Below are 113328 nucleotides of genomic sequence, written 5' to 3'. Positions count from 1 at the left end.
TGGGCCTCGGCAAGACCGTGCAGGCGCTCGCCCTGATCGCCCACGCCCACGAGACGGCCGACACCGGGGAGGTCGGGCCGGGGGGCGACGCGGCGGGCCCCGGGGCGCCCGGCCCGTTCCTGGTGGTGGCGCCGTCGTCGGTCGTCCCCAACTGGGAGGCCGAGGCCCGCCGGTTCGTGCCCTCGCTGCGCGTGGCGCGTCGATCGGCGACCGAGGCCAAGTCCGCCACCACGGTCGCCGAGGACGCCGGTGCGCACGACATCGTGGTGACCTCCGCGACCGTGCTGCGGCTGGACTCCGAGTCCTATGCCGGCATCGAGTGGGCCGGGGTGATCCTCGACGAGGCGCAGCAGGCCAAGAACCCCACCTCCAAGCTCTTCGCCGCGCTGGCCGGGCTGCGGGCCGACTTCCTACTGGCGGTCACCGGCACGCCGATGGAGAACAACCTCACCGAGCTGTGGGCGGTGGCAGCACTGTCGTGCCGCGGTGTCCTGCCCGATGCCAAGGACTTCCGGGCCCAGTACCGCACGCCCATCGAGAAGAACGGTGACACGGCCGCACTGGACCGGCTGCGGCGGCGACTGCGGCCCTTCCTGCTCCGGCGGCGCAAGGAGCTCGTGGCCGGCGAGCTGCCCCCGCGCACGGACGCGGTGATGGAGATCGAACTCTCGGCCACGCACCGCCGGCTCTACGAGCGGGAACTGGCCCGGCAACGCGCGTCCCTGCTGGCCCTGCTCGACGACTTCGAGGCCAACCGCATCAGCATCCTCGCCGGGCTGACCGTGCTCCGGCGCCTCTGCCTGGACGCCTCGCTGATCGACCCGGCCCACGCCGGGGTCGCCTCGGCCAAGACCGACGAGCTCATCGCCGCGCTGCGGGAGGTGGTGGCCGAGGGGCACCGCGCGCTGGTGTTCAGCCAGTTCACCACCTACCTCGACACGGTCGTGGACCGCCTGCGCGCAGAGGGGATCACGGTGGCGCACCTCGACGGCCGGACCACCGACCGGGCGGGGGCCGTGGGTGAGTTCACCGAGGGCGGCGCGCAGGTGTTCTGCCTCAGCCTCAAGGCCGGCGGCGTCGGGCTGAACCTCGTGGGCGCCGACTACGTCTTCCTGCTGGACCCGTGGTGGAACCCGGCGACCGAGGCCCAGGCCGTCGACCGCGCGCACCGCATCGGCCAGACCCGACCGGTGCTGGTGTACCGGATGGTCGCCCGGGACACGATCGAGGAACGGGTGGTCGAGCTGCAGCGGCGCAAGGCCGAGCTGTTCGCGTCCGTCCTGGACAGCGGTGAGCACTTCTCGGCCGCGCTCACCGCCGACGACCTGCGGGGGCTGCTCGACTAGAACGTGCGGGCCGGGTGTCGGGGCCAGGCCCCGAGCGTCGCCTCAGCGTCGCTCGGGGAAGGCCAGCCCCGCGGCGACGGCCGCCCCGAACAGCGCGGTGTCCCGCGACGGCGAGAAGACCACCCGAGGGGTGGACACCGAGATCGGCAGGGACTGGAGCTGTTCGGCGACCGGGCCGTGCAGGGCCTTGCCCAGACCGACCACGATGCCCCCCGTGAGCAGGACGGTCTGAGGGCGGAAGAGTTGGACGGCGTCCACGAGGAACGAGCCGAGCCGGTAGGCGTAGATCTCGGCGGCGCCGTCGCCGTGCTCGCGCTCGAGGTCGTACAACCCGTGACCGCCGAGCCCCCACCAGGCTTCGGTGTTGGTGCCGTCGCCGACGATGCGCCAGTGCCCGAGGTCCCATCCGGTGTGGCCGCAGGGGTGGATGAGCGCGCCGTGGTGATTGAGCGCACCGAACGCCAGGGAGGAGCCGAGCGAGATGGCGATCCCGCCGAACTCCACGTCGGGCAGTCGCGTCAGTGCCAGGGCATGGGCGTCACCGTCGCCGATGACGGAGACGGGCGCGTCGATCAGTGACACGAGTTCGGTACGCAGGTCGCCCTCCGCCCAGGCGGCGGCGCGCGAGGACACCACTCGTCCCCGGTCCGCGTCGACGTGGCCGTGGAGGGACACGCCCACGCCGGCGGGGGAGTCGTCGACGGCGAGGACCGCTGCGGCGAGGTCCTCGGCCGTCGCGACCTCGGCCCCGTGGACGCCCACCACGTGGCCGTCGACCACGGCGCCGATCCGCGTACCACTGCCGCCGATGTCGACGACGACGCCGTTCCTCATCGCTGCACCTCCGGTTCGCCCGCCACTATTCTCACCACTCATTCGTAGCGGTCGAGCAGCGGGCTGGGTGTCGACTCCGGCCGGGTGGGGGTACGGGGTGAGATGCTCAGGGGTCACCCGGTCTGGGCGTTGCGGATCGGATCGCTGGTCTGCCCCACGGTGCTGCAGTACAGCTTGGCCGCCTCCCGGTTGAGCGTGACCTCCATGCCGGCGGGATCGGACTGCCCCTTCTCATCGAGGAAGGTGGTGATCACCTCGCGCTGGTCCTCGGGCGCCATCTCCATGTAGTCGCCACAGGTGGTGTCTCCTCCCTTGTTCGGGTCCATCGCACCGCAGCCGGTCAGCGCGGCGAGGGCGAGGGCGGTGGCGGCGGCCAGTGCCGCGGGGCGGGGACGGGTGGACATGGGAACCTCCGGGGATGGTGTCGTCAGATGAGGCGAGCGTAGGCCCGCGGGGTCGGCGGCATTCCTCGTTCGGGCGATGCCCGGGCTCAGTGGCACCCGACCATGTGCAGCGCGAACCGGTCGCCGTAGCCGAGGAGAACCTGGGGTTGGTGGCCCGGGCGCTCCGCCATGACCTCGGGTCCGTACGGCACCGCGTGGGTGACCCCGAGTGCGTGCATAAGCTCGTGCAGGGTCAGGCTGCGGGTCCAGGCGTCGCCCGCGAGAGGGCTGATGTGCTCGCGGCGGAGGGTCACCGAGCCCTGCAGCACCAGGCCGCGCGGCCAGATCGCAACGCCCCCGACGCCGGCGACGTCCGTTCCGTGGAAGTCGGGGTGATCGCCATAGGTGACGGAGATGGCCCCCTCCGCCTCCTTTTCGCCGGGAGCGCCCGGCCCGGTATAGCGCAGTGGTAGCCCGCTGGAGAAGGCGAGCGTATCGACCGCCCAGGCCAGGTCGGTCTCGCTTCCAGGTGGGCCATCGAAAGAACGCACCGGGATCTCCTGCTCACACGGCCAGTGGGCCAGGTACCCGTCGTCGGTGGTCTCGACGGCGTAGTCGACGCCCTCGACGAGCCCGGCCGGCGGCGGGAAATCCTCCGGGCGTCGCGGCGACCATTCCCCGCGCAGCGGCACCGGAGCACCGGGGATCGTGGTGTCTACCGCGCGGGCGTCGCCGGCGCGGAAGATCCCGCCGTTGCCACCGGAGAGCCGGACCGCGCCCTCTCCGATCGCCGCGACCGTGTCGCGGTGCCGTTCTGGAACCTTGTCCAGTAGGTACGGGGTCGTGCCGACCACCGCGAGGGCGATCACCACCGGGACGGTGACCGCCAGGACGTAGATGGCGATCCTGGTCGCGCGGGCCAGGGGACTGTAGTAATCCATGGCGCTACCGGTTGCTATCCGCAGTCGACAGGACAGGGGAGGGGAAGGGCACGTCGGTCACGAGTTCTACCTGGGGGGTTGAGGGGGCGACGGTCGAGGGGGGCCGCCAGAGGTCTAAGAATGTACTTATATCGTGACGACGTTCACATCCGGGCGTTCTACTTGAGCGGAATAGACTCAAGGAGGCGGAGGTTGTACGAGGCGTCCGGCCGAAACGGAACCGGTATTGATTCCAGTACGCTCAACAATACGTCGAAGAAAGGACCGGTCGATGAGCCAGTTCAACCCCACGACCAAGACCCAGGCGGCTCTGTCGGCCGCAGTCCAAGCCGCCTCCGCGGCGGGTAACCCGGATGTGCGTCCGGGCCACCTGCTCGTGGCCCTGCTCGAACAACAGGACGGGATCGCGGGTCCCCTCCTCCAGGCCTGCGGGGTGGACCCGCAGCTCGCCCTGACCCAGGCGAAGGGCCTCGTCGGCGGCTACCCCAAGGCGTCCGGCTCGGGGCTCGCGGCCCCCAACTTCAACCGGGACGCCCTCGCCGTCATCAATTACTCCCAGACCCTCGCGGCGGAGATGGGCGACGACTACGTCTCCACCGAACACGTCCTCGTCGGGATCGCGGCCGGTCACACCGGTGGCGACGCGGCCAAGCTCCTCACCGAGCTCGGTGCCACCGAGGACGCCCTGAAGGCGGCGTTCACGGCGGTCCGCGGGAACACGCGCGTGACCACGGAGAACCCCGAGGACCAGTATCAGGCTCTCGAGAAGTACGCCACGGACCTCACCGCCCGTGCCCGCGAGGGCAAGATCGACCCGGTGATCGGGCGCGACTCCGAGATCCGGCGCGTCGTCCAGGTCCTCTCCCGCCGCACGAAGAACAACCCGGTGCTCATCGGCGAGCCCGGGGTCGGCAAGACCGCCATCGTCGAGGGGCTGGCCCGTCGCATCATCGCGGGCGACGTCCCCGAGTCCCTCAAGGGCAAGACCCTGCTCTCGCTCGACCTGGGGTCGATGGTCGCCGGCGCGAAGTACCGCGGCGAGTTCGAGGAGCGCCTCAAGGCGGTGCTCGACGAGATCACGGCGGCGGAGGGGCAGATCATCACGTTCATCGACGAGATCCACACGATCGTCGGCGCGGGAGCGACCGGCGAGGGCTCGATGGACGCCGGCAACATGATCAAGCCGATGCTCGCCCGTGGTGAGCTGCGACTGGTCGGCGCCACGACCCTCGACGAGTACCGCAAGTACATCGAGAAGGACGCGGCCCTGGAGCGCCGCTTCCAGCAGGTGTACGTGGGCGAGCCGAGCGTCGAGGACACCGTGGGGATCCTCCGCGGCCTCAAGGAGCGGTACGAGGTGCACCACGGTGTGCGCATCACCGACTCCGCCCTGGTCTCCGCCGCCGCGCTCTCGGATCGCTACATCACGCAGCGGTTCCTGCCGGACAAGGCGATCGACCTCGTCGACGAGGCCGCCAGCCGCCTCAAGATGGAGATCGACTCGCGGCCCGAGGAGATCGACGCCGCCGAGCGGATCGTCCGCCGGCTCGAGATCGAGGAGGTGGCGCTGCAGAAGGAGACCGACGCGGCGTCCAAGGATCGACTGGTGGCCCTGCAGGCCGAGCTGGCCGACGCCAAGGAGAAGCTCGCCGAGCTCACCGCCCGCTGGCAGAACGAGAAGACCGCCATCCAGGGTGTGCAGCTCATCAAGGAGGAGCTCGACGCCCTGCGCACCGAGTCCGAGAAGGCCGAGCGCGACGGCGACTACGCCCGGGTGGCCGAGATCCGCTACGGCCGGCTGCCGGAGCTGGAGAAGCAACTCGCAGAGGCTGAAGAGTCCGAGGCCGCGGCCGGCGCGATGCTCAAGGAGGAGGTCGGTCCGGAGGACGTCGCCGAGGTCGTCTCCGCCTGGACCGGTATCCCCGTGGGCAAGATGCTCGAGGGCGAGACCGAGAAGCTGCTGCGCATGGAGGACGAGATCGGCCGCCGCGTCGTCGGCCAGGGCGAGGCCGTCCGGGCCGTGTCCGACGCGGTCCGCCGGGCGCGCGCCGGGGTCGCCGATCCCGACCGGCCGACCGGGTCGTTCCTGTTCCTCGGCCCGACGGGCGTGGGCAAGACCGAGTTGGCCAAGGCGCTCGCGGAGTTCCTGTTCGACGACGAGCGGGCGATGGTCCGGATCGACATGAGCGAGTACTCCGAGAAGCACAGCGTCTCGCGGCTCGTCGGTGCCCCTCCGGGCTACGTCGGCTACGAGTCCGGCGGGCAGCTCACCGAGGCGGTGCGGCGCAGGCCGTACACGATCGTCCTGCTCGACGAGGTCGAGAAGGCGCACCCGGATGTCTTCGACATTCTCCTGCAGGTGCTCGACGACGGTCGCCTCACCGACGGGCAGGGGCGCACGGTCGACTTCCGCAACACGATCCTGGTACTCACCTCCAACCTGGGCGCGGGCGGATCGCGGGAGCAGATGATGGACGCCGTGAAGAGGGCCTTCAAGCCGGAGTTCATCAACCGTCTCGACGACGTCGTGATGTTCGACGCGCTCAGCGAGGAGCAGCTCGAGTCGATCGTCGACATCCAGATCGACGAGCTCGCGCGGCGCCTCAAGGGTCGGCGACTGGTCCTGCAGGTCGACGATGCCGCCAAGGGGTGGCTCGCCCGGCGCGGGTACGACCCGGCCTACGGCGCCCGCCCGCTACGCAGGCTGGTGCAGCAGGCGATCGGCGACCAGCTCGCCCGGGCACTGCTCGGCGGCGACATCCGCGACGGCGACACCGTCACGGTCTCGCTGGCGGAGGACGGCGAGTCACTGACCGTCGGCTGACGGCCGGCTCGGCTCGGTCGGCCAGCGGAGGGCACCGCCATAGAGCAGGCCCGAGCACCCCGCCGGGGTGCTCGGGCCTGCTCTATTTTCCGCGCCGGGCAACAGTGACGGTTGCGCGGTGCCGTAATGCGGTTCGGCCTATGCGACTCGATCCCTGTCGACCGGCGTCAGGGCCCCCACCGTGTGGCGGGGGCCCTGACGAATTGGGGGCGGGCTCAGAGCACGCCTTCGATCTCCGCGCCGCTGCCTGCGTAGATGGCTTCGAACACGTTGCTCAACAGCCCGGCGCCGCTTCCGGTACCGGTGCCGAGCACGGTGCCGAGCGAGCCGCCCACCGCCTCGACGACGCTCACGAACGCCTCGAAAACGTTCTCGACTGATCCGAATAGCATGGGGTTTCCCTTCTGTGGTGAGTGAGAGTGGGGTCGGACCGTGGCAGGTCCGGGTTGGAGTGCGGCCTCGCGCTCAGCCGGCCGCCTCGGCGCCCACGCCGATCAGATCACCGAGCGAGCCCAGGAATGCGCCGACCAGGCCGTCGATGCCGCCCATTACGGCCAGCAGGTCGTTGAGGCCGTCCGGCATCATTGCTTCCGCTGATGCGGTGAGAGAACCCATATCCGTCTCCTTCGGAGTCGAGGTGCGTGCGCTCTGCACGCACCGGCTAACAGGTCGGTGAACAAACTATCATAGTGTGATCGGTGTCACAAAACCGTGGGAGGTGTTACAAGGCGTACGGGGTGACGGAAAGTACGTCTTGCCGATCAGTCACGTCGTCGTCGAAAGGACTACCCTGGGCACGTGACCAGTGAACCCGCCCCCGCCACCGATACCCAGGCCAGCCCCCTCCTCGTCACGGCGCGTGAGCTGATCGAGGACGTCGTCACGCTGCCTCCCCCGGTGATCCTCGATGTGCGCTGGCAGCTCGGGGACGCGAACGGCCGGGAGCACTACTGGTCGGGCCACATCCCCGGCGCGCAGTACCTGGACCTGCCCGGCGACCTCGCGGGGCAGCGCAACGTCCGCGAGGGGCGTCATCCGCTCCCGTCGCCCGAGGACTTCGAGGACGCGATGCGCCGGGTCGGGATCGACGACGACAGTCGCGTGGTGATCTACGACGACTGCGGCAACACGTCGGCCGCCCGCGCCTGGTGGCTCATGCGCTGGGCCGGCAAGAAGGACGTCTACCTGCTCGACGGTGGGCTCAAGGCGTGGATCGCGGAGGGTGAGGACCTCGCCGTGGGGCCCGGGAACCCGGTCTCGCGCGGCGACTTCACCTTCGATCTGGACCACATGCTCACCGTCGGTATCGACGACACCGGGACGTGGCCCGAGCGGGGCGTGCTCATCGACGCCCGCACCCCGGAGCGCTACGAGGGCCGCACCGAGCCGATGGACTCGCGCGCCGGACACATCCCGGGCGCGGTGAACATGCCCACCGGGGACTTCCTCGACGAGCGCGGCCGCTTCCTGCCGGCCGACCAGATCCGCCGCATGTTCGCCGAGGTGGGCGTGACCAGTGGGTCCGACGCGGTCGTGTACTGCGGTTCGGGCATCCACGCCTGCCACGCGTTGGCGGCGATGGAGGTCGCCGGGATCGAGGCGGGTCGGTTGTTCCCGGGCTCGTGGTCAGCGTGGTCGGCGGACCGGAAGCGGCCGGTCTCGATCGGCGAGCAGCCCCGCTGACCGCCCTCGGCGCCTCGCCCACGCCCGTCTCTCATCCGGCCGCGCCCCCACGCGCCGCTGCGCCTGGCCGGGCACACCGCCGCCCCTGACTACCCTTGGGGGCATGGTCTGGATCTGGTTCCTCGTAGCCCTCGTGCTGCTCGCCGCGGCGCTCGTCCTGCTGCGCCTGGACGCCAAGCAGCGGGGAGGCGGCGCGGGTGGCGGCGCCCGTCGCGAGAGGCGGACGGCTGTCGACTCGCCGCCGGAGGGGGAGTCCCCGGACGACGACCACGGAGACCGCGACGACCGAGACGACGACGAGGTCCCGCTCCACGACTCGCCTGCGGATGAGGTGGGACAGGATCCCGGCTCGGCCGAGCGTGCGGGCGAGCCCCGTCTCGCGCCGTTCCAGCGGTCCGAGGCGTCCGACATCGAGCGCGAGGTGGCCGAGGGCGGCCCGGAGCCGGAGGTGGGCGCGCAGCCGGCGACGGGGGACGCGCCGCGCGATGTCGTGGAGACAACCGCGGCGGCGTATGGCGCCGACGGTTCGGACGCCGACGCCGAGGCAGGGCCGGACGCGGTGGCCGATTTCGGTGACCGCTCCGACGCGGACACGGACGCGGACACGGACGCGAGCGCGGACGCCGTCGCCACGACGGGCCCCGTCGCCGACGATGGCCCCGCCGAGCCCGCCCCGCTCGATCCGGCCGAGCCCACGGCGGAGTCGTCGCCGCGGCTGCTGGATCGGGTCCGGGCACTGCTGCCGGCGCGTCGGCAGCGTACGTCCGCGCTCGAGCCGGTCGAGGAGTCGCCCGCCGATCCGCTGGCGGATTCGCCGGTCGTGCGCTGGCTGGAGGACCGGGAGTTCGCCCCGACCCCCACTCCGGCGCCGGAGTTCATGCACGGGGACTTCTCTGGTGGACTCAGCGCACTGGGCACCGTGTCCCACGGGATCTTCCGTGGTCGCCGGGCGATCATGGGCGTCACCGGCGGACGCACCGTCCTCGCGCTGCGCCGCGACACCGCCTCCGATGTGGTCCTCGACCTGAGCCGCCCGGACGTCGAGGCCGAGCCCGGCTTCCACGACGCCGGCGAGGTCGGCGCCCTGGAGGCCCGGACCTCGGACTACGGCCGTCTCGATCTCATCGACCGCGATCGGCTGGTCGACGCCGTTCGGGAGGTGCCCGCCGGGGTGCGTCGCATCTGGGCCGAGGGCGAGTGGGTGGCGGCGACGGTCGACGGCGTCGACGACCCCTCCACCTGGGATGACGTGGTGATGGCACTGCACGGGGCTGCCGATGTGCTGGCTCCGTTCCCGCCGATCGGGGGGCGGGCCCGCGCGTTGCCCTCCGAGATCGATCCCGGAGCGCCCGGCGCGGCGGCGGGCCCCGAGGCCGACCCCACCGTCGGGATGGACGGCGAGGTCGGCACCGGCACGAACGGCGCCCCGGCGACGGCGGCGCTGCCCGACCCGGAGGACTTCGCCGTCGTCGACGACGAGGACACCGACACGGACACCGACACGGACACCGACACGGACACCGGCCGGGTCGCCGGCGTGGCCACCGCCGTCGCCCCTGAGGAGGGCACGTCGCCTCCGGCGCCCGAGCCCCGGCGGGCCGGTCACCTCCGACTGGTCCCCGACCGCAGGGGGGCGCGCGACCTGACCGACGTGCCCGTCGTGGCCGACCGTGGGGACCCCGCCGACGACACCGCGGACGACACCGAGCACGGCGCTGCGGGCGACCAGGCCGCAGATGAACCCGTCACCGCTGTCGCCGCCGGGCCAGCACAGACCGCGGAACCCGCCGCCGAAGAACCCGACCCGTTCGCCGAGATCATGGAGCCGTCGGGGCCGGTCCCGGCCCGCGGCGACGTGGCGGCCGACCACCTGGCGCCGAGGCCCCCGCTGTCGCGTCCGACTCGCGGTGTCGGGCAGGCCTACCCCGAGGACGCGTCGGTCCCTCCGCTCGCCGCGGGCGCGGCGACCGGCGCCGCCGGCATCAAGCCGCTCGGCTCGGAGGACGACGAGGACGAGATCCGCGACGAGGTCGAGCGGTTCGACGCCGCCCGCATCGACGGTGGCTCCGACCTCGACCGCACGTCGGGTGGCCGGCACGGGGCCGACGCCGCCGAGGAGAGCCAGGAGGGCGAGTCGGGCCGGCTGACGGTCGCGGACCTCGCGGCCAAGGTGGGGGCGACGCCGTCGAGCGGGCGACGTCATCATCGGCGCGCGGAGCCGGACGCGGAGCCGGACGCGGAGCCGGACGCGGAGCCGAACGCGGAGTCTGATGAGCAGGCCGACGGGCGACCCAGCCACGAGGCCGGCGAGCAGGCGGACGGGCGACCCAGCCACGAGGCCGGCGAGCAGGCGGACGATGCCTCAGGCCGCGAGCGTCCCCGCATCGACCCGGACGTGGAGCAGACCGCGAAGCTTCGGCTCCCGCCCGACATCAGGGACTGACCCGGCGCCGCAGCGGGTCGGCGCGTTCCCGGGGCGGACTAGAGTCGGGGGCAGCCGTTCCGCCCACCGTGCCACCACACAACCGTGTCACCACACACCGTGCCACCACACAACGGTGTCAATGAACACCGTGTCCCCGCGAGGAGTCCCATGACCGATCCCGTCACCGTCGGCGCCCAGGCCCGCACGCGACTGTCCGAGCTGGTCGCCGAGCTGGCCGTCGTCCACGGTCGCGTCACGCTCTCCTCGGGGCGCGAGGCCGACTACTACGTCGACCTGCGCCGCGCCACGCTGCACCACGAGGCCTCGCCGTTGATCGGGCGACTTCTGCGCGAGCTCACCGCGGACTGGGACTTCGACGCCGTCGGCGGGTTGACGCTGGGCGCCGATCCGGTGGCGACGGCGATCATGCACGCGCCCGGCCGGCCGATCGACGCGTTCGTGGTGCGCAAGGAGGCCAAGAAGCACGGGATGCAGCGCCGCATCGAGGGCCCCGACATCGTCGGTCGCCGCGTCCTGGTCGTCGAGGACACCACGACCACCGGGAACTCGCCGCTCACGGCCGTGGCCGCCCTGCGCCAGGCGGGCGCCGAGGTCGTGGGCGTGGCCACCGTGGTGGACCGCGCGACCGGCGCCGACGACGTGATCCGGGCCGAGGGCGTGGAGTACCGCGCGTTGCTGGGCCTGACCGACCTGGGACTGGAGTGACCGGCATGGATGCGACGACGACGAGGGCATTCCGCGATCGCCTGGTGCAGGCGCTGACGGAGCGGGTGGGCGCACTCGGCGACACCTCCCGCCCGGAGGGGCCCGCGTTCCTCGCGGCCGCCGCGGGGACGGAGATCGCCAAGGCCACCGGGGTCGGCGCGCTGGAGAAGCTGTGCAAGCCGGTGATCGTGCCGGCGGCGCTGACGATCGCGCTGCGCGACGGTCGGCTCTCCGCGGTCGACACCGCGCTGCTGTCGGCCACCGGAGCGGCGTACACCGCCGGCGACGTGATCCTCATGCTCGGTGGCGGCCACGCGAGCCGGTCCAAGTCGAGGCTCGTCGCGGGTGCGGCGGCGTTCGGGGCGGGGCACCTGGCCCTGGGCGGACTCATGCTCCGGTCGGGGCTGCGGTTCAAGCCGGTGCAGTCCGCCGTGCACGGTGTCGTCGCCGGCGTCGCGGGCGCCGTGCTGCTCACGGAGGATCGCGCCAACGCCCCGCTCGCCGCGTACGGCGGGCTGCTCGCCACGCTGTCCGCGTTGGCCACGTCCGTCGACCGGTCGCACGGACCGGCGGCCTCGGTCCTGGCGGTCGCCGGGCCGGTCTTCCTGCTCAGCGACGCGTTAATCCTGGCCCGGCGTACGACCGCGGGCGGGACCGCACTCGCCCGGGCGCTGGACGTCGGAGTGATCGACACCTATGCCACCGCGGCGCTCCTGCTGCTCACCGGTACCGCCGCCGCGGCGCGTACCGCCGGGAGCGCGTCGTGACCGCCGCGGGCGCACAGGGTCCCGGCACGCCGTCCACCGGCACGGTCCGTACGGTCCTGGTCACCGGCGCTGGCCGCGGGATCGGCGAGGCCACCGCGCGCCGGTTCGCCGACGCCGGCTACCTCGTGGGCGCGTACGACCTCCAGCCCTGTGCGTGGGCCGAGGGAGACGAGCGGATCGTCACCGGTTCGCTCGACGTCACTGATCCCGCCGCGTGGGAGGCCGCTCTCACCGAGCTCGCCGCCCGTAGCGGTGGCGCGCTGGACGTGCTGGTCAACAACGCCGGCCTGCTCTACGGCACTCCGTTCATGGACGCGAGTTTCGAGCAGGACGCCGCGCTGGTGGACGTCAACGTCAAGGGGGTGCTCTACGGCTGTCGCGCCGCGTTCCCGTTCCTGGAGAAGTCCGCCACCCCGACCGTGGTGAACCTCTGCTCGGCGTCGGCGATCTACGGCCAGGCCGAGATGGCGACGTACTCGGCGACCAAGTTCGCGGTCCGCGGGATCACCGAGGCACTGGACCTGGAGTGGGCCCGCCACGGCATCCGGGTGTGCTCGGTGTGGCCGCTGTACGTGGGCACCGGAATGCTCGAGGGCGTGAACACCACCGGGATGCGCACGATGGGCGTGCGCCTCACGGAGGGCGACGTCGCCGGCGAGATCCTCGACCTGGCCGAGCAGACGGCGCGTGAGCCCTCCGGGGTGTTCGGCAGGATCCGCCGGGCGCTGGGCCGCGAGGTCCACCGGCCGGTCGGGAAGCAGGCCACCGCCATGTACCTGGCCTCGCAGGTCGCCCCCAGCCGACTCGTCAAGCTGTCCAATCAGCGCCTGACCTCGTGACGGCGGCGGGCCCGACCGAGTGGGGCGAGGGCGCGGTCGGCGTCGGCCCGTGGGAGACCGAGCATCCCGGGGAGCCGCGCCCGGCCGGCGACCGGTGGGATTCCGACCTCCTGGACGCAGGCGACCGTCGCAACGTTGTCGACCGCTACCGCTACTGGCGCCGCGAGGCGATCGTCGCCGACCTCGACACCCGTCGGCACCCCTTCCACGTGGCCATCGAGAACTTCGGCCACGACGCCAACATCGGCACCGTCGTGCGCACCGCCAACGCCTTCCTGGCCGCCGAGGTGCACATCGTGGGCCGCCGCCGCTGGAACCGACGCGGGGCCATGGTCACCGACCGCTACCAGCACCTGCGCCACCACGCCGACGTCGGCGCCCTCATGGAGTGGGCCCGCTCCGAGGGGCTGCCGGTCGTCGCCGTCGACAACCTCCCCGGTGCCGAGCCTCTCGAGACCGCGAGCCTGCCGCGCGACTGCGTCCTGCTCTTCGGACAGGAGGGGCCCGGGGTGAGCGAGGACGCGCGCCTGCGGGCCGCGAAGACCGTCTCGATCGCACAGTTCGGCTCGACCCGCTCGATCAACGCCGGCGTGGCCGCCGGGATCGCCATGCACGCCTGGATCCGCGAACACGCCGCCCCGGCCTGATCGCCATCTCGCCCGCCCACCGCGACGCCCGCCCGCCGTTTCCCGCACCTATTGATTTGCGATAGGTATAGGTCCATACTCGGTGTATGAATATCGAGAAACGAGCGGTCCTGCCGTTGCGGGTGTGCCTGGTGGTGCTGTTCGCGATACTGGTCCTGCTGCAGACCATGTCCCTGCCCGGGCAGTTCGCGCACATGGCCGAGACGTCACCGGGCGACGCGCACCTGCGGTGGCCGCTGACGGCCGTATCGATCTACTGGGTGGTGTGCATCCAGGTCGTGGTGGTGGCCACCTGGAAGCTGCTCTCGATGGTCAGGGCCGACCGCATCTTCACGGACGGGTCCCTGGTCTGGGTCGATGTGATCCTGGGGGCGATCATCGCCGCCTGGGCGATGCTCGTGGTGGTGCTCGTGCTGGTCGGCATCAACGCGACTGATCCCGGCCTGCCGCTACTGCTCTTCCTCGTCGTCGTCATCATCACGGTCGCCGCGCTGCTCATGGTCGTCATGCGCGCGCTCCTCCGGCAGGCGACCTCCCTGCGCTCCGAGATGGACACGGTGGTTTGATGCCGATCATCGTGCGGATCGACGTCGAACTCGCCAAGCGCAAGATGAGCGTCGGAGAGTTCGCGGAGCGGGTGGGATTGACGCCCGCCAATGTCTCGGTGCTGAAGAACGGTCGGGCCAAGGCCGTGCGGTTCAGCACGCTCGAGGCGATGTGCCGGGTGCTCGAATGCCAGCCCGGCGACCTGCTCGAATGGGTCGAGGAATGAAGCGCCGGGTGCACTTCCTGCTGGTCCTGGCCGCAGTGCTGGCCATAATCGCGCTGGGGGCGACGGCGGTCGTCCTCGGTGAGGCCGACGACTCCCCAGGTCTGCAGGGGATCGGGGTGCTCGTGGTGATCGGTGCCGCGGTCGTCGCGCTGCGCTGGCGCGGGCCGGGGGAGCGCGGACCGGACTAGGCGTCGGCGGCAGGAGGGCGCGCTACATGGCCGGTGCCGCGGGCCCGTTGCGGATCCGGTCGACGACCTTGGGGCCCGCGGTGATCGCCATCGGCAGCACCGAGACCAGCACGATGCCGATGAGGATCAGGTCGATGTGCTCCTTGATGAAGGTGAACTGGCCGAGCCACGCGCCCAGCGCGGTCACGCCCGCAGCCCACAGCAGGGCCCCGATCACGTTGAACGAGACGAAGACCCGGTAGCGCATCCCCGCCATGCCGGCGACCAGCGGCGCGTACGTCCGGACGATCGGGACGAAGCGGCAGAGGATGATCGTCGCCGGGCCCCACTTGTCGAAGAACTCGTGGGCCTCGTGGATGTAGGCCTGCTTGAAGAACCGCCCGTCCGGCCGCTCCCGCAGGTGATGTCCCCAGCGGTTGCCGATGAAGTACCCCACCTGGTCCCCGAGGAACGCCGCGATCGGCGCGGTCACCAGCACCACCCACAGTGGCGCGAACGGGCTGTCCTGCTGCGTGAGCAGGCCGGCCGTGAACAACAGTGAGTCGCCGGGGAGGAACGGGAACAACAGCCCGGACTCGATGAAGACCACGGCGAGCAGCGCGGGGAGGATGGCGTTGCCGAACGGTCCGTCGCCGGACAACCAGAATTCGGGATCCATGAAGCCCGGGCCCAGGGCGAGGACCTGCTGTGCCTGTTCGGCCACGAGGTGCGTGTTCACCGGAGGATCATACTCCCGCGGACCCCGGGCCCGGCCGTGTCCGCGATCGACATCACTTCCGGCGCTACGGTGTGGTCGTGGCCCCCACCGACCTGCCGGACACCCTCCGCCTCAGTCTCCTGGACAGGTCCCGGACCCGCGTCGGCGAGTCCCATGCCGCCGCGATCGAGGGCACCCTGGCCCGCGCGGAGCGGGCCGACGCCCTGGGCTTCCATCGTTACTGGACGGCCGAGCACCACGCCGTGCCCGGGATCGCCAGCGGGAGCCCGCCGCTGTTGATCGCGGCCGCCGCCGCGCGCACCGACCGTATCCGCCTCGGATCCGGGGGCGTGATGCTGCCCAACCATCGACCGCTGATCGTCGCCGAGCAGTTCGCCATGCTCGAGGCGATGCACCCGGGCCGTATCGACCTCGGGGTGGGACGTTCGCTCGGGTTCACCGCACCGGTCCGTGCGGCCCTCGGCGTCGCCGAGTACGACACCGACGCGTTCGCCCGCGATATCACCGCGGTGCAGGACTTCCTCCACGGTCGGGGGCCCGTCACCGCGCTGCCGGTCGTCGAGGCCCCGCCCCCGTTGTTCGTGCTCGCGACCGGTCGGGGCCTGGAGGTCGCTGCACGGGCCGGGCTGCCCGTCGTGGTCGGGGGACCGAGGCTGCTCGCCGACCCGTCGCCCCTGGATAGCTACCGCGAGACGTTCCGGCCGAGCGAGGCCACGCCGGAGCCCTACGTGGTGGTGAGCCTGGAGGTGATGGTCGCCGACTCGGCCGGGACCGCGCGACAGCTGCTCCTCCCGGAGGCGTGGGCGATGGCGGAATCCCGGGAGACCGGGGAGTTCGGCCCGCTGCGGTCCCCGGCGGAGATCCTGGACCGCAGATTCCGTCCGCAGCAGCTGCGCCGGGTGGAGGACTGGATGGCGGGGGCCGTCCAGGGGGACGCGGAGAAGGTCGAACGCGAACTAGCCGTGCTCGTCGAGCGGACCGGGGCCGACGAGATCATGGCGTCCACCTCGACTTTCGACCGCGATGACCTCGCCCGGGCCGACGCGGCGCTGGCCGAACTGCTCCCCGGCTGACCGGCACCGCACGGCTCGCGGGTGCGCGTCGTCACGCTGGCCTAGGCTGGAGGGTGTGCGCCCACCTCCACAGGGGTGCGGCGCCCCGAGATGCGCACGTCGCACAGCCGAGAACCCTGGAGGAGACCACATGCCCATCGCAACTCCCGAACAGTACAAGGACATGCTCGACCGGGCCCGTAACGAGGGCTTCGCCTACCCGGCGATCAACTGCACGTCCTCGGAGACCATCAACGCGGCCATCAAGGGCTTCGCCGATGCCGGGTCCGATGGCATCATCCAGTTCTCCACCGGCGGTTCCGAGTTCGGCTCCGGCCTTAACGTCAAGGACATGGTCACCGGCGCGGTCGCGCTCGCCGAGTTCGCGCACGTGGTGGCGGCGAAGTACGACGTCCTCGTCGCGCTGCACACCGACCACTGCCCCGAGGACAAGCTCGACGGCTTCGTGCGGCCGCTCATCGAGATCTCGCAGGAGCGCGTCGACCGCGGCGAGAACCCGCTCTTCCAGTCCCACATGTGGGACGGCTCGGCCACCCCGCTCGACCGCAACCTGGAGATCGCCAAGGAGCTGCTCGAGAAGACGGCAAACGCCAAGCAGATCCTCGAGATCGAGATCGGCGTCGTCGGCGGCGAGGAGGACGGCGTCGAGAACGAGATCAACGAGAAGCTCTACACCTCCCGTGAGGACTTCGAGGCCACCATCGACGCGCTTGGCGCCGGCAACACCGGGCAGCGCTACCTGCTGGCCGCGACCTTCGGCAACGTCCACGGCGTGTACAAGCCGGGCAACGTCAAGCTCAAGCCCGAGGTGCTGAAGATGGGCCAGGACGTCGCGGTCGAGAAGCTGGGCCTCAACGCCGGTGACCTGCCGTTCGACTTCGTCTTCCACGGCGGCTCGGGTTCGGCTAAGAGCGAGATCGAGGAGGCGCTGTCCTACGGCGTCATCAAGATGAACGTCGACACCGACACCCAGTACGCGTTCACCAGGCCGATCGCCGCGCACATGTTCGGCAACTACGACGGCGTCCTCAAGGTCGACGGCGAGGTCGGCAACAAGAAGGTCTACGACCCGCGTTCCTACCTGAAGAAGGCCGAGCAGGCCATGTCCGAGCGCGTCGTCGAGGCGTGCAACGACCTGAAGTCGGCAGGCAAGTCCAAGGGTGCCGCTGCGTGAGTGAACGCTGCTTGATCGATCACGGCCTGATCGGCCTGCCTGACCGGTCGTATCTCATCGCGGCCTGACACCGCCCCATCAGCGGCGCTCCTCCACCCGGAGGGGCGCCGCTGTCGTGTGTGGACCTCTCGCCGCCGAATCGAACCCTTGTGCTACGCGGAGGGTGCCGGTAAGATCGCTTGTATGTTCGAGTCGGGTGCGACGCTGAAGGGGGTGCGGTGGTGAGCGAGGAAACGGGGACGACGACGAGGTCGGCTTTCGCCGGGGCGCTCCGCGCGGTGCCGGAGTCCCTCGACACCCTGGGCACCGAGGCCCTGAGCGAGGTGGCGCGCTCGGCGACGCTGGCGCAGAACCTGGCGGCGGCGACCCGGCTGCAGGCGGCCCACCTGTTGGTCCAGGCGATGGGGAGTGTCGACAGGGGCTCCCCGGGGCCGGCGGATGCGCCGCCCTTCGGGGACTCGCGTCCCGCCTACTCCCGACTCGAACCCACTGACCGTGCGCGCGACCACCTGGCCGCGGCCATGTCGCTGACCGGGTGGCATGCCTCGCGCCTGGTCACGGCCGGCGTGCAGGTCCACACGCGTCTGCCGCGTCTCCGTAAGGCCATCGAACGCGGACTGTTCCCCGAACAGTTGGCGATCGACGCCGCCTGCCGTCTGGCAGAGGTGCCCGACACGATCATCGGTGCGGTGGAATCGGACGTCGTCGGCGCCCTGAGCCGAGACCTCGACGGGGGCCACCGGCCCAGTCGCTCGGCCCTGGACACGGCGGTCGACGCGTCCCGGGAGCGTCATGACCCACAGGCCGCCGGCGACGCCGTGGACGCCGCCGTCGACCAGCGGACGGTTCGGTTCCGCCCGGCCCGCGACGGCATGACCAGCATGTGGGCCTCGCTGCCCAGCGGGGATGCAGAGAAGCTCCGCCGCCGGATCGACTCCGCCGCCCGCGCTGCCTCGGAGTCGGGCCACCCCCGCACGCGCGACCAACTGCGCGCCGACGCCCTGTGCGCACTCGGGGACCCCACGACCAACGACATCGGCACAAGCCTGTACGACGCGGAAGAGTCGGCGGGCGCGTGCGATGCCACTACCGGCACCCGCGCCGACGCCGCCGACAGGCCCCCGCTGGGAGCGTCGTGGGGCACCGAGCAGCCCATCCGGATCTCGATCATCGACAGCGTCGCCCAGGGGCTGCCCAACCGCGTGCAGTTCGTGAACGGCGCCTATTCGAGCTTCGACTGGCTGTGTGAGGAGCTCCTGTCCGGCGGCGACTCCAGGGTCAGGTTCGAGATGCTCGACCCGCAGCCGGGTGTCCAGGACACACCGGACGCGGTGCTCAAGTACTTCATCACCCCGGCGCTGGCCGAGCGAATCCGGCTCCGCGACGGCACGTGCCGCCACCCGGGGTGCACGGCCGACGCCCACGACTGTGAGATCGACCATGTCATCGCCTTCGATCATCAGCGACCTGACCTGGGCGGACCCACCGCCGAGTGGAACCTCGTGTGCCTGTGTCGCAAGCACCATCGGGAGAAGACCTTCGGGCACTGCGCCTACCGACCCGGACCGCTCGGTGAGCTGACCATCATCACCGAGACCGGTCACGAACACCGCACCACACCACACGGGCCGCTGGCCCAGGCGCGCGACCGGATTCTCGACCACCGATGGCGACAACACGTCGACCGTCTCATCGCCGACGACGGCCACCTCACCAATCCGCCCGGCATCGAGCGGGACTACCGCACCGGCCGAGACGGTTCCCGGCCAGCCTGACTGCCAGCGGCAGACCCGGCCCGCCTGACCGTTGGCGGGTCGGGTCGCCCTCGACGGGTCGGGTCAGCCCGGCTGCTGGTCCTGCGGGACCGCGCCCATCCCGACACCGGGCTGGCACATCTTCCAGGCGCCGTCCTCGTCGCGCATGTGAATCTGCTCCGGGCCCGTCCCGTCGGACGCCGACTCCACGGTCGCGGTCGCCTCGGCGCCGTTGTCACTGATCTCCACCCCGAGCACCTCGAGATCCTGGGGGAACGAACCCGCGATCGATTCGCGGAACATCGAGTCGAGGTCCGAGCCCGTCGCCTCGCTCGACGCGGTGATGGTGTCGACGAGCTCCTGCGGGACGCGGTTCTCCGCGCACATGTGCCCGTTGAACTCGGCGAACGACTCCGCCGAACTCATGCTCTCCAGCGTCTGCTCGACGTCCCGCTCGGCCCGCGCGGACGACGACAGCGGGCCCGCGAGGAAGAGCCAGACGAGCGCGGCGATCACGAGGAGCGCCACGACGACGGCCGCCGTGACGGCCACGCCGCCCCGCCCGCCGCGACCGCCTTGCCGGCCGCTGCCCGGACGTGCCCCACCCTCCGGGCCCCCGCCCGGCTGTCCCGCGGGGTTCGGATCCCCGGCGGCCGGCTGCTGGCTCGTCGTCGTCATCTACTACTCCCGGTGCGCGTCGCCGGCCCCGGACGGGCCGCGTCGACCCGCCACCGTAGCGGACCGACCTGTGATTCCGGGGCTTCAGGGGCGCTGACTCCGGGGATGCGGGTGCGTTGCCGCCGCGACAGTCCGCCCGATCAGGGGAGCGGGCCCGCGGGCTCCAGGCGGTCGGTGCCGTGCCGGGCGCGCCAACTCGCCATCGGGTAGGCGCCACTGTTCGGGTCCTCGCGGGCCACGAGCGCCCAGTAGTCGGCGTGGGCGTAGTCGCTGGTGAACTCGACCACCGTGAAGCCGTGGCGATCGAGATCGGCCCAGCGGACGTGCCGGTTCGCGGCGGTCAGCGCGCCCTGGGCGGCCTGCGAGAGCGGGTTGCCCTCGGGTAGTCCGCCCACCATGTCGTTGATGTTGTTGCTCGTGATGGACGGGGTGACGAACTCGACCGCCCCGGTGCCGGCCCCGGGGTAGTCCGCCGGGTCGAACGGCACCTCGTTGGCCCAGGACGTGTGGATGTCGCCGGTGAGGAAGACGTGGTTGCGGTTGCCGGTGGCGCGGATGGCCTCGAACAGGCGGCGGCGCTCACCGGCGTACCCGTCCCACTGGTCCGAGTTGTAGGTGATGCCCTCCCGCGGGACCCCCAGGAGTTCGGTGAGCGCGCCGGTCGTGCGTGCGTCCAACGGCGGGATGAGCACGGGCGAGACCATGACCGAGTTGCCGATGACGTTCCAGCGGGCGGTCGACGACCGCAGCCCGCGGGCCAGCCAGTCGAACTGCTCGGCGCCGGTCATCGTGTTGGTCTGGTCGATCGCCAGGCCGTTGAACCGATCGGGGCTCTCGGAACGGTACGAGCGCAGGTCCAGCATGCTGATCTCGGCCAACGACCCCCAGCGCAGGCGCCGGTAGAGGTGCCCGCCGTCGCGCAGCGACTCCGGCCGGACCGGCATCCACTCGAAGTACGCCTGCGAGGACGCGGCCTTGCGGTCGGAGAACGGGCCCTCGTGCGGCTGGTGGTTCTCGGCACCGTGCTCCCACGAGTCGTTGGCCAGCTCGTGGTCGTCCCACGTGCAGATCCAGGGGACGTGCGCGTGCAGGGACTGCAGGTCGGGGTCGGTGTGGTACTGCGCCAGCCGGATCCGATAGTCGGCCAGGGTGACGATCTCGTGCGGTGGTTCGTGCGGGCGTATCGCCCCGATGGCGGCGGTGTACTCGCCGCGGCCGTACTCGTAGATGTAGTCACCGAGCTCGATGATCGCATCCAGGTCCCCGCGCGCCTCGAGGTGGCGGTAACCGGAGAAGAAGCCGGCCTCCCAGTTGGAACACGACACCACGCCGACGCGCCAGCGGCCGGTGGCGGGCATGGCGCCGTCGGCGGGCGCGGTACGGGTGCGCCCGGTCCGCGAGACCTGACCGAGCGCGCGGAAGCGGTAGTGGTACCAGCGGTCCGGCGCAAGTCCGGTGCAGTCGAGCTTGACCGTGTGGTCGCGGCCGGCGTCGGTGACGACGGAGCCAGTGCGGACGAGGGAGGTGAACCCCGGGTCGGTGGCGACCTCCCAGGCGACGACGACGGGGTCACCGATCCCCGAACCGGGGCTCGCCTGCGGGGTGGGCGTCACCCGCGTCCACAGGATGACGCGGTCCGCCATGGGGTCGCCCGAGGCGACGCCGTGCCGGAAGACGGCTCCGGCCGGGGCCCCGCCACCTCCTGTGCCCCCGGCAGCCGCGGCCCCGGCGACGGCGGTGCGTCCGGCCAGGGCACCGGTCCCGACAGCGGCACCGGCCAGCGCTCCGGCCCGGAGGAGGGAGCGCCTGCCGATGCCACCGGTGGGGTGGGAATCGGCGAGGTGGGCGGTTCCGGCGATGCGGGCCGACCCGGGAGACTCGGGCGAGGGGGCGGGAGACGCGGTCACGCGCTCAAGTCTGTCCCCTCGGGTGACGTCCGGGAGCGGATTCGCCCCAGACGTCACCGAGGGTTCACTCCCCGTCGATCCGGGCGTCCTGTGCCGGGGTGGTGTCGGCGCCCACCACGAGCTCCTCGATCTCGGTCTTCTCCGGCGTCGAGAGGTACCGCTCGCGCGAGTCGTCCAGCTCCTGGAGCCACGGGGTGTGATGGACGGTCGCCATGGTGCCGGTGAGGACGGAGCGGTACGGCTTGTCCCGGTAGGTCAGGATGTTCTTCTTCTTGTCCTTCTTCCAGGCGAGGAAGATCTCGACCACCTCGTCGAGGTCGAACATCGGGTAGTCCGTGGCCTCGATGAGGTCGCGGACGTAGTCGGCCTGGAAGCGCACGTCGTCGGCGTCGCCCTCCAGCTCCTGGAACCGGTTCCGCCAGGCCCGCATGTGGGCGACCCGCTCCTCGGCGGACGGCAGCTTGGCCCGGCCCAGGATGAGGTCGCGGACATACCAGGCCTGGGCGTCGAACATGTTGAAGGTGAACCACTGGTCCTGAGCGCCGAGGTAGTAGACCTTGGGGTTCTTCTGCCACACCACGCCGCGGTAGAGGCCGGCGGGGTAGATGTTGTTGGGCGACTGCAGCGACAGGTCCGCCGGTAGGAACGGGTACTTGTGGAGGTAGCCGGTGCACAGGATCACGGCGTCGAACTCGCGGGTCTGGCCGCCGGTGAAGTGGACGGTCTCGCCGTCGAACCGCTGGACCAGCGGCAGTTCCTCCATCCCGTCCGGCCAGTCGTAGCCCATGGGGGCGGTGCGATAGGAGATCGTCACCGACCGGGCGCCCATCTTGAAGGCCTGCACGCCGATGTCCTCGGCGGAGTAGGAGGCGCCGATCAGCAGCACGCGCTTGTCCGCAAGCTTCTCCGCTCCGCGGAAGTCGTGGGCGTGGCGGATCGACCCGGGGAACGTCCCGATGCCCTTGAAGTCCGGCAGGTTCGGGTAGGAGAAGTGGCCGGTGGACACGATGATGCGGTCGAACTCCGACGAGGTCGTCTTGCCGGACCTGAGGTTCTCCACGGTGACGGTGAAGGTGTCCAGATCGCGGTCGTAGTCCACCCAACGGACGGCCGTGGAGAACTGCACCTTGTCCTTGACGTCGGACCCCTGGACCCGGCCGTCGATGTAGTCCCACAGGACCTCACGCGGCGGATACGACGAGATGGGCCTGCCGAAGTGCTCGTCGAACGTGTACTCGGCGAACCCGAGCGCCTCCTTGGGGCCGTTCGACCACAGGTTGCGGTACATGGAGGAGTGGACCGGCTCGCCGTACTTGTCGGTGCCCGACCGCCAGTTGTAGTTCCACTGGCCGCCCCAGTCGTCCTGCTTCTCGTAGGCCACGATCTCGGGGATCTTGGCCCCGGATCGCTGGGCCGATTCGAACGCCCTGAGAGCGGCCATTCCGCTCGGCCCGGCTCCGATGATCGCAATACGCTGTCTAGACACAATCTTCCTTCCGGCCCACGTTCGGCCTGTTCGTTCGCTCCGACTGGTGCCGGTGGAAGCTCGTCCGACGCGGGGACTGGATGAGTCCGCGTAACGGGGCCTCGACATCGGGACCACGATCGCTCCGAAGGGGCGTGAAACCACTGCCCGCGACGAGCGCACGGCGCCCCGTCCGGGGCGCCGCATGCCCCCGACCTTAGCAAATGGGGGCAGGGGAGGCGATGCGGCGGATTAGTGGACAATGGGGGCATGACCCAGTTCGGAGATCTCCTCGGCCCCCCGCCCACCCGTCTCACCGGTGACCCGGAGGCGGAGGCCGCCGTCGCCGCGGGGGAGGATCCCCGCACCGTGGCGGCCTCCCACCCCACCGCCTCGATCGCGTGGGCCGAACTCGCCGAGCGCGCACTCGACTCCGGCGAGGTGATCAGCGCCTACGCCTTCGCCCGCACCGGGTATCACCGCGGACTGGACCAGCTGCGGCGCCACGGCTGGAAGGGCTTCGGGCCGGTGCCGTACGACCACGAACCCAACCGCGGCTTCCTCCGTTGTGTCGCTGCGCTGGCCCGCGCCGCGCAGTCGATCGGCGAGGAGGACGAGTACATCCGTTGTCTGGACCTGGTCAATGAGTCAGACCCGCACGCCGCCGCGTCTCTCGGCCTGGCGTGACCGACTGGACGCCCGCGCGCTGGGCGTCTACGCCGCGCTGCCGGGCCCGCTGAGGGCGCGGGCCCGGCGACTCGGTTACGCGTTCCTGCCGATCCTGCAGTGCGGTCTCGCCGCGGGACTGGCCTGGTTCCTCGCGCACGACGTGCTGCACCACTCGGCACCCTTCTTCGCTCCCATCGCGGCCGCCATCGCCCTCGGCACCGGTATGGGGCGTCGCGTCCGGAGGGGTGTCGAGCTGGTGCTCGGCGTCATCGTCGGCGTCGGGTTCGGTGACCTGCTGATCCGGGAGATCGGCTCCGGGGCGTGGCAGATCGCTCTGGTGGTGATCCTGGCGATGTCAGCGGCGGTGTTCGTCGACCGGGGGGCGATCACCGGCACCCAGGCGGCCTCCTCGGCGATCCTCGTGGCGACGATCCTGCCGCCGGGCAGCGCGGGCGGCTACGAGCGGATGCTCGACGCGGCGGTGGGCGGGGTGGTCGCGCTGGCCGCGATGGCGCTCATGCCCGTCCATCCCCTGCGCCGCGCCCGCCGGGAGGCGGCATCGCTGCTGGGCGTGGCGTCGTCGGTGCTCGCCGAGGTCGCGGACGGGTTGGAACGGCGCGACTCGGAACTCATCCGCTCCGCCCTGCAGGACGCCCGTGACACCCAGCCGGCCGTCGACGCGATCTCCGAGCAGCTCGCGGGGGCGCGGGAACTGGTGCGGATCTCCCCGTTCTACCGGCGGCGGCGTCCGGAGGAGATCGTCCTCACGGCGATGCTCAACCCGCTGGACAACGGCATCCGCAACATCCGTGTCCTCGCGCGTCGGGCGATCGTGGCGGCGGACGATCAGGTGGACGTACCGCCCGCGTTGAGTTCGTTGATCGCGGCGCTGGCCGGCGCTCTGGAGGTGCTCACACGGCGGGTGGCCGCGGACTCCGATGCACCCACGGACGCCGAGGTCCACCGCGAGTTGCGGGCGGTCGCGTCGCGCGCCAAGCGGGAGCTGATCACGGGGTCGGGCCTGACCGAGACCGTCATGCTGGCCCAGCTGCGCTCGATCCTGGTGGACATGATGCAGGTCGCGGGGCTGAGCAAGATCTCGGCCCTCGCCACGCTGCCGCCGACCGTCCGCAATCCCGCCGTCGAGCCGGAGCTGACGGAGGAGTGGCCGGACGCGCCGGACCGACCGGCGCCGGTGATGCCGCCGCTCAGGGCGACACGAGCCTCCATGGCTCGGTATGACGATAGAAAGTCGTCCTCTTGATGGCCCGCCGACCGGTGAGTCCGTCCCGGGTGAGCAGGCCGGCCTCGGTGCCCAGTTGCACCGCCCGGGCCGCCACCCACTGACGGCGACGCAGCCTGCGGGGCCGGGCGGCGGTGGCCCGGACGCCGGGCAGCTCGGGTGTGGGCCGGACGGTGAGGGTGTGCGTCTCGCCGGAGAAGACCACGGTGTCGTCGGCGTAGGCCTCGCCCACGAGTCGGTCGCCCTCGGGGCCGCGAACGAGGGCCTCACCGACGAGGGCGGTCCCGGTCTCGTCGCGGACGAGCGGCACTTCACGCGACGTGCCGCGGATGCCGAGCTTGGCCGCCTCCGACCCTGTCGGCAGCCCGTAGGCGCGGGTGGCGGGGGTGGGCTCGTCGGCGACGTAGGCGATCTCCGCGTCGAGGTTCTCGGTCCGCAGCAGGCGGGTGAGCACCGCGGCCAACGCGGCGTCGGTGCCGCACAGGACCAGCCGACGCCCCGGGCCCACCTCGGCCAACGCACGGTTGACCTCGTCCTTGGTCGGCACCTCGCTGACCTGGATGCGGGGGCGCTCACCGAGAACCGTCGGGACCGGGGCCGAGCCGCATCGGATGACGATCATGACCTCCATCATGACCGCAGCTGATGGCGGGGGCGAACCTGGGGCAGGATGGAAGCGTGGTTGGACAGGCACGCAGGATCGATCTGAACTGCGACCTCGGCGAGGCCCGCCGGGGGACGCCGCGGTGGCCCGCGTCGCTCGCACCCGGCGCCGGGCCGGATCCCGACGACGCCGCACTGTTGGACGTGGTGACGTCCGCCAACGTCGCGTGCGGCTTCCACGCCGGCAACCGGCCCACCATGATCGCCACGGCCGTCGCCGCCGCCGAGCGCGGGGTCGCCCTGGGGGCCCACCCCTCGTACCGGGACGGCGCCAACTTCGGGCGCGTCGAGCACGAACTTGACCGCGAGGAGGTCGCCCGTCTCGTGGAGTTCCAGCTCGTCGAGCTCGACATGGCCGCGCGACGGCACGGGACGCGGGTGCGGTACCTCAAGCCACACGGCGCGCTCTACAACCGTATCGTCCGCGATACGGAGCAGGCCGCGGGTGTCGTGGACGCCGTGGTGCGGTACGCCGACCTCGCCAATGAGGAGCCGGTGCCGATCCTCGGTCTGCCGGGTGCGGTGGTGCTGTCCCACGCCGAGGCCGTCGGCGTTCCCACGGTGACGGAGGCGTTCGCCGACCGCGGGTACCGGCCCGACGGCACGCTCGTGCCCCGCGGCGAGCCGGGCGCGGTGATCACCGATGTCGACGAGGTCGCCGAGCGGGTCGTGGCCATGGCGACCGGGCGGTCGATCACCGCCACCGGCGGGTCGCAGGTCGTGGTGGCCGCCGCCTCGGTGTGTGTGCACGGGGACACGCCCGGCGCCGTCGACCTGGCGCGACGCGTGCGCGCCTCGCTCGAGGAGGCCGGCGTGGAGGTGGCGCCGTTCGCCGCGCCTCACGTCCCGCCGCGCGGCCCCGTGGCGGGCGGGTCCGGGCGTGATGCGGTTGGGGACGGGCCGGCGGGGGAGTCCGGCCCGGGATGACGACGACGAGGATCCGCCGCTGCGGGGAGGCCGCGCTGTTGCTCGACTGTGCCGACCTGGCCGAGGCGGTCTCGTTGGCCGCGAGGATCGAGCAGTGGCGACCGGACGCCCTCGACGTGGTGGCGGCGACCCGCACGGTGCTGGTGACCGTGCGCGACGCCTCTGCGTTACCCGAACTGCGGCGGCGACTGGAGGCCCTGCTCGCGGACCCCGCTGATCACCCCGTCGCTCCGCCGCCCTCCGGCCATCTGCCCGCCTCAAATCGGCTATCCGGATTCCGGATCGGCGCTTCTGATCCGAATAGCGGATCCGTAGAGGGAGTAGCGGATTTCGGAGATGCGGGCTCGAATGTGAGCTCGGATGCGGGATCGGATGCGGGCGCGAATGCGGGCTCGGGAGCAGGTGCGGAAGGCGGGGTGGCAGGGGTGACGATCGACGTCCGCTACGACGGGCCCGACCTTGCCGCGGTCGCCGACCTCGCCGGGATGTCCACCGAAGCGCTGGTCCGCACGCACTCCTCGATCACGTGGCGGGCCGCGTTCGGCGGGTTCGCGCCGGGCTTCTTCTACCTCGTCGACGCGCGGGAGCTGGACGCGGGCAGGGCGGATGCGGGCGGGGCGGGTGCGAGCGAGGCGGCCGGAGGGCCGTCGGCGAAACCCGCTTTGCCTGCGGTGCCGCGGCTGGGCACGCCGCGCGCGCGGGTCCCGGCCGGAGCGGTCGGCCTGGCGGACCGCTTCTGCGCCGTCTACCCCGGGGCCTCGCCCGGCGGGTGGCAGCTGCTCGGCACCACCGACGCCCGGCTGTGGGACCTCGACCGGCCCGACCCCGCCCTGCTCGCCCCCGGGATGACCGTCCGGTTCCGCGAGGTGGGCGGGCGATCCGGGGACGACCGCGGGCGCTCGGACCAGCGCCGTTGAGCCCGGACGCGCCCCGATGAGCCTGCTCGTACTGCGGGCCGGACCGTCCGCGCTCGTGCAGGACCTCGGCCGCCCCGGTCACGCCTCGCTCGGGGTGACCGCCTCCGGGGCCGCCGATCGCGCCGCCGCGGCCACCGCCCTGCGGGCCGTCGGCACCGACCCGGCGGCCGCCGTGCTCGAGGTGCTGCTCGGTGGGCTGACGGTCATGACGGATGAGCCCGCGGTCGTGGCGGTCACGGGGGCGAAGGCCCTCGTCGTCGTCACCCCCGACGGTTCCCGACGCACCGCCGCCACCGGCGAGGTCCTCCGACTGGACGCCGGGTCGTCGCTGGAGATCGGCCGGCCCGTCGCCGGGGTGCGCAGCTACGTTGGCGTGCGCGGGGGGATCGACGTGCCGGCGGTGCTGGGCAGTCGATCGCGCGACACCCTGGCAGGGCTGGGCCCACCGCCCGTCGTGGCCGGCGATGTGCTGGACGTCGGCGACGCCGTGGTGGGGCCGTGGGCAGACGGGTGGCAGGTCTCCGCCGGCCGGGGTGTGGTCGGCGGGGGCGCGGTCACCGGCGCCAGGAAATCAGTGGAGCTGGACGTCATCCCTGGGCCGCGCGACGACCTGTTCCCGCCCGCCGCGTGGGACGTCCTCGCCGCGACCGGGCACGTCAGCGGGCACGCCGACAGGGTGGGCGTACGCATCGACCCCGCCCGACCCGTCCCACGCCTCGACACGCGCGAGATCCCCAGCGAGGGCATGGTGCGCGGCGCGGTACAGATTCCGGCCGACGGCGCGCCCGTGGTGTTCGGCCCCGACCACCCGGTGACCGGCGGGTACCCCGTCATCGGTGTGCTCACCGCGCGGTCCGCGGACGCGATCTCGCAGCTTCTCCCGGGAACGCCGGTGCGATTCCGCAGACTGCGGGGCGTCGCCGACTAGGGTGTTCACGCGGTACGGACTATTCTGGGGCGTTGGTGTGCGCGGATTCGCTGTCAGGTGTCTGACGCCGGTGCACCGTGACGACGACTCATTCGAGGTGAATGCGAACCATGCCAGCGATCGTTCTGATCGGCGCCCAGTGGGGCGACGAGGGCAAGGGTAAGGCCACCGACATCCTGGGCGGCCACGTGGACTACGTGGTCAAGCCCAACGGCGGGAACAACGCCGGCCACACCGTCGTGGTGGGCGGTGAGAAGTACGAGCTCAAGCTCCTGCCCGCCGGCATCCTCTCGCCCACGGCCGTGCCGGTGATCGGCAACGGCGTGGTGGTGAACCTCGAGGCGCTCTTCGAGGAAATCGAGGGACTGCAGGCGCGCGGCGCTGACACCTCCCGCCTGCGGATCTCCGCCGACGCGCACCTCGTGGCGCCATACCACCAGCAGCTCGACAAGGTCACCGAGCGGTTCCTCGGCAAGAAGGCCATCGGCACCACCGGGCGCGGCATCGGCCCCACCTACGCCGACAAGGTCTCGCGCGTGGGGATACGCGTCCAGGACGTGTTCGACGAATCGATCCTGCGGCAGAAGATCGAAGGTGCGCTGCACCTCAAGAACCAGATCCTGGTGAAGATCTACAACCGTCGAGCGGTCGAGGTCGACGAGATGGTCGAGTACTTCCTCGGCTACGCCGACCGGCTGCGGCCCATGGTCTGCGACGCCACCCTGATGCTCAACCAGGCGCTGGACCGCGGCGAGTCCGTGCTCATGGAGGGCGGCCAGGCCACCATGCTCGACGTGGACCACGGCACCTACCCGTTCGTGACGTCGTCCAACCCGACCGCCGGCGGAGCCTGCGTGGGCTCGGGCATCGGGCCCACCAAGATCACCCACTCTCTGGGCATCGTCAAGGCGTACACCACCCGCGTGGGCGCCGGGCCGTTCCCCACCGAGCTGTTCGACAAGTGGGGCGAGTACCTGCAGGTCACCGGCGGTGAGGTGGGTGTCAACACCGGCCGCACCCGCCGCTGTGGCTGGTACGACGCCGTGATCGCCCGCTACGCCGCGCGCGTCAACGGGTTCACCGACTACTTCCTCACCAAGCTCGACGTGCTCACCGGCATCGGCGAGATCCCGATCTGCGTGGCCTACGACGTGGACGGCGTCCGGCACGACGAGATGCCCATGACGCAGACCGACTTCCACCACGCCACGCCGATCTACGAGACCATGCCCGGCTGGGACGAGGACATCACCGGGGCGCGCGAGTTCAGCGACCTGCCGCCCGCCGCCCGCGACTACGTGCTGCGGCTCGAGGAGCTCGCCGGCTGCCACATGTCGTACATCGGCGTGGGCCCCGGCCGCGACCAGAACGTGGTGCGGCGCGACATCCTGGGGTGATCTGGGGGCCGCTCGTGTGACGAGTGAGGCCGATGGTGCGTGCGGGTCAGGTGGGGCCGAATCGGGTGTGAACGTACGGCACATGTCGTATGAACGGCCGATAGTGCGGTGACGGCGCATCGGGTGGACTCCATGGAAGCGGCCGACCGGTCGCGTCCCCTTCCGATCGGAGCACCACATGCGTTCCCTCACCCGCCTCGGCGTCGCCACCGCAGCCACCGCCATCGCCTCAGTCACCGCCCTCGCCGGCGCCGGGGTGGCCGGCGCCCAGGACGTCGATCCCGTGTTCAACAGCCCCAGCAGTGTGAGCGTGAGCGGCAAGGGTGAGGCCACGGAGGTGACCTACACCAACAAGTCGGGTCAGGACTTGATGTGCTACTCGTTCGTGGGTACGGGGCGTCTGGTCTCCGACCTCTACGGCTATGTGAAGACGGTGGACATCAACAGCACTCTCCCGGAGAGCTGGACGGCACGTTTCGTGGAGGCTGCGGGCAAGGGGCAGATCGGATTCTTCGGCGGAATGGTCGAGAACGGTGAGACCGCTGAGCTGATGGAAGGAGCAATCGGCGGGGTTGTCGAGGGCACACTCACCGATGATTCATTCTCCCCGGCTGCTCTCACGGTGTGTAACTCCCAGGGGCTGGATGACGACCCGTACGTCGAGGTCGAGATCTCCGCAGGTGCCGGTGTTCCGGCCGGCCTCGGGTCGCTGGATTCCGCTCTTGCCGGCATCGGCAGCTCGGGCTCGGTGGCGGAGACCACGGGTTCGCTCGGCAGCTGAGTCGACCGAATAGTCCTCACCCCCGGCAGCTGAGCGGTGTCGGGGGTGAGGTCTGTTCTCCGAATCTGCTTATGGAGCAGATCGGCGGGCGCCGTGGATCTGGGGCAATTCAAGGGCGCCCAGCCTGACCCGGGGCGGCCATGGTTTGGGTGGTGTTAACAGGGCCGTTGTGGCGGCAGCGCTTTCTTGGCGCAGAGGGTCAGGTCCATGGTCGTGACCGTCTCGATCGAGAATCAGATAGTGAGCTGGTTCGCGGCTCATCCCAATCGGGGGTGTAGGAGTTGGGGTCTGAAGCCGCCGGTCTCGAGCAGGCTTCGGGCGATGTAGTTGGTCAGGTTGGGGAACCCGAGTGCGGAGCCGCGCAGGTGTTCGAGCCGTCCGTTGAGCGCCTCGGTCGGCCCGTTGCTGGTGCCGGGTCGTTCGAAGTAGGCGAGCACGTCAGCGGCTCGCTTCTTCAGGGTCCGGCTCAGGGTGGTGAGCTCGGTGAGCACCTTGGGGACGCCGGCGCTGAGGTCGGTGATCAGCTTCTCCATGAGCTCGCGGCCACGTTGCCGGTCCTCGTGGCGATAGGCGGCGATCATGCGCTGGTAGACACCCCAGGTCGCCTCGACCTCGACGTGAGCGTCATCAACGAACAGCGCGCGTAGCCTGTCGCTCTGCTTGTCGGTGAGCAGGTCCGCGCCGGTGTGCAGCGTGCGCCGCGACTTGTAGAGCGGGTCGTCCCTGAACCCACGGTGCCCGTGGATCGCGAGTTGGACCCGGCGCCGGCTCCTATCGAGGGCGTCACCGGCCAGGCGCACGACGTGGAAGGGATCCATCACCGTGACCGCGTCCGGAATCTCCTCCGCAGCGGCGGTCTTGAACCCGGTGAAACCGTCCATCGCGACCACCTCGACCGCGTCACGGAAGGCGTCGTCGCGGTCGGCGAGCCAGGTCTTGAACGCCGCCTTCGACCGGCCCTCGACCATGTCCAGCAGCCTTGCTGGGCCGGCGCCATCGCGGACCGGGGTGAGGTCGATGATCACGGTGACGTACTTGTCGCCACGCCTGGTGTGGCGCCAGACGTGCTCATCGACGCCAATGACCTTCACGCCCTCGAACCGCGTGGGGTCGTTGATCAGCAGCCGCTTGCCTTCGGCCAGGACCGCGTTGTTGGCGGTGTCCCACGCGACCCCGAGTCCCTCGGCGACACGGGCGACGGTGAGGTGTGCGACCACGATCCCTTCCAGCGCCCACCGCAGCCCGGTGCGCGAGAGCTTCGCGCGTGGCTCCGCCGCGGCGCTGGTGTCTTGGCGCCACACGTGTCCGCAGTCGGCACAGCGGTAGCGGCGCACTACAACTTCCAGCACGGTCGGTCGCCAGCCCAGCGGCTCGTGGGCCAACCGCCGGATCACGGTGTCACGAGCAGCGCCTTCGCTGCCGCACCGTCGGCACCACTGATCTGGTTCCACCACGCGGCACGCGAGGACCGCACGATCCGGTTCAAGTCGTTGTCCGGTCACGCTCAGACCGAGGCCGTCGAGTCGAGCGAAGGCGGTGAGGTCAGGGCGGTCGAAGCCGGCCGGCGGGGTAGCGTCGGACACGTCGAGGTCTTTCGGATGGATGGCGTAGGAACCTCCATCGTCGGGAGACCTCGACGTCTATCTGCGGACCGACGCGCCCGGCCGACCTACACCGTCATCTGAGAAGACCCCTGAAACGTCTTCGACGACGACGGGACCGGCGAGGAAGAAGGCGCGGTGAGCTAAAGGAATGGAGCTTGCTCGGCTTGGACGCCGCCGCAAGCTCCGGTGAAACGGTCGGTACTGGTCGGTCGTCGTCGGTCACCACCGGATGGCGGCGCCCCCCACGCTCAGCGTTTGCGCAGGTCAGCGGCTCGTTCGCCAGTGGGCGCATCAAGCGATAGACGCAAAGCCGACGTGATTAGGTCGTCGGTTCGATTCCGACAGGCGGCTCCGGCGAACAGCCCCTGACCTGCGGAAACGCAGGGCAGGGGCGGTTCGGTTCTGGTGGTCGCGCGATGCGCTGGCCTCACGGCTCTGCCCGACACCGACGTCGCTCTCCTCTGCGACGGACCCCTCGCCGGCTGAGCGCTCGCGGCCGGCATCCTGTCCGTGTGCCGATAGGCCTCGCACCGCTCGGCAACGCAGCGTGGCGTTGCGTCGCGACCTGGCGACGGCTCAGCGGGGCGCGATCGTCTCGTGCGTTGGCGGACTACGGAAGCTTGGACGCGAGGACGTCGGCCGCCAGGATCTCGGGTGCTGCGCCGAGGAGGTGCTGGTTGTCCATCAGGGCTGCGACGATGGCGCCGTTGGCGTGGGCGTCGCGAGCGGCCTCGTCGGGGAATGCATCGAAGATCCAGAAGGTGTCGGCGTGGGTCCTGACCGCGAACCAGACAATCGTTCCTACTTCATCGTTGGCGAGCGCGACAGCGCCGGCGAGCAGATCGGCGAGCGCGTCGTGCTGTCCATCGGCCGCGACGATCTTGGCGACGAAGGCATACGGAAGTGATGCGGGTGTGGACATGAGGGGTTCTCCTAGGTGTCGAGGTTTCTTGGTGAAGCGAGTTCAGCGTATGACGTGCGAGGGCCGGTGGGAAGTGGCGTATACGGCAGTATTGCTATTGTTTGCGCCATGCGTATCGGACTGATCGCGATCGACGGCTGCTTCGGTTCGGCTGTCGCGTCGATCATCGACATCGTGCGGGTGGCCGACGGAGCCCGCGCCGATGTCGACCCGCGGATCGACCCGATCGAACTCGCCATCCTCGGACCGAAACGGCGAGTGACCACGACGGCATCGATGACCCTGTCGGTGGACCACCCGCTGTCGGAGTCCGGAGAGTTCGACGTGGTCGTCGTCCCTGCGCTTGGAACCCTTACGGCCGCCGCTACCAACGACGCCCTCCAGAGCCGAGATGCTCGTTCGGTCATCGCCTCGCTCGGGCGCCTCGACGACGCGACCACCCGGATCGCCGCGGCGTGCACCGGCGTGTTCGCTGTCGCCGAGACCGGACGGATGCATCATCGGCGGGCGACGACCAGCTGGTTCCTGGGGCCGGAGTTCCTGAAGCGCTATCCGACCGTCGCCCTCGATCTCGACACCATGGTCGTCGTGGACGGGAACCTCGTCACCGCCGGCGCCGCGTTCGCCCACATCGACCTCGCGCTCTCACTCGTGCGATCGATCAGCCCCGACCTGGCCCAACATGTCGCCAAGCTCCTCATCATCGACGAGCGTCCGTCGCAGGCGGCCTTCGTCGCCTACGATCATCTCCGGCACGAGGACCCGATCGTCGTCGAGTTCGAACGCTTCGTGCGCGCCCGCCTGGACGAACCGTTCAACGTCGCCTTCGTCGCGCAGTCGCTCTGCACCAGCCGGCGCACCCTCGAACGACGAGTCCGTGCGGCGCTCAACCTCACTCCGCTCGGCTTCGTCCAACGGCTTCGCATCGAACGAGCTCGGCACCTCTCAGCAACCACGGACCTCACCTCCGCCGAGATCGCGCTACGGGTCGGCTACGCGAACGCCGAGACTCTGCGCTCCCTCCTGCGCAGGGAGCGACGCCGTTCCTGACCTATCGCCATGCCTGTAGCCGGTGTCCTAGCGCTCGGTTGGAACCACCTCTCAGCACGTCGCGTCGACGCTCCTGCGTCGCCCCTGGACGACCCACTCGACACGCCCGCAGTACAGGCCGTGTGACGTGCCCCAGCTTCCCGGACGGTCGGGGTTGGGTGGCTGTGATGTCGCTGCGTTCTCGTCGAGGGGGTCAGCAGACCCGATCAGGGTCGATTGGGATGAGCCGCGAAGGCGGTGAGGTCAGGGCGGCCGAAGCCGGCCGGCGGGGTTGTGTCGGACACGTCGAGGTCTTTCGGATGGATGGCGTAGGAACCTCCATCGTCGGGAGACCTCGACGTCTATCTGCGGACCGACGCGCCCGGCCGACCTACACCGTCATCTGAGAAGACCCCTGAAACGTCTTCGACGACGACGGGACCGGCGAGGAAGAAGGCGCGGTGAGCTAAAGGAATGGAGCTTGCTCGGCTTGGACGCCGCCGCAAGCTCCGGTGAAACGGTCGGTACTGGTCGGTCGTCGTCGGTCACCACCGGATGGCGGCGCCCCCCACGCTCAGCGTTTGCGCAGGTCAGCGGCTCGTTCGCCAGTGGGCGCATCAAGCGATAGACGCAAAGCCGACGTGATTNCGTCTATCTGCGGACCGACGCGCCCGACCGGCCTACACCCTCATCTGGGAAGAGCCTGGTTCGCATCGAGTGTTTACTTGGTTAGCATCGTAAACTGTTGCTGAAATACGGTCGCAGTTTCGAGCGCAAGGGGGACTGATCCATGCGTCTTTCCACCAAGCTTGGTACTTCCATCTCCACCGCGGCTCTCGGTGCCGCTGCAGTTCTGGGCGGTGCCGGGGTCGCCCAGGCCCAGTCGCTCGGTTCGCTGGGGTCGTCGGCGCCCGACGCTGTCACGCTGACAGTCGCGGGCGACACCGAGGCCGTCGGCGGTGAGATCACTAACAACACGGACGGTGCGCTGACCTGCACCATCGGTGTTTCGAATGCCGAGGTGATCTCCGCCATCGAGAACGGGATCGATGATGAGACCTCCTTCGACGAAGCGAACGCTGCAGTCGCGACAGAGCGGGAGGCCGCTAACGTGTTGGGGCAGAACGCCTTGGCTTTCGCTACTGTGCCCGCTGGTGAAACCGTGACGTGGTCCGGTATCGGCAGCTACGGCCCCGCAGAGGACTTCCGCGCGGGCGCCGCAGACTGTGGTGACGAGGTCGCCTTCGCCTACGAGCCCGGCGGTCTCTTCGGCTCGCTCGACATGGGCTCGCTCGGTAGCTGATCACCGGAGCACCTGAGCGCAACGCCCCGCCACCTAACGGTGGCGGGGCGTTCTGCATGTGTTCGTTGCGGGGCCGAACGACCCTCAACCCAGGTTCTTAAACGCGTTTCGTAGTGCGTCCACGGCGTCGTCGACCCCGAAGCCCGCGCCTGCGGCTGACGAGGCGAACTCTTCCGCAGCTCGGGTCAACGCCGCGCCGGCCACGTCGCCGGCCGCCACGAACGTGCCCGAGCGGCCGCGGCCCTCGAGTACGCCGGACTCCTCGAGTTCGCGGTAGACCTTGGCGGCGGTCGCGGTCGAGATGCCAGCCTCGGCGGCGAGCGTCCGAACCGCGGGCAGGCGGGTTCCCGCAGTGAGTTTCCCGCGTGAGACCGCCTCGACGATCTGGCCCTTGAGTTGACGGAACGGCGGGTTGGGCGACGCGGGATCGACGATCAGGACGACCCCGGCCACGCGAGAGCCGCCGGTCGGGAGGGCGGAGTCCGCCGAGCCGGATTCGGCCCGCGGGTCGTTCATGCTCAGGCCCACACCTGGTCGATCGCGGTTGGCCCGGTCGGCGGGGCGGTCGGGACCGCGGGGGCCGGGGTGCGCGAGAACCGAGGCGCGGGCGCGGGCCCGGCATCGCCGGCGACCTCGACGAAGGTCTCCCTCGCGACGTTGTGCGGGTGGTCGAGCGCCTCGGTGTAGGTCAGCACCGGCGTGGTGCAGGCGTCGGTGCCGTAGAACAGCTCGGCCCACTCGTCACGGGTCTTCTCGGCGAACTTCGCGGCGATGATCTCGCGCAGTTCGTCCCAGCGGTCCATGTCGAACTGCCCGGGCATCCCCTCGCCGTCGATGCCCAGCAATCGGGCGAACTCGGAGTAGAACTGCGGCTCGAGGCATCCGACGGCCATGTACTTGCCGTCCGAGCAGGTGTAGACGTCGTAGAACGGGTATCCGGTGTCGAGCATGTTGGTCCCGGCGACGTCGGACCACTGGCCGCGGGCGCGCATCGCCCACTGGAACTGGCCCAACACCGAGGCGCCGTCGGTCATGGCGGCGTCGATGACCTGGCCCCTGCCGGACGTGGCGCGCTCGATGATCGCGGCGAGGATGCCCTGGATGAGGAACATCGAACCGCCGCCGAAGTCACCGACGAGGTTAAGCGGCGGCACCGGGCGCTCGTCCTTCCGGGCGGTGGCGTTGAGGTGGCCGGTCAGGGAAATGTAGTTGAGGTCGTGCCCGGCGGTGTGGGCGAGCGGGCCGTGCTGGCCCCAGCCGGTCATGCGGGCGTAGACCAGGCGCGGGTTGAGCTCCAAGCACTCCTCCGGTCCCAGGCCCATGCGCTCGGTGACCCCGGGGCGGTAGCCCTCGACCAGCACGTCCGCCTTGGCGATGAGTCCGCGCACCTGCGACAAGCCCTCGTCGCTCTTGAGGTTGGCCTCCACCACGGTGCGGCCGCGGCGGGTGATGTGCGCCCAGCCGCCGACCTGGGTGTCGAGCTCCCCGGGACGCATGACGGTCACGACTTCGGCGCCGAGATCGGCGAGCATCATGCAGGCGTGGGGGCCGGGGCCGATGCCATTGAGTTCGACGACGCGGAGGCCGGCCAGGGGGCCGGAAGAGGAACTGCTCACAGGTGTGCCCTTTCATGTGGCTTTGAACACACATTATCGCCTACAGCCGAATGGATTTGACTCAGGTGACCGGTACTGCCGTTGCGCCTGTGGCCAGTGGTAATAAGAAAGTTAAAATCTAGTTGTGGAACCTTAAAGTTTGCGCCGCTTACGACCGTTGTTGGTGTGATCTATGACACTCCCTGCGAAGGCGTTCACCGGAGCGTCCGCAAGTGTCACCGTGGTCCTCGATGTGGTGGCTTTCACTCACTACAAGGAGCATTCATGTTCGCTCGTAGCCGATTCTTGGCCGGCGCCTCGGCCATCGCCCTCGCAGCCGGAGCCACTCTCGCCGGAGCTCAGGGTTCGTCCGAAATCGCCGCCGTGTCCTCGAACTGGCCGCGACCGCTCTAAACGGCCCCGTGTCGGTGACCCCGAATGAGGAGGGTGGCCCGACGGTTGTTTACGTGAACGAGTCCGGGGAAGACGAAACCTGCGTCGGTTTCACCATGCCGTACGCCTCGGTTGATGAGGTCGGACTCGATCCAACTGGCGACGGCCCGGTCATAGATCTGCTGCCTCAGATCCTCGAGATCCAGGCAATGGGCGGTGTTTCGATGCTCAACGCAGTAGAAGGCGAACCGACCTCATACGACGCCACCGCCACCGATGGCGTCGCGCAGGCAGCGCTCTTCCTGATCGCAGCGGGGGCCGGACTGCCGGTCGCCGAGGGGGCTACCGCGACCTGGGTGGCGACAGCACCGGAAGAGCCTGCTGCTGCTGCAATACTCTGTATCCCCGACTCTGTCGAGGGTAACGACGCACGTATCGCAGCCCTCAGCACCAACTTCGGCATCGACCCGCAGGTCGTCGCGGGCCAGATCAACGGCCGGATCCCCGGGGGCTCCGTGGAGCCCGTCTCCGCCGGCAGCATCAGCGGTGGCAGCGTCGCGACGGGAGCGAGCCTTCTTGGGTCGCTCGGCGGCGGTGACGCTACCGACACCGATGGCGAGGAGGAGGCCGAAGGTGGCAGCTCGTTCACCGGTATCAGCGAGGGCGGCAGCGCCGGTTCCGCCGCCGAGGCCGACGGCGAGGGTGAGGTCGAACTGGAGGCCCTGAACGCCGGCTGACCCAGTCATAACCCGTCAGAACCGGACCGGGCACGGCACGGCACCACATGGTGCCGGGCCCGGGCGTCTGTTCAGCCGCACTTCGGCCGTCGTCGCAGGTCTACTAGCGTGGACGATATGACCGCCGCTCACGATCCCCTCGCCCCGCCCGTCGTGGACCGCTTCGGCACGCCGGGTGCGCCGACCGCGACCCGCGTGATGTTGCTCGGCTCGGGCGAGCTGGGCAAGGAGGTGACGATCGCGCTGCAGCGTCTGGGCGTCGAGGTCATCGCGGTGGACCGGTACGCTGGCGCTCCCGCCCACCAGGTCGCGCACCGCAGTCACACCATCGACATGACCGACGCCGACGAGGTGTGCCGGGTCGTCGAGCTGGAGAGGCCCGAGGTGATCCTGCCGGAGATCGAGGCCATCGCCACCGCCGCGCTCGCGCAGATCGAACAGGACGGCCTCGCCCGCGTCGCGCCCACCGCCCGCGCCGTGCAGCTGACGATGGACCGCGAGGGCATCCGCCGCCTCGCCGCCGAGGAGCTGGGCCTGCCCACGAGCCGCTTCGCGTTCGCCTCCTCGCTGGAGGAGCTGCGGGAGGCGTGCTCCCGGATCGGGTTCCCGTGCCTGGTCAAGCCCACCATGTCGTCGTCGGGCAAGGGACAGTCGTCCCTCCACGGTCCCGAGGACGTGGAAACGGCGTGGGACTACGCGCAGTCCGGTGCCCGCGTCGCTGGGGCGCGCGTGATCGTGGAGTCGTTCGTCGACTTCGAGTACGAGATCACCCTGCTCACCGTCCGCAGCGTCGACCCGGAGACGGGGCAGATCCGCACCGACTTCTGCGAGCCGATCGGCCACCGCCAGGAGCGCGGCGACTACGTCGAGTCGTGGCAGCCGCAGGCCATGACCCGCGACGCCTACGACTCGGCGCGGTCGGTGGCGGCGCGGGTGACGGGCGCGCTCGGCGGGGTCGGAGTGTTCGGCGTGGAGCTGTTCGTCAAGGGCGTCGACGTGTACTTCTCCGAGGTCAGCCCCCGTCCCCACGACACCGGCCTCGTGACGTTGCGCAGCCAGGTGCTCAGTGAGTTCGAGATGCACGCGCGCGCCGTCCTCGGTCTGCCGGTGGTCACCACCATGGCCAGTCCGGGCGCGTCCGCGGTGATCTACGGCGGCACGGGGATCGCGGCGGACGGCACCGAGGGCGACGGGACCGTCGAGGGCGTCGGCTTCGCCGGTGTCGCCCGCGCGCTCGCCGTGCCGGAGGCCGATGTCCGCCTGTTCGGCAAGCCGTCCGCCAGTGAGTTCCGCCGGATGGGCGTGGCCGTCGCGACCGCCGAGGATGTCGAGATCGCCCGCGAGCGCGCGCGTGAGGCCGCCTCGCGTGTGACGGTGGTGAGGTAGGTGCGGAAGGTCGTCATGGCCGCGAGTATGGCGCGGGGGTCCGACAGATCGCGGGGGTCCGACAGATGACGACGACGAGGTCCCCGGCGGACGACGCGCGCGAACTGCCCCGCGAGCCCACCGCGCGGTGGATCACGGTGCTGATCACCGGACTGGTGGCCGTCTGGCTGGGCGTGCTGGCCTGGCAGGCGACAGTCCTGCCGGAGCGGGTGCCCACGCACTTCGGCTCGGGCGGTGAACCGGACGGCTGGTCGAGCAAGAGCGGCGCGCTCGCGTTCTCTGTGCTCGGGCCGCTGCTGTTCGCGCTGCCACTCCCGCTGATGTCGTTGATGGTCCTGCGGTGGCCGTCGTCGATCAACGTCCCCAACAAGCAGTGGTGGACCGCGACGGGCCCACGGCTGCGCCGGTTCGAGCGGCTCATGCGTGAGGACCTGTGGCTGATCACGGCCGTGATGCTGGTGACCCTCATCGGCGTCCAGGCGGGGATCACCGGGGCCGCGCAGACCGACGACGGCCGGTTGCCGGGTCTGTGGCTGGCCGGCCCGCTGATCGTGGCGTTCGTCGGCACCGGAGTCGTCCTCGCGAGGATGTACGGCAGTCGCTACGAGGAACAGTCCGACCTCGACTGACCTTCCTGTGAATGGTCGTCGACCCCATCCACAGGCCCTCGTCGTGAACTCCGTCCCGACGCGTGCCGCCCCTAGCGTGATTCCCGAGCGGCCCGCCACATCCGGGCCGGAGGGGAGCGTGGGTCATGGCGGGGCAGGGGGCTTTCGGTGAGATGCTGCTTGCATTCGAACAGGTGGCGGTGACTGCCGAAGCGGCCCGTGTCCGCGAGGCGGGCGCGGTCACGGTCGACAGTGCTGCGGGCCTGGTCTCGGCGCTGGCGGAGGCCTCGGCGGCGGCTGCCGGCATGGCGGCGGGAGGCGCGGGGGCGCTGCTCACCGGTCCCGCGCTGGCCGAGTGCGCGGCCCTGCTCGCCCGGCGCTCCCGAGACCACGAGGCGGACAGCCAGCGGATCGCGCAGGCGATGGCACGGGCGGCCGGACTCCTCGTGGAGGCGGATGAGGAGGTGGCCCGCGGTGTCGCCGGGGCAGCGGGCTGAGGCGCTGGTGGTGGCGATCGACCACGCCGAATCGCGGGCGGCGGCGGTGGGCCGGCGGATCGCCGAGTCGGCCGAGGACCTCGAAACGGTCGCCCGCCGGCTGGGCGGCGCGGTGGTCGGAGGTGTGGCGGACGGCGGCGCGGTGGTCGGTGCTGGCGTCGACGAGGGTGGCTGGTCCGGTCAGGCGGGGGCCCGGGCGCGCAGCCGCGCTGCGGATGCGGCCGCCGAGGCCAGGATGCTCTCCGGCAACTGCCTCTACGTGGCCGACGTCCTGCGGGCCGAGGGGGCACGGCTGGCGCGGGCGGTGATCAACTGGAGCGACGACGAACTCACCGCGCCCGGCACCGGGGACGCTGTGGCTGTGGAGGAGGCGGATCGCGGTCTGGCGATGCGCCTGTGGGAAGCCGCCGACCATCTCGCCGGGTACACGGACCCGGCGACGCGGCCATGCATCGACCTGTCAGGATCGACCGACGACGATCCCCGCGCTGTCGCCGAACTGTGGCACGGGCTGGGACCCGCCGATCGGGCCAGGCTGGCTCGTGACCACCCTGAGCTGGGCTCGGTGGACGGCTTGTCATCGGCCACGCGGGATGCGATCAACCGGACCCGATTGCGCCGACTGCTCGACGCGGCCGATACCGGCGCCGGCGGAGACGGGCTCGACGGTGTCGCGCCGGCCCTGTCGGCGTTGGCCGCACATCTCGAGGCGGACCCGCGACGGCATCTGCTCGACCTGCACCCGGACGGTCGCGCGGTGGTCGCGAGCGCCGATCCCGACACCGCCGACCGGGTGGTCACGCTCATCCCGGGAACGGGGTCGTCGCTGGAGACGCTCGCTCGTACCGCCGGCCGGGCGGAGGCGGTGTGCGAGGCGGCCGCCTCGGGCCTCGACGGGGCCGGCTCGAATCCCGGTGCAGCCGACTCCGCACCCGGTGCGGCTGTCGAGTCCTGCGTCGCGGTGTCGTGGCAGGGCTACGACGCGCCCGCCGACGTCACGGCCGCCGGCTCCTCGACGGCACCCGCGCGAGCGCATGCCGCAGACCTGCGGACGTTCGCGGCGGGCCTGGACGCGGTCGAGCGGAGGGACGGCGACGATGCCCCCCACGCCGCGGTGGGGTACAGCTACGGGTCCGTGGTCCTGGGGGTGGCCGCCGCGGACCCGCTGGGGCTGGCAGCCGACCGGATGATCCACGTCGGCAGTCCCGGCGCGGGTGTCGACTCGATCGCCGTGCAACGGGTCGACGAGGCCGGCGTCGCGCGTGGGGCGGGACAGGACGAGGTGGTGGGAGTCGCCTCGCGCTGGGATCCGGTGCCGTGGTGGTCGGTCACCGGCGTGCTCGGCGGACGGCCGGGCACCGGGGAGTTCGGCGGGCTCGCGGTGGACGTCACCGAGCCTGGCTCGGGCGCCGACTCTGTGCGCAGCGCGCACTCCCGCTACTTCGACCCGGGCACGGTGTCACTGGACGAGATCGGCCGGCTCGTCGCGGAGACGGACTGACCCCGATAGCGATAGCGCCCCACATTCAGGACACCGGCAGCGCCCCGCATCCCCGACACCGACAGCGCCCCGCATCGACCGCCCCGGCCGGAAAAACCAACCCGGCACAATCCGCTACCCCGTCTCCGGATCCGCTACCCGGATTCGGGTAGCGGATCGGGAATCCGAGTAGCGGATTTCTCAGAGGCTCGCGGTGGAGCGGACCCGACAGGGGAGGGAAGGGTCAGCGGGCGGTGGAACGGGAGGCGCGAGCGACCTCCAGCATCTCCGCGCGGCCCGGCAGCTTGGTGCGTTCGCGGCCCGCCGCCTCGCCGAGCCCACGCTCGTGCGCGTCGATCTCCAGCCAGGCGTCGCCGTCGACGAGGTCCACGCCGCGGTCGGTGAGCAGGTCGCGCACGGCCTGCGGGTCCGGCTCGGAGGGCTCGGGCAGGGTGCCGGACTCGAGCTCGGTGGCCAGCTGGCCCACGGTCTCCACCGCGCAGGAACGGTTGGTGCCGATCACCCCGGACGGCCCGCGCTTGACCCAGCCCGCGGTGAACAGGCCCGGCAGGTGCTCCCCGCCCGGCGAGTCGAGGATCCGGCCGGAATCGTTGGGGATGGTTGCCGAGTCGTGGTCGAAGGGCACACCCTCCAGAGCGGCCGAACGGTAGCCGACCGCGCGATAGACCGCCTCGACCTGCAGGTCCTCCGTCCGGCCGCTGCTGCGGACCCGCCCGCCGGCACCGGCCGGCTCGGTCACCTCCAGACGCAGCCCGGACACCCGGCCGTCGGACCCCAGGATCTCGACCGGGGACCGGTGGAAGCGGAACCGCACCACCCGCTCGCCGGCCGCGAGGGCCGCGGCCTCGGCCTCATCCGCCGTCTCTAGACCGGCCTCACGCTGTGCCCCGGCCCATTTCTCGAGTTGCGTGCACACCTGCCCGACCCGGCGATCGCTGTCGCGGAGGGTGCGCGCCTCGTCGTCGTCGTACTCCAGGTCGGCCGGGTCCACCACGATCGTGACGCCCTCCACCTTGGCCATCTCCCGCAGTTCCAGGGGCGTGAACTTGGCGTGGACGGGGCCGCGGCGGCCGATCACCGACACCACCCGGGTCGTATTGGTGCCGAACCCGGCGCGGACGTGCTCGGGGATGTCGGTGGGTTCGAGCTGCTCGGGGCTGCGCACCAGCATGCGCGCCACGTCCAGGGCGACGTTGCCCACGCCCACCACGGCCGCGCGCTCCGCGGTCAGCGCCCACTCGGGGTGCGCATCCGGGTGGCCGTCGTACCAGGTCACGAACTCGGCGGCCCCGTACGAGCCCTCGAGGTCCTCGCCCGGGATGCCGAGCCGACGGTCCGCGAGCGCGCCGGTGGAGAAGACGACCGCGTGGTAGAAGCGGTGCACGTCGTCTGCGGTGAGGTCGTTGCCGAACTCGACGTTTCCGAGGAACCGAATGCGCGGATCGGCGGCGATCCCCTCCAGCGTGCGGGCGATGCCCTTGATCCGGGGGTGATCGGGGGCCACGCCGTGCCGCAGCAGACCGTAGGGGACCGGGAGCCGGTCGATGAGGTCCACCACGATCCCGCGTCCGGAGGGATCCCGGTTGTCACTCCAGTCCAGCAGGGCCTCGCTGGCGTACACCCCCGCCGGGCCGGACCCCACTACGGCCACCCGGAACGGGGAATCTGTGACAGGCGTCATGTCCGCGATCGTCGCACAGAAAGGCGAGCGGGGTACCTCGACCCAGTCGATCTGCCGTCGGGGGAGCATAATCGACACCCATGAGCGACTACGCCGGGGACCTATCGCCCCGCCAGGCCTGGGATCTGCTCGCCTCCGATCCCGACGCGGTCCTGGTGGACGTCCGTACCAGCGCCGAGTGGCAGTGGGTCGGCGGCGCCGATCTGTCCGAGCTGGGCAAGCGCACGCTGGGCATCGAGTGGATGACCTCGGCGGGCCAGCCCAACGAGCGGTTCGTCGAGCACCTCGGCGAGGCCGGTGTCGCCGCGGAGACACCGGTGTTGTTCCTGTGCCGCAGTGGTGGCCGGTCCGCCGCCGCCGCGAGCCTGGCCACCGCCGCCGGATACCGCACCGCCTACAACGTGGCCGAGGGGTTCGAGGGCGACCCGGACGCCGCCGGACACCGCGGCACCGTCAACGGGTGGAAGGTCGCGGGCCTGGCCTGGCGCCAGTCCTGACCGGGCCACCACGGCCAGCCCGCCACGCCCGTACGCCCCTCGCCCCGCCGCATCACCCACGCACCACACACAAGAAAGCAGCGATGAGAAACAACGAGCTCCCCGACGGTCTCCACCCCGACACCCTGGGCGTGCGGGCCGGGCAGATGCGCACCGGCTTCGAGGAGACCACAGAGCCGATGTTCCTCAACTCCGGCTACGTCTACGAGTCCGCGGAGGCGGCCGAGGCGTCGTTCAACGGCGAGAAGCAGCGGTTCGTCTACTCCCGCTACGGCAACCCGACGGTCGCGATGTTCCAGGAGCGGCTGCGGCAGATCGAGGGCGCCGAGGCGTGCTTTGCCACCTCCTCCGGCATGTCCGCGGTATTCGTGGCCCTGGCCGCGCTGTGTGGGAACGGGTCGCGCCTGGTGGCCTCGCGCGCGCTGTTCGGCTCCTGTTACGTGATCTGTGCCGAAATCCTGCCGCGGTGGGGTGTGGAGACGGTGTTCGTCGACGGCGCCGACCTCGACCAGTGGCGCGAGGCGCTCAGCGAGCCCACCGACGCAGTCTTCTTTGAGACCCCCTCCAACCCCATGCAGGAGCTGGTCGACGTTCGCGCGGTGTGCGATCTCGCCCACGCCGCCGGCGCGCAGGTCGTGGTGGACAACGTCTTCGCCACCGTCCTGCACCAGAAGCCGCTCGAGCTGGGCGCGGACATCGTCGTGTACTCCACCACCAAGCACATCGACGGCCAGGGCCGCGTGCTCGGCGGCGCCGTGCTGGGCACCGAGGAGTACATCTCCGGCCCTGTGCAGAACCTCATGCGCCACGCCGGGTTCGGGATGAGCGCGTTCAACGCGTGGGTCCTGCTCAAGGGCCTGGAGACCATGAGCCTGCGCGTCGAGCGGATGAGTGCCAACGCGCTGGAGGTGGCGCGGTTCCTGGAGTCGCACCCGGCCGTGGAGCGGGTGACATACCCGATGCTCGAGTCGCACCCGCAGTACGAGCTGGCGCGGGCGCAGATGTCGGGCGGCGGGTCGGTGGTGACGTTCGGGTTGAAGTACGACGACGACGGTGGTGACGGTGGCCGCGACGACGACGACAACGGCGGCCGCGGCAAGAAGGAGTGCTTCTCCCTGCTCAACTCGTTGGAGGTCATCGACATCTCCAACAACCTGGGCGACGCCAAGACGCTGGTGACCCATCCCGCGACCACTACCCACGCGTCCATGGAGCCGGAGGCCCGCGCCGCGGTGGGTATCGGCGACAACGTGGTCCGACTGTCGGTGGGGCTCGAGTTCGCCGGAGACCTCATCGAGGACCTGCGTCGCGGTCTGGGGTGACGGTCTAGATTGATCGTATGTCTGATCGGGGTGAACATTCCCGGACCCGGGTAGCGGTCCTGCCCGCCGCCCACCCCGCGGTTCGCCGGATCACCGGCCTGGACGGGCTGGGCCATGTGGAGCTGGTGCCCGTCCGGCCCGGGGTGGTGAACGGGCAGACCCCGCCCGATGCGGTGACTCCCGCGGAGTTCGATCCCGGACATGAGGCGTCGGGCGAGATTCAGCGCGACGGGGACCCGCTGGGCGGCGTCGACCTGGCGCACGTGCACTTCGGGTACGACTACCTCGAGCCGGAGAGCGTGGACGGGGTGGTGGAGCACCTGGCGCGGGCCGGGGTGCCGATGGTGCTCACCGTCCACGACATCGTCTACCCGTCCCACGAGGACGAGCTGCCGCACCGCGATCACACCGGCACGTTGGTCGAGGCCGCCGCCGCGGTGATCACGCTGACCGAGGTGGCGGCGCACGAACTGTGGGTGCGGTGGGGCGTCGAACCGGTGGTCGTGCCGCACCCGCGGCTGCTGGACGAGGACGAGGTCTCCTCCGCCATCCGCGCCGGCAAGCACCTGCGCGGTCCCGGCGATCCGGTGGTGGTGGGGGTGTTGCTGGAGCGGATGGGCGAGAACATCGACGGCCCGGAGCTGCTGGACCAGCTGGCGCCCGTCGCCCACGGGCGGCGGGGCGCGCACCTGCGGATCGTCGTGGAGGCGCAGGCGTGGCGCGACGCGTGCGGCGAGGACCGCGAGGCCGGCGGGCACCATCTGGTGGCGGAGCTGGCGGCCGAGGGCGGCTGGGAGTCGGTGCGGTTGGTGAGGTACGAGTCGCTGGACCTGGCGCCGTTGCTGGCCGAGTTCGCCGCGCTCGACGTGTGCGTGTTGCCGTACCGGTTCGCCACCCATTCCACCTGGTTGGAGTTGTGCCGCGACCTGGGCGTGTCGCCGGTGTTCCCGGCGGTGGGGTGCCTGCGGGAGCAGTGGTTCGACCGTTGCGATCCGGGTGATCACTCCGGGGAGGTCTACGATCCCCGCGATCCGTCCGCGGTGGCGGTGGCGGTCCGGGCGGCGTTGGAGAATCCGCGGGCCGTCCCGCCGCGGGTCGAGGGCGCTGATCCGACGAGCGTCATCGCGGCTCATGCGCGGATCTACGACGAGGCCGCGGGGCGCCGCTGAGCGTCCGGGGTCGGGCCGGGGCGCGGTGGGGTGGTGGCTGCGCTCGGCCGGGCCGGGCTGGGGCCCTGCGCCGGGCCGGCTAGGAGTCGCCGTCGCCGCGGGCGATGTCGACCGGCCAGGCCAGCGTGAGCATCGAGTCGGTGGCCGGGGCGGCCGCGTCCATACTGAGCTCGAGACACACGGTGACCGGGGATCCGGGCGTGGTGCGGGTGGCGCCGGGCAGGACCAGCGGTTCGTCGACGGTGGGCGCGTCGAGTGGCACCGGCCGGTCACTGTCGCCGGCGTGGATGCTGGGCCAGTCGAGTTCGAACGTTGGCGCGGCGCATGCTCCGCCGCGGGCCGAGACGGCCCGGACCCGTACGTGGGACGCGGTCTCGGGGTCTCCCTCGATGAGGGCGCCCTCGCCGATGTCGACGTGGGCCTCGGACCGGGAGTCGACGGTGGTGCGCAGTGTCAAAGGCTGATAGGCGGAGCGGTTGCGCAGGCCGGCTGTGTCCACGCGGACGGGGAAGTGGCCGCCGTAGGAGGAGATGGGCGCGGTCCAGGTCGTACCGAAGTCCGTGGACGCCTGGACGGACCACGCCGAGCTGCGCAGTTCGGACTCGCGGGTCTGCGCTTCGCGGTCCTGGACGATCATCGTCGCGCCGAGTGCGCAGACGGAGGCGGCACCGAGTGCGACCAGGGTGGTCGCCGCGTGCCGGATGCGCATGACTCCTCCGAGGGGCCGTCTGGTGGAGATCGGTCCAGAGGAGGGGGCTCTGGTGCGGGCGGGGCCGCAGTGATCGCCGTTTCAACTAGTTTATGGCTCGCGGCCGAAGCATCGATACAGCGCCCCTGGGTGTGTCCGATATCACTCTCGCTGTGGCGTGTCGACCGGTCGTCAGCGGATGTAGACCACGGTTCCGGTCTCCTGGTTGATGGCGGCCCAGCGCCAGCCGTGCGCGGCGGGGTCGTCCGAGGTGAAGGTGGCCCACGCTGCGCCGGGGTCGCTGCCGCCCAGCCAGATCGCGAGCGCCGCAAGCCCCTGCTGGGCGTCGCTGGGGATGGTGTTCCTGACTATCGGGGAACGCGGATGACACTGGCCGTGGCTGTGAGTCTGAATCGGAATGCGGCGTCCTGCTTATCGAGCTCAACGGGTCGCAGGGGTGGCGCTTGTCAACACGTGCACCCCTGCCCGGCCCTGTTGGCATACTCGGCCCCGTGCCCCGCGCGCGCCAGAGGTGAATCTGGTCACATGCCTACCTGCAGGAGAAGCCGATGCCCGACACCCCGTCCCTGAAGCTCGGTTACAAGGCGTCGGCCGAGCAGTTCGGTCCGCGCGATCTGGTGGAGTTCGCCGTGATGGCGGAGCGGGCGGGGATGGATTCGGCGACGGTGTCGGATCATTTCCAGCCGTGGCGCCACGACGGTGGTCATGCGCCGTTCTCGTTGGCGTGGATGACGGCGGTGGGCGAGCGCACCGAGCGCCTGCAGCTCGGCACCTCGGTGCTCACCCCGACGTTCCGCTACAACCCGGCGGTGTTGGCGCAGGCGTTCGCGACGATGGCGTGCCTGTACCCGGGCCGCATCTTCCTCGGTGTGGGTACGGGTGAGGCGCTCAACGAGATCGCCACCGGGCATCAGGGCCAGTGGCCGGAGTTCAAGGAGCGGTTCGCGCGCCTGCGTGAGTCGGTCCGGCTCATGCGCGAGCTGTGGACCGGCGAGACCACCAACTTCGAGGGTGACTACTACTCGACCAAGGACGCGTTCCTCTATGACGTGCCCGAGGGTGGCGTGCCTGTCTACGTCGCCGCGGGTGGTCCGGTGGTGGCCAAGTACGCCGGCCGGGTGGGCGACGGGTTCATCTGCACCTCCGGCAAGGGGATGGAGCTGTACACCGACAAGCTGCTCCCGGCCGTCGAGGAGGGCGCGGGAATCAACCAGCGCGACTCCTCGCAGATCGACCGGATGATCGAGATCAAGATCAGCTACGACCCCGACCCGGCCGCCGCGTTGGAGAACTGCCGCTTCTGGGCCCCGCTGTCGTTGACACCGGAGCAGAAGCACTCGGTGGACTCCCCGCGCGAGATGGAGCGCCTCGCGGATGAGTTGCCGATCGAGCAGGTCGCCAAGCGGTGGATCGTCGCCTCGGACCCCGACGAGGCCGTCGAGCAGGTCAAAAAATACGTCGACGCGGGCCTGAACCACCTGGTCTTCCACGCCCCCGGCCACGATCAGAAACGCTTCCTCGACCTCTTCAATTCCGACCTCGAACCGCGACTGCGAGCCCTTGCATGAGTAACGAGAACAACCTCCCCGGCCCGGACACGGCCGATCTCTCCGGCCTCGAGGGCATCCTCGGCCACAAGGAATCGGTCCGCGTCCTGCGCTATCCGCACGAGACCGAGCCGGATGAGGAGGGTCAGACAACGGAGTGGCATTGCGACATCGTCGTCGTTGACGACGTTCCCGCGCCCGGCTTCTCCACCTACGCCACCGTGGGCGCCCGCGAGCTCCCCACCAACGTCACCACGCCCGAGGGGCGCCAGATCCGCTCCGAGTTCGTCACCGTCGGCCGCACCGGCCACCGCGCCATGGCCGACGTCCTGGACGCGTGCGCGCTCGCGGTGGCCACCGGTTCCATCCACGTGGCGCCCGGTGCGGTGATCCCCAACGCGGTCGGCCTGGTCGATCCCGGCCGTACGTGCGAGCACCTGGTCCTCACGCCGCCGTTCCTGTGGCCGGACCTGCAGGTGGTCGACGAGACCGGCGGCCCCGACGGCACCGGCCCCCTGCTCACGCGCCTGCAGGCCGTGCCGATCACCACCGCGGAGATGTCCGCCATCGGACGTGACGGCGCCGACGCCCTGTTCGAGCGGCTCGACACCGCCGACGCCGACGTCACCAACCCGGACCGCCCGAGCGTGGTGTGAGTGAGGCTGGTGTGAGTGGGGCCCGTGTGAGCGCGCCTGCGCCCCGGACGTCCCGCGGTGTCACGCACGTACTCACCACCGCGGCCGGGCTGATGCTCGTCGAGGCCACCCCCGACGGCATCGCGCGCCTCGTCCAGGTGGACGCGGACCAGCTCGACGCAGACCAGCTCGACCACAGGGATGCCGCCGCGACCTGGTTCAACGTGAAACATCACGACGACGACGAGGGCCGCGATCCCGAGCCCGGCGCCGCGGCGGAGCACCTCGCCCGCCTGGCGGAACAGGTGGAGGACTACCTGGCCGGGAGGCTCCGCGGGTTCGACGTCCCGCTGGACTGGGCGGCGGCCGGGGTCCACGATGAATTCTCACGTGAGGTCTACCGCGAGATCCAGCACATCCCCTACGGCGAGACCTCCAGCTACGGCCAGGTCAGTATCGACGCCGGCCGGCCACGCAACGCCCGTCGCGTCGGCCGGCTGTGCACGCTGGTGCCGGTGCCGTTCGTCATCCCCGTCCACCGGGTGATCCGCGCCGATGGCGGCATGGGGAACTGCCCCGAGTACCGGCTGCGGCTGCTCGAGCACGAGCGACGCAACATCGCCGCCGAGCGTGCCGGAAAGCCGGGCCCGCTCCCGTTCCGGTAGGCATCGCCGCCGTTCGTCCGGGCACGGCCGGATCGGTGGGACGGCGGCCACACCGTGGTTAGGGTGGCGGTCAGCGTCGGGGGCCGAGGGGTCCGCCGGCGCGGACCGCCTGCCGTCGACCACAACCCACGGGGGAAGCCATGACAGCCGGAACCGTCGCCACCACTGCCCGCGCCGAGAGCGTGGTCGAGAAGTTCCAGCGGGTCCGGGGGCTCACCGACCTGCTCGCGTCCCGGCTCAGCCCGGAGGACCAGATCCCCCAGTCGATGACCGCGGCCAGCCCCGCAGCGTGGCACCGGGCGCACACCACGTGGTTCTTCGAGGAGTTCGTGCTGGGTCGGCTGCCGGGCTACACCTCGCCGGAGCCGGTGTTCCGCTTCCTGTTCAACTCGTACTACGAGGCGGTCGGCCCACGGCAGCCGCGGCCGCAGCGCGGGCTCATCACCCGCCCGTCGGTGGCGGAGATCGGGGACTTCCGCGCCCGCATCGACGAGGCCGTCGTCGACGCCCTCGAGGCGGGCCGGGTCGACGAGCGTGGCCTCGAACTGCTGGAGCTGGGCTGCCATCACGAGCAACAGCACCAGGAGTTGCTGCTCATGGACATCAAGCACCTCTTCTCGCACAACCCGACCGACCCGGTCTACGTCCACAGGGCGGCGGACCCGGCAGGAGCGGCGCCGGGGGAGACCGAGTGGCTCGCCGTCGCCGAGGGGGTCGCGCAGGTCGGCGCCCCGGCTCCCGGCGACTCCGACGACGGGGACGGCTCGGGCGCCACCGCCGCAAGCCCCGCCACCGCCGCCGGCCCCGCGTTCTCCTATGACAACGAGCGTCCCCGCCACCGGGTGTGGATCCCCGGCGGTGAGGTCGCCACCCGCCAGGTCACCGTCGGCGAGTGGAAGCAGTTCATGGCCGACGGCGGTTACTCCCGGCCCGAACTGTGGTTGTCCGACGGCTGGGCCACGGTCCAGGCCGAGGGCTGGGATGCGCCCGGGTACTGGCGACGTGAGGACGACAGCCCGGTCGGCCGCGCCGCCGACACCGCGACCGCCGCTGGCCCCGCGACCGCCGCCGCCGGTGAGTGGACCACCTTCACCCTGAGCGGCCGGCGGCCGGTCGTCGACGCCGAGCCCGTCATCCACGTGTCCTTCTACGAGGCCGACGCCTACGCCCGCTGGGCCGGCGCACGGCTGCCCACCGAGTTCGAGTGGGAGGTCGCCACCACCGGCTGGGAGATCCGCGACGAGCTCGACCCCGACCGCTGCCACCCGCGGCCCGCCGCGGAGCGGACGATCGGCGGCGTGTGGGAATGGACCGCCAGCGCCTACCTGCCGTATCCGGGGTTCGTCACCGAGGAGGGCGCGGCCGGCGAGTACAACGGCAAGTTCATGTCCGACCAGCATGTCCTCCGCGGTGGCAGCGCGTTCACGCCCGCCGGCCACACGCGGCACACCTACCGGAACTTCTATCCCGCCGCCTCGAGGTGGGCGGCCGCCGGACTGAGGCTCGCCCGGTGACCGGCGCGCGCGAGGTGGCCGCCCAGTGCGGTGCCGCCGGGCCCGACGGCCCCGGTGCAACAACAGCAAAGACAACGACGACGACAACGACGACGACGAGCACCGCCGATCCCGACACCGCCGCGCTCGAATCGGATCTGCGCGCCGGGTTCTTCGACGACCCGCCGACCGTGCCGCCCCGCTGGTTCTACGACGAGAAGGGCAGCCTGCTCTTCGACCGGATCACCCGGCTCGCGGAGTACTACCCCACCCGCGCGGAGGCGGAGATCCTGCGGTCGCGGGCCGTCGACATCGTCGGCGATGCCGACACACTCGTCGAGCTCGGGGCCGGGACCTGCGAGAAGACGCGGGTCCTGCTCGACGTCCTCGCCTCCCGCCCGACCGGCGCCACTGAGCCAGCCGGCCCGCTGTTCGTTCCGGTCGACATCAGTACCGAGATGCTCTTCGGTTCCGCCCGGGCGCTCACGGCCGAGTACCCCGGACTGCGTGTCGTCCCGGTCGTCGGTGACCTCACCGCCCTCGACGGCCCCCTACCGGGCGAGCCGGGCGGGCGGTTGGTGCTCTTCCTCGGCGGCACGATCGGCAATTTCAGCGAGGCCCAGCGAGCAGAGTTCCTCGCGATGCTGCGCGGCGTCATGGACCCGGGCGACCGGCTGGCGCTCGGCTTCGACCTCGTCAAGAGCCCCGAGCGGCTGGTCGCGGCCTACGACGACGCCGACGGCGTCACCGCCGAATTCAACCTCAACATGCTCGACGTGATCGCCCGGACCGTCGAGTGCACCGGGCTGGACAGGCGCGATTTCCGCCACGAGGCCGTGTGGAACGCCGCCGAGAGCGGGATCGAGATGTGGTTGCGGGCGGTCCGCGACGTGCACGTCGACTTCCCGACGCTGGGGCGCTCGCGAACCCTCGCCGCGGGGGAGGGCATCCGCACCGAGATCGCTCGGAAGTTCGAGCCGGACGCACTCGCCGACGACCTCGCCGGCCACGGGTTCGTCGGCCCGACCGTGTGGACCGACGACGCCGGGGACTTCGGGCTGGTCCTCGTCGTCGTCGACTAGGGGTATACCGTGACCCCTCGGGGCGCCCCGGATCTCGCCGATCGGGCCCGCGGCCTTCTCGGGGAGGCCCGCGCGGCCGGGGCCGCCGTCGACTCGGCGGCGGCTGAACTGTTCCGGCTGGGCGGGGAGGTCGCGCGCGCCGGCACCCGGGCCGAGGCCGCCCGGAGCGGGGCGCACGTCGCGGCCGAGCGGGACCTGGTGAGCGGATTGCTCGACGAGCTGGACGTGATCGCCCGGGTAGCGGATCGGCTCGTCGCCGAGCTCGACCGGGCCGACGGCGGCGGGCGAGGCGCCGCCGACGGCGGGGCCGGGCCGCGGGCGACCCTCGTCTCCGTTCGGCGGGTCATCGAGGCGGCGGACAGTCGGGGCCGCGAAGGTATGTGGTTGGGAGAGCTGGCGACGGACCGGGTACGGGATTTCGCCGAGTTCGAGCTGCTGTACTCGCGCGCGTCGCAACACCTCGACCGCGGCCGGTGGGACGCCGCCGACGCCGTCCTGCCCCGGCTCGTCGCACTGGATCGCGCGCTGGTGAGCACGGAGATCGGCGCGATGCTCGACGAGCTCAAGTTCCGCCTCATGATCTCGCGGGGGTGACCCGGGCCGACCTGCGACGATGCGCTACCGGGCCCGTTCGTGTCGTACGTGTGTTCTATGCTTCGGGGTATGGAACAGGGAGTATGGGATGCGGAGGGGCGGGGCGGTGAGCGGGACGAGCCGGCCCTGCTGACCGACGTTCTCGCGTTCCTGGAGGCGTCGGTGGAGACGCTGTGCGCGGTCGACTGGGCCGAGCACGACGCGGACGCGCTCGCCCACGCGGTGGGTCGCGTGGAGGTCGTGGCCCGGCGGCTGGACGCCAGTGGCTCCCGGGCCACTGCGGAGTTGGCCGCGCTGCACCGTCAGAAGGGACGCACCGCCGGTGGCGTCGCCGCGCTCCTCGCCGAGAAGCTGGGACTGGCGAAGGGCACGGTGCACGGTCGGATCGACGCCGGAGGACGTCAGGCCACCCCGGCCGGGCGGGCGGCCGCGAACGGGGAGATCACCGGCGAGCACGAGCGGATCATCGCCCGAGCCGTCTCCGGTCTGCCCGGAACGATGGGCGGCGACGCCAAGGTGTGTTTCGCCGAGGAGCTCACGGAGTTCGCCCGCACGGCGGCGCCCGCCGACCTGCGGGCCGAGGCCGCCCGCCGGGTCGCCGCCCTGTGCCCGGACCGCGGACGGGACCGCGAGGAGCACCAGGAACGTCAGCGCTCGGCGCGGCTCGGCGCGGTTCGGTCCGACGGCACCAGCACCCTGACGATGACCTTGACGCCCCGCGGCCGCGCCCTGGTCGAGAGGGCACTGTGCGACTTCGGCGGGCCCGGCGGCGCCGTGGAGTGTGAACCCGGGTCCGACGAGCGTGCCCCCGAACAGCGCGCCCACGACGCCCTGGTGCACCAGTGGGCCCTCGGCTCGACCGTCGACCCCGCCCGCCCCAAGGGCATCGCGACCATCGTCGTGCGGGTGACACCGGAGCAGCTCGAGGACCCCACGACGCTCGTGCAGACCGACGCCGGCACCCAGCTCAGCGTGCGGCAGGCGGTCTCCATGGCCGGAACGATGCCGTGGTTCGTCTCCCTGCTGCGCGACGGCCGGGAGGAGCTGCACCGGATCGACGTGGACGCACACCCCGACCGGCGCCTGGCGTCGGCGATCCAGCGGTTGGTCCTCTACGCCGCCCACGGAGGGTGCACCTTCCCCGGGTGCACCGCCCCGGCCAGGCGAAGTCAGTTCCACCATGTGAGGGAGTGGTCACGGGGCGGGTCGACGACGGTCGCCAACGGGGCACTCGGCTGTCCCGTCCACCACGGGTTCGTCGGCGACGGCCCCGGAGGGTGGAAAACCGTGGTGAACCCCTCCGCGCCCGGCCTGTGCACGTGGCTGCCTCCCGGCGTCGACAGGCTCACCGATGTGTGACGACCCGCCCCGGACCGGGGTGGGGGATCGGCCCGTCGGGTGTGTACCAGGTGTGCTGCGCCGCCGGCGCTGTCACAATGCCCCCGTGCCCGAATCCCTTCCTCCCGAGTCCGTAGCGTCCGATACCCTCGCGTCCGACACTCCAGCGTCCGAGACTCTCGCGTCCGAACCCCGCGCCTCGGGGCCAGGCGATCCCACCGGGGCCGAGTTGTCCGACTCCGACGTCGCCGCACTCTCGATCCCGTCCCAGTCGGGCGGTGAGCCGCTCTCCTCGTCCGCGGTCTACGTCGTGGCCCCCGAGGGCGACACGGGCAAGTCGACCGTCGCGCTGGGGCTGCTGCGCATCCTGGCCGGGACCGTCCAGCGGGTCGGGGTGTTCCGCCCCGTCACGGTCGCGCCCCGCCCCGCCGGTCCCGGCGTCGAGGACGAGGAACCGGTACGCGACCGCATCGTGGAGATGCTGCTGCAGCAGACCACCGTGGACCTCGACTACGAGGACTGCATCGGCGTGACCAACATGCGCGTGCACTCCGACCGCGACGCCGCCCTGAGCGAGATCGTGCACCGATATGAGGCGGTGGCCCGGCAGTGCGATGTCGTCGTGATCGTCGGCACCGACTACACCGGGGTGCCCAGCCCCACCGAGTTCGACTTCAACGCCACGATCGCCGTGAACCTCGGCGCCCCCGTCTTGCTGGTGCTCCGCGGATCCGACCGCACCCCGGCCGAGATCGCCACCAACGCCCGACTCACCCTCGAGGAGCTGCGTGTCGAGCACGCCCACCCCGTGGGAGTCGTCGTGAACCGGTGCGATCCCGACGCGCTGGACGAGATCCGGGCCGAGCTCGGTTCGCTGGACGTGCCGGCCTGGACTCTGCCCTCCCAGTCGCTGCTCACCGCGCCCACGATGGGTGAGCTCATGGAGGCGGTCGACGGCGAGCTCTACTCTGGCGACCCGGCCCTGCTCGACCGCGAGGCGATGGCCGTGATGGTCGGCGGCATGACCGGTGACCGGATCCTGGAGCGACTGGTCGACGGGATGGTCGTCATCGTCCCCGCCGACCGCACCGACGCGGTCCTGGCCATCCTCGCCGCACACGCCGCCGAAGGCTTCCCCTCGCTGGCAGGGATGATCTGGAACGGTGGGGTCAGGCCGAACGCGGCGTTGGACAGGCTCGTCCGCGGGATGCGCTCCACCCTCCCGATCATCTGCACGGGTCACGGCACCTACGACACCGCCCGTCTGGCCGCCGAGACCCGCGGGCGCGTGTTCTCGGGCTCGGGGCGCAAGGTGGAGACCGCGCTCAGCCTGATGGAGAAGCACGTCGACACCGAGGAACTACTCGCACCGCTGCGGGTCGATGCGCCCGACGTGACGACGCCGCAGATGTTCGAGCATCAACTCCTCGAGCGTGCCCGCGCAGACAAGCGCCACATCGTGCTCCCCGAGGGCGACGACGACCGCATCCTGCACGCCGCCGGCCGGCTCCTGCGGCGCGACGTGGCCGACCTGACGATCCTCGGTGACCCCGAGGCGATCCGTCGGCGTGCCGACGAGTTGGGTATCGACCTGAGCGGCGCGACACTGCTGGACCCGCGGACGAGCGAGCACGCCGATCGGTTCGCCGACGAATATGTCGAGCTGCGCAAGCACAAGGGCATGACCCCGGACGTGGCCCGTGACCGCATCCTCGACATCTCCTACTTCGCCACGATGATGGTGCACACCGGGCTCGCCGACGGCATGGTCTCCGGCGCAGCCCACACCACCGCGCACACCATCCGCCCCGCCCTGGAGATCATCCGTACCCGCCCCGGCGTGCAGACGGTCTCGAGCGTGTTCCTCATGTGCCTGGCCGACCACGTACTGGCGTTCGGGGACTGCGCGGTGGTGCCCGACCCCACCGCCCAGCAGCTCGCCGACATCGCGGTGTCGTCCGCCGAGACCGCCTCGCGGTTCGGGATCGACCCGCGTGTGGCACTGCTCTCCTACTCCACCGGGGACTCCGGCAGTGGGGCCGACGTCGACAAGGTGCGCGAGGCGACCGCACTCGTGCGGTCGCGGATCGCCGAGGCGACCGAGGGTGATCCGGCTGCCGGCCTCGTCGTGGACGGGCCCCTGCAGTTCGACGCCGCCGTCGACCCCACCGTCGCGACCAAGAAGATGCCCGACTCCCCGGTCGCCGGCCGGGCCACCGTCCTGGTGTTCCCCGACCTCAACACGGGCAACAACACCTACAAGGCCGTACAGCGGACCGCGGGCGCGGTCGCGATCGGCCCGGTCCTCCAGGGGCTGCGCAAGCCGATCAACGACCTGTCCCGCGGTGCGCTCGTGGAGGACATCGTCAACACGGTCGCCATCACCGCAGTCCAGGCGCAGGGCGTCGGAGACCTCCAGGGAAGCGACTCATGACCCGCGTGCTCGTCATCAACTCCGGCTCCTCCTCCCTGAAGCTGCAGATCCTCGACACCGCCGTCGATGGTGAGTTGGCCTGGGCGCTGGTCGAGCGGATCGGTGAGCCCGTGGGCACGCTGACCGTGCGCCGCAGCGACCTGGCCGGTGCCGGTGCGGAAGAACGCACCGCGGACGCGGAGTTCCCGGACCACACCGCCGCGCTCGGTCACGTACTGGAGTTGGCGAAGGAGCTGCACGTCCATCCCACCGACCTGGGGGTCGAGGCGATCGGCCACCGTGTGGTCCACGGCGGGCCGGCCTTCCACGAGCCGGTCGAGGTGACGCCGGAGGTGGAGGCCGACATCGAGAAGCTCGAGGTGCTCGCCCCTCTGCACAACCCGGCCAACCTGCGTGGCATCCGGGTGGCCCGCGACCTGCTGCCGGGGCTGCCGCACGTGGCCGTGTTCGACACCGGGTTCTTCCACACCCTGCCCGCCGCCGCCCACACCTATGCCATCGATCGCGAGACGGCACGCGAGTGGGACCTGCGCAGGTACGGCTTCCACGGCACGAGCCACGAGTTCGTCTCCCGCCGTACCGCCGACGTCCTGGGCCGCCCGTACGGCGAGCTCAACCAGATCGTCCTGCACCTGGGCAACGGGGCGTCGGCGTCCGCTATCGAAGGTGGCCGCGCCATGGATACGTCCATGGGTCTGACGCCCCTCGAGGGACTGGTCATGGGTACACGACCCGGAGACCTCGACCCCGGCCTGATCATCCACCTCATCCGTGACCGCGGCATGTCGCCCGAGGACGTCTCCACTCTGCTCAACCGCCGGTCGGGACTGGAGGGGTTGTCGGGGGCGCGCGACTTCCGCGAACTCCTGACGCGGGTCGACGATGGCGACGATGACGCCACGCTGGCCTACGACGTGGTGATCCATCGCCTGCGTCGCTACATCGGCGGTTACTGGGCGGTCCTCGGCGACGTGGACGCGATCACGTTCACGGCAGGGGTGGGGGAGAACGTCGCACGCCTGCGGGCCGATGCGCTGTCGACCATGCGCGGCTGGGGAGTGGAGATCGACGCCGAGGCCAACGAGAACGGCACCGGCGAGCGGGTCATCTCCACCCCCGGCAGTCGCGTGACGGTGCTCGTGGTGCCCACCGACGAGGAACTGGCGATCGCGCGGGCGTGCGACGAGGTGCTGGGCCTGGGAGGATAACCCCGTCCATATTTGCTAAGAACAACTTTAGTTATAGAGTGCGGGGTGATCCCCGGCATCCGAGCCCGGGCTGAACGAAGTCGGACGATGCCCCACGCCTCACCTTCCTCCCCGGACACCCGGCCCGAGCGCGGGCCGCGCCCCGGCCCGACGCAGGGTCCGCCCAGGAAGCGTGGGATCGTGCCGCTCATCCTGGCTGCGGTCGCCACCCTGGTCCTGGGCGGGGCGTCCGTGGCGCAGGCGGTGACGGTGCCGGCCCTCGATGCCCACGCCGATCTGGAGTTCTCGCTGGATGGTTCCACCTGGACGGACGCCCCGGATCTCGCTCTCGGTTCGTGGGGTTGCGACCCGGCCGGTGGGCCCGGGGATTCCGCTTCGCCCGGGGGTTCCGCTTCGCCCGGGGGTTCCGCTCCGCCCTCCGCTCCGCCCGCAAGCCCCGCTCCGCCCGGGGCGAGCGGCAGCATCCCCGATGTGGACCCGTGCGCGATGCTCCCCGGAGAATCCGTCGACCGCACCTATCACGTCCGCAATGCGTCCGACTCCGGCCGGACCGGCCGGTACGCGGTAGGGGTCGGTGACTTCGTGGTGTCGGAGGGCGCCGAGTTCGCGGTGCGCTCGAGCATCACCGGCGCGACGGCCGCCGACTCGGGGACCGTGATGCTGTACGGCGCGGGTACCGGCCAGGCCGGGGGCTCTCCGGCCCGCGGCGCCACGGTGGCCGCCCTCGAACTGGGGCCGGGTGAGTCGGCGCGAGTGGTGGACGCGGTCTCCGTTCCGCTCGACGTCCGCAACAGTGCGCAGCGGCAGAGTGTCAGTCCGAGGATGTGGGTGTCATTCTCCGATGTCGACGGCCTCGACCGCGACGGCGACGGACTGCCCGACACCACCGAGGACCTGATCGGCACCGATCCGTCCGACCCGCTCAACCGGCTGCCCGATGTGACCGCGGGGCACGAGTACGGGCCCGAACGGTTCCTCCCGACCCCGCCCGAGGGCACCGTGCTCGACGTGGTCACCGACACGCTGCCGCCCGGCATGCGACTCGAGGACGGGGCCCTGACCGGTACTCCCACCCGCGCCGGTACCTATGACATCTCGTTCTCGGTCACCATGCCCGGAGGGGCCACCTACACCTCTGTCCGGCGCGTGGTGGTCCACCCCGCCTCCGGCGGCGGTTCGACGGACCTGCCGGACATCGTGTGGCCGGTCATCGGCGGGGGCGTCATCGGGGTGGTGATCGGTGTCGTCGGCCCCGCCCTGGGCTCCCTGGCCGGTTCGCTCGGTGGGTCGTCCGACTCGTCCGGTTCATCCGGTTCAGGTGGCCCCGGTGGTCCCGGTGGCCCCGGTAGCTCCGCCGGTTCGGACTCGCTGGCGGGCACCACCGCCCCCACCGCCTCTGCCCCCACCGCCCCCGCGACCGCGGCCACCACGCCTGACGCGGACCCCGCCACCGACGAGGGTGGCGCCACCGGCCGGGTCGCCGAGAGTGCGGTGACACCGCGCGAAGGGGCGCCGTCGGACGCGTGGATCCGCGCCAACTCCGAGGTCCGCGGGTCTCTGGCGACGACCGGCGTCAGCGGGGCCGAGCTCGTGCTGTGGGCGCTCACCGCGGCGGCGGCCGGCGCGACACTCATCCTGTTCGCCAGGCGACGCCGCCGCCACGATGACCCGGCCCTCGCCACCGACCCCGCTCTCGACCCCGCTCTCAACCGTGAGGGCTGAACCACCCGGCCCGAGGGGAGAACCCCTGAGGTCGGTGGAACTCCCCCCGCGGCCTCAGAACAGGGTGCGTGGACGGATGCTGTTGGCCTGGTCGACGAGCCGGAACCGCTGCTGACGGGTCTCCGTGGACCGCGCGAGGGTCCGCAGGACGGTCTCCGCGCCGGAGCGCAGCCCGAACTCGGTGAACGGCACGCCGCGCATGAGGGGGGACGGGGACGGCTCGTTGCCCGGCAGCTGCACCCAGGCGAGTGCGGTGGTGAGCACGGTGAGCCGGATCTGGAACGCGCGGTGTTCACCGGCGGACAGGTTGGTCACACGGCGGGCGGCCTCGCGGAGGTGGGACTCCTCGGTCTCGTCGAGCGGGCGGCCCTGGCACAGCAGGAGGATCGCGGTGAGGTTGGCCAGCGCCGAGTACCGGGAGTTGGGCGGGACGCGGTCGAGCTCCTCGATGGCGGACTTGACCTCTCCACGCCGCTGGAGTTGGCGCGCCAGCCCGAACGCGGAACTGATCACCGACCGGTCGACCGACCACACCGTGCGGTAGAAGTGTTCGCTCGAGCGTGCCCAGCGGGCCCGGTCGCTCTCGGGGCACACGTCGAGGATCAGTTCGGCCGTCGCGGCCAGGGCCAGCTTGGGGCCGTTCTCGCCGGGCATGGCCGAGAGCACCCTCTGGAACTTGGGATACGCCCCGACGGGGTCGCCCTTGAGCAGGTCGGTCACGCCGTCGTACCAGACCAGCCGCCATTCGGCGGGCATCCGGTGCGCGTTCTCCTCCAGCAGCGCCTCGGCCGCGGCGAGATCGTCGCTCTCGAGGTAGGCGCGGGTGAGTGACATGATCACGCCGACGCTCTCGCGGGCCTCGGACTCGGTGTCGGAGTACAGCTCGAGGAGGGTGTCGATCCGCTGCTCGACCGAGGTGTACGAGGTCGCGGCGAGAATGCGGCTGGCGGGGTCGGAGGCCTCCATGAGCGGCACCGGCAGGGCGTCGACCAGTTCGGACCCGGTGAGCGTCGTGTCGCGGGCGCGGCCGTCGACGAGGAAGTCGGTCGGCTCGACGGTGAAGAGCGTGCCGAAGGTCGATCGCTGGGGTGAGAACACCGAGGAGAACGCCGGGTGCGGGACCCCGGTGCGCAGCGCGAGTACCTCCCGCAGGACGCCCATGAGCTGGTTGGCCATCCCGTTGGCACTGCGGAACCGCGAGTCGGGTTCCTCGTGGGTCGAGCGCAGGAGGAACCGGTACAGCGAGTCGTACCGGCTGAACACCGGCTCCTCCATCGGGGAGGGGATGCCGTTGGCGTAGCGGCCGTCGACCACGGGGAGCCGCACGATGAGCGAGGCGAGGGTGCGACCGACGGTGTACAGGTCGGAGGCGATGGTGGGCCCGGTCCGGGGGATCTCCGGGGCCTGGAAACCGGGGGTGCCGTAGATGTGCCCGTAGTCCCCGACGCCGGACACCGCGCCCATGTCGATCAGTTTGACGTGGTCCTCGGTGAGCATGATGTTCTCGGGTTTGAGGTCGTTGTAGACCAGTCCCACCGAGTGCAGGTAGGAGAGCGCCTGCAGGACCTCGAGCACGTAGGCGATGGCCTTCTCCACCGGCAGCACCCGCCCGGGTGCCGCTCGTCGGACGTCGCGCAGGCTGGGGCCGCCGACGTACTCCATGACGATGTACCCGCCATGGGTGGGCGACGTGGCCCAGTCGTCGTGGATGAAGTTGTAGATACGCACGATCGACGGGTGGGACAGTTCGGCCAGGATCTCCCGCTCGGCGACGGCGACCTCCTGGGCCTCGGCCTGGTCGGCGTGGAGCAGGCCTTTGAGGACGACCCAGCGGTCGGACACGTTGTGGTCGACCGCCAGGTAGATCCAGCCCATCCCGCCGTGGGCGAGCGCACCGCGGACCTCGTACTGGTCGGCGACGATGTCTCCGGGCCACAGTTCGGGCCGCGGCAGCCTGCCGTCGGAGGCCGCGCACTCGGCCTCGATGTCCTCCGGCTCCAACATTGCCGAGGTGGGGTCGACGGGGATGATGTACGGCAGGTCGACCAGACCTTCGGCGGCCTGGCTCGGGCGGTCCTCCGGCTTGTCGGGGTGCCGCATGCGGAACGGTGCCGAGGTCGACCGGTCGCCGGTAATCACCTCGCCGGTCCGGGCGGAGGACCGCGCGCCGGGGACGGACTCGGTGCGGGACTCGGGATCATGACTCCGCCCCGCGCCCGCCGCGCGCGCCGGGCCCGCCCGGCCCGGGCTGCTGCCGCCACCAGGGTCGGTGTCGGCGAGGAACCCGGTCATCGACGCCGCGCCGGTGGCCTCGACCGCCCCGGTCTCCGCCATGCTTCCCGAATGGACGTGCGGGCCCGTGGCCTCGAGCTGCCCGGTCGCCCCCATGGCCCCGGTGGCTTCCATGGCGCCCGTGGCCTCCATCGCGCCCGTCGCTTCCATGGCGCCCGTGGCCTCCAACGCGCCCGTCGCCTCGGTCAGTCCGGTCGCCGTGGCGGCCTCCGTTACGGCCACCGCCTCGGTCCGCATCGTGGCCTGCGTACCGACGCTGGGTTCGCCCTCCTCGAGCGGGTCGTCCCACTTCCGGTAACTCATCGCTGCTCCTCCGGCACGTACCTGGGCACCGGCATCCCGGGGTTGGGCCCCAGCCCGGACAACCACGTCGAATACATGCGGTTCCACGTGCCGTCCGCCCTGATCCGTTCGAGCGTGGAGTTGACCTGACGGACCAGCCCGTCGGTGTTGTCGCCCGGCGTGGACTTGGCGATGCCCACCCCGTACGGTTCCGCGTCGAGCTGCGGCCCCACGATCTCCAGGTACGGGTCCTGCGCGGTGATGCCCACGAGGATCGCGTCGTCGGTGGTGATCGCGTCCACCTGGTTCTGCTGGATGGCCACGAGGCAGTCCGCCCACGTGTTCACCGACAGCACCGTGATCCGATCCAACTCCTCCCACAACCGCGACGCCGACGTCGTCCCGGCGGCCACGCACACGCGCTTGCCCTCGAGGTGCTCGATCTCCGTGATCCCCGACCCGCGCACCGCCAGGACCCGCTGGTAGGCCTGGTAGTACGGCACCGAGAACGTCACCCGCTCGCGCCGTGCGCACGTGATGGACATCGACCGGATCACCACGTCCACCTGGTCGTTCTCCAGCGCCTCGAGCCGGTTCGACGACGTCAGCGACCGGAACTCCACCTGTCGCGGATCGCCGAAGATGTCCGCGGCGATCTCGCGCGCCAGGTCCACGTCGAAGCCGGTGAGTTGGCCGCTGGCCGGGTCGCGGAAGGAGAACAGGTTGGAGCCCTGGTCCAGTCCCACGATCAGTCGACCCCGCTCGAGGATCCGCGGCACCCTCTCCGCGGGGGTGGCGTCGTTCGGCCGCAGACTGGGCAGGGGATCGCAGCTCTCGTCGTTCTCGTCGGGCAGGCCGGCGGGGACGTCCGTGCTGATGACCGCGCCGGCGGGAAGTGGCATCACCGCGTCGATCTGCGGGATCCCCGCCCCGGGTATTCCGGCCGACTCCGCGGTCGCGTCTCGTTCCGGCCCGCCCGCGCCGGGGCCGCCCTCGTCGTCGTCGACCCCACACGCCGACCCGAACGCCAGGGCCGCCACCAACACGCCCCCGAGCGCGACCCGCCTCGCCCGGCGCCGCGCGCCGTGTCCCTGCGCGCCCGACCCGGTCCGCACCCCCGCCGTCACAGGTACTCCCTGATCCTCGGCGCGATCCCCACGACCACGGCGAACGCGGCCAGGGTGGACAACGCGATGATGAGATCGGGCCCGTTGGAGGAGGTGCGGCGGGCGTTGTCGATGCGCGTGCGCAGGGTGTCGCGGGCCTCCTCGATGGCGTCCTGCATGGACTCGTCGAACTCCTCGAACGCGGCCCCCGAGTCGCCCTCGCTCTGGCCGGAGGAGATGGTGATCGCGCCCTGGTAGTCGCCCTGTTGGTACAGGGAGTCGGCGCGGTTCTGGGCGGCCATCCAGGCGTCGAGCGCCTCGATCGCGTCCGTCACCGCACCCTGCGAGTCGAGGTCGATGCGGCCGGAGGAGTCCGCGTCGTCCTCGTCGTCGAGGTAGACGGTCAGGGTGTCACGCACGTTGCCCAGGGTGGTCGCCCGCTCGGCCGCCGACCCTTCCGGATCGGTGCGCCGCACCAGGTTGAGCGTCTCCTGCGCGCGCACCTTCTGGGCGTTGATGCGCTGGCGGGTGAGCTCGTTCATCGGTGCCGCGCCCTCGGACAGGCCCTTGGCGTTGTCATTGGCCGCGAGGAACCCGGCGATCATCGTGAGCAGGAACGTCGCCACCATGAGCAGCGAGCCCAGGGCGAGCGCCGGGTTGAACCGCCGCCCGGTGAGTCGCCACAGCCACTGTTGCAACAGCAACAGCACCGCGATCGCCAGCCCCAGCAGGAAGAACGACCCCCATGGCGGCGACGACCACTCCCTGTCCGACTGTCCCACCGACGTGGACTGCCGGTCGTACAGGTCCGCGGCGGCGGGCAGGATCGTGTCCTGCATCAGCGTCGACGCAGACGCCAGATACGCCGAGCCGACCGGATTGGCCACGCGGTTGTTGGTGCGCGCCGTCTCCACCAGGCCGGTGTAGGTGGCCAGCTGGGCGTTGATGAGCGCGAGCTGTTCGATGGACTCGGTGTCGGTGCGGTCGAGGCCCTGGGAGGCGGCGATGATCGACGACGACGAGGTCGCGATCGCCTGGAGGTAGCGTTCGCGCAGTTCCGCAGGCTCGATACCGCCGGTGATGAACGCGGTGTTCGCCGCGGAGTCCGCGATCGTCAGGGAGCTGTACAACGTCTGCGAGGCGTTGGCGACGGGCTCGACCTCGGCCAGCAGCGTCTCGGTATAAACCTGCCGCTGGGTGATCGTCGAGGACGCCACGATCCCGCCCGTGAGCACCGTGATGATCGCGAGCAACGCGAAGACCGACATGCGGCCCGGCGTGGTGAGCACGTCGTTCCAGAAGCGGGCGGCGCGGCGACGGACCGGCCTGCGGGGTTGGAGGGTGGATGACGACTCGCCACCCGAGCCGGGCGTTGGTGTGAGCGTGGAGGCGGAGCCGGACCGGGAGCCGGAGGCCGACGTGGAGGCGGAGCCGGACCGGGAGCCGGAGGCGGCACCTGATGCGGGTGCGGCGCCGGCCCGGGGAGCGGCGTCGGCCGAGGATGCCGGGGTGGACTGTGCGGAGCCTGACTGGGACGCGGAGCCTGACTGGGACGCGGACGCAGGCGTGGCCCCGGCGGCGGACGCCGCGGGCGTGGATGCCGACGTCGACCCAGCAGGGGCGCCGCCCACCGGTGCGTCGCCGGGTGCGGGCGTGTCCGCGGCCGCACCGCGGGCGCGGCGTAGCGAGAAGGTTCGGGCGCGCATCTGCTCGCTCACCTCCCCGGTCTCCGCCCGCCGAGCCGACGATCCGACGGGAGTGTCTCCCAGGTTAGTGAAGTGGCGGCGCGGAGTCGGGCAGACTGGTCGACGAGGACTCAAGGTTCCGCCCGATCCGGGGGTGGACGGGTCCAGGGGAGGTGGACGACCGGTGGCGGCGAGCGAAGGTGACGGCAACGGGTGGGTGGTGTCCGACGAGGGTGATCGCCGGTGGGGGCGGTTCGGCGCCGCCGGGCTGCTCCTGCGGGCCGTCGACCCGTCCGATCCCGACACCCCACTCGTGTTGCTGCAGCACCGCGCCGTGTGGACGGCCTCGGGCGACACGTGGGCGCTGCCGGGTGGTGCGCGGGACTCGTACGAGGACGCGCCCGTGGCGGCGCTGCGCGAGACGGAGGAGGAGGCCGAGATCCGGCCCGCCGACGTGGTGGTCCGCGCGCAGGTCGTGACCTCCCGCATGCCCGGGACCGTGTGGCACCGGCCCGGACTCGACCTGCGGCACGCGGCCGAGCTGCTGAGCCGGCTGCGGCCCGACCAGCGCCACGACGAGCTGCCCGCGAACCCGTCGGGCTCCGCCCGCCCACGCGCCATCCCGCCGCTGGTCCAGGAGTCGCCCGACGCGGTGGAGTGGACGTACACCACCGTCATCGCGGACGCCCCGCGCGCGCTGGAGACCGTGCCCAACAACGAGAGTCTCGAACTCCGCTGGGTGCCCGAGACGCTGGTGGCCGAGTTGCCGCTCATGCCCGCGTTCGCCCACGCCTGGGCGAACGGGCTGCGCACCGACCCCGTCGAGCTGGTGGTGGACGTGGCCAATGTGCTCGGCTCCCGTCCCGACGGCTGGTGGAAGGACCGGGCCGGCTCCACCTCGCGACTGCTCGACGACCTGGGTGCCGGGATGCCCCGCACCCTCGAACTGCCGGGGGGGTTCGGCTGGGTCGCCCGCGCGCACGCCGTCATCGAGGGCGTCGCCAAGGCCGCCGAGCACGAGGGCCCGCTCGTCGTCCACCGCGCGTCCGGGTCCGGCGACGACGCGATCGTCGATCTGGCCACCGAGCTGGATGGCGGGCCCCGCCGGGTGGTGGTGGTGACGGCCGACCGGGGACTGCGGGACAGGCTGCCGGGCGACGTCGTCGTCGTCGGACCCCGCGCCCTTCTCGGGTAGCACGCGCGCACGCCGGCCCGGTCCCACCCCGGTCCCGCCCCGGTCCCGCCCCGGTCCGACCCCGGCCCCGCCCCGGTCCCGGCCCGGTTCACCGGGTCCACCCGACCTGACGGGTTGGATCTGCGCGCCGCACCGCCCCGCGGGTGCACACTGGAACGCATGACCCTGCCCCCGGAGATCCTCGTCGGCCCGATGCTGCGCTACGTCGACAGCACCGACGCCACGGTGTGGGTGGAGGTGTCGGCGCCGTGCGAGGTGACCATCCGTGCCGGCGACGAGGTGGTCACCGAGCGTTCGTGGGGCGTGCACGGCCACCACTTCGCGGTACTGCACCTGTGCCGGCTGCCCGAGGGCGAGATGACGCCGTACGAGGTGTCGCTCGATGACCGGCTCGCCTGGCCCGTCGACCCGGGTCGGCCCAGCGTGATCCGCACGCCTCGCGCCGACGACACGGTGCGGCTGGCGTTCGGGTCGTGCCGGCGTGGGGAGAGCCAGACCCCGGTGGCGCTGCGCAGGATCGGTGCCGACGCACTGGTCGCCCTGGCGCACCGCATGGCGCACTCCCCGCAGGAGGAGTGGCCGGACGCGATGCTCCTGCTCGGCGACCAGGTGTACGCCGACATCCCCAGCCGGGAGATCTCCGAGCGGCTGGCCGAGCGTCGGCGCGCGGGCGGTGGCCCGCAGTCGGTGCGGGACTCTGCCGGCGCCGGGGGAGACCGCGACGTCTCCGACGAGATCTGCGATTTCGAGGAGTACTCCTGGCTGTACCACGAGTCGTGGCGTGACGCGGATGTGCGCTGGTTGCTGTCGACGGTGCCGAGCTGCATGATCCTCGACGACCACGACCTGCGCGACGACTGGAACTCCTCCCACGCGTGGCGTCGCGAGATGACCGCCCAGCCGTGGTGGAGCGACCGGGTGATCGGCGCGTTCGGCAGCTACTTCGTCTACCAACACCTGGGCAATCTCGCCCCCGACGAGCTGGAGCGAAACGAGATGTACCGGGCGTTGCGGTCCGCCGGTTCGGACGCGGAGAGGGAGTCGCTGCTGGACGACTTCGCGCTGTCCACCGATTCCGAGCGCCGCACCGAGCAGTGGAGCTTCAAGCGTGACTTCGGTCGGGTGCGGGTGGTGATGCTCGACGTGCGGGCGTCGCGGCATCTGGACCCGCAGGACCGGCGGGTCATGGACGCCAACGAATGGCAGTGGACGCGCGAGTCCTGCCTGGACGCCGACGTGGACCACCTGGTGATCGGCTCGTCCCTCCCGGCGTTCATGCTGCCTGCCCTGCACGACCTCGAGGGCTGGAACGAGGCGGTGTCCCGCGACCAGCCCGACAAGCCGGCCACCGCGCGGGTCGGCGAATGGATCCGCCTGACCGTGGACCTCGAGCACTGGGCGGCGTTCCGTAACAGCTTCGACGACTTGGTCGGCCTGCTCACCGAGGTGGCGGCGGGCGATCACGGGCCCGCGCCCGCCTCGATCCTCCTGCTGGGCGGCGACGTGCACTGCTCGTACCTCGAGGAGGTCGACCTCACCGCCGAGCGGGTGGTGGACTCAACCACCCGCGTCCATCAGCTGGTGATGTCGCCGTTCCGCAATCCTCTACAGAAGTCGATCCGGGCGGTGAACCGTCTGTCGGTCCGCGAGCCCGTGCCCGCCCTGACGCGCCGCCTGGCCCGGGCGGTGGGGGTGCGGGAGCCCGAGGCGCGGTGGCGGGTCACCGACGGACTCTGGTTCGACAACGGGGTGATGACCCTCGTACTGCGCGGCCGCCGCGCCACGGTGCAGGTCGATCACGCCACCGTCGAGTGGCCCGCGCGCGGACTGGGCAAGGCCCTCACCCTGGTGCCGGGGCTGGCGCCGGAGTCATGGGGACGACGACGGCGAGAGGGCGATTCGCTGGGCCGTAAGCCCCGGCAGGTGTTGCGCAGGACGCTGAGCAAGGAGTTGACCGGGGAGGGCCTGTCTCCGCGGGGATCGGCTGACCGGACGGACGCGGACCGGGACGGGGCTCTCCGGGGCGGGGCTGGTCAGAGTACGGCTGTCCGGACCGAGGCCGCGCGCTAGACCGACACCGCCGACCGGCTAGGTCAGGGCCGCGCGGAGTTCGCGGGCGGCGGCGGTGGGGTCGGCGGCGCCGGTGATCGCTCGGACCACCACCACCCGGGTCGCACCCGCCGCCAGCACCTCCGGCAGGTTCGTCGCGTCGATCCCGCCGATGGCGAACCACGGCGTCCCGGCCGACCCCGCAGCCGACCCTGACCCGGCAGCCGACCCCGCAGCCGACCCCGACCCCACGGTGGTCCCTGCCGCGTGGCGCACGAGGTCCGGTCCCGGCGCGACGCGGCCCGGCTTGGTCGGCGTAGGCCACACGGGACCCGTGCAGAAGTAGTCGACCAGCGGGTTCGCCGCGGCCCTGTCGACCTCGTCCACCGCGTGGCAGGACAGGCCGAGCACCACGTCGTCTCCGACGATCCGGCGCGCCCACTCCACCGGCAGGTCGTCCTGCCCGACGTGCAGCACGTCCGCCCCGGACGCCACGGCGACGTCGGCGCGGTCGTTCACCGACAGCAGCGCCCCGTGGGAATCGCACACCTCGCGCATCACCGCCAGGGCCCGCAATTCGTGCCCGGCCTCGAGCGGCCCGAGGTCGCGTTCGCCGGCCGAGTTCTTGTCCCGCAGCTGCACGATGTCGACGCCGCCCGCCAGAGCCGCGGTGACGTCCCTGCGCAGCGCCGGGAAGTCCCCCGACCACCCCTGCTGGCGCGCCTGCTCGTCGAGGTGTCGACGCGCGTCGATGCAGAGGTAGAGACGGGCATCGGCGAGGCGGGCACGGAGGCGGTCGGCGCGGGAGGTCATGGTCACAACCGTAGGCCAGGGCCCCACTAGGCTGGGCGTCATGACCTCCCGCGCCGCCGCCGACGACGACGGCCACCGTCCCGCCGCCGACGACGGCTTCCGCCCCGGTGCCGGTGCCGGTGCCGCTGCCGCCGCCGTGGCCCGGGAGGCCGCGGATAACGGTATCGCGCGTATCGGGGCCCGGCGGCTGGCCGTGATCGGCGGCTCGGTGATCGGCCTGGCCTGCGCGTGGTCGGCCGCCAGGACCAAGCTGGCCACGGAAGTGGTGATCTACGAGCCCGACGAGTCCGGCCCCGACGGTGTGCCCGCCGCGGCCGCGGCGTGGGTGGCCGGTGGCATGCTCGCCCCGTTCAGCGAGGCCTGGCCGGGAGAGGAGGCAGTGTTCGCGCTCGGAGTGGACTCCCTGCGGCGGTGGCCGGACATGCTGGACGCCCTCGAGCCGTACGTCCCTCCCGGCCCGCCGGTCCGCACCGCCACCCACACGCACATGCTGGCCGTGGACGAGGCCGACGCCCGTGACCTCGACATGGCCATGGAGTGGGCCGCCCGCCAGCCGGACTCCACCGACGCCGACCTGCGCCGAATCACCCGGCGTGAGCTGCGCGAGGCCGAGCCGTCCCTGGCCCGCGTCGCCCGCGCCGCCTATCGCATGGACTCCGAGGGGGCCGTCGACAACCGCGTCCTGCTGGCCGCCCTGACCCGCGCCTGCCGCGCCGAGGGTGTGAGGTGGGTGCGCAGCGCGGTGACCTCGCTCGACGACGTCGACGCGGACCGCATCGTCCTGGCCGCAGGTTCCGGGTCCGCCGAACTGGCGGGGCTGCCGGTGCGCCCGGTCAAGGGCGAGGTGCTCCGGCTACGCGCCCGGCCCGGCTGCGAGGACCCGCCCCGGGGAGTGGTGCGGGCGTTCGTCCGCGGGCGACCGCTGTACCTGGTCCCGCGCGACGGTGGTCTGGTCGTGGGCGCCACGCAGTACGAACACGGCGACGACCGGCAGGTCACCGTCGCCGGGGTGCGCGACCTGCTCGCCGACGCCGAGACGATCTTCCCCGGGATCGGGGAGTACGAGTTGGCCGAGGCGATCGCCGGGCTCCGGCCGATGTCACCGGACAACCTGCCGTTCCTCGGCGCCGACCCGACGGGCCCGCGCGTGATCCACGCCACCGGGCACGGCCGCAACGGCATCGCGCTCACCCCGGTGACCGTCGCGGCGGTCTGGGCGGCACTGCACGCGGTGCGCGGTCCGGCGGCGGCGCGTGCGGCCGCTCCCGACCGCTTTGCCCGCGGGTGAGCCCCGGGTGCCGGGCGCCGTGGGGCCCGGGTGCCGGTCGCTGTGGGCCCACCGCATCGACGTCGCCGGGGACCCCGCGCCGGCGACTACGGGCACCCCGCGCCGGCGACTACGGTGGAGACGTACAGCCGCGACCCGGAACTAGGAGGGCCCATGATCGTCACGGTGAACGGGGAGGACCGCACCCTGGCCGACGGCGCGACCGTCCGCGCACTCGTCACCGAGCTGGACCTGCCCGACGAGGGCGTCGCCATCGCCGTCGACGGCGTGGTGGTACCCAGCTCGGGCTGGGGCGACGCCCTGCTCGGTGCGGGCGCGGAGATCGACGTCCTCACGGCGGTCCAGGGTGGCTGACCCGACCTCGGCCGCGACCCCGGTTCGCGGCGTCGCAGGGCCGTCCGCGTACCCGTCTGACGTCGCCGCGGTGCTGGACTCGCCCCTGGTGATCGCGGGCGAGGAGATCTCCTCGCGGCTCATCACGGGCACCGGCGGCGCCGGCAACCAGGAGGTCCTGCGCGAGGCACTGATCGCCTCGGGCACCGCCCTGACCACCGTGTCGATCCGCAAGGTCGACCTGCGGTTGGGCATGGACGGCGCCGGCGGACTCGGGCTGCTCGGGATGCTGAAAGAGCTCGGCATCCGCCCGTTGCCCAACACCGCCGGTTGCCGGTCCGCCAGCGAGGCCGTGAAGACCGCCCGGCTCGCGAGGGAGGCGCTGGGCACGAACTGGGTCAAGCTCGAGGTGATCGCCGACGAGCGCACGCTCCTGCCCGACGGGGTGGAGTTGGTGGAGGCCGCAGAGGACCTGGTCGACGACGGTTTCGTCGTCCTCCCCTACACCACCGACGACCCGGTCCTGGCCCGCCGACTGGAGGACGTGGGCTGCGCTGCGGTCATGCCCCTGGGCGCGCCGATCGGCACCGGGCTGGGCATCTGCAACCCGCACAACCTGGAGATGATCGTCGAGCGCGCCGGGGTCCCGGTGATCTGCGACGCGGGGATCGGCACCGCCTCCGACGCCGCACTCGCCATGGAGCTCGGCTGCGACGGCGTCCTGCTCGCCACCGCCGTCACCCGGGCGGAGAACCCGCCGCTCATGGCCGCCGCGATGCGCGAGGCCGTCCGGGCCGGGCGCGCCGCCCGCCTCGCGGGGCGGATCCCCAAACGCTTCTGGGCGCAGGCGTCCAGCCCGCCGGTCGACTGAGGCCCTACCGGCCGCCCGACAGCATGCGCGACCCGCCCGCCACCCCGCCGGCGGTCAGTCCTCGCTGCGCGGCACCCGCCGCACGCCGATCCCGCCCATGAGCGCCAGCCCGGCGACCCGGATGACCGGGGCGCCGGGCGGGGCCTGGCGGACCGGGCGCGGGTCCGGCTTCCAGTGCCCCGACTCCTCGCCGAATCCGCCCATCAGGCCGATCCCCTCGACCTCCACCCGCACGTCGTCGGGGACGTAGATGTCGATGCCGCCCATGATCGCGAACGCCCGGATCGTCGTCTCGTGGGACTGCAACGAGGCACCACGCAGGTCGATCTCGATGCCGCCCATTAGCGCGAACGCGGTGTGCACGGAGGGAAGGGTCCACGCCCCCGCCCGCTCGACGCCTCCCATGATCGCCAGCGAGGAGGCGGGCCCGCTGGCCCCGGTGACGCGACGCGCCGGGGCCCCGTGCGGCCGGGTCGCGGGCGTCGAGTCGTGCTCGTGGTGGGCGATCGGCAGGTCGTGCGTCAGCTCGATGAGCTCGGACCGGAACCGTGCGGCGGACGCCCGCGAGGTCCGGTCAGCGAATTCGGCGAGCGTGAGCCTCCCCTCCGAGAAGGACTCCTGGAGGAGCCTGGCGGTGGCGTCGCGCTCGGCGTCGGAGGCGCGGACCGACGGCAGGTGGCGATCCGGCTCGCGCATGGCGTCATCCATGGTCACGAGCCTAGTACTGCACTACCTGTACGCGGGCTGAGTAGGTGGACGCACGCTGCCCGCACCCCGGCAGGCAGACTGGGGTCCATGATCGAGGTACGGAATCTCACCAAGCGCTTCGGCGCCTCCACCGCCGTGGACGACCTCAGCTTCGAGGTCCGTCCCGGCGTCGTCACCGGATTCCTCGGCCCGAACGGCGCCGGCAAGTCCACGACGATGCGGATGATGGTCGGTCTCGACACCCCCACGTCCGGGCAGGCACTGATCAACGGCACCCCGTACCGCGAGTTGGATCGCCCCGCCCACAAGGTGGGCTGTCTACTCGACGCGTCCTGGACCCACGCCAACCGTTCCGCCGGCGCGCACCTGAGGATGGTCGCCGCGGCGGGCGGGGTGGCCCCGGGCCGCGTCGACGAGGTGCTCGGCCTGGTCGGCCTCACCGACGTCGCCGGCCGCAAGGTCGGCGGATACTCGCTCGGCATGCGCCAGCGACTCGGTCTGGCCACCGCCATGCTCGGCGACCCCGAGGTCCTGCTGTTCGACGAGCCCGTCAACGGACTCGACCCCGAGGGGATCCTGTGGATCCGCCGTTTCATGCACGCGCGCGCCGCAGAGGGCCGCACCGTGCTCGTCTCCTCGCACCTGCTGTCGGAGATGGCGCAGACCGCCCAGGACCTCGTCGTGATCGGCCGCGGCAAGCTGCGCGCGCAGACCTCCGTCGAGGAGTTCCTGGACGCCGCCACATCCTCGGTGGTGTTGCGCACCCCGCACGTCGACGAGTTCACCGCCGCCGCGCGCGATGAGGGCATCGAGGCCACGTTCGACGCGGAACAGGGTGTCTTCCTCATCCAGAACCTCCGCGCGCCGCAGGTCGGCGATGTCGCCGCCAGCCTGGGGATCACCGTCCACGAACTGCACGAGAAGCGGGCGTCGCTGGAGGAGGCCTTCATGGCCCTCACCGACCAGGACGTCGAGTACCACGGTCAGGAGTCCACCCGATGAACCAGTTGAAGTCCGAGTGGATCAAGGTCACCACCACCAAGAGTGCCTACTGGCTGTACGCGATCGGCATCGGCCTGGCAGTGGTGCTCGCGGTGGTCATCGGCCAGTTCGAGCAGCCCGCCACAGGGGACCCGATGGCCGGTGCGCCCGGCGGCGGCAGTGACCCGCTGTTCGCGATCCTCGGCGTCAGTGCGTTCACCGTCCTGCTGGCGTGGATCGCCGCGATCGTCGGTGTGACCGGCGAGTACCGCTATCACACCATCAAGGCCACGTTCCTGACGACGCCGTCGCGCTGGCCTGCCATCGTGGCCAAGACCGCCCTGTTCACGGTGCTGTCGATGGTGGTCACAGCCGTCGCGGTGATCCTCGCCCTCCTCGTGGCCGGGGCGCTCTCCGGCAACGAGGGCTGGACCCCGTTCTCCGGAGACGGGCTGACCTACCTGTGGCGTTTCCCCGTCTACGCCGCACTGGGAACGATCGCGGTGACGGGCCTGGCGTACATCATGCGCAACGCCGCCGGCACGATCTCCCTGTTCCTGGTGTGGATACTGGCTCTCGAGGGCATGGTCTCGTTGATCCCGCGGGTCGGCGAGGACATCGCCGCCTGGATGCCGTTCGCCAACGGTGACTTCTGGACCCAGGGCGAGACCGTCCGCGGGTACATCACGTGGGGCGAGTGGCCGGCGTTCGCCTGGTTCGCGGCCGTGTGCGTGGCTCTGTGGGTCGTCGGGGTGCTGATGACGCTGCGCCGAGACGCCTGAGCTCGGTCGGCCGATCCGACCTACTGAGCACCGACGTCCCGGCCCGTCGGGCGCGGTGGGGACCGGCGCGGCCCTCGCCGCCGGTGAGAACTACGACTCGGTGATCGGCAGGTAGACGCGGCCACCGAGTTCGGAGAATTCGGCCGACTTCTCCGCCATCCCCGCCTCGATCGCCTCCACCGTTTCCATCCCGTGCTCCGCGGCGTAGTCGCGGATGTCCTGGGAGATGCGCATCGAGCAGAACTTCGGACCGCACATCGAGCAGAAGTGCGCGGTCTTCGCCGGCTCCGCGGGCAGCGTCGCGTCGTGGTACGCCAGGGCGGTGTCCGGGTCGAGGGCCAGGGCGAACTGGTCCCGCCAACGGAACTCGAACCGGGCGGTACTCAGCGCGTCATCGCGGGCCTGCGCACCCGGATGCCCCTTGGCCAGGTCCGCCGAGTGCGCGGCGATCTTGTAGGTGATCACACCGGTCTTGACGTCGTCCCGCTCGGGCAGGCCCAGGTGCTCCTTGGGCGTGACGTAACACAGCATCGCCGTGCCCGCCTCGGCGATGCGGGCAGCGCCGATCGCGGACGTGATGTGGTCATAGCCCGGCGCGATGTCCGTGGCGAGGGGGCCCAGCGTGTAGAATGGGGCCTCCTCGCACCACTCCTCCTCGAGGCGCACGTTCTCCACGATCTTGTCCATCGGCACGTGACCGGGACCCTCGATCATCACCTGCACGCCGTGGCTCTTGGCGATCCCGGTGAGCTCCCCGAGCGTGCGCAGTTCGGCGAACTGCGCCTCGTCATTGGCGTCGGCGATCGACCCCGGCCGCAGACCGTCACCGAGGGAGAACGTCACGTCGTAGCGGGCGAGAATCTCGCACAGTTCCTCGAAGTGGGTGTAGAGGAACGACTCGCGGTGGTGCGCCAGGCACCACGCCGCCATGATCGATCCGCCACGCGACACGATCCCGGTGACCCGCTTGGCCGCCAGCGGGACATAGCGCAGCAGCACTCCGGCATGGACGGTCATGTAGTCCACGCCCTGCTCGCACTGTTCGATGACGGTATCACGGTACAACTCCCAGGTCAGACGGGCCGGGTCGCCGCCCACCTTCTCCAGTGCCTGGTAGATGGGCACGGTGCCCACGGGGACGGGGGAGTTGCGCAGGATCCACTCCCGCGTCTCGTGGATGTCCCGGCCGGTGGACAGGTCCATGATGGTGTCCGCGCCCCACCGGGCGGCCCACACCATCTTCTCGACCTCTTCGGCGATCGAACTGGTGACCGCCGAGTTGCCGATGTTGGCGTTGATCTTGGTGAGGAAGCGCTTGCCGATGATCATCGGCTCGCTCTCCGGATGACGATGGTTGGCCGGGATGATCGCCCGCCCGGCGGCGACCTCCGAACGCACCACCTCGACATCGATTCCCTCCCGCACGGCGATGAACCGCATCTCCGGGGTTGTCAGGCCCGCCCGGGCCCAGGCCAACTGCGTCCGGACGGGAGTGGGGTTCTCCGGCGAGGCGGGGACAGGTCCGGGGTGGGACCACTCGCGGCGGGTCGGCGGGAGGCCCGCGCCCAGGTCATGGCAGTCGGCCGGGTCCGCGTACGCGGTATATGGGCCGGAGGTGTCGTAGACGTCGAACGTCGTGCCGTCGGTGAGCGCGATCCGGCGCACGGGTACGCGCTGGCCGTCACCGAACTCACCGGGCACCTCGAGATGAGCCTTACTGCTGGAATGGATGGGGCCGCACGTCACGGCGTCGATCGGGGTGCCGTCGGTGCCGTCGGCGAATAAAGCTGTGCCCATGGTGTTTCCTGATCTCCCTACGCCGGCATGATCCGGACAGGTTCTACGGTCGACGACCCGGCTGGTCGTCCTCTCAGCCCGCGCATCGAAGCGGACTCCCGTGTGGACGAGTATGTGATTGTGCCGGGGCGAGCGTAACCCGACGAGTAGCATCGCGGGTGGAACACGCCCTGCCGAAGGAGTTCTGATGTCCCCTGTAACGTCGCTCAAGCTGGTCCACAACACCGATAGAGACCGCTTCGAACTGTGGGACAGCGAGACCTTCATGGGTCTCGTCGGTTACGAGAAGGACGGCGACGTCTACATCCTGCTCCACACCGTGATCGAGGAGCGGTACGGACAGCAGGGGATCGCGCGATTGCTGGTCAGCCTGGTGCTCACCCGCATGCGGCTCGACGAGCTCAAGATCCGGCCGGTCTGCAGCTACGTGCGGCGGTTCCTTGTTCGCTTCCCGGAATATCAGCTCCTGGTCGCCCAGCCGTGACAGACGCGGGGCGGTGACCGTGGCCCGCGGTGACCATTGTCAGCCGGCCGACGAGCGGCTGAGAAGGGGCCGGGGGAGCGGGACGTAGTCTGACCCCAGACGACCAGCTACCCGGAGGACCCCCATGACCTACCCGCCCCAGGGGAACACTGCCGACGGCGACTCGACCGGTGGCGACGATGCGAGTCGGGGCTCCTACGGCCAGAACCCGTACGGGCAGGGCACCTACAGCCAGGGCACATACGGCCAGGGCACATACGGACAGAGTCCGTACAGCCAGGGCTCGTACGGACAGACCGACTACGGCGCGCAGACCCCGACCGGCTACGGCGCGCAGACCCCGTCCTTTGCCGGGGCGGGCGGGTACGGGACCACCTCGGGAGCTCACCCCGGCCCGCCGTCGAACGTCGGCTGGGCGGTCGCGTCGATCCTGTTCTTCTGGCCGTTGTCGTTCGTCGCGATGACCCGCGCGCTGGACGTCTACCCGCTGTGGGCCGCCGGTCGCCACGCCGAAGCCGAGGCCGCCAGCGCGACCGCCAAGAAGCTCGGCATGATCTCACTGGGGATCGTGGCAGTCCTCATCGTGTTGTACTTCATCTTCATCTTCGCGATGGTGGGACTGGCCTCGAGCGGCTTCTAGACCCGGCCGGGTCCGCGGTTCAGGCCAGGCCCAGACGAGGGGCTTCGATCGCAGGGCACGCGTCCATCACCACGTCCAGCCCTGCATCCTTCGCCCGCTGCGCCGCGGCCTCGTCGACCACCCCCAGCTGCAACCAGACCGCCTTGGCTCCCTTGGCTATCGGATCGTCCACCACGCCGCCCGCGAGCTGTGAGTTGACGAACACGTCGACCACATCGATCTCACCGGGAACGGACGCGAGATCCGGATAGCCCTGCTGACCGTGCACGGTCTCGGCCTTGGGATGGACCGGCACGATCTCATGTCCCAGGTCGCGGACGTAGGCGGCTATCCCGTACGCGGTGCGCGCGGAGTTGGTGGACAGGCCGGCGACGGCCCAGCGGCCCTTCTCGGTGAGCAAGCGCGTGATGACGGCGGGGTCATTGGAATGGCTCATACCCAGTTCAAGGCCCCCCGCCGCCCAGACATTCCCCGCGCGGCTCCGCCAGGCCTGTGCGCGGGGCCCTCCTGAGCAGGCTCAGTCAGTCCCCGACGGGTTCTGTGCGCGGGGACATCGCTCCGCTCGCTGGCGCTCCCTCCGCTAGTCCCCGACGGCGTCCTTGCCGCGTCGGACGATCTGCGGGTCCGGGTCGAACACCACCTGGGGGTCCTTGTCCGGGTAGTCGAACTGGTTCAGGAAGTAGCGCATCGCGTTGATGCGGGCCCGCTTCTTGTCGTTGGACTTGATGGTGATCCACGGGGCCCACTCGGTGTCCGTACGACGGAACATCTCCTCCTTGGCCTCCGTGTACTCGTCCCACTTGCCGAGGGACTGCAGGTCCATGGGCGAGAGCTTCCACCGACGGACCGGGTCGAGCTGCCGGATCGCGAACCGGGTCTTCTGCTCCTCCCGGGTGACCGAGAACCAGAACTTGGTCAGACCGACCCCGGACTCGACCAGCATCTTCTCGAACATGGGCGCCTGCTCCATGAACGTCTCGTACTGGGAATCGGTGCAGAAGCCCATCACCCGCTCCACGCCGGCGCGGTTGTACCAGGAGCGGTCGAACAGCACGAGCTCACCGCGGCTGGGCAGATGGGCCACGTACCGCTGGAAGTACCACTGGTACATCTCGGTCTCGGTCGGCTTGATCAGCGCGACGACGCGGGCCTGGCGGACGTTGATGTACTCGGTGAACCGCTTGATCGTCCCGCCCTTGCCGGCGGCGTCGCGGCCCTCGAACACGATCACCTGCCGGTGCCCGGTCTCGGCCTGCCAGTTCTGGAACTTCAGCAGCTCGATCTGCAGCAGGTACTTCTCGACCTCGTACTGGTTGCGGTCCAGTCGCTCGTCGTACGGGTAGTTCTCCCGCCAGGTGTCGACGGCCCGGCCGTGGATGTCGATGAGATCCGGGTCCTCGCCGTGGTCGTCGCGGACCGTGAACCCCTCGGCGCGCAGGCGGTCGATGTAGCGCCGAAGCTGGAACGTGGACATGGCTCAGTCGAGGTCCACGACGACGGGCGCGTGGTCGGAGGCGCCCTTGCCCTTGCGCTCCTCGCGGTCGATGGACGCCCCGGTCACGCGGGCGGCCAGGGCGGGGGAGTGCAGCTGGAAGTCGATCCGCATGCCCTTGCGCTTGGGGAAGCTGAGTCCGGTGTAGTCCCAGTAGGTGTAGACGCCGGGCCCGGGGGTGCGTTCGCGGGTGACCTCGCGGAAGCCGGCGCCGTCGAACGCGGCGAACGCGAGCCGCTCGGGTCCGGAGGTGTGGGTCTTGCCCTCGAAGACCTCCGGGTCCCACACGTCCTCGTCGAGCGGCGCGACGTTCCAGTCACCCACGAGGGCGATCTGGGCGGCGGAGTCGGCGGCCAACTCGGCGGCGGCGTGGTCACGCAGGCGGGCCAGCCACTCCAGCTTGTACGTGTAGTGCGGGTCGCCCAGCTCCCGGCCGTTGGGGACGTAGAGGCTGTACACGCGGACGCCGTCGCAGACCGCCGAGATGGCGCGGGCCTCCGGGTCCTGCGAGACCTCGGGATCCTTGTGGAAGCCGGGCATGTCGTCGAAGCCCAGACGCACGTCCTCGAGCCCCACCCGGGAGGCCACGGCGACCCCGTTCCACTGGCTCAGCCCGTGGTGGGCGACCTCGTACCCGAGCTCACGGAACGCGTCTTCGGGGAACTGCTCGTCCTTGCACTTGGTCTCCTGCATCGCCAGGACGTCGACGTCGGACCGTTCGAGCCACGCGAGCACGCGGTCTTTCCGGGCACGGATCGAGTTCACATTCCAGGTGGCCAGACGCATGCGCCCGAGTGTATTGCCCTCCGCGCGGCGGTGTCACCGGGGGAGCGGCGCCGGTGTCAGTCGACGACGACGAGGTGGCGCAGCGAATGGTGCGGCTGCAGTCCGAGCTTGGCCCACAGGCCACGCCCGGCAGAGTTGTCCGCGAACACGTGCAGGTGACATTCCTGCGCGCCGAGGCCCAGTCCCCACTCCACGAGCGAGCCGGTGACCACCTCGGCCAGGCCGCGGCGGCGGTGGGCGTCCGCGGTCTGCACGCAGGACACCGCGATCCGCGGGTGGCCGTCGGGTCCGGCGGTGACGGCGCCGCGGGCGATCGCGGCCAGGTCCCCGCCGGACTCGAGCCGGGCGAACACCGCGTGGCCGCCGGGGCCGGGTTCGCCGGCGTCCGGTCCGGAGGCGACGAGCCCCGCGGTGGCGAGCATCGCGGGCCGGACCCGCTCGGGGTCGAGATCGGCGGTGGCGTGGTAGAGCGCCAGCCAGTCGTCGTCGGGACGCTCGGCCAGGGTGACCGCCGGCCGGGTGGCGGCGGGGAACGCCTCGTCGACCACCGCGAGCAGGTCGCGGCTGTCGGCGGTGCACAGCAGGAGGTCGCGGTCGGCATGGATCCGCGAGGCGTCCACCGGGGCGCCGCCGAGCCTCATCCGGTCGGATTTCACCAGCCGGTCCACGTCCACGAGTCGCAGCGGCAGGCCGCGGGCGGCGTACCAGGAACGCACCCCGTCCAGGTCCTCGCAGTCGGCCCACGGCAGGACGGGCACCGCCGAGTTCCCGCGGTAGGACCAGTCGTCGCCGGCGCGGCAGAACCAGCCGTCGACCACCTCGTACTCCGGTCCGGGCCACGCCAGGGCACCGGCGTACTCGTGCGCCCGGATGTCGCGGGCCCGCACCGGCCGCGGCGGGATCACCTTGAGCACCGCGATGTCGGCGTCCGCGATCCGCACCTGCTCACCGGACTCGCGGGCCACGACCAGTTCCGGCTCGAGCTCCACCACGCGACCGATGACGTCCGAGTACAGGTGCGAGGTCTGGCCCGCCTCCAGGTGGCGACGCACCACCACGCGATCGCCCACCGCCACCCGGCGGCCGGCGTTCCACCGGGACCGTTCCGACAGGCCCCGGTCCTGCTCAGCCATGGTCGGTGCCGACCTCGTCGTCGTCGTCGTCGTGGTCCTCATCGTCCTCATCGGCGAACGGGTCCGGGTCGGAGGCCGGATCCCAGCTCAGGCCGGGCACGCCCCACCCGACGTCGCGGATGTGGCGCTTGGCGGCCTTCCGGTTCCGTCCGATGAGGCCGTCGGTGTAGAGGAAGCCGTCGAGGTGGCCGACCTCGTGCTGCAGGCAGCGGGCGAACAGTCCGTACCCCTCCACCGAGACGGGCTCGCCGTGCTCGTCGGTGCCCGTCACCCGCGCCCACCAGGCGCGACCGCGCGGGAAGTTCACCGCCGGGACGGACAGGCAGCCCTCGAGGTCGTCCTCCGGATCCGGCATGGTCTCCGGGATCTCGGACGTCTCCAGGACCGGGTTGACCACGCATCCGCGCCGGTTCAGCCAGCCGCCGCGCGCCTCGACCTCCTCGCGGGTCACGCCCTCGCCGTCCTCGGTGTCCAGGTCGGGGCAGTCGTAGACGAACAGCCGTTTGCGCACGCCGATCTGGTTGGCGGCCAGGCCCACCCCGTTGGCGGCGTCCATGGTGTCGTAGAGGTCCTGCACCAGCGTCGCGAGTTCCTCAGGGGACTCGGTGACGGGCTCGGTGGGGGCGTGGAGCGCGGGATCGCCGAGGATGACGATGGGACGGACGGCCATGGTGGTCGATTCTAGAGCGCCGGACATGGCGACGTGTCGGAGGCGTGTGGTTCACTACGGGGGAATCACAAGGGTGTATTTCACCCGCACGGTATTTCACCCGCACGGTATTTCACCCGCACGGTGATCCGGGTAGTGGTCATCAGTGGTCAACAGAGGTCATCACGGTCAGGAGGCAGGCACATGGGTCGGTCAGCCACCGCGGCACGCGAGGTGCAGCGCGACAAGGACCGCGAGCAGGGGACGGCCGAGCTCCACGCCGCCGACCCCGTCCTGTCCGAACGAGACCGGGCCATGCTCGAGTTCGAGCGGCAGTGGTGGAAGTTCGCCGGCTCCAAGGAGGAGGCGATCCGGCAGCAGTTCGACATGTCCGGTACGCGCTACTTCCAGATCCTCAACGACCTCATCGACCGCCCCGAGGCCCTGGCCGCGGACCCGCTCCTCGTCAAGCGGCTGCGCCGGATGCGTTCCAGCCGACAGAAGGCACGCGCGGCGCGCAACCTGGGAATGCGGCTCGACTGACCTAGACTCGGCGGCGTGAGCTCCCAGTCCGGAAACCCGCAGTACGACAGCCCGCAGCCCGGCGATGCCGAGTACGGCGATCCCGAGTACGGCGGCGCGCACGGCGCCGACGACCCCTACGCGCAGGGCGACGGCCCGGCCATGGACGAGCCGACCGGCCCGCCGTACCGCGCCATCGCGATGGTGCTGCTGGCCGCGGTCGTGCTGGCGGTCGGCGTCGGTCTGGTCCAGCTGTTCGGTGGTGACGAGGACGAGGCGACGCCCACCGCCGACGACACCACCTCCCAGGTCGAGCAGGACGCCTCGGCAGGACAGGACGCCGACGGTCAGACCGGGGCCGACGGCGCCGGCGCCGCAACTGCCCCGGGCGACGCCGGGGCCGGTCAGGACGGTGCGCCCGGCGGAGGAGCCGACGGGCAGGACCCGCAGTCCGGCGACCCCGCGGCGCCCGCGCCGGGCCAGCCCGCCGGGCAGGTCCCCGGCGGAGCGGTGCCGGACGTGACGTCCGTGCCCGTGCAGATCTTCAACAACAGCACGGTGACCGGGCTGGCCGGCCGCACCGGCGAGGCGCTGCGCGAGAACGGGTACGCCGTGGGCGAGGTGGCCAACATGCCGTCCAACCGCGGCGTCGTGGCGGAGTCGACCGCCTTCTACGGCACGGGCCCCGGCGAACAGCAGGCAGCACAGGCGATCGCGTCCCAGTTGGGCATCACCGCCAAGCCGCGGCCGGCGGATCTCGCGGACGAGGCGCCAGGGGTGATCGTGATCGTCACCCAGGATCTCGACCGCTGACCCCTGAGGATATGATGAGCCCACGCATTCCGTTCCGCGGGTTGCGTGCTCACTAGCGACTTGCAGCTTCCCGAGATCGAAGGAGCCCCCATGGCCCCGCGTCAGACCGCCCGCCGCCTCCTGGTCGCGGCTCCCGCACTCGCCCTCGCGTTCGCCGTGGCCGCGTGCAGCCCGCCCAACGAGCAGCCGGCCGAGGCCGACGCGCCGTACACGCTGCCCAGCTACACCGAGGACGCCGCGCCGACGAGCTCGATCCCGGAGACGCAGGAGACCGACGTGCCCGAGGGGGCCGGCGACTTCGAGCCCGGCGCGACCGAGACGGGCACTCCCGGTGGCGAGGGCGGCGACGAGGGCGGCGGCCAGGCCACCACCGACGACGGCGTGGTCGTCCCGGGAGCCGGGCAGCAGGCCGGCAACGCCCCGGCGCAGCCCGCCCCCTGAGCAGCCCGCCCCTGACCTGACGGGTCGACACCACCCCCGGACGACGAGAAGAGCGTCCCGCACACGTTCCCCGAGAGGGACAGGTGCGGGACGCTCTTCGCGTTGAGCCGGCGGCCGGCCCCGGCCGCGCGACGGGTCAGTTGGCGGCGCTACCGTCGAGGCCCGACCCGGTGAACTTCTCCAGCACCGGGGCCTCGTGGGTGATGGTGCCGTCCTCGACGCTCTCCCGGTAGGCGAGGTTGCCCACGCGGTTCGCGATCACCGGCGCCGTGCACACGGCGACGATGGCGGCCAGCACGAGCATGCCCAGGTCGATGTCCGGGAAGATCCGGATCCCGGCGCCGAGCAGGATCAGCACGAGGCCGAGGACCTGCGGCTTGGCGGCCGGGTGCATGCGGCTGAGGGTGTCGCGGAAGCGGACGAGGCCGATCGCGCTGGCCAGTGTCAGCAGCGCGCCGGCGAGGACGAACAGTGCGGAGATGATCTCCACCAGGTCGTTGGTCATGGGAGGGCCTCCTCGGGCGATCCGACGGTGTCGTTCACGCGGAAACGGGCCACGGACACCGACCCGAGGAACGCCACGAGGGCGAGCGCGACGAGCGCGGCGGCGGGGGTGGTGTCCTTGGACCAGGCGATGTAGACACCGATGCCACCCTGGGCGACCGCGACGAGCGCATCCAGGGAGATCAGGCGGTCGAGGGTGTTGGGGCCGCCGACGAGCCGGATCATCGTGGCGAACAGCGCGGCCGTCAGCGCGATGATGGCCAGACTCCACAGGATGAGCGAGATGATGTTCACCGGGGGGCCTCCTGTTCCGGGGTGGGGCCGTCGGCGTCGTCCGCGTGGTGTGCCGCGTGCTCGGCTGCGGCCTGCTCTGTTTCGGCCTGCTCTGCTTCGACTCGTGCAGCTCCGGGCTCGTCTGCGTCGGTGTGGTCTGCGGCGGAGTGAGCTGGCGCGGCTTGGTTAGCGGCGTGGGGTGCGGATTCCGCCGAGTCCGCGGTGCCCCCGGTCGTCGGGGCGCTGTCGGCGGGTGCCGAGTAGTGCTCCGGGCTCGGCTTCCAGTCCTCGTCGCGTTCGAAGGCGCGCTGGTAGAGCGTCTCGATGTGCGCGGTCTGGGATCGGAAATGCTCCACGGCGTCGTCGGTTCCGGTGTTCAGCACGTGGATGTAGACGTAGCGGGCCGCGGGATCGACGCGGACGACGATGCCGCCCGGCATGAGGTTGAGGGTGTTGACGGCCAGGGCCAGGGTGAAGTCGGACTTCAGCCGCATCGGGGCGCGCAGCACGGCGGAGCGTGGGGGAGCCTGGGGCCGGACCGACAGCCAGGCGACGGCGAACGACGAGCGGACCAGGTAGTAGGCCACCACGAGCACCAGCCACACCATCGACACCGGCCGCAGCAGACCCTCGACGGGGACGCGGGGGAGCGGGAGGACGGCCATCACCACGGTCGCGACGATGAGTCCGGCGGCGATGGTGCCGATGTCGATGCTGCCCCACAGCAGGACCCAGGCGAATGCCAGCCACAGGGTCATGAACAGGCGGGCGCCGAGCACCCGCGGCTCCAACGTCATCTTCCGGGCCATGTCAGCGCACCCCCGTCACGGAGTCGACGAAGCGTTCGGGTGTGGCGTCGGTGGGGACGGTGACGAGGTACTCGACACGCTCCCGGAGGCTTTCGGCGGCGCCGTCGGTGACCGCGAGCAGCGGGCCGGCGAAGACGGTCATGAGGAGCGAGACGACGATGAGCGCCCACGTCGGGGCCAGCATGCTCCACGGCATCCGCCCGACCTCGTCGCGCTCGTCGAACTCGACGTACTCGTCGGACGGCAGCAGTGCGAGCGGCTTGGCCAGCGCGATCGCGCCCTCGGGGGCGTCCGCCCGGGGCCGCCAGAACGCCTTGGACCACACGCGCACGACCACGTACAGCGTCAGCAGGCTGGTGACCATGGCGCCGGCGACGAGCACCCACATGAGGACCCCGCCGACCTCTGCGCCGGCCTGGACCACGGCGAGCTTGCCGACGAAGCCGGAGAACGGCGGGATCCCGCCCAGGTTGAGCGCCGGGATGAGGAACGTGACGGCGAGGACGGGGCTGACGACGCCGAGGGACCCCAACCGGCGCAGGGAGGACGACCCCGCCTGCCGTTCGATGAGGCCCACGACCAGGAACAGTGTGGTCTGCACGACGATGTGGTGGCCGACGTAGTAGATCGCGGCGCTCAGCCCGGACTCGGTGGACAGGGCGACCCCGAAGATCATGTAGCCGATGTGGCTGACCAGGGTGAACGACAATATCCGCTTGATGTCCGACTGGGCGATCGCACCGAGGATCCCCACGACCATCGTCAACAGGCCGGCCACCAGGAGGACGCCGTCCATGCTGCCCCCGGGGAACACCAGGGTGTGGAAGCGGATGATCGCGTAGACGCCGACCTTGGTGAGCAGACCGGCGAACACGGCGGTGACCGGGGCGGGCGCGGTCGGGTACGAGTCGGGCAGCCACGTGGACAGCGGGAACACGGCGGCCTTGATGCCGAACGCCACGAGGAACACGGCGAAGATGGTGTGCCGCAGGCCGTCCGGGACCTCGGCCATCCGGGTGGCGACCTGCGCCAGGTTGAGCGTTCCGACGGCGGAATAGGTCAGCGCGATGCCCAGCAGGAAGACCATCGAGGACACCATCGACACAACGGTGTACGACACGCCCGCGCGCACACGTTCCTGACTGGCACCCAGCGTGAGCAGCACGTACGACGCGGCCAGCAGCATCTCGAACCCGACGAACAGGTTGAACAGGTCGCCGGCGATGAACGCCGCGTTCAGGCCGGCGGCCAGCGCGAGGTAGGTGGGCAGGAAGACCGAGGTCGGCTGGTCGCCGTCACCGTCGCGGACACCCTGGCCGACGGCGTAGATGATGACCGTCAGCAGGATCACGGCGGATACGCACAGCATCAGCGCGCTGAGCCGGTCCGCGACCAGGGTGATGCCGACCGGGGCGTCCCAGCCTCCCACCTGGACGGTGTGCATCCCGTGTTGTTCGGTCAGCACCAGCAGGATGCCGGAGATGACCAACACCCCGGTCAGGGTGGCGATCGTGATGACGTTCTGCACCCGCGGTCGGCGGGAGACCACCAGACAGAGGGCGGCCGCCAGCATCGGGGCGAGGACGACCGACGGGATGAGGTAGCCGAAGAGTTCGGGGGAGATCACAGGTCCTCCTCCTTTCCGGCGTCCTTGTTGCGCTTCACGCGTCGATCGATACGTCGGGCCTCCGCCTCGGCGCGGGCCCGTGCCTCCGCGCGAGCGTCGGCCTCGGCTCTGGCCCGGGCCTCCGCTCGGGCTTCGGCGGCGGCCTCGGCTTCGGCCTCCTCGAGGTCCTCGTCGTCGTAGTCGACGTGGTCACCGAGTTCGGTGGGCTGACCGGTGGCGTGGTCGTCGGAGGCGTCACGGTCGGGAGCGGACCAGGCGTCGGTGGGGGAGCGTCGGGCGATCTTGGTGTCCTCGACGTCGTCCGCGACCTCGTCCACGGTGGTGAACTGGTACGAGCGGTAGGCCAGCGCCAGGATGAACGCCCCGACACCGGCGGTGATGACGATGGCGGTGAGGATCATGGCCTGGGCCAGCGGATCGGAGTCGGTGGCGTTGCCGCCCCAGGTCCGGTCGCGGATGGGCGGGTTCCCGGGGGCGCCGCCGGCCGCCAGCAGCAGCAGGTTGACGCCGTTGGACAGGATCATGATCCCCAGCAGGATCTTGATGATGGCGCGCTCGAGCAGTAGGTAGACGCCGGCGGCGCTGAGGATGCCCGCCAGGAGCAGCAGTGCGAAGTCGGCGGTCATGGCATCCCCCGGGAGGTCGTGCCCTGGTTCTCGGCGGCTCTCAGGCGGTCGGCGCGGCGGGCGGCCAGGTCGGACCGCGGTGCGGCGCCGTCGACGCCGGGGACGCGGCGCAGGGAGGCGGTGGACGGCGAGTCGGTGGCGTCGACGTAGACGGCGCGGAGTTCCTCGAGGTCCTCGGCGTCCAGGTCGAGTCGGGCGCCGAGGCTGCGGAGGATGTCGAGGACGAGACCGACGACGATGAGGTACACCCCGGCGTCGAAGAAGAGTGCCGTGACGAACTTGACGTCCCCGAACACGGGGAGCGTCCCCTCGAAGGTGGCGCTGGACAGGGGAGGCGCCCCGAAGAACATGGACGCGGTGGCCGTGCCGGCGGCCAGCAGGAGCCCGGATCCGAGGATCCGGCCGGCGTCGATCGGGATGGCCTCTCCGAGCTCGTAACGGCCGCCGGCGACGTACCGCAGTACGAGGGCCAGGCCCGCCACGAGACCGCCCGCGAAGCCGCCTCCGGGATTGTTGTGTCCGGCGAAGAAGAAGAACAGGCTCAGGATCATCATGGTGGGGAAGATGAGCCTGGTGGTGACCTCGAGGACGAGGGAGCGGGCGCGCGGATCGCGGACGGTCGCCCCGACCAGCCAGCGGCCGGGGGAGGCGCCGGGAGCCTCGACGACGATGCGGGCGGCCTCGATGCCCCGTCGGCCGGAGCGCGTCTTGCCGGCGTCGGCGAGGCGGGGCCCCGAGCCGTAGCGGCGGTTGCGGAAGACCAGGCTGGCCACGCCGGTGGCGGCGACGAGCAGCACCGTGATCTCACCGAGGGTGTCCCAGGCGCGGATGTCGACCAGGGTGACGTTGACGGCGTTGGCACCGTTGCCGATGTCGTAGGCGAGGTCCGGGAAGACGGTGGACACGGCGGGCCGCTGGCGGGCGTTGATGGCGTAGGCGCCGACGATCACCACGAGCAGGCCCACCCCGATGCCGAGCCAGGCGCGGGTCCGGCGGAAGCCGTCCGACAACGGGACCTCGGCGGGCATCGTGCGCAGCACCAGGACGAACGCGACCATCAGCAGCGTCTCCACCAACACCTGGGTGAGGGCCAGGTCCGGGGCGCCGTGGAAGGCGAAGATGATGGCGACGCCGTAACCGGTGACGGACATGCTGATCACCGCGGCGAGGCGGTTGCGCAGGACGGTGGCGGCGATCGCGGCGACGGTCATGGGGATCATGACGAACAGCACGACCGGGTTGCCCGCCAGCTCCATCCGCAGGCCCTCGCGGGTGCCGACCATGAGAGACGCGAACGGGAACAGCACGAGGGTGAACAGGATGATGCCGAGCGTCAGCGGGAGGGAGCCGCGCTGGATACTCGCGGTCAGGCGCAGTGACAAGAGGTCGAAGAAGCGCAGGACGGCGTCGTAGATGCGGTCGGCGTTACCCAGCGCGGGCGACTCGAACTGCATCCGCTCGACGGTCCGCTGGGCGACGTAGAGCATGGTTCCCAGCACGTACACGACCGCCGTGAGCGCCAGCGGGATACCGACGCCGTGCCACAGTCCCAGGTGGTAGGCCTCGTCCCCGCGCCACGGGCTGCCGGGCGGGAACGCGACGTCGACGAACCGGACGAGGAGGTTCTCGACGGGCGCCGACCACAGGCCGAGCACGAGGCCGGCGACGGCGAGGACCGCGGGCACCGAGAGGAACATCGGGTTGACTGGCTTCGAGTCGGCGACGGCCGGGCTGATCCCGTCGGAGAAGGACGGCTTGTCCCGGAATGCACCCATGACCAGGCGGGCGGTGTACGAGAAGGTGAGCACCGAGCCCACGACGAGGCCCGCGGTGACGACGATCGCCGGCATCCCGTGCAGCCTCCCCTCGGCCAGCACGGTGGCGAACGCGGACTCCTTGCCGATGAACCCGAGGAAGGGCGGGAGCCCGGCCATCGAGGCGGCGGCGAGGGTGAAGAACACCGCCAGCGCGGGCCGCTTGCGACCGAGGCCCGACAGCTCGCGGATCTCGCGGGTGCCGGTCGTCTTGTCGATCACGCCGACCGCCATGAACAGGGACGACTTGAACAGCGAGTGCGCGAGCAGCATGGTGAGCCCGGCGAGCATGGTGTCCCGGGAGCCGATGCCCACCAGCACGAGCAGGAAGCCCAGCTGGGACACGGTGCCGAAGGCCAGCACCAGCTTGAGGTCCGTCTCTCTCAGCGCCCGCCACCCGGCCATGAGCAGGGAGACCAGGCCCAGGGCGATGAGCGGTAGCTGCCAGGTGGACGAGCCGGACAACCCGGGACTGAACGCCGCGACGAGGAAGACGCCGGCCTTGACCATGGCCGCGGAGTGCAGGTACGCGCTCACCGGGGTGGGGGCAGTCATCGCCCCCGGTAGCCAGAAGTGCAGGGGAGCGATGGCGGACTTGCTCGCCGCGCCGATGATGAGCAGGGCGAGGGCCCAGTGGACTTGGGCCCCCGACGGTGGGGCCGCGACGATCTCGCTGAGCAGGTACGACCCGGCTTCCTGCGCCAGGATGATCATGCCGACGAGCATCGCCAGGCCGCCGAGGGTGGTCACCAGCAGTGCCTGGGTGGCGGCACGCCGGGACGAGGCCCGCTCGGCGTAGTGGCCGACCAGCAGGAAGCTCAGAACGGAGGTGATCTCCCAGAAGATGTACAGCAGGATCATGTTGTCGGCCACGACCAGGCCGAACATGACGCCCGCGAAGGCGACGAGCTCCGCGGCGAACAGGTGGAGTCGCGGTTCGGAGTCGTCGAAGTACCAGGTGCAGTAGAACAGCACCAACGCACCGACGCCCAGTGCGATGAGGGACATCAGCGCGGACAGGGCGTCCATCCGCAGGTCGAGCGCCAGGTGGATGCCGGGAGCCCACTGGATGGACTCCGTGGGTACCCGGTCGAGGTTCGCGGCCACCCAGACCGCGCCGGCGGCGGGGACCAACGCCAGGAGCGGGAAGGCGCGGCGTCCGAACCTGGACACCAACGGGATCGCGATCAGGGCGGCCACGGCATGGGCCGCGAGGATCACGATCACCGGCGGCTCCTTTCCTTGCGTCGAACGGACGACGACATGCGGACGTATCCGCCGCGAGGCGGCGGGGAGTCGGTGGTCGACCGGGGCGTGGTTCCTGTGATCACTTTACAGAACGGTGTTTCTGAGCCGACTTCACCGCAGGTGGAGACGGGTCGCGGCGCTGAGCAGCGCCGCGATCGAGGCCTCGGTGGAGGTCTGCCCGAACCCGAGCGCCCACGTCTCGCGGCGACCACAGCTGGCGCGCAGGATCGTGCACCACGATCCGGCCTCGCCGAAGGCGTGGCCGTCGTGCCGGTGGCCCTCGTACTGGTGGAACTGCTCGATCTCCGCACGCGCGCCGACCTGGCCCAGCATGTCGGACATCGCGGTGACGTCACCGCAGGACTCGGTGGTCAGGCGGCGGGCGGTGAACTCGCCGGGCGCGTCCCCTGCGGCACGGGTGGCCAGGATCGCCTCGTAGGCGGTGATGCCCCGACCCAGCGGGCGGCGGGAGAAATCGGCCAGATGAAAGCGGTCGGAGGACGGGGCGTAGGTGTCGAGCAGCGTGCGCCAGTCCAGGCCCGCGGCCTCGGAGGCGAACCCCCGTGGCAGGCGGCGGCCGAATCGGTCCGCGAAGGGGCAGGTGGGAGAGCCGGCGGTCGCGTTGGGCCGGCCGAAGGTGGGATTCGCCGTGGGGGTCATGGGGTTCTCGCTTCTCTCGCGTCGGTGAGGTGACCGACGGGAGAAGGAGTAACCACGCAACGGGGGTGCCGGTCTGTCAGGCCCCGTTACGTCCGGTTACTACGAGAATCTTCCGCATGGTCAGACACTCTAGGCCGCCGGCGTGAATCCCGGCAAGCCCGTGGCGCCCCGCCCCCGCGCGCGGCACCCTCGCGCTGCTCAGCTCTCGCGACGCTCGGCGTACTGCCGGAGGTCCTCCACCTGCACGGGGTCGAGCGAGGGTCTGACCGCGCGGCGGGCGCGCGCCACGTCCTCTGCGGTGACCTCGGCCGCGTCGATGTCGCGACGCATCGCGGTGAGCGCCGACTCCCGCAGCAGCGCGGCGCAGTCCGCCGCGGAATACCCGTCCAGGTCGGTCGCGAGCTCGGCCAGGTCGACGTCCTCGGCCAGCGGGACGTCCCGGCCGGCCGCCCGGAGGATGTCGGCGCGGGCCTCGGCGTCCGGCGGGGGGACGAACACCAGGCGTTCGAGCCGCCCCGGACGCAGCAGGGCGGGGTCGATGAGTTCGGGCCGGTTGGTGGCGCCGAGGATGACCACATCACCCAGTGGCTCCGCACCGTCGAGTTCGGTGAGCAGGGCCGCGACGACCCGGTCGCCGACGCCCGAATCGCCGGACTGGCCCCGCCGCGGGGCGAGCGCGTCGATCTCGTCGAGGAACACCAACGACGGCGCCGAGTCACGCGCCTTGCGGAACAGGTCGCGGACGGCCTTCTCCGAGGACCCGACCCACTTGTCCATGAGCTCGGCACCCTTGACCATGTGCACCGTCAGCCGCCCGCTCGCGGCGAGGGCCCGCACGACGAACGTCTTGCCGCAGCCCGGGGGACCGTACAACAGCACGCCCCGTGGCGGCTGCACCCCCAGCCGTTCGAAGGAGTCGCGGTGCTGCAGCGGCCACAGCACCGTCTCGGTGAGCGCCTGCCGCACCTCCTCCATGTCCCCGACGTCGTCGAGGGTGATCGATCCCAGGCTCAGCTCCTCGGTGCCGGACCGGGACAGCGGCCGGATCACGCTGATCGCGCCCAGGAGGTCGTCCTGCTCCAGACGGGCGACGGGGTGGTCGGGCGCGGGGTGGTCGGGCGCGGGGAGATTTGGCGCGGGGTCGCCGTGCGCGGGCCGGTCGGTGACGCCGTTGCCCGCGGCCCGCCCGGCCGCCCGCAGGGCCGCCTCCCGGGTCAGTGCCCTCAGGTCGCCGGCGACGTACCCGGGGGTGCGCTCGGCGACGGCGCGCAGGTCCAGCGTCCCGGTGGGCACGTTTCTGAGCATGACCTCCAGCAGCGCGGCGCGGTCGGCCGCGTCGGGCAGGGGCAGGTCGAGCACGCGGTCGCAGAGGTCGGGCTCGCGGAGCCGGGCGTCGGCGTCCTCTGGGCGCACGCAGGTCGCCACCAGCACCGATCCTGGGGACGCCACCACCGACCGCAGTCGGTCGAGGACCAGCGTGGACACCGGCTCGGGCTGGGCGGGGAGCAGTGCGTCGACGTCGGTGACCAGCAGGATCCCGCCATTCTCGCGGGCCCGCTCGGCGGCGGCACGTACCGCCTCGAGTCGTGAGGCGGGGTCGAGCGCTCCGACCGAGGGCCCGTCGACCACCTCGAGCCGCCGGTGGCCGGCGACCGAGCGGACCAGCGTCGCCTTGCCGACGCCCGGAGGTCCCGCCACCAGCACCCCGAGGTGCGGCGACGCGCCCAGCGTCCGCAACAACTCCGAGCGGTCCAGCGCGAGGGAGAGCCATTGCTCCAGCACCTCGGCCCGGTCGGCGACCCCGACGAGGTCTTCCCTCGCGACGGCCGTGATGGCCGTCTCCGGGCCCGCGCTGCCCCCGGCGGCGGCAGGAGCCGCCGCGGTGGGGGAGCTCGCCGTCGGACCGGTGCCCCCGGCCCCCGCGCCCCCGGTGCCCACGCCGGTCACGATCGCCGTGGTGGGCTGCACGGAGACGGTCCCGCCGGGCACGGTCGCGGTGACGGTGAGCAGCTCGGTGCCCCATGCCGCGCCCATGGTGTTGCGCAGGGTGCGGGTCGTGTCGGAGGTGGGGAAGTCGGGGCCGAGGTCGCGCGGCATCAGCGTGACCGAGTCCCCGACCCGCACCACCTTGCCCAGCAGCGCCGACCGCAGCACACGCTCGGCGACTCCGCGACCCGCCGGCGGGAGGCCCTGGACCTCGACGGACTGCGCGCCCGTCACCTCCGCGGCCCGCACGGTCACCCGCGCGTCTTCACCGAGGCCACAGTTGGCGGCCACCACCTCGTCGACGACCAGCACGCCGCTCGGCGCGCCCGTGGCCGCGGCGGCGACCACGGCGCCCGTCGTGCGGGCACCGATGATCTCGATGGCATCCCACTCGCGCATCCCCAGCGCGAGGATCACTTCCGGGTGTGCGCGGACGATTCCCCGTCGGGAGTCGGCCGCGGACGCCGACAGGCGCAGGGTCAGGTCAAGATCCGGGCGGGGGTTCACGGAGGTGAGCGTATCGCGGCGAGCGCCGGCTCCTCTGGGTCCCCGGTGGGGTTACAGCGCGCCGCGGATGGCGTTCCAGGCGACGGGGATCTGACGCGAGTAGTAGGACCAGTTGTGCAGCCCGGTGGGCAGGTGGTCGATCGTCGCCGGGATGCCCAGGTCCCGCAGGCGACGGTCCGCCGCGCGCGTGCACTGCCCGGTGGCCTGTTCGAGCGCCATGCCGGCGATGAAGTTGGCGGCGTCGTTGTTGTAGTCCTCCCAGTCGCCCGGGTTGGCCACGCCCGTGCCGGACGAGAGGTAGATCGCCTTTCCGCGCAGCTCCTCCGCGTTGATCAGCGCGTCGTGGGCCGCCCACTGCGCGGTGCCCGGCTCGCCCCACATGTTGGTCAGGGTCGCGCCGCGGCTCTCCACGGTGTAGCGGGTGAGGATCTGACCGAGCGTGCCGGTGGAGTAGCAGCCCGAGACGCCGAAGACGGCCCGGTAGAGATCGGGGTGGCGGGTGGCGATGGTCACGGCCGCGCCGGCGCCCATCGAGATGCCGCCGATCGCGCGGCTGCGGCTGGTGCTGACCTCGGGCTCGACCAGGGCGGGCAGGTCGCGGGTGATGAACGCCTCCCACTTGCTGATGCCCAGCACCGGGTCGGGCTCGTTCCAGTCCGCCCACATCGAACCCTGGCCACCGGTCGGGATGACGAGGTTGACGTTCTCGTCCGCGAACTGCTCTGCCGCGCCCCACTGCATGAAGCCGCTGGGGAGTTCGGAGCCGACACCGTCGAGGAGGTACAGGAACGGCGCGTTCTGATTACCGTCGGGCGCGCGGTAGACCTCGACGGTGATCCCGCGCTTCATGTCGGCCGAGTCGATGAGCCACCGCTCGTAGCGGCCGTCGACGTCCTTGCGCACGACACGGGTCTCGGTGATGTTCGGGTTGGGTTGGGGCGCCGGCGGCGGGGGTCCGGCGAACATGTTGGGGGAGAATCCGAGTCGGTTGGCGATGCCCATCATCGATGACCCGGACGAGCCTGGCAGGTTGCCGAAGTAGAGGAGCTGGCTGAGGCTCTCCGGCGAGATGGTGCCGAGAGCACCGTTGGCGATCTGCTCCGGGCTGATCGACCCCGGTAGCCCCTGCGCCTGCGCGGGGGCGGGGAGCAGCCCCACCGTCAGCGCGGCGGCGACAGCGGTCGCGAGGAGGGCGCGGCCTGCGCGGGTGACGCGGTGGGCGAGTGCGGGCACGGGCATGGCGGCTCCTTCTTCCGGGCAGCCGAGACCTGGTCGCGCCGCCTCTGGTGACAGTATCGGCCCACGGGCATCACACCGTTACCGGTTCTCCGGGCCGGGGGGCTCAGCGGTAGCGCTGCAGGAACGCCGCCTCCGCCAGTGCGATGCGCTCGATCTCCCGCGGGTCGACGCTCTCGTCGGGGGAGTGGATAGCGGCCGCGGGATCCTCGACGCCGAACAGTGCGATGCTCGCGTCGGGATGCGCCCGCTGCAGCGCGGTGCACAGCGGGATCGATCCGCCGGAGCCGACCACGGCGACCTCCTCCGCACCGTAGGCCTGCACCAGGCACTGCGAGAGCAGGTCGTGGACCGGGTCCGAGCCGCCCGCCGGCACCGAGCGGAACGGGTGGCCGACGGCCTCGGGTTCCACCGTCACCCGGGCGTTCCACGGCCTGCGCCGCTCGATGTGCGCGGTGAGTAGCCGCTGCGCCTCGACCGGGTCGATCCCGGGTGGAACGCGCAGGTTGACCAAGGCGCGGGCTCGGGGTTGGACGGCGGCGATCGCCCCCTCGACCGGCGGGCAGTCGATCCCCAGCACGGTCACCGCGGGCCGTGACCACACCAGGTCCGCGAGCGGGGCCGCCGTGGAGACCTCCACCCCGTCGAGGATCCCGGCGTCGGCGCGGAACGTCTCTTCGGGGTAGGCCTGCCCGTCCCACTCGCCGGTGAAGTCCAGGCCGTCGACGGTCGTGGCGCCGGTGGCGGGGTCGCGCAGCGAGGCGAGGATGGAGATGAGGGCGGCGAGCGCGTCGGGCGCCGCGCCCCCGAACTGTCCGGAGTGGACCCCGGCCTCCAGGGTGTCGACGACGACGACGAGGTTGGCGATCCCCCGGAGGCTGGTCGTGAGCGTGGGGGTGCCGACCGAGACGTTCCCGGAATCGGCGATGAGGATCGCCTCCGCCGCCACCAAGTCTGGCCGCGACGCCACGAGATCGTCCAGGCCCCCTCCGCCGGTCTCCTCGGAGCCCTCCACGACGAGTCGGATCCCCAGGCCGTCCAGCGGGTCCGCCCCGGGGTCGCCGACCTCGTCGTCGTCACCCAGGGCGGCGAGGGCGCGCAGGGCGGCGAGGTGCACGACGAGGTTTCCCTTGCAGTCCGCGGCACCGCGGCCGTACCACCGGCCGTCGCGCTCGGTCAGTTCCCACGGCGAGGACGTCCACTCGCCCGGGTCCCCGGAGGGCTGGACGTCGTAGTGGCTGTAGAGCAGCACGGTGGGGCGGCCGGGTGCGGCCGGGCGGTGGGCGAACACCGCGCGCGACCCGTCGGACGTCTCGATCACCTCGACCGATCCCGGGCCCAGGCCCGGGATCGGCAGGTCCGTGAGCAGGCCGCAGACGAGGTCGCTGGCCTGTGCGCAGGCCTCCGGCTCGGCGTCGTGCACCGACGGCAGGGCGACGAGATCGGCGAGATCGGACCGGGCCCGGTCGAGTTGGGCGGCGACCGCGGCCGCGAGCGGGGCGAGATCGGCGTGGGGGTCAGCGAACGCGGGGGAGTCGGCCATGCGCACAGAGTAGTTGCCCGCTCCGACACGACTCGGCGACATGAACGGAAAGTGAACGCAGCATGAAGTATGGTGTGCACATGAGTAGCTTTGTGATCGTCGTCACCCCTGCTGAGAAGGAGCTCCGCGAGTTCACCTCCGTCGACGAGTTGCCCGCACGCGTGCGGGCGGACCTCGAGGCGCTGTGCGACGAGGTGTCGGAGCGGTTCCCGGAGGCCGAGGCGATCGGCGAGACCGGCGCTCTGTGCTCGCGCCCGGAGATCGACGGCGTGGGCGTGGTCATCCGGCCCGAGGTGATCACCCGCCCACTCGTGGTCAACGCCGTCATGCGGTACGCCGCCTCGCGCCAGCTCCGCGTGACCTCGCCCGAGCTGGGCCTGGTGGCCGACCCGCGCGAGCGCATTGATGTCGACGTCCACCGTCGGCCCACCATGGTGGGCGCGGGGATCGCCGACCACGCGGTGCGCGGTCGACCCCGCGGCACGCTGCCGTGGGTCACCCGTGAACTCCTGGGCCAGCTGATCGGCAAGCTCCTGATCGACGGCGACCGGTTGGAGCTCGAGGTCGACGGCGAACGCTGCTTCCGCTTCGAGCGGTCTGGCGACTGCCTGCTCATCCAGGCGAAGGACGGGCCGGACGTCCCCGTGTGCCGACGGACCGTCCCGGTCGACGCGGCCGACGCCGCGGCGGACGCCGGCTGGGCGTGGGCCCGCTGCGACCAGGGGTGGGCGGAGTTTTTGCCGCGTGACGCGCGGACGGACGAGGTGATCGCACCGTCCGCCGGGGGCGATCCCGCGACGGGCGGACGAGACTCCGCCACCGCGGCCTGAACCGGGTGGCCGCGCCCGGGTGGCGTCACACCGAGATGTCGTAGCGCAGGGACGCCACCACGGCGTCGATCGTCTCCGTGGGCTGCACGCCGGCCTCGCCCTCGTCGGACATGAGCACGAACACCAGTGAGGCCGGCGCGCCGTCCGGGCCCCGCGTGGACACCGCGATGGTGTCGAAGCGGATGGTCGGCGGGGTGCACTCGTTGCGCGGGGGACGCACCTCGCCGCGCAGCGAGACGTACCAGGCGGGCACCCCCGAGACCCCGATGCTGCGGGCATCGGGCACGGGGACGTCGGCACCGGCCTGGGTGAACCGTCGGTCGATCGAGTCCGCCATGGCCCGGGACGCCGATTCGGCTTGTTCACGCGCCTCGCCCGGCAGTGCCGTCGCGCTGATGCCGACCAGGGTCCGGAAGCTCAGGCCCCCGAGCCGGCAGTATCCACGGTCAGCGATGGCGTTGGCGGTGGTGACGTAGCCCGATCCCCAGTCCGATCCGGGGTCGCCGGCGTCGTCGTCGACCCCGGACGGGTCCCCGACCTCCCACCCCGGCGGAACCGAGTACACGAGCCCGGTGGGGCTGCGGACGTCCTGCCAGTCCGCCGGCGGGGGGCCGGCGGCCAGGGTGGGCCCGGGCTGCTCACGGGTGGGCTCGTCGGTGTCGTCGCCGCCGCCCGACCACAGGGCGCAGCCGGAGAGCGACGCGACGAGCGAGCCCGCGATGAGGGCCGCGGCGGCCCGGGCCATCCCGGCCTCAGCTCCGCTCGGCGAGCGCCTTGATCCGCTGCAGGGAGGTGGACACGCCCCGGTCCAGCTCGCTGGTGAACGACTTCTGTCCTCCGAACACCTTGTCGGTGAGGAATCGGGAGATGAAGGTCAGCCCGTCCGGGACCTCCCTGCGCTCGGTGAGGAGCGTGCCGCCGGCGGGGGTCGGCTCGAGGTCGAAGACCCAGACGGTGGTGTTCTCGGTGATGCGGTTCGCGAACCGGCGGCCGGGCTCGAACTCCACCACACGGCTGGTCGTGGGCCACAGGAGCGGCCCACGCTTGTTGAGGTTCAGTGCCCACGTGCCCTTGGCGGTGCGGCCGCCGAGGGGGAAGATCTTCCAGGCCTGGCTGCTCCATTGGGTGGCGTTGCGGACCTCGGAGATGACCTCCCAGACCCGGGCCGGCGGGGCGTCGATCTCGATGGAGCTCTCGATGGCGCCTGCTGCGGCGGGTTCGGTGGGCATTGACGAGCCTTTCGGGCGAACGGGTGGGACGGCGTCTCGATGGTAGGGCAGGACCGGACGACATGAGGGTCGTTCGCCGAGCGCGAATCAGTCGTCCGGGCCTTTGCACTCGTCGGGGGCGAGTGCTAGAAAAGCGATTGGCACTCGGCTACCCTGAGTGCCAGCAAGATCTGAGAACCGAGGTCGCAAGGTGAGGCGCGGATCCGACACGGTCCGCACCGTCCGTCGCGGGCACCGACGCTGACCACACGCGTGTCACCCCATACCCGGAGGATGATTCACCCCATGGCAAAGATGATCGCGTTCGACGAAGAGGCCCGGCGCGGCCTGGAGAGCGGTCTCAACCAGCTCGCCGACGCCGTCAAGGTCACGCTCGGCCCCAAGGGCCGCAACGTCGTGCTGGAGAAGAAGTGGGGCGCCCCCACGATCACCAACGACGGCGTCTCCATCGCCAAGGAGATCGAGCTCGAGGAGCCGTACGAGAAGATCGGCGCCGAGCTGGTCAAGGAGGTCGCCAAGAAGACCGACGACGTCGCCGGCGACGGAACCACCACCGCCACCGTTCTCGCCCAGGCGCTCGTGCGCGAGGGCCTGCGCAACGTCGCCGCCGGTGCCAACCCCATGGGCATCAAGCGCGGCATCGAGAAGGCCGTCGAGGCCGTCACCAAGCACCTGATCGACTCCGCCACGGAGATCGAGACCAAGGAGCAGATCGCCGCCACCGCGGGGATCTCCGCCGGCGACCCGGCCATCGGCGAGCTCATCGCCCAGGCCATGGACAAGGTCGGCAAGGAGGGCGTGATCACGGTCGAGGAGTCCCAGACCTTCGGTCTGGATCTCGAGCTCACCGAGGGCATGCGCTTCGACAAGGGCTACATCTCGCAGTACTTCCAGACGGATCCGGAGCGCCAGGAGGCGGTCATGGAGGATCCGTACGTCCTGCTGGTCTCCGGCAAGGTCTCCACCGTCAAGGACCTGCTCCCGCTGCTGGAGAAGGTCATCGGCGAGAACAAGTCGCTGCTCATCATCGCCGAGGACGTCGAGGGCGAGGCCCTGTCGACCCTGGTCGTGAACAAGATCCGCGGCACCTTCAAGTCCGTCGCCGTCAAGGCCCCGGGCTTCGGTGACCGCCGCAAGGCCATGCTGCAGGACATCGCCATCCTCACCGGTGGCCAGGTCATCTCCGAGGAGGTCGGCCTCTCGCTCGAGACCGCCGACATCTCCATGCTCGGCAAGGCCCGCAAGGTCGTCGTGACCAAGGACGAGACCACCATCGTCGAGGGTGCCGGAGACCAGGGTCAGATCGAGGGCCGGGTCAACCAGATCCGCGCCGAGATCGAGAACTCGGACTCCGACTACGACCGCGAGAAGCTCCAGGAGCGCCTCGCCAAGCTCGCCGGCGGCGTCGCCGTCATCAAGGCGGGCGCGGCCACCGAGGTCGAGCTCAAGGAGCGCAAGCACCGCATCGAGGACGCCGTGCGCAACGCCAAGGCGGCCGTCGAGGAGGGCATCGTCGCCGGCGGCGGCGTCGCCCTGGTCAAGTCCGAGGTCGCCATCGATGGTCTGTCCCTCGAGGGCGAGGAGGCCACCGGCGCGAACATCGTCAAGTTCGCGCTCAGCGCCCCGCTCAAGCAGATCGCCCACAACGCCGGCCTCGAGCCGGGCGTCGTGGCCGAGAAGGTCCGCAACCTGCCGGGCGCCGAGGGCCTGAACGCCGCCACCGGCGAGTACCAGGATCTCCTCGAGGCCGGCATCAACGACCCGGTCAAGGTGACCCGTTCGGCGCTGCAGAACGCCGCGTCGATCGCCGCGCTGTTCCTCACCACCGAGGCCGTCGTGGCCGACAAGCCCGAGCCCGCCGCGCCCGCCATGCCGGGTGGCGACGAGATGGGCGGCATGGGCTTCTGATGTAGCCCATCCCAGCACGCGGCCGGGCCCGCACCGGATCTCCGGTGCGGGCCACGGCCTATTTCCGTGCCTCATCGGGCTGCCCGCACGCCGCTCGCTCCGGGAACACATCGTGTTCTTCCCGGTGCGATCCTGATCGTGCGGGCCGCTTTCGGGTCTAATAGGCGCTTGTCTAGATGAAGGTTTATCGACCCGGAGGTTACGAGACCGTATCGATAACTCTTGCAGTTCGTGAGGGAAGGCTAACGCAGCCGATTAAGTCGATGGTTCATTGACCTTTGCGCAGGCAGATCGTGATGCTAGGATCTCCTTGCATCTAGTGATCTGAGTCACGGAGGGCGTGTTAAGTTAAATCTGCGTCACGCGGCCGACGTGGTGACCTAGGTCACGATTGACTTTGGGTCTACTCAGATTACGCTGAGTCTGGCCCCAGAAGCCGGGGCACAACTTTCAAGGGAGAAACACATGCCTGACTTCAGCGCCATCGGCGATCTTCTCGGCGCGATCGACGACGTCCTCTCGGGCGTCATGGGCTTCGCTGGCTCGCTTGCCGGTGACGGCCTCGACACCGTACTGGGCAGCCTCGGCGAAGCCTCCGAATAGCCGCTGCTCGTTTGTGGGGCCTGTTCCGGCCCCCACCTCGACCGCGAGCCTGGAATTGGTCACCCCCCCGCAGTTCACTCGAGTGCCGGAGACCCTGCACTCACCACTCACGTCAAGGAGAAAATTATGGGAATCGATGCTTTCGGTGCCGACGGTAGCCTGGGCCGCATCATCGGCGAGGACGGCACCTTCGGCGTCCTGTCGGACCTGATCGGCTGGGTCAGCGACTTCGTCGGCGCCGCCGGTTACTTCGCCGGTGGCGACCTGCAGGCGGCCTTCGACGCCGGTTTCATGGCCTGAGTAGTACCACTGATCGAGACAAGGGCTCCGGGCTATGCCCGGGGCCCTTGTCTCGTGTCGCGTCCGGTGTGGCGCGCGCACCCTCGCAGCGAGGGGTGTATCGGAATTTCTTCATATCGGTAACGCGAGGTCCGATAGCGCCGATAATGTTGACGTGAGCCGCACCGGCCGGCTCCGTGGTTTCCCTCCGTTCACCTGACTGTGGGAGCCTCGGAGCGTGCCCCGCGGATGCAATACGCACGACCTGCGGACGCAACTATGGTACTACTGTGTCTGGTGGGACTTGTGTGACTACTGGGAATCGGGTTAGCGTTCCCGCAGGAATGCCCGGGTCCGTCTGTGAACAACGAGAATGTAAGGCGTCGAAATATGCGTTCAGTGAAGCGGTTCGGCACGAAGGTCGCGACAGCGGCCCTCGCTGCGGCCATGGTCCCCGTCGTCGCCACGGGCACGGCCCAGGCCCAGGGCGGAAGCATCCAGTACACCAAGGCCACGGCCGCGAACAAGGTCGTCGAGACCGAGCTGCCCGACGGCCGCAAGATCGTCTCGGTGTGGTCGGACAAGATGGCGATCGAGGTCCCCAACATCGTCCAGCCGCCGCGTGACGGCAACGCCGGGGCCCCGGTGCTGTACCTGATCAACGGCGCCGGCGGCGGCGAGGACTCGGCCACCTGGCAGGCGCAGTCCGACGTCAAGAAGTTCATGTCCGACAAGGACGCGTGGACCGTCACCCCGATCGGCGGCGCCTTCTCCTACTACACGGACTGGCAGCGTCACGATCCCAACGTCCAGACCCGCTTCGCCCGCGAGACGAATCGCCCGATGGCGTTCGAGACCTACCTCGCCGAGGAGCTCCCGAACCTCTTCGAGGGCCGCTACGGCGGCAACTACGAGGGTCGAAAGCGTGGACTCGCGGCGATCTCCATGACCGCCACTTCGGTCCTGACCATCGCACAGAAGCACCCTGGCAGGTTCCAGGCAATCGGCTCGTACTCGGGTTGTGCCGAGACGTCCACCCCGATCGGTCATGAGTTCATCAACATCGTCACCGGCATGCGCGGCGGTGCGAACCTCGACAACATGTGGGGCCCCTTCCCGGGCGAGCCCCGCACGGGAACCAACAACTGGTTCGACAACGACCCGGTCTGGGGTGCCTTCCGCTTCCAGGAGCAGATGAAGAACAACCAGCTCCCCGCGATGTTCATCTCGACCGGCAACGGCCTGCCCGGGCCGCACGAGTCGCTCGAGAACTGGCGTCTGCGCAACAGCATCCCGGCGCTGGCCAACCAGGCGATCGTCGGCGGCGTCATCGAGGCGGCCACCCAGTACTGCACGGCCAACCTCGCCCGCCGTTTCGGCGAGCTCGGCATCCCGGCCCACTTCGACTTCGCGCCCAACGGCACGCACTCGTGGGGCTACTGGGAGGATGACCTCAAGCAGTCCTGGCCGATGATGGCCGAGGCCATGGGCGCTCGTTACGGCGCGATCTGATCCTGTAGGGCAGGGCGTCGTACACACCGCCCGGGGCGCCACGAACCCCGCACCACCGACGACCGGTGGTGCGGGGTTCGTCGTACCCGGGGGTGACCGCGCAGACCGGAGCGTAGTCCGGCATCCTGTACAGATGACCACAATGGAGGACCCGCAGCGGGTGGAGCTGCAGCACTCGGACGGCAGCACGAGTCCGTTGCTGATCGTCGAGACGGCTCGGCGGGACGAGACCCGGCCGGCGGTCCTGGTGCTGCCGGGCATCGCCGTCGGCGCTCGGTACTACCTCCCCCTCGCCCGCGTGTTGGCGGCCGAGGGCGTCGACGTCGCGATCACCGAGCTCCGCGGTCAGGGTGAGAGCACCTACCGCATCGGGCGTCGCAGCGGCCCGGCCGGCTACCACGAGAGCGCCGCCGAGGACGTCCCGCTCGCGTTGGACGCGATGGAGCAGCGTCTCGGCACCCGGCCCGTCGTGCTGCTCGGCCACAGTATGGGCGCGCAGATCGGCGTCTACCACCTCGCCCGCCACGACCCGCGGGTCGTGGGCCTGGTCGCCGTGGCCGCCCAGTCGCCGTTCCACCGGGGGTTCCCGGGCTCCTTCGGGCACAAGCTGCGCGCCGCGTCGGTCATCCTCCCGACGCTGGCCTGGCTGTCCGGGCACGTGCCGGGCCAGTTCTTCGGCGCACAGGGGAGGATCCCGGCCGACCGCGTCCGCGACTGGTCCAGGCTCGCCGGACGCGGCGTCATGCAGCCGGCACGGGCGGACCTCGACTACCCGGCGGGCCTCGCGCGCGTCACCGTGCCGGCGCTGGCGGTGGCGATCGCCGACGACCCTCTGGCCCCGGCCGGCGCGGCGCGGAACCTCTTGGCCATGCTTCCCTCGGCGCGGACGACGCTGGAGCTGGAGCCGGAGGCGCTGGGCCACAACGCGTGGGCCCGCCGCCCCGCCGAGGTGGTCGCCCGGGTGCTGTCGTGGATCGACCGCGAGCTGGGTGCCGTCACCCCTGGTGGGGACGACGACGAGGTAGTCGACGCCTGAAGAACTCGTACGTGAGGACCGCCTTCCGGGCCTCCTGGGAGTTGTCGGCGGCGCCGGCGTGCCCGCCCTCGATGTTCTCGTAGTACTGGACCTCGTGTCCCGCGTCCTCCAGGGCGGCGGTCATCTTGCGGGCGTGGCCCGGATGGACGCGATCGTCCCGGGTCGAGGTGGTCATGAGGACCGGCGGGTAGCGGACCTCCGAGGCGGGCCGGATGTGCTGGTAGGGGGAGTAGGCACCCAGGAAGTCGTCCCAGTCGGCGGTGTCCGGGTCCCCGTACTCGGCCATCCACGACGCTCCGGCCAGGAGCAGGTGGTAGCGCTTCATGTCCAGCAGGGGCACGGCGATCGCGAGGGCACCGAAGAGCTCCGGATAGCGGGTGAGCATGACGCCCATGAGCAGGCCGCCGTTGGACCCGCCGGTCGCCCCGAGCTGATCGCGGGTCGTCACGCCCTCCTCGACGAGGGCGCGGGCCACGGACGCGAAGTCCTCGAACGCCCGGGGACGCTTCTCCCGTACGGCGGCGCGGTGCCACGACGGCCCGTACTCACCGCCGCCGCGGATCCCCGCCACGACGTACACCCCGCCCTCCTCGAGCCAGAGCGCGCCGCGCAGGGCGGCGTAGGCGGGGCGCATGGACACCTCGAACCCGCCGTAGCCGTAGAGGATGGTCGGGCGTGGTCCGGCGGGGCCCGGCCCGCGCATGACCGTGTAGGGCACCTCGGTGCCGTCGTCACTCACGGTGGTGTGACGGGTGACCTCGATCCCGGAGGAGTCGAACCGGTGGGGCGTCGAGCCGAGGGTGGTGGTGCTGCCGTCCGCCCGGAGCAGGACCAGCGACGGCGGGACGACCGGCCCGGAGACCGCGAGCACCGCGTCGTCGGGGTGTGGGCGCTCGCCCGCCTGGGTGGGTGCGGTTGAGCTGGGTGCGGTTGAGCTGGGTGCGGCTCCTGATACCGGGTCGTCGTCCATCCCGGAGAGCCGGTCGCAGGACAGCACGTCGACCGAGACGTGCTCCGGCAGGCCCTCGACGGGCAACGGGGACCACTCGCCGTCGGCGGTGTCGGGGAGGGAGAACGCGTCGATCCGCGACTCGGTGTCGTCGAGGACGGTGAGCAGGATCCGGCCGCGGCCCCAGGTGACGTCCTCCACGGTCGTGGACGGGGTGGGGGAGAACAGCACGACGGGCTCCGGCAGCCGACCCGGCTCGGCGTCGACGGCGGCCCACGGCACCACGAGCACCGACCCGCCGGGGTGGGAGCGGCCGGCGATCTCCAGATCGGTGCGGGGGCGCAGCATGAGCCAGTCGCCGCACGAGGTGACGTCACAGTCCTCGGGCACGGGCACCGCGAGTGGGGTGGTGGAGGCGGGGTCGGTGCCCGGGGTCCAGAACACCTCCTGCGAGGTGTGGAAGTCGGGCGCCCGGCTGGCCAGGAACCGCCCGGTGACGGGGTCGTGCGAGGCGCCCACCGCGACGTCGTCGGTGCGGCCCTCGAAGATCACCGGGGCCTGGGCGGGATCGGTCCCGCGACGCCAGAGCCGCACCACACGCGCGTACCCCGAGTCGGTGGCGTCGGAGCCGCCCGGGTCCAGCGGCGCGGTGAGGAGCACGGTGTCGCGGTCCACCCAGGACACCGAGCACTTGGCCTCGGGCAGGTGGAACGCCCCCTCCCCGGCGGTGACGAAGCGGCGCTCGGTCAGATCGAACTCCCGGACCTCCACGGCGTCCGCGCCCCCGCGGGACAACCGCAGGAGCGCCCGGTCGTCGACGGGACGACGCACGACCGTGCCGGAGTACACCCAGTTGACGCCCTCCTCGTCGGCGAGGGCCCCGACGTCCACGAGCGTCTCCCAGGCCGGGTGGTCGACCCCCGGCGCCCCGTCGGCCAGCACGGTCCACGGCACCCGGCGCCACAGCCCGCGGGGGTGGTCACAGTCCTTCCACAGCGTGTAGGCGTACCGGCCGCGCAGGACCGGCCACGCGATCCGGTCGGTGGCGTCGAGGATCTCCAGGGCGCGGGAATGCGCGGCTTCGGCATGATCGCCGGTGGCGAGATCTGCGACCGTCCGGTCGCTGCGCTCACGCACCCATCCGAGCGCCTCGGGGGAGTCGACGGCCTCGAGGTGGAGGAACGGGTCGAAGATCGTGGTGCCGGTCATGCCCTCGATGATGCACGTGATCAAGCGAACAGATCGAAACCCACCTCGGATGTTCACAGGCTCTTGTTACGCGTTCGTGAGGTCAGTAGCATCTTCCGTAGCCGCGGGCCGACTGACCCGGCCATTCCCGATCAACGCGGGAGTGCATTTCAATGAACGGAGATACACACAATGGGTTCCATCACCGACCTCCTCAGCGCCGGTTCCGGCGAGTCCGGCTCCCTCAGCGGCGGCAACGCCACCGGCAACATCACCGACACGATCGCCGAGACCATCGGCGAGCTGGTCGCCACCGCCCTCAAGTCGGTCCTGGGCAACCTGTCCTGATCCTCGCTCACGCGAGCGGTCGCGCCGCCTTCTCCACATGGAGGGGGCGGCGTCGGTCATTTCGGGTGCAGTTCCGGCCAGCTCCGCCGTTCCGGTGCCGCCGGGAGCGCTACCCTGAGTGGCGTGGCTGACACTCATTACGATCTCATCGTCCTCGGCGCGGGCCCCGGTGGCTACGTCGCCGCCATCCGCGCCTCGCAGCTCGGCCTCAAGGTGGCCGTCGTCGAGGAGAAGTACTGGGGCGGCGTATGCCTCAACGTCGGATGTATCCCCTCCAAGGCCCTCCTGCGCAACGCGGAGCTGGCCAACACCGTCCAGCGCGACGGCAAGCTGTTCGGTATCTCCGGGGACGTGAGCTTCGACTTCGGCGCCGCGTTCGACCGCAGCCGTAAGGTCTCGGACAGCATCGTCAAGGGCGTCCACTTCCTCATGAAGAAGAACAAGATCACGGAGATCGACGGCTTCGGGAAGTTCACCGACGCCAAGACGATCGAGGTCGACGGCACGGAGTACACCTTCGACAACTGCATCATCGCGACCGGTTCCGTGGTCAAGACGCTTTCCGGGATCGAGTTCAGCGAGAACGTGGTGGGCTACGAGGAACAGATCCTCACGCGCGACCTGCCCGACTCGATCGTCGTCGTCGGCGCGGGGGCGATCGGCATGGAGTTCGCGTACGTGATGAACGCCTACGGCGTCGACGTCACGATCGTCGAGTTCATGGATCGGCTGCTGCCGAACGAGGACGAGGAGGTCTCCAAGGAGATCGCCAAGCACTACAAGAAGCTCGGCATCACGCTCCTCACCGGCCACAAGACCACCTCGATCAGCGACAACGGCGATTCGGTCGAGGTGGAGATCGAGTCCAAGGACGGTGAGGACACCCGGATCGTCACCGTCGACAAGGTGCTCATGGCCGTCGGGTTCGCCCCGCGGGTCGAGGGCTACGGGCTGGAGAACACCGGCGTCGAGCTGACCGACCGCGGCGCGATCGACATCGACGACAACATGCGGACCAACGTCGACGGCATCTACGCGCTCGGCGACGTCACCGCCAAGCTGCAGCTGGCGCACGTCGCCGAGGCCCAGGGCGTGGTGGCGGCCGAGACCATGGCCGGCGCCGAGACCCAGGCGCTGGGCGACTACCGCATGATGCCGCGCGCCACCTTCTGCCAGCCGCAGGTCGCCTCGTTCGGGCTGACCGAGGCCCAGGCGAAGGACGAGGGCTACGACGTCAAGGTCGGCAAGTTCCCGTTCTCGGCCAACGGCAAGGCCCACGGGCTCGGTCACGCGACCGGGTTCGTCAAGGTCGTCGCCGATGGCACGCACGGCGAGCTGCTGGGCGCCCACCTCATCGGCCCCGACGTCTCCGAACTGCTGCCCGAGCTGACCCTGGCGCAGATGTGGGACCTCACCGCCGAGGACATCGCCCGCAACGTGCACACGCACCCGACCCTGTCCGAGGCCATGAAGGAGGCCGTCGAGGGCGTCGGCGGCCACATGATCAACCTCTGACAGCCTGCGGCGGGCCCGGCACCGGGTCCGCCGGCGTCGGGGGGCCACCCGACGGGGGCCCGCCGCGGTGTGCCGGGCGACTACTCGGCGTTGAGGATCTTCTCCATCTGCGCGACGTAGATCGCGTCCAGGGCGCCGGCCGCGGTCGGCAGGACGGGGTCCGCCGCCGGGTCGTCACCGCGGGCCGCGTACTCGACACTCACGGTGGTGTCGCGGGCGAAGCCGTGGATGGCGATGGCCCGGCTCAGTGCGCGCGTGCCGTCCGGCTGCGTCGTGATGAAGTCGCTGGTGACCCGGAAGCCCTCGGTGCCGTCGATGGCTGGGGCGTCGGCGACCGTCATCTTCAGCTCGACGTTCGGGTTGGCGGCGCTGCGCGAGGTGGTGCACGCCTCGTAGAGGGAGCGGTCCATGAACTCGTCGAGCCGCTCGCCCACCATGCCGATGCCGAAGCGGTGCTCGGTCTCGTCCTCCTCCGACTGCTTGTAGCGGACGGCGGCGGTCACCCCATCGGTGGTGGCGTGGTTGGAGACGGTCTCCAGGCGCGAGACCTTGTCGCACGCCGGGTCCTCCATGAGCTGGCGGCCCTGGTCGGCGACGAGCTTGTCCACCGCCTCCTGCAGCAGCTGACGGTCGACGACCTGGACGACGCCACCACCGGGCGCCTCGCCCTCCGCCAGGACGAGTTCCTCCACGGGCGCCTGCGGGGCGGACTGCGCCGCGGTCTCCGAGGTCTGGGTCTCGCTCGCGGGCTCGCCGCCCCGGGGGTTCTCCTCGTCCGACGAACAGGCCGTGAGAGCAGCCGCGGTGGCCAGCGCGAGACCGGCGATCGCGACGCGGCGGGGGGTGCTGGTGCGGAGGCGCATCTCTCTCCTTTGTCATTCGGTTACCCCTCATAGTGCCACCGGGCCCGTCGGTTCTGTGCATCAAGGCCGCGCGCGCCGCCGCCCGGTGATCGACGCCGACCGCCCCGGGGGCCCGAAGTCGGGGGCGGCGCCCGGGCGGGGGGAAGCAGTGGAAATCGCCGGGTGGGACTAGCCTTGGTCCGTCGCCGGACGAGCTCGATCGGCACCCGGACGAACACCCCGACCCGTCAAACCGACCCGGAAATAGGACAACGCTATGGACCATGACGGTGTGGACGCCGTGCTCTTCGACCTCGACGGGGTCATCACCCCGACGGCCGAGAAGCACATGCAGGCGTGGAATCGGATGTTCACCACCTACTTCGACGCCCGGGGGATCGACCCGTACTCGGATGAGGACTACTTCCGCTACATAGACGGCAAGCCGCGGGTCGAGGGCATCGCGTCGATGCTCGCCGCGCGGGGCCTCACCCTGCCCGAGGGCGACGACGACGACGAGGCCGGTCCCGACGCGGACACGATCCACGGGCTCGGTCTGCGCAAGAACGTGATCTTCCGTGAGCTGCTCGACGAGGGCATCGAGGCCTACCCCGGGTCGGTGGCCTACCTCGACGCCCTCGACGCCGCCGGCATCGCCTCCTGCGTGGTCTCCAGTTCCAAGAACGCCGAGGCCGTGCTCACCGCGGCCGGACTGCGGGACCGGTTCGAGGTGATCGTCGACGGGCTGGTCGCCGCCGCCGAGGGGATCCCCGGCAAGCCCCGCCCCGACACGTACCTGCGGGGCGCCGAGCTGCTCGGTGTACCCGCGGACCGCTGCGTGGTGATCGAGGACGCCGTCTCCGGCGTGCAGGCCGGCGCCGCCGGCGGGTTCGCGCGCGTGGTCGGTGTGGACCGCGGAGCCGGGCGTGAGACCCTGCTCGCGGAGGGCGCCGACCTCGTCGTCGTCGACCTGGCCGAGCTCATCCCCGGACTGACGGAGGCGAACCGGTGACCCGTATCCCCTTCTCCCGAGGACCGGTCCACGACACCGTCGGCGAGTCCGTGCCCGGCAACATCCGCACCACCTACGGCGTGAACCTCCGGAGCCACCTCGAGGTCCCCGAGATCAACCGCTCCACCCACCCCGCCGACCCGTGGCGTTGGGTCGAGACCCGTCCGAACGCGTCGCCGCTCGGGGTGTCCGAGACGCAGTTCGCGGTGGCGAACGGCTACCTGGGCATGCGTGGCAACCCGGAGGAGGGGCGCGACTCCGCCCAGCACGGCACCTTCGTCAACGGCTTCCACGAGACGTGGCACATCCAGCACGCCGAGGACGCCTACGGGCTCGCCCGCGAGGGCCAGACGATGATCCAGGCCCCCGACACCAAGACCATCCGCATCTACGTCGACGACGAACCGCTCCGGCTATCCGTGGCCGACCTCGAACACTACGAGCGCAGCATCGACTTCCGGGACGGGGTGCTGCTTCGGGAGATCGTGTGGCGCACCCCCGCCGGGAAGAAGGTCGTCATCCGCACCAGCCGGATGGTGTCGATGGTGGAGAAGCACCTCGCGGTGATGACGTACGAGATCGAGCTCCCGGACGAGCCCGCCCCCGTGGTGATCTCCTCGCAGGTCCTCAATCGGCAGGACGGCGAGGACGAATACAGCTCCGCCGCGGACGACGGCGCCCCGGCAGAGGGCTTCGACCCCCGCCGCGCCGAGGGACTCGAGCACCGGGTGCTCGAGCCCCAGGTCACCGAGGACCAGGGCGGGTACCACGTGCACGGGTACCGGTGCACCAACTCGGGCATGACGATCGCCGTCGCCGTGGACCACCTGCTCGAGACCGAGGACGACGTGGCCATGAGCCACGAGATCGACGACGACTCCTCGAAGATCGTCTACCACGCCCACGTCACGCCGGGACGGGTACTCAAGCTGACCAAACTGGCCGCGTACCACACCTCCGAGGTGGTTCCCGCGAGCGAGCTGGCGGACCGGTGCTCGCGCACCCTGGGACGGGCCCGCGTGCGCGGGGTCGAGGACCTGCACCGCACCCAGCGGGACTGGTACGACCACTTCTGGGATCGTGCCGACGTCGAGGTGGAGGGCCCCGCGGAGACGCAGCAGGCCATCCGGTTCAACCTCTTCCAGCTGGCCCAGGCCTCGGCACGGGCCGAGTACAACGGCATCGCCGCCAAGGGCGTCACCGGTAGTGGCTACTCCGGCCACTACTTCTGGGACACCGAGACGTACGTCCTGCCGTTCCTGACGTACACCATGCCGCGGTTCGCGCGTAACGCCCTGCGCTTCCGTTACAACATGCTCGACAAGGCGCGGAACCGGGCCAAATACCTCTCCGTGAACGGCGCCCTCTACCCGTGGCGGACCATCAACGGTGAGGAGGCGTCGGCCTACTACGAGGCCGGCACCGCCCAGTACCACATCAACGCCGACATCGCGCACGCCATGGTCAAGTACATGTGGGCCACCGAGGACCAGGACTTCATGATCCGCGAGGGCGTGGACGTGCTGGTCGAGACCGCGCGGATGTGGGTCTCGCTCGGTTTCTTCGACGGCGACGGCATGTTCCACATCCACGGCGTGACCGGGCCGGACGAGTACACGACCGTCGTGGACAACAACCTGTTCACCAACGCCATGGCCCGGTTCAACCTCGTGGCCGCCGCGATCGCCTGCAAGCGGATCGCGGCGTTGGGTGACGGCCAGTGGGAGGCCGTCTGCCGGCGGCTCAAGCTGCGCGACGACGAGACCAGCGAGTGGCGGCGTGCCGCCGAGAACATGGTGATCGCGTTCGACGAGGATCTGAAGGTCCATCCTCAGGACCAGGACTTCCTCGCGAAGGAGGTGTGGGACCAGGACCTCGAGGATCCCCGCCGCCCGCTGCTCCTGCACTTCCACCCGCTGGTGATCTACCGGCACCAGGTCCTCAAGCAGGCGGACGTGGTGCTGGCGATGTTCCTGCGCGGAGACGAGTTCACCGAGGAGGAGAAGCGGGCGAACTTCGAGTACTACGACCCGTTGACCACCGGCGACTCGACGTTGTCGGCCGTGGTCCAGTCGATCATCGCCGCCGAGATCGGCTACTGCGACGAGGCCTTCGAGCACTTCTCCAAGGCGCTCGTGGTGGATCTGGCCGACGTGCACGGCAACGCCGCCGACGGCATCCACGTGGCCTCCACCGGCGGGGTGTGGTCGGCCCTCGTCAGCGGGTTCGGCGGGATGCGCGACTACCGGGGTGAGATCTCGTTCGACCCGCGGGTGCCCGCGGAGTGGACGGGACTGACCTTCCGGTTGACGGTGCGGGGTACGCACGTGCGGGTGCGGTGCACGCACATGGAGATCACCATCGAGAACCTCAACGGCGCCGATTTCGCGTGCTCGGTCCAGGGCCAGCCGGTGACCGTACCGGCGGGGCGGACGATGTCGATGGAGCTCGATGCCCGGGCTCGCGTCTGCCTGCCCTGCGTCGACGCCGGCTGAGCGGCGCCCCGACTCCGGCGGGGTCGGGGTCGGGGTTGGGCTGGCGATAGGTGGGCGAAGCCCCAGCACACCCGCCCCGACTGATCCTGCTTCGTCGGCTTGTGCTGGCCGATTGCCCGGATCCGTCCGGGGTGTGCTGCTTGAGTGGACCTTTCTCGCAGCACACCGCCGAGGGGCGGCGTACTCGACGGGGGTTGTGCTGCGCGTGTGAGCGGGGGCGGTTTCTTCCACAGGCCGGCTCTGTCCACAGGTGGCGGACAACGCAGCCTGTCTTGACTCGGACCGCAGGCCCCGGCGCGGCATGATCGCCGCCATGACCGGGTTCAATCACAACACGCACCCAGTGCTGGAGCTCGCTCGGCTCAGCCACGAGATCGCGCACATCCCGCGGCGCCGTCGAGAGCGGGACTACGTGAAAATTGCCGACGAGCTGTGGCTTCCGGCCCACATCGGCCGGGACTTCGAGACGCTGTCGGTCGCGTATTCACGGTTGTATCCGAAGGGGGTGTTAACCGGGTGGTCGGCAGCGGTCCTGCACGGGGTCAGTCCGCCGGAAGACGTCGTCCCCGAGCTGACCATCGGACGCCACGGTCGAGCCCGCGAGGGGTTGAGGCTCAGGCGATACCCGTTACCGGACCGAGCGGTCGCCACCATCAGAGGCGTCCCGGCGACCACACTGCGGTGGACGGTGTTCGATATCGCCCGTTTCAGTTCGCACGTGGATGGCGTGCTGGCGGTGGAGAAGTTCTACCGGCGCGGTCTCGCCCGGGCGGCAATGGAGGAAACCGTCGCCTACATGGCTGGAGTATGGGGAGTTGCGCGGGTCCGACGGGTTCTGGCGGACGCAGATCCCCGGACCGAGTCACCGCGAGAAACGGAGACCCGTCTGCTCCTCAAGGCGGCCGGATTCACCGAGTTCATCCCGCAGGTGGAGGTTCCTGAACTCGGCTACCGCCTCGATCTCGCCGATCCCGTGCACAAGATCGCGGTCGAGTATGACGGGCCCCACCACGACGATCCCGTCCAGCAGTCGAAGGACCGCCGGCGGAGAAACCGGCTTCAGGCCGCGGGGTGGATCGTGATCGTGGTGGACAGACGCCTATTCCGTCACCAGCGTGGCGACATCCTCGACCAAGTCGAGGCGGCATATCGGCTTCGTCGGTTCGCTGCATGAATGGTCCATTCAGCCAGCACACCCTGGGTGAATCCGGGCAATCTGCCAGCCCAAGCGCAAAAGGCAGCGTAAGAGGTTCCGCCAGTAGGTCAT

The 113328-nt window shown here is 71.0% G+C and carries 105 protein-coding genes and 1 riboswitch (1 of these 106 only partly in view); of the genes, 64 read left to right on the top strand and 41 right to left on the bottom strand.

The genetic code is table 11. The annotated features are described in order from the left end of the window. Positions 1-1346 carry the 3' end of a DEAD/DEAH box helicase gene (locus tag AYO52_RS15795; protein ID WP_067719441.1) on the top strand. Its footprint begins 2074 nt before the window's first position, so only the last 1346 of its 3420 coding nucleotides appear in the window; its start codon lies off the left edge, out of view; it ends in the stop codon at positions 1344-1346. A gap of 42 nt (positions 1347-1388) precedes the next feature. Here the strand turns inward: AYO52_RS15795 and AYO52_RS15790 are convergent, their stop codons facing one another. From AYO52_RS15790 to AYO52_RS15780, 3 genes are all read right to left on the bottom strand, one after another. Further along, on the bottom strand, positions 1389-2180 hold the full coding sequence (locus AYO52_RS15790; RefSeq protein WP_067719438.1) for an ROK family protein: 792 nt from the start codon (positions 2178-2180) through the stop codon (positions 1389-1391). A gap of 113 nt (positions 2181-2293) precedes the next feature. Next, the gene (locus tag AYO52_RS15785; RefSeq protein ID WP_067719435.1) at positions 2294-2584 is read right to left on the bottom strand and encodes a hypothetical protein; all 291 of its coding nucleotides are present in this window, start codon (positions 2582-2584) and stop codon (positions 2294-2296) included. A gap of 86 nt (positions 2585-2670) precedes the next feature. Continuing rightward, positions 2671-3504: a hypothetical protein gene (locus tag AYO52_RS15780; protein ID WP_067719432.1), complete on the bottom strand. Its 834-nt coding sequence runs from the start codon at positions 3502-3504 to the stop codon at positions 2671-2673. A 271-nt stretch (positions 3505-3775) separates the two neighbouring features. Here AYO52_RS15780 and clpB point away from each other — a divergent pair, with 271 nt between their 5' ends. Beyond that, a complete protein-coding gene (gene clpB, locus AYO52_RS15775; protein WP_067719428.1) occupies positions 3776-6328 on the top strand; it encodes an ATP-dependent chaperone ClpB in 2553 nt (850 codons plus the stop codon). 215 nt (positions 6329-6543) lie between these two features. Here clpB and AYO52_RS18440 read toward each other — a convergent pair whose 3' ends face one another. After that, positions 6544-6681 (bottom strand): hypothetical protein, encoded by a 138-nt coding sequence (locus AYO52_RS18440; protein ID WP_156523646.1) that lies wholly within the window; start codon positions 6679-6681, stop codon positions 6544-6546. Positions 6682-6793: 112 nt separating this feature from the next. Further along, positions 6794-6943: a hypothetical protein gene (locus AYO52_RS18435; RefSeq protein ID WP_156523645.1), complete on the bottom strand. Its 150-nt coding sequence runs from the start codon at positions 6941-6943 to the stop codon at positions 6794-6796. 183 nt (positions 6944-7126) lie between these two features. Between AYO52_RS18435 and AYO52_RS15770 the strand changes: the two genes are divergently transcribed. From AYO52_RS15770 to AYO52_RS15730, 9 genes are all read left to right on the top strand, one after another. Further along, on the top strand, positions 7127-8011 hold the full coding sequence (locus tag AYO52_RS15770; RefSeq protein WP_067719425.1) for a sulfurtransferase: 885 nt from the start codon (positions 7127-7129) through the stop codon (positions 8009-8011). Positions 8012-8114: 103 nt separating this feature from the next. Then, complete coding sequence (locus tag AYO52_RS15765; protein WP_253702242.1) at positions 8115-10454, top strand: hypothetical protein; 2340 nt, start codon at positions 8115-8117, stop codon at positions 10452-10454. A gap of 150 nt (positions 10455-10604) precedes the next feature. Next, complete coding sequence (pyrE, locus tag AYO52_RS15760; protein ID WP_067719422.1) at positions 10605-11162, top strand: orotate phosphoribosyltransferase; 558 nt, start codon at positions 10605-10607, stop codon at positions 11160-11162. 5 nt (positions 11163-11167) lie between these two features. After that, positions 11168-11929, top strand: coding sequence for a lysoplasmalogenase family protein (locus AYO52_RS15755; RefSeq protein WP_067719567.1), 762 nt, complete (start codon positions 11168-11170; stop codon positions 11927-11929). Continuing rightward, positions 11926-12768, top strand: a complete 843-nt coding sequence (locus AYO52_RS15750; protein WP_067719420.1) for an SDR family oxidoreductase — start codon at positions 11926-11928, stop codon at positions 12766-12768. The genes AYO52_RS15755 and AYO52_RS15750 overlap by 4 nt, the downstream gene beginning before the upstream one ends. After that, positions 12765-13415, top strand: coding sequence for an RNA methyltransferase (locus tag AYO52_RS15745; RefSeq protein WP_067719417.1), 651 nt, complete (start codon positions 12765-12767; stop codon positions 13413-13415). The genes AYO52_RS15750 and AYO52_RS15745 overlap by 4 nt, the downstream gene beginning before the upstream one ends. Positions 13416-13501: 86 nt before the next feature. Then, the gene (locus tag AYO52_RS15740) at positions 13502-13981 is read left to right on the top strand and encodes a DUF2975 domain-containing protein (protein ID WP_067719415.1); all 480 of its coding nucleotides are present in this window, start codon (positions 13502-13504) and stop codon (positions 13979-13981) included. Beyond that, positions 13981-14187, top strand: a complete 207-nt coding sequence (locus AYO52_RS15735) for a helix-turn-helix transcriptional regulator (protein WP_067719412.1) — start codon at positions 13981-13983, stop codon at positions 14185-14187. Before AYO52_RS15740 ends, AYO52_RS15735 begins: the two co-directional genes overlap by 1 nt. Further along, positions 14184-14375, top strand: coding sequence for a hypothetical protein (locus AYO52_RS15730; RefSeq protein ID WP_194307473.1), 192 nt, complete (start codon positions 14184-14186; stop codon positions 14373-14375). Before AYO52_RS15735 ends, AYO52_RS15730 begins: the two co-directional genes overlap by 4 nt. A 22-nt stretch (positions 14376-14397) precedes the next feature. Here AYO52_RS15730 and AYO52_RS15725 read toward each other — a convergent pair whose 3' ends face one another. Continuing rightward, entirely contained in the window at positions 14398-15033 is a 636-nt protein-coding gene (locus tag AYO52_RS15725; RefSeq protein ID WP_082924096.1) for a DedA family protein, read from the bottom strand. Between the two features lie 137 nt (positions 15034-15170). Here AYO52_RS15725 and AYO52_RS15720 point away from each other — a divergent pair, with 137 nt between their 5' ends. The 3 genes from AYO52_RS15720 to AYO52_RS15710 all read left to right on the top strand — a co-directional run bounded on the left by AYO52_RS15720 (position 15171) and on the right by AYO52_RS15710 (position 19115). Beyond that, positions 15171-16166, top strand: coding sequence for an MsnO8 family LLM class oxidoreductase (locus AYO52_RS15720; protein ID WP_067719560.1), 996 nt, complete (start codon positions 15171-15173; stop codon positions 16164-16166). A 130-nt stretch (positions 16167-16296) separates the two neighbouring features. After that, positions 16297-17340: a class II fructose-bisphosphate aldolase gene (gene fbaA / locus AYO52_RS15715; protein ID WP_067719407.1), complete on the top strand. Its 1044-nt coding sequence runs from the start codon at positions 16297-16299 to the stop codon at positions 17338-17340. Positions 17341-17561: 221 nt separating this feature from the next. Beyond that, entirely contained in the window at positions 17562-19115 is a 1554-nt protein-coding gene (locus AYO52_RS15710; protein WP_253702239.1) for an HNH endonuclease signature motif containing protein, read from the top strand. Between the two features lie 63 nt (positions 19116-19178). On the opposite strand, the gene AYO52_RS15705 is transcribed toward AYO52_RS15710, so the two are convergent. The 3 genes from AYO52_RS15705 to AYO52_RS15695 all read right to left on the bottom strand — a co-directional run bounded on the left by AYO52_RS15705 (position 19179) and on the right by AYO52_RS15695 (position 23165). Further along, positions 19179-19772: a hypothetical protein gene (locus AYO52_RS15705; RefSeq protein ID WP_067719400.1), complete on the bottom strand. Its 594-nt coding sequence runs from the start codon at positions 19770-19772 to the stop codon at positions 19179-19181. Positions 19773-19912: 140 nt separating this feature from the next. Then, positions 19913-21631, bottom strand: coding sequence for an alkaline phosphatase (locus tag AYO52_RS15700; protein ID WP_067719557.1), 1719 nt, complete (start codon positions 21629-21631; stop codon positions 19913-19915). Between the two features lie 112 nt (positions 21632-21743). Further along, positions 21744-23165, bottom strand: a complete 1422-nt coding sequence (locus AYO52_RS15695; RefSeq protein ID WP_082924084.1) for an NAD(P)-binding domain-containing protein — start codon at positions 23163-23165, stop codon at positions 21744-21746. 249 nt (positions 23166-23414) lie between these two features. Between AYO52_RS15695 and AYO52_RS15690 the strand changes: the two genes are divergently transcribed. Next, positions 23415-23831, top strand: coding sequence for a DUF3151 domain-containing protein (locus tag AYO52_RS15690; RefSeq protein WP_067719394.1), 417 nt, complete (start codon positions 23415-23417; stop codon positions 23829-23831). Then, on the top strand, positions 23788-25077 hold the full coding sequence (locus AYO52_RS15685) for an aromatic acid exporter family protein (RefSeq protein ID WP_067719391.1): 1290 nt from the start codon (positions 23788-23790) through the stop codon (positions 25075-25077). The genes AYO52_RS15690 and AYO52_RS15685 overlap by 44 nt, the downstream gene beginning before the upstream one ends. Here AYO52_RS15685 and AYO52_RS15680 read toward each other — a convergent pair. After that, positions 25022-25678 carry a hypothetical protein gene (locus tag AYO52_RS15680; protein ID WP_082924095.1) on the bottom strand — a complete coding sequence of 219 codons (657 nt, stop codon included), beginning with the start codon at positions 25676-25678 and terminating at the stop codon, positions 25022-25024. The genes AYO52_RS15685 and AYO52_RS15680 overlap by 56 nt on opposite strands. 56 nt (positions 25679-25734) lie before the next feature. On the opposite strand from AYO52_RS15680, the gene AYO52_RS15675 reads away from it, so the two are divergent. The 5 genes from AYO52_RS15675 (at position 25735) to AYO52_RS15655 (ending at position 30669) form a co-directional block, all read left to right on the top strand. Beyond that, positions 25735-26646: a LamB/YcsF family protein gene (locus AYO52_RS15675; protein WP_253702237.1), complete on the top strand. Its 912-nt coding sequence runs from the start codon at positions 25735-25737 to the stop codon at positions 26644-26646. Then, a complete protein-coding gene (locus AYO52_RS15670; protein WP_082924082.1) occupies positions 26643-27563 on the top strand; it encodes an allophanate hydrolase subunit 1 in 921 nt (306 codons plus the stop codon). The genes AYO52_RS15675 and AYO52_RS15670 overlap by 4 nt, the downstream gene beginning before the upstream one ends. A 16-nt stretch (positions 27564-27579) precedes the next feature. Next, entirely contained in the window at positions 27580-28491 is a 912-nt protein-coding gene (locus AYO52_RS15665; RefSeq protein WP_067719386.1) for a biotin-dependent carboxyltransferase family protein, read from the top strand. Between the two features lie 110 nt (positions 28492-28601). Then, positions 28602-29888 (top strand): adenylosuccinate synthase, encoded by a 1287-nt coding sequence (locus tag AYO52_RS15660; protein WP_067719383.1) that lies wholly within the window; start codon positions 28602-28604, stop codon positions 29886-29888. 178 nt (positions 29889-30066) lie between these two features. Next, on the top strand, positions 30067-30669 hold the full coding sequence (locus AYO52_RS15655; protein ID WP_067719380.1) for a hypothetical protein: 603 nt from the start codon (positions 30067-30069) through the stop codon (positions 30667-30669). 257 nt (positions 30670-30926) lie between these two features. Here AYO52_RS15655 and AYO52_RS15650 read toward each other — a convergent pair whose 3' ends face one another. Together AYO52_RS15650 and AYO52_RS15645 are read right to left on the bottom strand one after the other, a co-directional pair. After that, on the bottom strand, positions 30927-32252 hold the full coding sequence (locus tag AYO52_RS15650; RefSeq protein ID WP_067719378.1) for an ISL3-like element ISPfr2 family transposase: 1326 nt from the start codon (positions 32250-32252) through the stop codon (positions 30927-30929). A 631-nt stretch (positions 32253-32883) separates the two neighbouring features. Next, complete coding sequence (locus AYO52_RS15645) at positions 32884-33195, bottom strand: putative quinol monooxygenase (protein ID WP_067719375.1); 312 nt, start codon at positions 33193-33195, stop codon at positions 32884-32886. A 108-nt stretch (positions 33196-33303) separates the two neighbouring features. On the opposite strand from AYO52_RS15645, the gene AYO52_RS15640 reads away from it, so the two are divergent. Beyond that, positions 33304-34245, top strand: a complete 942-nt coding sequence (locus AYO52_RS15640; protein ID WP_067719373.1) for a GlxA family transcriptional regulator — start codon at positions 33304-33306, stop codon at positions 34243-34245. A gap of 769 nt (positions 34246-35014) precedes the next feature. Next, the gene (locus tag AYO52_RS15635; RefSeq protein WP_067719370.1) at positions 35015-35527 is read left to right on the top strand and encodes a hypothetical protein; all 513 of its coding nucleotides are present in this window, start codon (positions 35015-35017) and stop codon (positions 35525-35527) included. 84 nt (positions 35528-35611) lie between these two features. Here AYO52_RS15635 and AYO52_RS15630 read toward each other — a convergent pair whose 3' ends face one another. Next, entirely contained in the window at positions 35612-36043 is a 432-nt protein-coding gene (locus tag AYO52_RS15630) for a GntR family transcriptional regulator (protein ID WP_082924080.1), read from the bottom strand. A gap of 2 nt (positions 36044-36045) precedes the next feature. Continuing rightward, positions 36046-37143 (bottom strand): CaiB/BaiF CoA-transferase family protein, encoded by a 1098-nt coding sequence (locus AYO52_RS15625; RefSeq protein ID WP_067719367.1) that lies wholly within the window; start codon positions 37141-37143, stop codon positions 36046-36048. A 446-nt stretch (positions 37144-37589) separates the two neighbouring features. Between AYO52_RS15625 and AYO52_RS15620 the strand changes: the two genes are divergently transcribed. The 5 genes from AYO52_RS15620 to AYO52_RS15600 all read left to right on the top strand — a co-directional run bounded on the left by AYO52_RS15620 (position 37590) and on the right by AYO52_RS15600 (position 42244). Continuing rightward, a complete protein-coding gene (locus AYO52_RS15620; protein WP_067719365.1) occupies positions 37590-38252 on the top strand; it encodes a hypothetical protein in 663 nt (220 codons plus the stop codon). Positions 38253-38369: 117 nt separating this feature from the next. Beyond that, complete coding sequence (gene purT / locus AYO52_RS15615; protein ID WP_067719362.1) at positions 38370-39638, top strand: formate-dependent phosphoribosylglycinamide formyltransferase; 1269 nt, start codon at positions 38370-38372, stop codon at positions 39636-39638. 65 nt (positions 39639-39703) lie between these two features. Beyond that, positions 39704-40267, top strand: coding sequence for a DUF1648 domain-containing protein (locus tag AYO52_RS15610; RefSeq protein ID WP_067719360.1), 564 nt, complete (start codon positions 39704-39706; stop codon positions 40265-40267). 125 nt (positions 40268-40392) lie between these two features. After that, positions 40393-40743, top strand: a complete 351-nt coding sequence (locus AYO52_RS15605; protein ID WP_067719357.1) for a hypothetical protein — start codon at positions 40393-40395, stop codon at positions 40741-40743. Beyond that, positions 40703-42244 carry an alpha/beta hydrolase gene (locus tag AYO52_RS15600; RefSeq protein ID WP_082924079.1) on the top strand — a complete coding sequence of 514 codons (1542 nt, stop codon included), beginning with the start codon at positions 40703-40705 and terminating at the stop codon, positions 42242-42244. Before AYO52_RS15605 ends, AYO52_RS15600 begins: the two co-directional genes overlap by 41 nt. Positions 42245-42467: 223 nt before the next feature. Here AYO52_RS15600 and AYO52_RS15595 read toward each other — a convergent pair whose 3' ends face one another. Further along, the gene (locus AYO52_RS15595; RefSeq protein WP_082924078.1) at positions 42468-43925 is read right to left on the bottom strand and encodes an FAD-dependent oxidoreductase; all 1458 of its coding nucleotides are present in this window, start codon (positions 43923-43925) and stop codon (positions 42468-42470) included. A gap of 80 nt (positions 43926-44005) precedes the next feature. On the opposite strand from AYO52_RS15595, the gene AYO52_RS15590 reads away from it, so the two are divergent. Genes AYO52_RS15590 through AYO52_RS15580 form a run of 3 tightly spaced genes read left to right on the top strand, consistent with a single transcriptional unit; the run spans position 44006 to position 46913 of the window. Further along, on the top strand, positions 44006-44422 hold the full coding sequence (locus AYO52_RS15590; protein WP_067719351.1) for a rhodanese-like domain-containing protein: 417 nt from the start codon (positions 44006-44008) through the stop codon (positions 44420-44422). After that, on the top strand, positions 44386-45744 hold the full coding sequence (locus tag AYO52_RS15585; RefSeq protein ID WP_256385632.1) for an O-succinylhomoserine sulfhydrylase: 1359 nt from the start codon (positions 44386-44388) through the stop codon (positions 45742-45744). The genes AYO52_RS15590 and AYO52_RS15585 overlap by 37 nt, the downstream gene beginning before the upstream one ends. 17 nt (positions 45745-45761) lie before the next feature. Continuing rightward, positions 45762-46913, top strand: a complete 1152-nt coding sequence (locus AYO52_RS15580) for a hypothetical protein (RefSeq protein WP_067719346.1) — start codon at positions 45762-45764, stop codon at positions 46911-46913. A gap of 79 nt (positions 46914-46992) precedes the next feature. Here AYO52_RS15580 and AYO52_RS15575 read toward each other — a convergent pair whose 3' ends face one another. After that, complete coding sequence (locus AYO52_RS15575) at positions 46993-47622, bottom strand: hypothetical protein (protein ID WP_067719343.1); 630 nt, start codon at positions 47620-47622, stop codon at positions 46993-46995. A gap of 548 nt (positions 47623-48170) precedes the next feature. Here AYO52_RS15575 and fgd point away from each other — a divergent pair. The 10 genes from fgd (at position 48171) to AYO52_RS15525 (ending at position 60340) form a co-directional block, all read left to right on the top strand. After that, positions 48171-49190 (top strand): glucose-6-phosphate dehydrogenase (coenzyme-F420), encoded by a 1020-nt coding sequence (fgd, locus tag AYO52_RS15570; protein WP_067719341.1) that lies wholly within the window; start codon positions 48171-48173, stop codon positions 49188-49190. Beyond that, positions 49187-49825, top strand: a complete 639-nt coding sequence (locus AYO52_RS15565) for a suppressor of fused domain protein (RefSeq protein WP_067719340.1) — start codon at positions 49187-49189, stop codon at positions 49823-49825. The genes fgd and AYO52_RS15565 overlap by 4 nt, the downstream gene beginning before the upstream one ends. Positions 49826-49851: 26 nt before the next feature. Continuing rightward, positions 49852-50469, top strand: coding sequence for a methylated-DNA--[protein]-cysteine S-methyltransferase (locus AYO52_RS15560; RefSeq protein ID WP_227022156.1), 618 nt, complete (start codon positions 49852-49854; stop codon positions 50467-50469). 140 nt (positions 50470-50609) lie between these two features. Next, positions 50610-51983: an ergothioneine biosynthesis protein EgtB gene (egtB, locus tag AYO52_RS15555; protein WP_067719338.1), complete on the top strand. Its 1374-nt coding sequence runs from the start codon at positions 50610-50612 to the stop codon at positions 51981-51983. Further along, the gene (gene egtD, locus AYO52_RS15550) at positions 51980-53044 is read left to right on the top strand and encodes an L-histidine N(alpha)-methyltransferase (protein ID WP_253702235.1); all 1065 of its coding nucleotides are present in this window, start codon (positions 51980-51982) and stop codon (positions 53042-53044) included. The genes egtB and egtD overlap by 4 nt, the downstream gene beginning before the upstream one ends. 9 nt (positions 53045-53053) lie before the next feature. Further along, complete coding sequence (locus AYO52_RS15545; protein WP_067719335.1) at positions 53054-53638, top strand: hypothetical protein; 585 nt, start codon at positions 53054-53056, stop codon at positions 53636-53638. A 69-nt stretch (positions 53639-53707) separates the two neighbouring features. Beyond that, a complete protein-coding gene (locus AYO52_RS15540) occupies positions 53708-54997 on the top strand; it encodes an HNH endonuclease signature motif containing protein (protein WP_067719334.1) in 1290 nt (429 codons plus the stop codon). Positions 54998-55082: 85 nt separating this feature from the next. Then, positions 55083-57410: a phosphate acetyltransferase gene (gene pta, locus AYO52_RS15535; protein WP_371517935.1), complete on the top strand. Its 2328-nt coding sequence runs from the start codon at positions 55083-55085 to the stop codon at positions 57408-57410. After that, positions 57407-58618, top strand: a complete 1212-nt coding sequence (locus AYO52_RS15530) for an acetate/propionate family kinase (RefSeq protein ID WP_067719331.1) — start codon at positions 57407-57409, stop codon at positions 58616-58618. The genes pta and AYO52_RS15530 overlap by 4 nt, the downstream gene beginning before the upstream one ends. Positions 58619-58798: 180 nt before the next feature. After that, positions 58799-60340: a thrombospondin type 3 repeat-containing protein gene (locus tag AYO52_RS15525; protein ID WP_067719329.1), complete on the top strand. Its 1542-nt coding sequence runs from the start codon at positions 58799-58801 to the stop codon at positions 60338-60340. A gap of 54 nt (positions 60341-60394) precedes the next feature. Here AYO52_RS15525 and AYO52_RS15520 read toward each other — a convergent pair whose 3' ends face one another. The 3 genes from AYO52_RS15520 to AYO52_RS15510 are packed head-to-tail and all read right to left on the bottom strand — an operon-like array spanning position 60395 to position 65726. Further along, on the bottom strand, positions 60395-62935 hold the full coding sequence (locus AYO52_RS15520; protein ID WP_082924076.1) for a serine/threonine protein kinase: 2541 nt from the start codon (positions 62933-62935) through the stop codon (positions 60395-60397). Next, entirely contained in the window at positions 62932-64041 is a 1110-nt protein-coding gene (locus tag AYO52_RS15515; RefSeq protein WP_253702231.1) for a glutamate ABC transporter substrate-binding protein, read from the bottom strand. Before AYO52_RS15515 ends, AYO52_RS15520 begins: the two co-directional genes overlap by 4 nt. Next, positions 64038-65726 carry a hypothetical protein gene (locus AYO52_RS15510; protein WP_253702229.1) on the bottom strand — a complete coding sequence of 563 codons (1689 nt, stop codon included), beginning with the start codon at positions 65724-65726 and terminating at the stop codon, positions 64038-64040. The genes AYO52_RS15515 and AYO52_RS15510 overlap by 4 nt, the downstream gene beginning before the upstream one ends. A gap of 163 nt (positions 65727-65889) precedes the next feature. Between AYO52_RS15510 and AYO52_RS15505 the strand changes: the two genes are divergently transcribed. Both AYO52_RS15505 and AYO52_RS15500 read left to right on the top strand, forming a co-directional pair. Continuing rightward, entirely contained in the window at positions 65890-66900 is a 1011-nt protein-coding gene (locus AYO52_RS15505; protein ID WP_082924093.1) for an NUDIX hydrolase, read from the top strand. A 159-nt stretch (positions 66901-67059) separates the two neighbouring features. Next, entirely contained in the window at positions 67060-68970 is a 1911-nt protein-coding gene (locus AYO52_RS15500) for an alkaline phosphatase D family protein (RefSeq protein ID WP_082924075.1), read from the top strand. An 18-nt stretch (positions 68971-68988) separates the two neighbouring features. Here AYO52_RS15500 and thiE read toward each other — a convergent pair whose 3' ends face one another. Further along, positions 68989-69762 (bottom strand): thiamine phosphate synthase, encoded by a 774-nt coding sequence (gene thiE, locus AYO52_RS15495; RefSeq protein ID WP_067719326.1) that lies wholly within the window; start codon positions 69760-69762, stop codon positions 68989-68991. A 40-nt stretch (positions 69763-69802) separates the two neighbouring features. On the opposite strand from thiE, the gene thiO reads away from it, so the two are divergent. The 3 genes from thiO (at position 69803) to AYO52_RS15480 (ending at position 72254) form a co-directional block, all read left to right on the top strand. Continuing rightward, positions 69803-71050 (top strand): glycine oxidase ThiO, encoded by a 1248-nt coding sequence (gene thiO / locus AYO52_RS15490; protein ID WP_253702227.1) that lies wholly within the window; start codon positions 69803-69805, stop codon positions 71048-71050. A 153-nt stretch (positions 71051-71203) separates the two neighbouring features. Continuing rightward, on the top strand, positions 71204-71404 hold the full coding sequence (gene thiS, locus AYO52_RS15485) for a sulfur carrier protein ThiS (protein ID WP_067719324.1): 201 nt from the start codon (positions 71204-71206) through the stop codon (positions 71402-71404). A 70-nt stretch (positions 71405-71474) separates the two neighbouring features. Beyond that, positions 71475-72254 (top strand): thiazole synthase, encoded by a 780-nt coding sequence (locus AYO52_RS15480; RefSeq protein WP_067719525.1) that lies wholly within the window; start codon positions 71475-71477, stop codon positions 72252-72254. Positions 72255-72308: 54 nt separating this feature from the next. On the opposite strand, the gene AYO52_RS15475 is transcribed toward AYO52_RS15480, so the two are convergent. Then, positions 72309-72962 (bottom strand): DUF1707 domain-containing protein, encoded by a 654-nt coding sequence (locus AYO52_RS15475; RefSeq protein WP_067719522.1) that lies wholly within the window; start codon positions 72960-72962, stop codon positions 72309-72311. 87 nt (positions 72963-73049) lie between these two features. Here AYO52_RS15475 and AYO52_RS15470 point away from each other — a divergent pair, with 87 nt between their 5' ends. Continuing rightward, the gene (locus tag AYO52_RS15470; RefSeq protein ID WP_061227928.1) at positions 73050-73964 is read left to right on the top strand and encodes an ABC transporter ATP-binding protein; all 915 of its coding nucleotides are present in this window, start codon (positions 73050-73052) and stop codon (positions 73962-73964) included. Next, positions 73961-74725 carry an ABC transporter permease gene (locus tag AYO52_RS15465; RefSeq protein WP_067719321.1) on the top strand — a complete coding sequence of 255 codons (765 nt, stop codon included), beginning with the start codon at positions 73961-73963 and terminating at the stop codon, positions 74723-74725. The genes AYO52_RS15470 and AYO52_RS15465 overlap by 4 nt, the downstream gene beginning before the upstream one ends. A 90-nt stretch (positions 74726-74815) precedes the next feature. Here the strand turns inward: AYO52_RS15465 and thiC are convergent, their stop codons facing one another. Continuing rightward, a complete protein-coding gene (thiC, locus tag AYO52_RS15460) occupies positions 74816-76522 on the bottom strand; it encodes a phosphomethylpyrimidine synthase ThiC (RefSeq protein WP_067719319.1) in 1707 nt (568 codons plus the stop codon). After that, positions 76520-76634, bottom strand: a riboswitch (TPP riboswitch). Its footprint overlaps the gene before it by 3 nt. Before the next feature lie 75 nt (positions 76635-76709). Between thiC and AYO52_RS15455 the strand changes: the two genes are divergently transcribed. Both AYO52_RS15455 and AYO52_RS15450 read left to right on the top strand, forming a co-directional pair. Next, positions 76710-77006, top strand: coding sequence for a GNAT family N-acetyltransferase (locus AYO52_RS15455; protein ID WP_067719316.1), 297 nt, complete (start codon positions 76710-76712; stop codon positions 77004-77006). A gap of 124 nt (positions 77007-77130) precedes the next feature. Beyond that, on the top strand, positions 77131-77646 hold the full coding sequence (locus AYO52_RS15450) for a CD225/dispanin family protein (protein ID WP_067719313.1): 516 nt from the start codon (positions 77131-77133) through the stop codon (positions 77644-77646). Between the two features lie 19 nt (positions 77647-77665). On the opposite strand, the gene AYO52_RS15445 is transcribed toward AYO52_RS15450, so the two are convergent. The 5 genes from AYO52_RS15445 to AYO52_RS15425 all read right to left on the bottom strand — a co-directional run bounded on the left by AYO52_RS15445 (position 77666) and on the right by AYO52_RS15425 (position 81727). Continuing rightward, positions 77666-78082, bottom strand: coding sequence for a CoA-binding protein (locus tag AYO52_RS15445; RefSeq protein WP_067719311.1), 417 nt, complete (start codon positions 78080-78082; stop codon positions 77666-77668). Positions 78083-78226: 144 nt separating this feature from the next. Then, entirely contained in the window at positions 78227-79120 is an 894-nt protein-coding gene (gene ppk2, locus AYO52_RS15440; RefSeq protein ID WP_067719308.1) for a polyphosphate kinase 2, read from the bottom strand. Between the two features lie 3 nt (positions 79121-79123). Continuing rightward, positions 79124-79924 (bottom strand): exodeoxyribonuclease III, encoded by an 801-nt coding sequence (locus AYO52_RS15435; protein ID WP_067719305.1) that lies wholly within the window; start codon positions 79922-79924, stop codon positions 79124-79126. Between the two features lie 56 nt (positions 79925-79980). Next, a complete protein-coding gene (locus tag AYO52_RS15430) occupies positions 79981-81057 on the bottom strand; it encodes a GNAT family N-acetyltransferase (RefSeq protein ID WP_067719303.1) in 1077 nt (358 codons plus the stop codon). Then, positions 81050-81727, bottom strand: coding sequence for a peptide deformylase (locus AYO52_RS15425; RefSeq protein ID WP_067719300.1), 678 nt, complete (start codon positions 81725-81727; stop codon positions 81050-81052). The genes AYO52_RS15430 and AYO52_RS15425 overlap by 8 nt, the downstream gene beginning before the upstream one ends. A gap of 183 nt (positions 81728-81910) precedes the next feature. On the opposite strand from AYO52_RS15425, the gene AYO52_RS15420 reads away from it, so the two are divergent. The 3 genes from AYO52_RS15420 to AYO52_RS15410 all read left to right on the top strand — a co-directional run bounded on the left by AYO52_RS15420 (position 81911) and on the right by AYO52_RS15410 (position 83482). Then, positions 81911-82249, top strand: coding sequence for a DUF3263 domain-containing protein (locus AYO52_RS15420; protein ID WP_156523644.1), 339 nt, complete (start codon positions 81911-81913; stop codon positions 82247-82249). A gap of 15 nt (positions 82250-82264) precedes the next feature. Then, entirely contained in the window at positions 82265-83041 is a 777-nt protein-coding gene (locus AYO52_RS15415) for a LytR C-terminal domain-containing protein (RefSeq protein WP_067719298.1), read from the top strand. A gap of 90 nt (positions 83042-83131) precedes the next feature. Beyond that, positions 83132-83482, top strand: coding sequence for a hypothetical protein (locus tag AYO52_RS15410; RefSeq protein ID WP_067719295.1), 351 nt, complete (start codon positions 83132-83134; stop codon positions 83480-83482). A 136-nt stretch (positions 83483-83618) separates the two neighbouring features. Here AYO52_RS15410 and AYO52_RS15405 read toward each other — a convergent pair whose 3' ends face one another. The 10 genes from AYO52_RS15405 to AYO52_RS15360 form a co-directional block, all read right to left on the bottom strand. Continuing rightward, entirely contained in the window at positions 83619-83987 is a 369-nt protein-coding gene (locus tag AYO52_RS15405; RefSeq protein WP_067719292.1) for a monovalent cation/H(+) antiporter subunit G, read from the bottom strand. After that, positions 83984-84211: a monovalent cation/H+ antiporter complex subunit F gene (locus tag AYO52_RS15400; RefSeq protein ID WP_067719517.1), complete on the bottom strand. Its 228-nt coding sequence runs from the start codon at positions 84209-84211 to the stop codon at positions 83984-83986. The genes AYO52_RS15405 and AYO52_RS15400 overlap by 4 nt, the downstream gene beginning before the upstream one ends. 65 nt (positions 84212-84276) lie before the next feature. Then, a complete protein-coding gene (locus AYO52_RS15395; RefSeq protein ID WP_253702225.1) occupies positions 84277-85068 on the bottom strand; it encodes a Na+/H+ antiporter subunit E in 792 nt (263 codons plus the stop codon). A 1-nt stretch (position 85069) separates the two neighbouring features. After that, positions 85070-86695 (bottom strand): Na+/H+ antiporter subunit D, encoded by a 1626-nt coding sequence (locus tag AYO52_RS15390; RefSeq protein ID WP_067719289.1) that lies wholly within the window; start codon positions 86693-86695, stop codon positions 85070-85072. Next, positions 86692-87321, bottom strand: coding sequence for a Na(+)/H(+) antiporter subunit C (locus AYO52_RS15385; RefSeq protein WP_067719286.1), 630 nt, complete (start codon positions 87319-87321; stop codon positions 86692-86694). The genes AYO52_RS15390 and AYO52_RS15385 overlap by 4 nt, the downstream gene beginning before the upstream one ends. Further along, positions 87318-90362 carry a Na+/H+ antiporter subunit A gene (locus AYO52_RS15380; RefSeq protein ID WP_067719283.1) on the bottom strand — a complete coding sequence of 1015 codons (3045 nt, stop codon included), beginning with the start codon at positions 90360-90362 and terminating at the stop codon, positions 87318-87320. The genes AYO52_RS15385 and AYO52_RS15380 overlap by 4 nt, the downstream gene beginning before the upstream one ends. 132 nt (positions 90363-90494) lie before the next feature. After that, a complete protein-coding gene (locus tag AYO52_RS15375; protein ID WP_067719280.1) occupies positions 90495-91043 on the bottom strand; it encodes a hypothetical protein in 549 nt (182 codons plus the stop codon). A 198-nt stretch (positions 91044-91241) separates the two neighbouring features. Continuing rightward, positions 91242-93536 carry an AAA family ATPase gene (locus AYO52_RS15370; protein WP_067719277.1) on the bottom strand — a complete coding sequence of 765 codons (2295 nt, stop codon included), beginning with the start codon at positions 93534-93536 and terminating at the stop codon, positions 91242-91244. Between the two features lie 51 nt (positions 93537-93587). Beyond that, positions 93588-94775 carry an alpha/beta hydrolase family protein gene (locus AYO52_RS15365; RefSeq protein ID WP_067719275.1) on the bottom strand — a complete coding sequence of 396 codons (1188 nt, stop codon included), beginning with the start codon at positions 94773-94775 and terminating at the stop codon, positions 93588-93590. Between the two features lie 103 nt (positions 94776-94878). Beyond that, on the bottom strand, positions 94879-96315 hold the full coding sequence (locus tag AYO52_RS15360) for a M20/M25/M40 family metallo-hydrolase (RefSeq protein ID WP_067719272.1): 1437 nt from the start codon (positions 96313-96315) through the stop codon (positions 94879-94881). 80 nt (positions 96316-96395) lie between these two features. Between AYO52_RS15360 and AYO52_RS15355 the strand changes: the two genes are divergently transcribed. Continuing rightward, complete coding sequence (locus AYO52_RS15355; protein ID WP_082924091.1) at positions 96396-97145, top strand: hypothetical protein; 750 nt, start codon at positions 96396-96398, stop codon at positions 97143-97145. A 25-nt stretch (positions 97146-97170) separates the two neighbouring features. On the opposite strand, the gene AYO52_RS15350 is transcribed toward AYO52_RS15355, so the two are convergent. Together AYO52_RS15350 and AYO52_RS15345 are read right to left on the bottom strand one after the other, a co-directional pair. Beyond that, positions 97171-97890 (bottom strand): hypothetical protein, encoded by a 720-nt coding sequence (locus AYO52_RS15350; RefSeq protein ID WP_067719267.1) that lies wholly within the window; start codon positions 97888-97890, stop codon positions 97171-97173. 7 nt (positions 97891-97897) lie between these two features. Then, positions 97898-98374 (bottom strand): SRPBCC family protein, encoded by a 477-nt coding sequence (locus AYO52_RS15345; protein WP_067719264.1) that lies wholly within the window; start codon positions 98372-98374, stop codon positions 97898-97900. Positions 98375-98659: 285 nt separating this feature from the next. Between AYO52_RS15345 and groL the strand changes: the two genes are divergently transcribed. From groL to AYO52_RS15330, 5 genes are all read left to right on the top strand, one after another. Beyond that, positions 98660-100282, top strand: a complete 1623-nt coding sequence (groL, locus tag AYO52_RS15340) for a chaperonin GroEL (RefSeq protein ID WP_067719261.1) — start codon at positions 98660-98662, stop codon at positions 100280-100282. Between the two features lie 465 nt (positions 100283-100747). Next, the gene (locus AYO52_RS18645; RefSeq protein WP_167492367.1) at positions 100748-100885 is read left to right on the top strand and encodes a hypothetical protein; all 138 of its coding nucleotides are present in this window, start codon (positions 100748-100750) and stop codon (positions 100883-100885) included. Positions 100886-101011: 126 nt separating this feature from the next. Beyond that, on the top strand, positions 101012-101185 hold the full coding sequence (locus AYO52_RS18640; protein WP_167492368.1) for a hypothetical protein: 174 nt from the start codon (positions 101012-101014) through the stop codon (positions 101183-101185). A 369-nt stretch (positions 101186-101554) separates the two neighbouring features. Further along, positions 101555-102676 (top strand): alpha/beta hydrolase family protein, encoded by a 1122-nt coding sequence (locus AYO52_RS15335; RefSeq protein WP_067719258.1) that lies wholly within the window; start codon positions 101555-101557, stop codon positions 102674-102676. Between the two features lie 133 nt (positions 102677-102809). Further along, positions 102810-103712, top strand: coding sequence for an alpha/beta fold hydrolase (locus AYO52_RS15330; RefSeq protein WP_067719255.1), 903 nt, complete (start codon positions 102810-102812; stop codon positions 103710-103712). Here the strand turns inward: AYO52_RS15330 and AYO52_RS15325 are convergent. After that, complete coding sequence (locus AYO52_RS15325) at positions 103672-105870, bottom strand: prolyl oligopeptidase family protein (protein WP_082924090.1); 2199 nt, start codon at positions 105868-105870, stop codon at positions 103672-103674. The genes AYO52_RS15330 and AYO52_RS15325 overlap by 41 nt on opposite strands. A 171-nt stretch (positions 105871-106041) precedes the next feature. Between AYO52_RS15325 and AYO52_RS18635 the strand changes: the two genes are divergently transcribed. Both AYO52_RS18635 and lpdA read left to right on the top strand, forming a co-directional pair. Continuing rightward, positions 106042-106197: a hypothetical protein gene (locus tag AYO52_RS18635; protein ID WP_167492369.1), complete on the top strand. Its 156-nt coding sequence runs from the start codon at positions 106042-106044 to the stop codon at positions 106195-106197. A gap of 123 nt (positions 106198-106320) precedes the next feature. Next, on the top strand, positions 106321-107712 hold the full coding sequence (gene lpdA, locus AYO52_RS15320; RefSeq protein WP_067719252.1) for a dihydrolipoyl dehydrogenase: 1392 nt from the start codon (positions 106321-106323) through the stop codon (positions 107710-107712). A gap of 80 nt (positions 107713-107792) precedes the next feature. Here the strand turns inward: lpdA and AYO52_RS15315 are convergent, their stop codons facing one another. Next, a complete protein-coding gene (locus AYO52_RS15315) occupies positions 107793-108575 on the bottom strand; it encodes a hypothetical protein (protein WP_067719249.1) in 783 nt (260 codons plus the stop codon). Positions 108576-108831: 256 nt separating this feature from the next. Here AYO52_RS15315 and AYO52_RS15310 point away from each other — a divergent pair, with 256 nt between their 5' ends. The 3 genes from AYO52_RS15310 (at position 108832) to AYO52_RS15300 (ending at position 113235) form a co-directional block, all read left to right on the top strand. After that, on the top strand, positions 108832-109566 hold the full coding sequence (locus tag AYO52_RS15310) for an HAD family phosphatase (protein WP_067719247.1): 735 nt from the start codon (positions 108832-108834) through the stop codon (positions 109564-109566). Continuing rightward, a complete protein-coding gene (locus tag AYO52_RS15305; protein WP_067719244.1) occupies positions 109563-112061 on the top strand; it encodes a glycoside hydrolase family 65 protein in 2499 nt (832 codons plus the stop codon). The genes AYO52_RS15310 and AYO52_RS15305 overlap by 4 nt, the downstream gene beginning before the upstream one ends. Positions 112062-112374: 313 nt before the next feature. After that, positions 112375-113235 (top strand): endonuclease domain-containing protein, encoded by an 861-nt coding sequence (locus AYO52_RS15300; protein WP_067719511.1) that lies wholly within the window; start codon positions 112375-112377, stop codon positions 113233-113235. Positions 113236-113328: the final 93 nt, after the last annotated feature.

The organism is Dietzia sp. 111N12-1 (assembly GCF_001658045.1).
Lineage (GTDB): Bacteria > Actinomycetota > Actinomycetes > Mycobacteriales > Mycobacteriaceae > Dietzia > Dietzia kunjamensis.
This window is presented reverse-complemented; position numbering and strand designations above follow the sequence as displayed.

Excerpts from the sequence above, each read along its gene's own strand:
- AYO52_RS15730 (WP_194307473.1), top strand. The coding sequence starts at position 14,184 with ATGAAGCGCCGGGTGCACTTCCTGCTGGTCCTGGCCGCAGTGCTGGCC.
- AYO52_RS15455 (WP_067719316.1), top strand. The coding sequence starts at position 76,710 with ATGTCCCCTGTAACGTCGCTCAAGCTGGTCCACAACACCGATAGAGAC.
- AYO52_RS15435 (WP_067719305.1), bottom strand. The coding sequence starts at position 79,924 with ATGCGTCTGGCCACCTGGAATGTGAACTCGATCCGTGCCCGGAAAGAC.
- AYO52_RS15690 (WP_067719394.1), top strand. The coding sequence starts at position 23,415 with ATGACCCAGTTCGGAGATCTCCTCGGCCCCCCGCCCACCCGTCTCACC.
- thiO (WP_253702227.1), top strand. The coding sequence starts at position 69,803 with ATGACCTCCCGCGCCGCCGCCGACGACGACGGCCACCGTCCCGCCGCC.
- AYO52_RS15430 (WP_067719303.1), bottom strand. The coding sequence starts at position 81,057 with ATGGCTGAGCAGGACCGGGGCCTGTCGGAACGGTCCCGGTGGAACGCC.
- AYO52_RS15640 (WP_067719373.1), top strand. The coding sequence starts at position 33,304 with ATGCGTATCGGACTGATCGCGATCGACGGCTGCTTCGGTTCGGCTGTC.
- AYO52_RS15780 (WP_067719432.1), bottom strand. The coding sequence starts at position 3,504 with ATGGATTACTACAGTCCCCTGGCCCGCGCGACCAGGATCGCCATCTAC.
- AYO52_RS15500 (WP_082924075.1), top strand. The coding sequence starts at position 67,060 with ATGACCCTGCCCCCGGAGATCCTCGTCGGCCCGATGCTGCGCTACGTC.
- AYO52_RS15590 (WP_067719351.1), top strand. The coding sequence starts at position 44,006 with ATGAGCGACTACGCCGGGGACCTATCGCCCCGCCAGGCCTGGGATCTG.
- AYO52_RS15725 (WP_082924096.1), bottom strand. The coding sequence starts at position 15,033 with ATGGATCCCGAATTCTGGTTGTCCGGCGACGGACCGTTCGGCAACGCC.
- AYO52_RS15600 (WP_082924079.1), top strand. The coding sequence starts at position 40,703 with ATGAGGAGGTGGCCCGCGGTGTCGCCGGGGCAGCGGGCTGAGGCGCTG.
- AYO52_RS15765 (WP_253702242.1), top strand. The coding sequence starts at position 8,115 with ATGGTCTGGATCTGGTTCCTCGTAGCCCTCGTGCTGCTCGCCGCGGCG.
- AYO52_RS15685 (WP_067719391.1), top strand. The coding sequence starts at position 23,788 with ATGAGTCAGACCCGCACGCCGCCGCGTCTCTCGGCCTGGCGTGACCGA.
- AYO52_RS15315 (WP_067719249.1), bottom strand. The coding sequence starts at position 108,575 with ATGCGCCTCCGCACCAGCACCCCCCGCCGCGTCGCGATCGCCGGTCTC.
- AYO52_RS15405 (WP_067719292.1), bottom strand. The coding sequence starts at position 83,987 with ATGACCAACGACCTGGTGGAGATCATCTCCGCACTGTTCGTCCTCGCC.
- AYO52_RS15330 (WP_067719255.1), top strand. The coding sequence starts at position 102,810 with ATGACCACAATGGAGGACCCGCAGCGGGTGGAGCTGCAGCACTCGGAC.
- egtB (WP_067719338.1), top strand. The coding sequence starts at position 50,610 with ATGACAGCCGGAACCGTCGCCACCACTGCCCGCGCCGAGAGCGTGGTC.
- fgd (WP_067719341.1), top strand. The coding sequence starts at position 48,171 with ATGCCCGACACCCCGTCCCTGAAGCTCGGTTACAAGGCGTCGGCCGAG.
- AYO52_RS15470 (WP_061227928.1), top strand. The coding sequence starts at position 73,050 with ATGATCGAGGTACGGAATCTCACCAAGCGCTTCGGCGCCTCCACCGCC.
- ppk2 (WP_067719308.1), bottom strand. The coding sequence starts at position 79,120 with ATGTCCACGTTCCAGCTTCGGCGCTACATCGACCGCCTGCGCGCCGAG.
- AYO52_RS15410 (WP_067719295.1), top strand. The coding sequence starts at position 83,132 with ATGGCCCCGCGTCAGACCGCCCGCCGCCTCCTGGTCGCGGCTCCCGCA.
- AYO52_RS15420 (WP_156523644.1), top strand. The coding sequence starts at position 81,911 with ATGGGTCGGTCAGCCACCGCGGCACGCGAGGTGCAGCGCGACAAGGAC.
- thiC (WP_067719319.1), bottom strand. The coding sequence starts at position 76,522 with ATGGGCACAGCTTTATTCGCCGACGGCACCGACGGCACCCCGATCGAC.
- groL (WP_067719261.1), top strand. The coding sequence starts at position 98,660 with ATGGCAAAGATGATCGCGTTCGACGAAGAGGCCCGGCGCGGCCTGGAG.
- clpB (WP_067719428.1), top strand. The coding sequence starts at position 3,776 with ATGAGCCAGTTCAACCCCACGACCAAGACCCAGGCGGCTCTGTCGGCC.
- AYO52_RS15395 (WP_253702225.1), bottom strand. The coding sequence starts at position 85,068 with ATGGCCCGGAAGATGACGTTGGAGCCGCGGGTGCTCGGCGCCCGCCTG.
- AYO52_RS15635 (WP_067719370.1), top strand. The coding sequence starts at position 35,015 with ATGCGTCTTTCCACCAAGCTTGGTACTTCCATCTCCACCGCGGCTCTC.
- AYO52_RS15345 (WP_067719264.1), bottom strand. The coding sequence starts at position 98,374 with ATGCCCACCGAACCCGCCGCAGCAGGCGCCATCGAGAGCTCCATCGAG.
- AYO52_RS15475 (WP_067719522.1), bottom strand. The coding sequence starts at position 72,962 with ATGGATGACGCCATGCGCGAGCCGGATCGCCACCTGCCGTCGGTCCGC.
- AYO52_RS15325 (WP_082924090.1), bottom strand. The coding sequence starts at position 105,870 with ATGACCGGCACCACGATCTTCGACCCGTTCCTCCACCTCGAGGCCGTC.
- AYO52_RS15755 (WP_067719567.1), top strand. The coding sequence starts at position 11,168 with ATGGATGCGACGACGACGAGGGCATTCCGCGATCGCCTGGTGCAGGCG.
- AYO52_RS15735 (WP_067719412.1), top strand. The coding sequence starts at position 13,981 with ATGCCGATCATCGTGCGGATCGACGTCGAACTCGCCAAGCGCAAGATG.
- AYO52_RS15335 (WP_067719258.1), top strand. The coding sequence starts at position 101,555 with ATGCGTTCAGTGAAGCGGTTCGGCACGAAGGTCGCGACAGCGGCCCTC.
- AYO52_RS15355 (WP_082924091.1), top strand. The coding sequence starts at position 96,396 with ATGAGTAGCTTTGTGATCGTCGTCACCCCTGCTGAGAAGGAGCTCCGC.
- AYO52_RS15595 (WP_082924078.1), bottom strand. The coding sequence starts at position 43,925 with ATGACGCCTGTCACAGATTCCCCGTTCCGGGTGGCCGTAGTGGGGTCC.
- AYO52_RS15680 (WP_082924095.1), bottom strand. The coding sequence starts at position 25,678 with ATGATCGTCATCCGATGCGGCTCGGCCCCGGTCCCGACGGTTCTCGGT.
- AYO52_RS15365 (WP_067719275.1), bottom strand. The coding sequence starts at position 94,775 with ATGCCCGTGCCCGCACTCGCCCACCGCGTCACCCGCGCAGGCCGCGCC.
- AYO52_RS15580 (WP_067719346.1), top strand. The coding sequence starts at position 45,762 with ATGTCTGATCGGGGTGAACATTCCCGGACCCGGGTAGCGGTCCTGCCC.
- AYO52_RS15670 (WP_082924082.1), top strand. The coding sequence starts at position 26,643 with ATGACGACGACGAGGATCCGCCGCTGCGGGGAGGCCGCGCTGTTGCTC.
- thiS (WP_067719324.1), top strand. The coding sequence starts at position 71,204 with ATGATCGTCACGGTGAACGGGGAGGACCGCACCCTGGCCGACGGCGCG.
- AYO52_RS15665 (WP_067719386.1), top strand. The coding sequence starts at position 27,580 with ATGAGCCTGCTCGTACTGCGGGCCGGACCGTCCGCGCTCGTGCAGGAC.
- AYO52_RS15790 (WP_067719438.1), bottom strand. The coding sequence starts at position 2,180 with ATGAGGAACGGCGTCGTCGTCGACATCGGCGGCAGTGGTACGCGGATC.
- AYO52_RS18645 (WP_167492367.1), top strand. The coding sequence starts at position 100,748 with ATGCCTGACTTCAGCGCCATCGGCGATCTTCTCGGCGCGATCGACGAC.
- AYO52_RS15530 (WP_067719331.1), top strand. The coding sequence starts at position 57,407 with ATGACCCGCGTGCTCGTCATCAACTCCGGCTCCTCCTCCCTGAAGCTG.
- AYO52_RS18640 (WP_167492368.1), top strand. The coding sequence starts at position 101,012 with ATGGGAATCGATGCTTTCGGTGCCGACGGTAGCCTGGGCCGCATCATC.
- AYO52_RS15425 (WP_067719300.1), bottom strand. The coding sequence starts at position 81,727 with ATGGCCGTCCGTCCCATCGTCATCCTCGGCGATCCCGCGCTCCACGCC.
- AYO52_RS15310 (WP_067719247.1), top strand. The coding sequence starts at position 108,832 with ATGGACCATGACGGTGTGGACGCCGTGCTCTTCGACCTCGACGGGGTC.
- AYO52_RS15565 (WP_067719340.1), top strand. The coding sequence starts at position 49,187 with ATGAGTAACGAGAACAACCTCCCCGGCCCGGACACGGCCGATCTCTCC.
- AYO52_RS15630 (WP_082924080.1), bottom strand. The coding sequence starts at position 36,043 with ATGAACGACCCGCGGGCCGAATCCGGCTCGGCGGACTCCGCCCTCCCG.
- AYO52_RS15540 (WP_067719334.1), top strand. The coding sequence starts at position 53,708 with ATGGAACAGGGAGTATGGGATGCGGAGGGGCGGGGCGGTGAGCGGGAC.
- AYO52_RS15400 (WP_067719517.1), bottom strand. The coding sequence starts at position 84,211 with ATGATCCGGCTCGTCGGCGGCCCCAACACCCTCGACCGCCTGATCTCC.
- AYO52_RS15300 (WP_067719511.1), top strand. The coding sequence starts at position 112,375 with ATGACCGGGTTCAATCACAACACGCACCCAGTGCTGGAGCTCGCTCGG.
- AYO52_RS15510 (WP_253702229.1), bottom strand. The coding sequence starts at position 65,726 with ATGCGCGCCCGAACCTTCTCGCTACGCCGCGCCCGCGGTGCGGCCGCG.
- AYO52_RS15350 (WP_067719267.1), bottom strand. The coding sequence starts at position 97,890 with ATGGCCCGGGCCGCCGCGGCCCTCATCGCGGGCTCGCTCGTCGCGTCG.
- AYO52_RS15740 (WP_067719415.1), top strand. The coding sequence starts at position 13,502 with ATGAATATCGAGAAACGAGCGGTCCTGCCGTTGCGGGTGTGCCTGGTG.
- AYO52_RS15385 (WP_067719286.1), bottom strand. The coding sequence starts at position 87,321 with ATGACCGCCGACTTCGCACTGCTGCTCCTGGCGGGCATCCTCAGCGCC.
- AYO52_RS15660 (WP_067719383.1), top strand. The coding sequence starts at position 28,602 with ATGCCAGCGATCGTTCTGATCGGCGCCCAGTGGGGCGACGAGGGCAAG.
- AYO52_RS18635 (WP_167492369.1), top strand. The coding sequence starts at position 106,042 with ATGGGTTCCATCACCGACCTCCTCAGCGCCGGTTCCGGCGAGTCCGGC.
- AYO52_RS15645 (WP_067719375.1), bottom strand. The coding sequence starts at position 33,195 with ATGTCCACACCCGCATCACTTCCGTATGCCTTCGTCGCCAAGATCGTC.
- AYO52_RS15375 (WP_067719280.1), bottom strand. The coding sequence starts at position 91,043 with ATGACCCCCACGGCGAATCCCACCTTCGGCCGGCCCAACGCGACCGCC.
- AYO52_RS15450 (WP_067719313.1), top strand. The coding sequence starts at position 77,131 with ATGACCTACCCGCCCCAGGGGAACACTGCCGACGGCGACTCGACCGGT.
- AYO52_RS15360 (WP_067719272.1), bottom strand. The coding sequence starts at position 96,315 with ATGGCCGACTCCCCCGCGTTCGCTGACCCCCACGCCGATCTCGCCCCG.
- thiE (WP_067719326.1), bottom strand. The coding sequence starts at position 69,762 with ATGACCTCCCGCGCCGACCGCCTCCGTGCCCGCCTCGCCGATGCCCGT.
- AYO52_RS15575 (WP_067719343.1), bottom strand. The coding sequence starts at position 47,622 with ATGCGCATCCGGCACGCGGCGACCACCCTGGTCGCACTCGGTGCCGCC.
- AYO52_RS18435 (WP_156523645.1), bottom strand. The coding sequence starts at position 6,943 with ATGGGTTCTCTCACCGCATCAGCGGAAGCAATGATGCCGGACGGCCTC.
- AYO52_RS15520 (WP_082924076.1), bottom strand. The coding sequence starts at position 62,935 with ATGAGTTACCGGAAGTGGGACGACCCGCTCGAGGAGGGCGAACCCAGC.
- fbaA (WP_067719407.1), top strand. The coding sequence starts at position 16,297 with ATGCCCATCGCAACTCCCGAACAGTACAAGGACATGCTCGACCGGGCC.
- AYO52_RS15465 (WP_067719321.1), top strand. The coding sequence starts at position 73,961 with ATGAACCAGTTGAAGTCCGAGTGGATCAAGGTCACCACCACCAAGAGT.
- AYO52_RS15705 (WP_067719400.1), bottom strand. The coding sequence starts at position 19,772 with ATGACGACGACGAGCCAGCAGCCGGCCGCCGGGGATCCGAACCCCGCG.
- AYO52_RS15655 (WP_067719380.1), top strand. The coding sequence starts at position 30,067 with ATGCGTTCCCTCACCCGCCTCGGCGTCGCCACCGCAGCCACCGCCATC.
- AYO52_RS15785 (WP_067719435.1), bottom strand. The coding sequence starts at position 2,584 with ATGTCCACCCGTCCCCGCCCCGCGGCACTGGCCGCCGCCACCGCCCTC.
- AYO52_RS15610 (WP_067719360.1), top strand. The coding sequence starts at position 39,704 with ATGACGACGACGAGGTCCCCGGCGGACGACGCGCGCGAACTGCCCCGC.
- AYO52_RS15445 (WP_067719311.1), bottom strand. The coding sequence starts at position 78,082 with ATGAGCCATTCCAATGACCCCGCCGTCATCACGCGCTTGCTCACCGAG.
- purT (WP_067719362.1), top strand. The coding sequence starts at position 38,370 with ATGACCGCCGCTCACGATCCCCTCGCCCCGCCCGTCGTGGACCGCTTC.
- pyrE (WP_067719422.1), top strand. The coding sequence starts at position 10,605 with ATGACCGATCCCGTCACCGTCGGCGCCCAGGCCCGCACGCGACTGTCC.
- AYO52_RS15605 (WP_067719357.1), top strand. The coding sequence starts at position 40,393 with ATGGCGGGGCAGGGGGCTTTCGGTGAGATGCTGCTTGCATTCGAACAG.